The following is a 115,343-nucleotide window of genomic DNA, read 5'->3' as shown; positions in this document are numbered from 1 at the left end:
CCCTTCGCTCAAGGCCCACTTCCAGTCTTGGTTCAGGCGTTGCTCGCGAGTTGGCATGACTCGCCTCGCACACACCCCAACATCGCCTGAACCAATCGGCCAATCGATCAGGAAACCGGGAGCAAAGGATCAAGAATGTCCGGCTCGCTCGGTGAGCTCACCGAACTTGAAGTCGCCGGATGGAGTTGCCGCTGCTGATCCCAGGCCAACCGAAGAAGTTCACCCAGCAACTCGAGATCCGCGTACGAATCCAGATTCACGCAAGACCAACCCAGTTGCGAGACCATACTCTGCAAGGAAGGGACGAGTTGCTGCGTTTGTTCCAGGGAAATGGGCACCCAGACGCAGGGGCGTTTCCGATCAAAGTAGAGTCGGCACATCACCCACGTGCGTCGTTCAGGCAAATGGATTTTGAAATAGGAGAGTGTGTCTTCATACGCAATCGGACGATCGTCGCCAAGCAAGCGCTGAATGGTGGCAAAGCCTTCGAGTTCTTCCTTGGTCGTTTCGATCTTCGGCGGCGCGTTGTTGCCTGTGGAGGTGGCATCGCTTAACGAAGGACTACTCAAAACCATCGAAAGCATGCGTTGCTTGACCCATTCCTCGAGAGCGTTAGCCACAACGGGCTTCCAAAACTCGAGGACTGTCTTCGTGAGCATCCGGGTTTCGATGTTGGTAATCGCAATTTTGACAAACTCGAATGACGGCTCGAGCAGTCGACTGAGTTCCCCAACCAGCAGGTTTTGCGCGTGCTTGCGCTCCGCGAACGTTCGAATCAACTGGGGATTGTATTGGGATTTTTGAAGGAGGGTCAGAAAATCGAACGGAGGCTCGTCATCGGACAGAACGTCCCATTTGATGAACGGCTCCTTGTCCATCACATTCGCGTGCGCGACATCGGTGAAAAAGCGCCACTGAACTCCATTGGTCAGGATGCCCAGCTTGACGTCGGTCGACTTCGCGAAGTAATCGCCTAACTGCTCGTCGTAACCGGGAAGCTTCTTACCGACTTCCTTGGCCTCGACGAAGAAGATCGGCCGGCCACCTTGGAAGAAGGCCCAATCAATGGGCTTGACCGACCGACCCGGGCCGAAATCGGTGCGGTATTCGGGAACGCATTCGCGGGGGTCGGTCAGATCGTATCCGAGGATCGTGAGCAGAGGACCGATCAGACTTTGCTTGGTTGCCTGCTCATTGCCTCTCACGTGGTCGGCGAGTTCTCTCACGCGCTTCACGTAGGCACCGATCGCCTCGCTCATCTGACCCCCCATTCTGAATCATTATTGTGATTTAGCTCAAATCCAATCGTTTGAACGGCAGGCGTTCGTCCATGACGTTGATTATCTTCACACCACCAAATTGAGAAGTCGAGACTTTCTTGCGGGCTTGCTGTCGTTTCGCCTCGCCACGGATCATCCCTGACCCGCGCGGTCTGGAGCGATATCCAGATGCCGGAGGCTCAACCGTCCCCACGAAGCAAGAATGCGGGCGGGGCGCCCGCGGTCCCAGAGAACACAATCGATTCGGGAACCGCGGGCATCCTCTAAAGCGGTTTTCGCCTCAAATCACCGGTTCGTCATCGACGTCCGGCTCGTCGATGTGGTCCCTGGCCTCAGCGTCACCGACGCCGTCGTCCATGATGTGGCCCACGGCTTCGCCGTCGACGGGTACGGCCGCGGCCGCGGCGTTGAGCTCGGCGGCGTCCACTTCGAGTTCGACGTCGGCCGTCAGCTCCTCTTCGGGGAGTTTGGCGAGGCTGCTGACGCTGTCCCCTTCCTCAACGCGGATCAGGCGGACCCCTTGGGTGTTCCGGCCGATCTCGCGCATGTCGGCGACCGGGGTGCGGATCAGGATACCGCTGGTCGTCGTGAGCATCACCTCGTCGGCTTCGGTGACCTTGGCGATCGCCACCACCGGGCCGTTGCGGTCGGTGGTCTTGATGTCGATCAGACCCTTGCCGCCTCGACGTTGCGAGCGGTACTCGGTCAGGATGGTTCGCTTGCCGAACCCCTTGGCGCAGACGGTCAGGATGCTCGCCGGGTCGTCCTCGCCGTTCGCGACGATCATGCCGATGACCTCGTCGTCATCGAGCAGGCCGATCCCACGAACGCCGTGTGCCGGGCGGCCCATGGCGCGGACGTCGGACTCGTCGAACCGGATCGCCATCCCTTGGCTGGTGCTCAGGACGACCTGATCGCCGGCCTTGGTCCGGGCCACGCCGATGAGCTGGTCGCCTTCATCAAGTCCAAGGGCGATGATCCCGCGGCCCAGGGGGCGGCTGAACGCCGTCAGTTCGGTCTTCTTGACCGTCCCGCGGCGGGTGACCATCATCAGGCACTCGTCTTCGTTGAACTTGCGGACCGGGATCAGGCCGGTGATCTTTTCCCCCTCGCCCAGTTGCAGGAGGTTGACGATCGCGCGGCCGCCGGAGGTCCGGGTCGCCATCGGCAGGTCATAGACCTTGAGCCAGTAGACCTTGCCCCGGTCGGTGAAGAAGAGGATGTAGTCGTGCGTCAAGGCGACGAACATCCGCTCGAGGAAGTCCCCTTCCTTGGTGTTCGCCGCGGTGATCCCGCGGCCGCCGCGGTTCTGGGCGCGGTAGGTGCTGGGAGGGAGTCGCTTGATGTAGCCGTCGTGGGTGACGGTGACCACCATGTACTCCTCGCGGATCAGGGCTTCCTTGTCGTAGTCGCCCAGTTCCTCGAGGTCGATCACACTCCGTCGCGGGTTGGCGTACTTCGCCTTCAGCTCGCGCATATCCGCGCGGATCAGGTCGAGGATCACCTGCTCGTCGCCCAGGATCCGCTCGTATTCGGCGATATCCCGCTTGAGCCCCTTGTATTCGCCCCCGAGCTTGTCGGCCTCGAGGCCGGTCAACTGCTGGAGCCGCATTGCCAGGATCGCGTCGGCCTGCATTCGGGTCAGGCTGGTGGCGGCCTTGGCGTCGGGGTCGTCCAGGGCGCGGCGGAGAATCTCGGCCGAGACTTCCAGGCCCATCAATCGCGCCCGCGCCTCGACGGGGTTGGCCGACGACCGGATCACCCGGATGATCTCGTCGATGTAGGAGAGCGCGACCAGCAAGCCTTCGAGGATGTGGGCCCGCGCTCGCGCCTGGCGGAGCTGGAACTGGGTCCGGCGGCGGATCACATTGACCCGGTGCTCGACGAAGAGTCGGAGGAACTCCTTGAGCGGCAGGGTTCGCGGCCGGCCGTCGACCAGGGCCAGCATGATCACGCTGAACGAGTCTTGGAGCGGCGAGTACTGGAAGAGCTGGTTGAGGACCACGTTGGGGTCCTCCCCCTTCTTGACCTTCACGACGATCCGGACCGGCTCCTTACGGCCGCTCTCGTCCTGGATGTCGGTCACGCCGGTGACCCGGTCGGTGTTGACCAGTTCGGCCAGCTTCTTGAGGAGCGGCTCTTTGGTGAGCTGGTACGGGATCTCGGTGAAGATGATCTGCGAGCGCCCGTCCTTCTGCTCTTCGATCGTGTACTTGGCGCGGAGGATCACCTTGCCGCGGCCGGTGCGATAGGCCTCGCGCACCGTGTGCCGGCCGCAGATGGTGGCGCCGGTGGGGAAGTCCGGAGCCGGAATGATCTCGAGGAGCTCGTCGAGCTCGATGAGCGGGTTATCGATCCAGGCGACGACCGCGTCGCAGACCTCGCCCAGGTTGTGGGGCGGGATGCTCGTGGCCATGCCGACGGCGATCCCCCCGGAGCCGTTGACGAGCAGGTTGGGAAACTTGCCCGGCAAGACCCGAGGCTCTTGGTGTTTCTCGTCGTAGCTCGGCTGAAAGTCGACGGTGTCGAGCTTGATATCTTCGAGCATCTCGGCGGCAACCGGGCTGAGCTTGGCCTCGGTGTACCGCATCGCCGCGGGAGGGAGCCCGTGAATCGACCCGAAGTTCCCCTGGCCGGAGATCAGGAGGTGGCGCATGTTCCACCACTGCGCCATGCGGGCCAGGGTCGGATAGATCGAGTTGTCGCCGTGCGGGTGATACCGCTTCATCGTCTCGCCGACGATCCCGGCGCACTTGCTGGTCGAGCCTCCCGGGCTCAGTCCCAGGTCGAGCATCGCCATCAGAATCCGCCGCTGCGACGGCTTCAAGCCATCGCGGACGTCAGGCAGGGCCCGGCTGATGATCACCGACATCGCGTAGTTGAGGTAGCTCTCCTTGAGCTCCTCTTCGATATTGAGAGGCAAGGGCCGCAAGTGATCGGCCGGCGGTAAAGCAGTACTCACAGATCCATCGCTCCCTCGTCGAACGCGCCGCCGCCGTGCCCCAGGCCCTCCACAAGTAATAGACCGCCCGGGCGCGCGACCTGGCAAGGGTTCAATTGTACCCATTTCAGCCCCCCGACGCAACGTCCAAGGCGATGATTTCACCGCACTTAAGTCTCAAATCGGCAAGCAGTTTGCGTTAGAGACGACGCCCCTTCGGAGTGGCCGCGTGGCGGCCGAGAATTTCGCCAGGTTGAACGGCGAGACTTTCCAAGCCGAAACCAAGGACGGGTCCGGCCGCGGTCGCGAGTGAAGTGGGAAAGGATTTCCAGAGGGACGCGAAAGTCAGGTAGAATCTTATTAAAGAGACTCTCGGGAGCCACCGCTCGGCCCAGTCCAAAGCAACGAGACGGCCTATGTCGAAGCACAAAGACCGCAAGCGGGTCGAGATGAAACCCGGATTTACAAAACGATCACCCGCCCAGGAGGTGGAGCACCTGATTCAGAAGGGGCGACTCAAGGACGCGGTGAAACAGGCCAAGCTTTGCTACCGCGACGAGAGCACTCCGGAGAACCACCGTTTGCTCGAACGCGCCTACTTCCTGAGGGCGCAGCAACTCCACCGGGAAGCGATGCCGACGTCGGCGGCGGAGGTGGCCCAGCACCTGCTCGAGTTCGGTGTCACCGACCCGGGCCTGCCGGCGGACCTGGTTCCACTCTTGCTGGCGGTCGGGCTGTCGAGCGCGGCGATGGCGATGGGAGAACGGCTGGAAGCGCCGGAGGACCGGGCGCGCCTGATCCTCACGGCGGCCGACCAGGCCGTGCTCGACCCCAAGCGGGCCCCCGCCGCCTTGACCGAGATCCGCGAGGGATCGGCCTTGATCCGAGGGGCCCTGGAGGCGCTCGACGCCGAGGATGAGGCAGGGGCCCTCGACCGGTTGCGGGGCATTGCCCGCAGCTCACCGTTTGCCGACTGGCGTTACTTCGTGCGCGGGCTGGCCGCCCTGCGCCGTCGCGACGACGAGCAAGTGGCCGCCAACTGGGACCGGCTCGACCCTGAACGTACCGCCGCTCGGATCGCGCAGAGCCTCAGGAGCTTGATCGAGAAACCGTCCCAGACCACAACCACAACCGGCACGGCCACCGCCTCAAACCTCAAAGTCATCGAGTCCGCGGTTTTCGGCGCGGAGCTCATCACCCAGCTCGAGCAATTCCAACAGTTCCTGAACGACAACCGATGGGATGACGCGATTTCGCTCCTGATCCATCTCCGTTTCAACCTGCGGCGGGTCGACCCGCGGCTCGCCGAGCGTCTGACCCGGATCCTGCTCTGGCCTTTGATGGAACACACCGCGCAGGCCTCGCCAAGGGAGGCGCGGCAGTTGGTCGGGAACTTCGTGAGGGCGGCCGAACCGTTGTCGATCGACCCGCGCTGGAATCGCCTCCGCGCCCTGATCGCAGATGGTCCGCATGGGGATTTCGAGGATTCTGAGAAGTTCTGGAAAGCCTATCTCGAGGATCTCAAGATCCTGCCGACCTTCAGCCCCGAAGAACGCAATCGGGCCCAGGCCCTGGTCTGGAACCACCTGGGACACGAGTTCGCCCAAGGGGCCGACCCCGACCTTGACCACTTGTTTGATACTCCGTCAACCAGCGAGGATCTCGAGTACGCGCGAAGGCGGACGATCGAGTGCCTGGAAGCAAGCCTCCAGGTCGATCCCACGTTCCTGGCCGGCTATGAATCCCTCCTCCACACTTACGAAAACTGGGACCAGGACGACCGGGCCGAGGTCGCCGCAAACCGACTCCTGGCGGCGTTCCCCAACCACTACGACACGCTGCTCTGGCTGATCCATCGTCACTTCAGGCAGGACCAGCACGGCAAGGCGCTGCCCTTGGTTCAGCGGGCACGCGTGCTCAAGCCGCTCGACGAAGCCTTACGCGAGCTGGAATGGTCGGCACACGTTACTCTCGCCCGTCATCACGCCCTCAAGGAGCGCTGGGACGAAGGGCGCGCCGAGTTCGCGCTGGCCGAGGCGGTCGGGTCGGAGCAGACCAAGTCGTTCCTCTATCTGGCGCGCCGAGCGGTTTTCGAGTTCAAAGCGGGCCAGGACGACCGCGCCGAGGAATTCCTCAAGGCCGCTCAGAAGCTGCTCGGCGAGCCCACTCCGCTCTGGCTCGCGATCCTGATCGAAGGGGCGCGCTACGACCTCCCGAAAGCGACGATGGATCGCTTCAACCACCTCTGGGAGGTCGGGCTGGCGAAGAAAGGCAATCGTGAGACGGCCGGGAAGTTGGCCGAGCTTCTCATCATCTATCTCGGCGGTCACGTCAACTACACAGGTCTGAGCCATCACGTCCACCAATTGACCGAGTACCTCAAGCGGTCGTCGCGGGTCCACTTTCGCCGCGACGAGTTGATCAACATTTGCACGTTCCTGAACCATGAGTCCGTCGATGCGAAAGAGCTCCTCGAGAAGCTGGCCAGGCGCGGTCTGAAAAACTTCCCGGACTATGCCGGGTTCCCCTTCCTGGTCGCCGTCAACGAGTTCGCGAAGGGGCCGCACCACGCCAACCTGCATCAGATCCGGATCGATCTGGACAAGGCCCTCAAGCTCGCCCAGGCCTCGAGCGACCCCAAGGAAACCGAACTGATCCCCCCCTCAAAGCAATCTTGTCGAAAATCGAGGAGATCATTTCCCACGCATTCGGCGGCCCGTTCGGAATGCCCTTCCCCAGCTTCGGAGGCCCGAGAGGTAGGTTCCCTCAATCGTTTGCCGACATGTTCGCAAACATTGACATGGAACCTTCCTATGAGTTTTTCGACGATGATGATGAGGACGACGAAGACGAGGACGACATTCCCTTCTTTGGTCGCCGAATCGACCCGGGCCCGCCACCGACCGGGTCGAGCCGAAGCACCCCCAAGAAGAAAACAACGAAGCCGACAAAGACAAAGAAGAAACGGTGAGCCAAGATGAACGATCCTTACGAGATCCTCGGACTGGAGCGCGACGCCGACGAGGCGGAAATTCGCAAGCGCTATCTCGAGCTGGTTCGCGAGTTTTCCCCGGACCGCGCCCCCGAGCGGTTCACCGCCATCCGGGCGGCGTATGACGAGGTTCGCGACCCGCTCCGGCGGCTCGAGACCCAGTTGTTCGGGTTCAAGTCTCACGACTCGATCGACGCGCTTTTGACCGACCTCCGCGCTCGGTTGCGGGACGCTCGGATCCCGATGGAAACCCTGCTCAAACTGGCGGAGACGTCATGATCGACCGGGTTGACGACGAAACCCTCCTCGACCACTTCCGTCAGTGGCTCCAGCAGGCTCGGGCCGAGGCCGAGGCGGTGGACGACCAGTCGGGAAGTGAGTCCCGCGAACCCGAGGCCGAGGTCCGGGAAGTCGGGATCTTCCAGTTGATCGAGGAATTCACGGCGCTTCGGCACGAGCTCAAGCTCCAGACCCGGAGTGCCCGGGGCCTGCAAGAACAGAGCGAGACGCTCCTGGGGGCGATGCAGCAGGCGATCGACCAGTTCCGCTCGGTCGAACCCAAGGAAAATCAAGCGGCCTGGGCAGCGGGCAAGCCGCTAGCCGAGGCCCTGGCCGACCTCGACGAGGCGCTGGACCGCGGGCGCATCGAGATCGAAAAGGTCACCCGTCGTCTGATCGACGAACCGGTGCAAGCCGTCCAAGCCGCCTTCGACGCGCTTTATACCCAGAGTTCCTGGTTCCGTCGTCGTCTGCTCAAGTCCTATCATGAACAGGTCAAGGCGATCGTCCGAGACAAAGGGCAGGTCCGCCGGGAACTCGTCGATGCGCTTCTCGAAGGCTACGGCCTGATCCAGGCCCGGCTCCGCCGCGCCTTGAAGTCAGAGCGGATCCACGCCATCGAGTGCCTCAACCGGCCGGTCGATCCCGAGTTGATGACCGTGGTCGAGGTGGTCGAGGACCCCGACCGGCCCCCTGGAATCGTCGTCGAGCAGATCCGCCGCGGCTACACCTGGCAAGGCCGGCTGCTTCGCTACGCCGAGGTTCGGGCCTCGCGAGCCCCTTCACCCGCGCTCGACTCTTAAATCGATCGAACACTTTTTCTATTTTTGATTTATCTGCAATCAAGCGAGAATCCCATGGACGTCATTATCGGCATCGACCTCGGGACCACCAACAGCGAGGTGGCGGTGATCCGCGACGGCCGGCCGGTCGTGCTCGAGGAGGACGGCGATCCGATCCTCCCGTCGGTCGTCGGCCTCGATCCGCAGGGGCGTCTGCTCGTCGGCAAGGCAGCGCGGAACCAGTCGATGCTCGCCCCGGAGCGCACGGTCCGTTCGATCAAGCGGAAGATGGGCCTGGAGGAGATGGTCCCGCTCGGCGACAAAAAATACTCTCCCCAGGAGATCTCGGCCATCATCTTGCGGACGCTCAAGCAGCGTGCCGAGAAGGTGCTGGGCCATCCGGTCAAGAAGGCGGTCATCACCGTCCCCGCCTTCTTCACCGAAGGCCAGCGCGCGGCGACTCGTGAGGCGGGCGAGCTGGCGGAGCTGGAAGTCGTCCGGATCATCAACGAGCCGACCGCCGCCGTCTTGACCTACGACCCCCACCCCGCCGAGATGGAACGGCTGCTTGTCTACGACCTCGGCGGCGGCACGTTCGACGTCTCGATCGCTCAGGTCGAGCAAGGCGTCGTCGAGATCCTCGCCAGCCACGGCGATACCCACCTCGGCGGCGACGACTTCGATCAACGCCTGCTCGACTTTGTCTGCGACCGATTCCAGACCAAGCACGGCATCGACCTGAGAGAGTTGCCCGTCGCCAAGTCGCGACTGCTCCGCGCCGTGGAGGACGCCAAGAAGACGCTCTCCACCGAGGCGACCACCACGATCACCGAAGAGTTCATCGCCGAGAAAAACGGCGTCCCCCTCAACTTGAACCTCGAAATCGACCGATACGAATATGAGAATTTAATCGAGCCGCTCCTGGCCAAGACCCTGGTCTGCCTGGACCAGGCGATGTCGGACGCGAAGGTCCAGGCCAATGAGATCCATAAGGTGTTGCTGGTCGGCGGAGCGACCCGCACGCCGATGGTCCACCGAATCCTGAGCGAACGGCTCGGCCGGCCGGTCCATACCGAGATCGAGCCCGACCTCGCCGTGGCCATGGGCGCGGCCGTGCAGGGGGGTCTGATCGCGGGCATCGACGTCGGCCCCGTCCTGGTCGACATCACCCCCCACTCCTTGGGCATCGAGGCGCTCGGTGAGCTCCACGATTCGATCTCGACTCATTGCTTCTCGGCGATCATCGAACGCAACACACCGCTCCCCGCCTCGCGGACCGAGATCTACGCGACAGCGTCCCATCATCAAAAAGCCGCGAAAATCCGCGTGTTTCAGGGCGAGGACGAAGATACACGTTACAACACCTTGGTGGGTGAGTTCACCATCGAGGGACTGGCCGACCTCCCCGCCGGCAACCAGATCCTCGTCCGGCTCGACCTCGACCTCAACGGCATTCTCAAAGTGACCGCCACCGAGCGCGCCACGGGGCTCGCCCGCCACGTGACCATCGACAACGCGATGGAGCGGTTCCGCCAGCGGCAACGGACCGACGCCATCGACCGCCTCGATGAGGTGTTCGGAACGGCCGAACAGCCCATTGAGCTCGAGGAAAGCGAGTTCTCGGTCACCCCTGGCTCCCTCGCCAATCCGGCGGCCGATTCACTTTCCCCCGCACTCCGCCAGGCGATCGACTCGGCCAACACCCTGATCCTCAAAGCCGAGAAAATCGTGGCCAAGGCCAACCCCGAGGACGCCGCCGAGCTCTTGGCCATGCTCGTCGACCTGCGAACCGCCATCGACAATCGCTCGGAAACCGCCATCCAGAAGATTGCCGAAGAGGTTGCGGACCTTGTCTTTTACCTGGAAGACCAGTGACCCTCTCACCCACCATGGAACCAACGGAACCGACGACCACCGTCCGCTGCCCGACCTGCCGCCTCACCCAGGAACGGTCCGACACTTGCCGACGCTGCAAGTCTGACCTTCGCCTGCTGAACGAGGCGGCCGAGTCCGCGCGCCGGACCCGCCGGCGCTGCCTGAAGGCCCTCCGTGCCGGCCATCGCCGCGAAGCGCTCCGCCTCGCCGGCCACTACCACTGGCTCCACCCCACCGCCGACTCGCGCCGCCTGATGGCGCTCACGGCCTTGCTCTCCGGCGATTGGGCCAACGCCCTCGCCCTCGCCCACGACCTCCCCGAGCTCGACTGACGGGAACCTCGGGACAGACGCAGGCCCATCGAACCCGGATCTCAGAGCCCCCAAGGATTCAGCGGATTTGTTGGGGGCTCTGCAAGCGAAAACCGCGGGAACTCGTCGGCACAAAGACAGGGAGCTTACACTCTCCGCTCGCCTTCCGGGCGAGCGAAAACCACGGGATCCAGGGGCACAATCCCTCCCTCTCCCTGAACAGTGGGTGGACCGTGCCCGCCCCACGGGACACAGCCGTGACTTACCACAAATCGATCGTAACTTGCTGATAACCTCATCACGGGCTCGGCAATGCCTCGCATTTCGCCGCACTCGGCGCTTTGATTTTATCGCCAGCAACCTCCCATTTTCTCGAACTCTCCCAATTTCACGAGCTATGCTCGATTGCAAAAAGTGATGTAACGATCATTCCGATCGAGCGGATGAGGTAAGCTCAAGCGCTCCTCTGGCCCTTCCTGACTCCGAATCCCCCTGGCAGACGGACATTCAGCCAGGGTCGAGCACGAATTCGGGAGACCTGAGCGCGGTCGCGGAAAGTTCGATCAACGCCCAACCGGGATCTGAAATCCCGCAGGGTGCGGTTATTAACAAGAGAGATACACCTATGATGGCGCTCCGTGATACGATTCGTTTTCAATCCGCGTTCTCGAACAGGATGGATCGTTCAAAGCGTCGAGCTTCCATACATTCGAAGGTGTGCGGCATTGAAGTGCTCGAAGAGCGCCAGCTCTTGTCTACATTCACGGTGACGAACCTCAACCAGGCGGGAGCAGGCTCCCTCCGCCGGGCGATCCTCGAGTCCAATGGGCAACCGGGCTCGGACAGCATTGACTTTCAGGTCAGCGGCACGATCCGCGTCGGCCGGATCTCGCTCCCTGCAATCACCGATACCGTGACCATCGACGGTTCCACCGCGCCTTCGTTTGCCGGCACACCGGTCACCACCGTGGATTTCCAGGGTTCGAAAGGTCTTCGATTCGAGCGAGGGGCCGATGGATCGATCCTCCGGTCGCTTTCACTGGTCAAGGCTGGCGATGCGGGCGTGACGCTCCGCGCCTCGCGAGTGACCGTGGAAGGCAACTACATCGGCCTGCTTGCCGACGGCAAGACCAGCGCCGGCAACCGGGGAGACGGGATCCGGATCGATGCGTCGTCGCACGACAACCTGATCGGGCACCGCGATCCGGTGACGAGCGTCAGCTATTACAACGCCGACGCCGTGGGCATCCAGCCGGTCACGGGCTGGCAGGGCATCCGCCCTTCCAACACGAGCGGCCAGTACCTGATGGTCGGAACGTCGAGCCAGAACGGGCTCTTGTACGATGGACCCATCTCGGGCGTTGGCGGTGCGAGTTACCAGGTCAACTACCCGGGGGCCATGACCACGAGCGTCTACGGGCCCGACACGGTTTCCGGGGACACCCTCCGGTTGGTCGGGAGTTACAAGACCGGCAATGACACCGTCCAGGGGTTCCTCTTCGAGGGAACGACCGCCGACCTCGGGCAGAGCGGCAACTACCGGACGATCGACTATCCCGGCGCGAAGTTCACCTACGTCCACAGCACGATGGGCGACCTCGCGGTCGGCAACGCCGACGGTCCGGAGGGGAACCTGCCGATCGGCACCGGGCACGCGTTCCTCTACGACGTCGCCCGGAACACGCTCTTGCCCGACATCGTCTATCCGGGCTCCACGAGCACCTCGGCCTACGGCATCTGGCACAACGGCCTCACGAGCTACACGATCGTCGGCGGCTATTCCACGCTCGCGGACTCGAGTGGGAGCCTCTCAAACGGCTATATGGTCGATTACGACTCCGCGACCGGGAAATTCACGCAATGGACCTCGTTCGCCTATCCGAACGGGCCGATCGGACGCGACTTCATCACCCATTTCGAGGGCATCAGCAGTACCGAATCGGGCGTCTACACGCTGAATGCCGACTCGATCCAGGCCGGCTCCACCAATCCGGCGCAGGGCTCGTGGGTGACCGTGAGGCGCAATCCCGACCGTTCGTTCGGAGCGGGGGTATGGGTGGATCTCAACTATCCCGGCGTTGATCCGCGCACCAGCATCACCAGCAGCAATTCGGTGGCCGGCAACCAGGTGGTCGGGCTCGTGATCGGCGCCTCGGGCACCTTCTCGTACCAGGCGACGGTCAACACCGGATTCCAACTGTCCAACGTCATCAGCGGCAACCGCGGCAACGGAATCGGGATCTACGGGTCGAACGACAACCAGATCGCCATGAATCAGATCGGGACGGATGCCAGCGGCACCCTCCAACGGGGCAACGCGAAGAACGGGATCCTCGTCACGCAAGGCGCGGCGCGAAACCTGATCGGCGGTCAGGCGACCGGCGGAAACGACCCGACGGCGAGCGTGTTCGTTCGCCCGCCCCAGGGCAACCTGATCTCGGGCAACAACGGCAACGGTGTCCTGATCAACAAAGGCGCCACGCGGACCCTGTTGAGCGGGAATTTCGTCGGCACCGATGGTTCGGGCAATTCGGCCTTGGGCAACCGGCTCGACGGCGTGGCGATTGAGCACGCCGACGGCAATCAGTTGATCGGCTGCACCTTCCAGCAGAGCCCGTTCGTGTTCTACAACGTGCTGAGCGGCAATGGTGGCAACGGTCTGCGGATCACCAATTCCAACGACACGACCGTCCAGGCCAACTTCATGGGCGTGGGGGCGAACAACGCCACGATCGTCGCCAATGGTGGCAATGGCCTCCTGGTATCGGGAACGTCCAAGAACACGCAAGTCGGCGGCGTGATCCCGCTTGGCAACGTGATCTCGGGCAACAATCGCAACGGCATTGAGGTCCGCGACAAGGCCAGCGGCTTCATCTCGTTCAACACCTTCGCCGGGATCTACGCCTTTGGAGACGCTGCGCCCAATCGTCTCAACGGGATCTTGGTCACATCCAGTGGTGGCGACAACCTGATCCGCACCTGCATCGTCTCGGGCAATCTCGGGAACGGGATCGAGCTTGGCGGCCACGCGACCGGCGTGCAGGTGGTCGACACCGCGGTCGGAACCAACACTTCGATCCAGACGCCCATCCCCAATCAAGGCAGCGGCATCAAGATTTCGGGACACGCCCACGGCAACGCCATCGGTGGATTTCAGCCCTCGATCGAACCCCAAGTGACAATCTCGTCGAATCGCGGTTACGGGATCGAGATCGTCGGGCACGCCAATCAGAACGTGGTGTATCACACTTACATCGGAACCAATTTCAACGACACCGTCGCCCTGGGCAACACGCTCGGAGGGATCTTGCTCGGAACCTGCAAAACGTCGTCAAACATCATCGGAGGCACGGCGACCGCCTTGCAGAATAAGATCGTCAATAACCTCGGCAATGGCGTGAGCCTACGATCCTCCCAGCGGAACGCGATCTTGGGGAATGAGATCGCCGACAACCTGGGCTACGGCCTCTTTGCCACCGGCCTGTGCACCGGCACCGTGGTGAAAGCCAACACGATCACGTCGAATGCCCGGGGGAATGTCAACCTGACGAAATCCCAGGGCATCGTGTTCATCCCCTGATCGTTCAAACCGATCGCACCAATCGGCGGAAGACTCATACGGATCGGACTCTCTCCAACCCATCAAGAGGGGGCGTTGCAAAGCCCCCTGGCTTGACGTCGAGCCTGCTCCCGGCAGGCTCGACCCTCGCCACAGTTCGGCTCGCTCCACCTGATCGGCCCGCAAGGGGCTGAGCTTGATGGAGCGAAGCACGATCTGGCGATGGTCCGCGGCCCACACATCATCCATTCAAATTCCTATTATTTTTATATCATTTTCACAAAAAACCCGCCAATCCCAATCATTATCAACCTATAACTTTCTTCCCTAGGGCTCGTGGAGGACTTACGACCCGGACATCAATCGGCCAGAACAGAGCAGCCCGATGCGATCGCTCTGAGACTTTCTCGAGCCTTTGCATTGCCCCGCCCGCTAGAATACGGGCAGTTTGTCGGAAATCGATCTTCATCAGGAGTCAACCATGGCCAGAGTCGTGCGATTTTACGAGATCGGCGGGCCCGAAGTCCTGAAGATCGAGCAGGTCGAGGTCCCTCCTCCGGGTAAGGGCGAGATCCAGATCGCCGTCAAGGCGTTGGGTCTCAATCGCGCGGAGTCGATGTTTCGGAGTGGCCAGTACATCGAACACCCCAGGCTCCCAGCCCGCAATGGCTACGAGGCGGCAGGGACGGTGACCGCCGTCGGCGAGGGGGTCAAAGGGTTCAAAGTCGGTGACGTCGTCAGCACCATCCCGGCCTTCAGCCTGAACGAGTATGGGGTCTACGGCGACCTCGTGAACGTCCCGGCCTACGCCGTGGCGCACCACGCCGCCTCGCTCTCCTGGGAACAGGCCGCGTCGATCTGGATGCAATACATGACCGCCTACGGGGCGCTGATCGACATCGCCGGCCTGAAAGCGGGCGAGGCGGTCGTGATCCCGGCGGCTTCGAGCAGTGTCGGCCTGGCCGCCATCCAGATCGCCAACCGGGTGGGAGCGATTCCGATCGCCCTGACGCGCGGAAGTTCGAAGCGGCAGGCCCTGCTCAACGCGGGGGCGTCCGAGGTCATCGTCACCGACGAACAAGACCTGGTCAAAGAAATCCGCGGGATCACCGGAGGCAAAGGGGCCCGCGTCGTGTTCGACCCGGTGGGTGGACCCACCGTCGCGAAGCTTGTGAAGGTGATGACCCCGTCGGGCATCCTGTTCCTCTACGGCGCTCTGAGCCCGGAGCCGACGCCATTGCCGGTGTTGGAAGTGCTGGGCCATTCCCTCACGATCCGCGGCTATATACTCCCGGAGATCACGACCGACCCGGTTCGGCTGGAGCGTGGGAAGCAATTCGTCAACCAAGGGCTGGCGTCTGGAAGCCTCAAGCCAATCATCGCCAAGACCTTCCCGTTCGAGGAGATCGTCGAGGCCCACCGTTACATGGAGTCGAACCAGCAGGTCGGCAAGATCGTCGTTACGGTCTAACGGAGTTCACCTTGGATCGAGAGGGGGGGAAGGGAAGGGAAGGGGGGGGGATCATGAGGACCATTTCCCGGCCGGGCAGTCCTCGTGAGGCAGCCTCGCCTTGGCGGCGGAGATACAGCCACAAACCCGACAGCGCACGCCAGTGAACATCTCGCATTGCGAGCATGTTGCTAGTCGAGCACGATAGATCTCCAAAGGTACGGTCTTGAATCCCGAGCCGGCGAACGCCACGGCCGCCTTCGTGGCGGTCAGCGCCATGCGAAGCAGGCCGGGACCGGCCGCGGTCGAGCCTTGGGACGGGAGCTGTGAATAGGTCGTGATGACGCTTGCGTCGAAGACGCCTCCCCCCTTCAAAGCCGGCGCAACCGCGGCGATGCTCGACCGATAGTCGGCCAAGTGCTGGGCGTACTCTTCGGCTTGTGGTTTCCGCAGCCGGCGGAGCAGGGCGACGGTCTCTTCCCCCCGGGCGAGCGCCCGGTCCGGCCGGCCCAGCTCGGCGTCCGCGATTCCGGCATACCAGAGAAGTACGGCCTCGTGCTGGGTGTCGCCCATGCTCCGCGCAAGTGCCAGAGCCTGCTCGAACTGATCCAAGGCCTGCGAGTGGTCGGCCCGACCTTGGTACGCCAGTCCCAGGCGTTCCAGCGCCACCTTCTCGGTGAACCGGTCGCCGATCTCGCGGGCGTAGGCGAGCGCCGGGCCGAGCAGCTCGATCGCCAGGTCCGGGCGACCCTGCATGATCGCGGCCTGGGCCAGGTTGACCTGCGCATCGAGCTCCCGAGTCCGGTCGCCGAGCCGGCGGGCCCCGTTCAGTGCATCCTCCAGGAGCGATGCCGCGGGCTGAGCGTCGAGCTTATGCAGGTAGGAGACGGCAAGGTCGATCAAGGCCGTGACCTCGCGGGGATGATCCCCGGCCTGTCGCGCTTCGGCCAGCGCATGAGCGGCGAGCTCGCGGGTCGGAATCAACGGTGGCAGGTCGGTCACCGCCGCTACGGCTGACGACGACGGGGTCTGGACCGGCGCCGGTGCGATGCCGGAAACCAGCGAGAGGTTTCGGCCAATCCGCCGGATCGCCTGCGTGGCCGGCCATCGCGCCCTGATCCGAGCCTCGTCGAGCTCGAGCGTGCCCGTTTCGTCCTCGGGCCAGGCGAGCACAAGGTCGGTCCGCCTCGCCCCGGAGCGTTCGCAAATCCCCCCGCCGGGGAGCGTCCAGATCGGTTCGGCTTTCCCCCCGACCAGGCGTCGAAGAAAACGCGGAACACCGATCCTGGTCCGCTGCCGCGTCGGGGTCAAGACCGCCGCAATCGAGCCGATGCCGTCGCTCGAGCTCACCGTTGCGCCGGCCGCCGACCCGACGCGATCCCAGTGCCGGAATCCGCCTGCCCGAGCGCCGGGGAGCCAGAGAACGAGACGGCCATCCCCCGCCGCGGCCTCCGCCAAAACACCGTCATCGACCACCAGCAAACGTCCATCGGGAAGTTTCATGAAGATCACCCCTCATGTTCTTATCATGAAAAGCAACTTGTTCATCCCGCAGTGCTTGAGTCGAGTTCTCTTTCTCCTTCTATTGATTGAGGTCAGCGGTTGCTTGCTCCTTATCGCCCAAGAATTCCACGAGGCGATCCGAAAGGAGCAGGTTCGACCTCAGAGTCTACGAGTCCACGCCCAAACCCACCAGTCCAAGCCTTCTCGTCGCAATCCTTCGACGTTCCGGGCTTAATGCCACCCGTTGGCCAACGATCACGTTGGATCCGAAAGCAATGCGCCCCCAGAGGCCAATGACAACGACCGTGTGGCTCGGAGGTCAGGTCAGTTCCGATCGTCGAGGATGGCCCAGGCGATCCGCCACCGGGCCGAGCGCCTGGCCAGGTTGTCGTCGGCCGGCCGATTGAGGGGGGAGGGGTCGGAGGTGAGCAAGGCGAGGAGGATGGCGGCCGAGGCGTCGCCGTCGGGGCCGCGGGCGGCGCGGGCCAGTTCCTCGGCGGCCCGGCGCCGCGGGTCCGCATGCTGGAGTTCGCCCAGCCACCAGGCGCCCAGCTCGGCCCGGGCACGCGGATCGGAGGGGACGTCCCGGAGTGCCGCGTCGAGGAGCCGTCGGGCCTCGGCCCGCCCCTCCGGGATCTGGCGGAGGAGCCGGGCAAGCCGGAGCTCCTGACCTAGCCCCGACCGCCGAACCTCGTCCACATGACGGGCCACGAGGTCATGCTCGGGCCCGACAGCCAACATGGTCGCGAGGTGGGCCGTGGGTCGCGACCCCAGAGCCCTGGCGTCATCCAAGGCGTCGATCGCCCGGTCGAGTTGATCGGTCCGCATTGAGGCCAGGGCCAACCGCCTCAGCCCGAGCCCCCAGCGGTCCTCGACCGGAATGGCGGTGGGGGTCCAGGCCAAGACAGCCACCGGCGCCATCAAAACGACGCTCAGAGCGAATCCGCGCCAGTCTCGCGACCGGAAGCGGCGAGCCAGGTCGACCGCGCCGGCGGCACCAAGCAGGGCCAGGCCGGGGACCCACGGCAGCCGATAGCGACCGACGACGAAGAAGGCGACCGTCGAGCCCAGCCCCGCGACCGTGGTGAGCACCAGGAACCACCAGAAGGGGGAACGATCCGGACGCCTGAGCCCGGCGACCGCCCAAGGCGTCAGCCAGCCGAAGGAGACGATCCCCCAACCGAGCGCGGGGACTGCGACGACCCGGACGAAGGCATGGTTCTGATTATCCGCGACCTCATAGTCGTTCGCCAGGAGGGCGATCTTCCGAGCGACGAGCCGGAGCGACGCGGCGGGGGCGGACGTCCAGCGGTCGAGGCCCGCCCGAAACCAATATCGCGAGGTTTGACCGAGAGTGAGTGGCCGCCCCGCTCGCCGCCGGGCCTCGGCCGCGAAGTCGTCGGCCTCGAAGAACGGGTGCGACCGGACGTTCGGGATCTCAGCATAGGTCCCACTGGCCTCAGGCCCGTTCCCAATGTAGAAGTTCGCCCCCGCCTGCCAGGTCGTCAGCAGGAACTCGGGAGGGGAGGAGACCATCGCATTGATCAGGGTCACCGGCGCAATGACGAGGGCGAACCCACCGAGAAAAGCGGCCGCCCGGACCATCCCCCGCCCCCCGGGCCGTCCCCGGGAACAGACGAGCCACCAGATCGCCCCGAGCGGAGCCACGATCAAAGCATTCGCCCGGAGCAGGGTCACCAAGCCCCAGGCCCACCCCGCGACCAAGGCCGGCCAGGCACGACGTTGTCCCCAGGACCAGGCGGTCAGGCCGATCGCCAGGGCGGCGGCCGTGGCGCCGATCCCTTCTTTCTCGAGGGTGGCGTCGGTGAAGATCAAGGGGCCGTAGAGGGCCACAGCCAGGCCCGCCACTACCCCTTCGGCGCGCCCCAGGCCAATCCGGCCCGCCCAGAAAACCCAGACCGGGGTCAGCGCCCCGAGGCAAGCCAGGGAAAGTCGGACGGTCGCCAACTCGGTCCCGACGATCGCCATCAGGGCGGCGAGCAGGTAGGGATAAAGCGGGTCCTGGTAGAAGGGCCGTTGCGGCAGCCAACCGCCGCCGAGGATCGTGAGCGCCCGCTCCCAGTAGGCTTGCTCGTCGATCCAAGGGGCCTGACCGAGGGGATGGGCGACAAACTCACGGGCGCAGGCGATCCGCAGGCCCAGCCCCAGAAGCCCGATCGCGAGCGCCCAGACCAGGTCCGCAACAAGCCAAGGAGGAAGTCGAAGCCAGCGCCTCGCGACGCCGGGCTCACGGTGAGACGACGCCATGAGAAATCTCGCACCTGACATGCACGCGAGGCCGGCCAAGACGATCGACTCGCCCTGGTCGGCCCCGATTCGATCACGTTGAGGAGACATCGCTCGGGGGCCATACCATGGCATGGCATGTCAGCCCGGGTGGCGATTCACCCTACGTTCAGAAACTGTCCGCGCTGATGACCTCACCACCGTCCTTGCTGCCCAAGGACCACCAGGTCACCTGGTTGACGGTGTCTTTGATGAACCGGGAACTGCCGTCGGCCATGAGGACGTTGACTCCTCCGGAGTGGGCGCTGGAGGCGTTCGTGATGTGCTGAGAATCCGAGCCGGCCCCGGAATCCATCCGGCAGCCGCCGAAGGAGGCGTTCGGGGTGGCGACGGTGCTGAACAGCGTGTAGCCCTGGCGGCCGGTGGACCAGCGATAGCCGTTGTCTTCCCCGATACTCGTACCAGTCTTGAAGGCGGCCGCGCACCCGCTGAGCATCGTCGGAACGGTCGCCTGGATGGTGGCCACATTGTAAACCGCATAGGTTGCCGTGTTCACGGCTGTCGGGACGTTACCCCGATAGCCGTTTTTCATGGCCCCCTTACCTGCCAAGACCTCGGAGAAGGCGATCGTGTTCGACGACCCGTCGGTCGTCTCCTTCAGCCCATACGAGGTGTAGCGGGCGAACAGCCCCGGGACGGTCTCCGGGTTCTGCTGCGAGTTGGGCCCTCGACTCGCCTGGTAGTTGTTAATCCGCGAGGTCCCCGAATTCGGGTCCGACGGACAGAGGAACGTCGAGACGATCGTGTTCGTGGCGGTGCTGTTGGTGGTCGAGGCGATCGTCAGACCGCACGAATCCTGCATCGGGTTCCAGGAGAAGTTGCAGGCGTTATACACGGCCATCTGCTCCATCTGAGGAAGCATCTGCGCCTGGGCGCTCCAACCCGCCCACCCTCGGTAGTCCAGCCCACCCGTCCCGCAGGTGTTCGCGTACGGATTCTTTGACATCCCGATGGGAAACGTGGTGTGAGTCGAATGGTAGTTGTGGAGGGCCAGTCCCAGTTGCTTGAGGTTGTTGGTGCACTGGGACCGCCGGGCGGCCTCGCGTGCCGCCTGGACGGCCGGCAGAAGCAGGGCGATCAGAACGGCGATAATGGCGATGACCACCAGCAATTCGATCAGCGTAAAACCGCGGCGTGAGCGTAATCTCATTGGGAGGAATCCTCATTAGATAACGCGAAAAATGAGAGGAAACGACGTCCCTACAAACAAGATAAGGCGGACGATCACTTGGGCTTCTTCGATGCGCCATCGGCTTTCTTCGAGGCAAGATCGGCGTTGCCCTGGGAGGCAGCGGCGTTGGCCGCCTCGACGGCGGGATCCACGGCGGCACCCCCCACACGGACGCCCTCCGACCCCGTCGAATCGCAACCGGCCAACCACACAATGCAGCCGATGGGAATCGCAAGCATGAGGAAACATTTCGGCAATCGAGCGGATCCGCACATTGCGAAAGCACCTAACACGAGAAAACGTTGTTGGATGAAGATTAGACAGCAGGCTAGCAAGCATGACGTTTGAATTCAAGCAACTCGACACAAGGCTCAATCATTCCCGACGGGTCACTTGTCGCCAAACCCGCTGACTTCCTTTGCTATCAACACGTTACAACAATCCGAAATTCTTAGGGAGAGAGTTCCTTTACGGCAGAACATCCGTGACCAAACCAAGAGGATTGCTCAGATCAAGAGAACAGCCATCTTCATGAATCCGGATCAGGCACGCCTCAAAGCCCGTGACCAACTCATTGACTCGGCCCACCCATATACGTGCGCAAGCGATCGAACGCATGGAAACACATGGCTGCCTCTACCTCTCGGCCCAAAACTGCGAACGGAGTGGTGCACCCGGCGAATTCGTCGACGCCAAATGGTAGGCCTACAATAATTTACATCTGTAAGATGTGACACACGAAATCGATGGAGGCAGACGCCGGCTCCATCAAGTCCGAATCTCGCAGACACCAGGAAGTCCAAGGCTCGAGCAAATGACTGTCGAGCCGACCGGTCGATGCCCCTGGCCACCCCATTGATGGGTGCCGGAAGAATTCGAAACAACCGGTCGGATTTCGTCACACGCTCGAGACGGAGGGCGTCCCGCCCGACTCGCCCGGGCTCCAGCGGCGGGCGAGCGTTGCGGTGGCCGAGGCCAAGGCCGGGTCGGCGGCGAGGCGGGCGGCGGCGGCCTTGCAGGCGTGGCGGACGGTCGCGGAGTCGCGACCGCCGAAATAGGTGCCGATGGCCTGGAAGCTCAGGCTGGTCAAGCTCCGCGCCAGATGCATTGCCAGGTGCCTCGGCTCGGCAACCGTCTTGCGGCGGGTGCTCGAGCGGAGGTCGCGCAGCGTGACGCCGAACTTCGTCGCGACCGCCCGGGCGATCTGGTCGATCGTCAGGTCCGGGTCGGCGGCTTCGCCGTCGATCAAGGGGGTGACGAGTTGGCGGTCGAGCGGCTTGCGCTCAACGCGCGACTCCAGCGCGAGTTTGGCGAGCCAGCCGTCGAGGGTCCGGTAGCCGTCAGCCGCCTCGGCCAGCGAGTCGACCGCCTCGGCCAAAAGATTGATCTTGCGCGACCGGGCGCGGTCGAGCAAGTACCGCCGGCGCGAGGCCAGCCCTGGGGGATCGACCCGGACGGCCAGGCCCCCGACCAGGCGGTTAACCAGGCGCGGAGGCCACCCGGACCACTGACCCGGCCCCACTCGCGCGGAGACCGCGACGCTCGACCCCGCCTCATCCAGGGCGTCGAGCGTGTGGGTCAATTCCGTCAGGGCCAACGGAGCGCGCTCCAGGGCGTGCAGGTCTTCGAGCACGAACAGGTCGAGCCCTCGGAACCGGCTACGGAGCTCGGCCCAGCCCCCATTCTGCCCGGCCGCCTCCGCACAGGCCGCGGCAAACGCTTCGGCCTCCATGTGCGCCACCGCCGACTCCGGATGCCGAAGCAGTCGCTCCGACACCAGGCCCGCCAGCAGCCTCGACTTGCCGACCCCGGCCGGCCCGTGCAAGACCAGCGGCGAAAGGCCCGGGCCATCGCCTCGCGCCAGGGCCAGCACGCTCGCATGCGCCAGGTCGTTCTCCGGGCCGGTCAGAAACCCGTCCCAGGGGTGGGGGGGGACCGTCTCCGCCGGAACCAGGCCGTTCCGCAAGGACGAGAAGTCCATCCTTAGGCCTCCCGCCATCGTCTATCTTGATCTGAGCTCGAGAAGACCGCGACGACAGTCCTAACACGCCAGGACCGAAGCGCGAAGGTCAACCCGAGACGGAGGGGTTTCCTAATAAGCGGAGAGTTGCCCCCGAACGGCAAGAGCGGTCAAAATCAAAGGACGATCCTGACCCACCTGATTTCTTGCCAAGAATCTTTTGCCGTCTTGCCAGCGCCGGCTCTCTCATGGGTGGGGCCTCATTCGAACCGAAGACAAAAAGACCGAGGAGGCGCAATGCCGACGGCATCGGGGTCGGGGACACTCGGGCAGATCCAACGCCTGCTCGAGGAGGGGACGTTCACGGGCGTATCCGACGCCCGCTTGCTCGAACGGTTTGTCACCCGCCGCGACGAGGCCGCGTTCACCGCGCTGGTGGAACGGCACGGCGCGATGGTCCGGAACACCTGCCGGGCCGTGTTGAAGGATCCGAATGCGGCCGACGACGCGTTCCAGGCGACGTTCGTGCTCCTCTTTCGCAAGGGGGGATCGATCCAAGGCGGCGAGGCACTCGGGGGCTGGCTGCACCGGGTCGCCTACCGGGTCGCGCTCCAGGCCGGGGCCGCCGCCGCCCGCCGCCGCGACGTCGAGAGCGCCGCGGGTGGTTTGCGGGGCGCCGAGCGCCCGGCGGCCGACGACCTCGGCGGATTGCTTCACGAGGAAATCGAGCGACTTCCCGAGCGGCTCCGTCTGCCGTTGGTCCTCTGCGACCTCGAGGGGATGACCCGTGACCAGGCCGCCGAGCGGCTCGGCTGGACCGAAGGGGCGCTCCGCGGTCGATTGGCCAAGGGGCGTCAGTTGCTCCGGAACCGGCTGACCCGGCGGGGGATCACTCTCGCCGTTCCGCTTGCACCTCCAATGGCCGTCCCGCAAACGCTGGTCACAACCACCGTCCAGGCCGTGGCTGGCGGCGCGTCGGGTGCGGCCTCGGCCCTGGTGAGGGCGGTCTCACGCGGCTGGATCCTGACCCGGCTCAAGGTCGCAGGGGCGGCCGTACTGGTCCTCGGGACCACGCTGGCCACAGTGATCTATGAGTTGGATCAGACCGACCCGGCCCGGCCGATTGCAAAGCAGGAGGCTCCAGCCCGGCAGGTTCCCACGGCGCCAGTGGTCCCAACCCACGAGCCGACGGACCGCGTCGAGGGACGGATCCTCGACCTCGAAGGGCGTCCGGTCGCTGGCGCGACGGCCAAGGTCAAATGGGTATACACCCCCCCCGACGGCAAGCTCGATGCCTGGATCGACACGATCAAGCGGTTTAGCAAAAAGCCGTACGGGCTGAACACCACAAACAGTCGCGAGCGGTTCTCGGCCACCACCGGACGCGACGGCCGGTTCCGGATCGACGGAATGCCCCGCGACTGCATCGCCGTGGCCTCGATCGCCGGACCGGGGATCGAGACGACCGAGGCATACATCCTGACCCGCGACGTCCCCACGATCCGCACCAAGGACCCGCGCTCGGGCGACCGCCAGGCGATCATCTACTACGGTGCCCGGTTCGACCACGCCGCCGCCCCGGCGCGACCGATCGTCGGCACCATCCGCGACAAGGACACCGGCGCCCCGATCCCCGGGGTCCACATCACCGGGATGCCCATTCTCAGCGGGAGCCTGATCCCGACGCACGATGTCGAGGCGACCTCGGACGCCCAGGGACGATACCGGATCCAAGGCCTGTCACTCTCGCGCGGGATCAGGCTCTTCACCGAGGCCCCGATCGGCCAGCCTTATGTGAACGGCACGTTCGACTCGCCGGCCATCGAGCCCAAACCAAGCCCGTTCACCTTCGATATGACCCTGAAACGCGGGATCCTCGTGCGCGGGCGTCTGACCGACAAGGCCACGGGACGGCCCCTCGCAGGCAAAGTCATCTACAACGCCTTTCAGGATAACGCGTACCTGGGCGAGTTTCCGAACTTCCGGCAGAATACCCAGGAGAATCGGGTCCCGATCTCGGGGAGTGACGGCCGGTTCACGATCGCGGCCCTGCCGGGTCGCGGCCTCATCGCGGCCCGGGCGAAGGAAGAGCGATACCTCCACGGTCTCGGTACCGACTCGATCAAGGGCTTCAATCGATCTCACGGAGCCTTCATCACCTATCCCTCCTATTTGATGCCAAGCAACCAGCACGTCATCGCGGAGATCAACTCAGCACCCGGGAAGGATGTCGTCGACCTCAATCTCGAGGCCGATCCGGGCCGCACGGTCACGGGCACGATCGTCGATTCCGACGGCCAGCCCCTCCTCTTCGGAAACGGAGTCGAGGTCCGCACCCTCGACCTCTTACAGATGCCGCAACAAACCCCGGGGGACCCGACCTTCGTGGTCACCGGACTGCCCTCGGGCCGTTACCGGCTCGACTTCATCCATCGCGGCCGCAAACTCGCCGGTTCGCTCGCCCTGCGCGGTAACGAGACGGGTCCACTCACCGCGAAACTTCAACCCTGGGGCACCGTGATCGGCCGGGTCGTCGACGAGGAAGGGAAACCCCGGACCGACTTGGAGATCTTCAGCGAAACCCGCGAGCGCCCCGACCCCGAGGCTGGCGACCTTGTTGAAAAACCGACGGTCGACGGCCAGGGGCGATTCCGCCTCGAGGGCCTCGTCCCGGGCGTGAAATACGACGCCCTCGGAGACGCCCCCAACAAGGCGACCGGGCCGATTCTGAAAGGCGTGCAGGTTGGGCCAGGTGAAGTGAAAGACCTCGGAGACGTCGTACTCCCAACATGGAAGAAGGATCAGAGCTAGAGCGGCTTCCCCTGAGGATGACCGTTCATCCTCAGGGGCGAAACCTGGTGGGCCGTGCCCACCCTACAATTTAGAGGCCCGCCACGGGCTTGACCGTCAGGGTCAATTCCTTGCCGTCACGGAGCACGATTACGGGCGCTTCGCGGCCGGCGGGGACGCCCGCGGCGGCGGCGTAGACGTCGGTGATCGAGGTGGTCCAGCGGCCGTCGAGGGTGGTCAGGACGTCGCCCGGCTTCAGGCCGGCAATCGCGGCGGGCGAGTCGGCCACAATCGACCGGATCGGCACGCCGGGCGAGCTCAGGCCATCGACCGGGTCTCCCACGCTCAGGCCCCAGAGTGCGCTCGGGGCGAGGGTCCGGTGGCGGGCGACTCGAGGGCCGGCCAGGCGGTCGGGAAGGTCCTTCATGAGGTTCCGCACCGGGCCGTCAACCGGCTCGAACGTCATCCGATGCGCCTGGTAGTCGATCGTCGTCCGATACCGCGCGAAGAAGGTGTAGCCGATGATCCCGTCGAGCGGACGGTCGAGCATATCCCCCATCGCCTTCAAGAGCGGGTGGTCGAGGACGATCACGGGGACGTTTTCGGCCGTCATCTCGCCCATCTCGAGCTTCTTGACATCCGCCTCCCCCCGGATCGAAAACAGGAACGACCGAGGCGCATCGGCCTTGATCGTGCCCGACTCAAGCGACGCCTTGTTGGTGAGCAACGTGATCGGCGCTCCGACGTCGAAGATCAGGTCGAACGGCCCTTTGCCGTTGATCTTGGCCCGGACCACCATGTGGTTGGTCGCGAGCATCTCAAACGGGACCGTCCCTTTCTGGCCGGAAGCCTTCGGCTTCTGCGCCGGTTCCACCGGGGCCGGGCCGGCTCCGAACGCCACGAGTCCGGCCAGCGCGGTCGCGAGAATCAGGGTCCGATGAGACAAGACTGAAGTCATTGACACATTCATGGTTCAGAATCCCTCCCCGGCGGTGAGTGTCAGCTCTTGGGTCGCCGGGCCGCGGCGGACGGACAGGGGGACGCGATCGCCGGGCTTGACCTCGGCAACCGCCTCGAGGGCAGCCTTCAGGCTCTTGACATTGCGGTTGAGCAGTCGGACGACTTGATCGCCCGCCTGAACGCCCGCTTTCGCCGCGGGGGTGTCGGCCAGGACACGGTCCACGCGCAGGCCGTTATCGGCGGCCTCGGCCAGTTCCAGGCCGAGGAATCCGCGCGGGTGCAATTCCTCTTCGGGCTGCTTGCCCACCAGGGCGGCGGCGAACTTGGCAACCGGGCCCAGCAAGTTCATCGCCTGCATCTCGGCCGGCGGGCCGTCCCCCGGTCGGCGGTCGGGGGCAGGGGGGTCCCTCGGCTCGAAGGCGAGCCGGGTCCAGGTCATCCGGTCCCGGGTGGGATCGAGCTCGAGCCGAAACCGGGCCAGGACCGTGAACCCGAGGATGCCGTCGATCGACGCGCCGGGGAGTCCCAGGGCATTCATGCCGACCAGTTGGAACGGGTCTTCCACCCGCGCCTTGAGGTTGGTCAAACTGGCTCCGCCCTCGAAGTCGAGGCGGTCGACCTGAGTCCAGAATGCCTCCTTCTCAGGCTCCAGGCCGATCTTTTTGGCCGTCTCGGTCGCCACGTAGAGCGCGGGGGCCCCGGTATCGACCAGAAAGTTGAACGGGCCTTTGCCGTTGATCCGGACTCGGACCAGGAAGTGATTGGTGTCGGTGAGGCGGTAGGGAACCTGGAACGACTCGCCGACTTGCCGGTCCCGATTTGCGTCGGGAGCCGGGGCCAGAGCCGCCAGGGCCAGCAACAGACCAAGCCGTGAGAGCCGTCGATTCATGGGAGCATGTCGCCTTCGATGCCCGAATTCTCTGCTGTAAACCGAACGCGATCGTACCATCTCAGTCTATACGCCGACCAGTCGCCCGGAAACCGCGGCCGGCCGAAAGAGGCGTGGGCCCACCGCGCGCGGCGGCTCGATTCTCGCTCGAATCCGAGGGCCAGGTCGGAAGGCCGAGAGATCCGTGAGGAGCGGTCGGCCGCGCTGCGGGGTGGAGTGGAGCGCCTCAGACCGAGCGTCGAAGCGGAGACGAGCTGGCGGCCTTGGGTTCGGCCTGGCCCACCGAGGAGTGAGCCGATTGGCAGGCCTCGAGCAGCTTCTCGAAACTGATCGGTTTCGGGAGCATCAGGTCGGGTTTCAGCGGTTCCAGGCTGGCGATCCGCTCGGGATCGAGCCCGGCCGAAATGACGGCCACGTGGGAGGGAATCCCCGCCTCCCGCACGTGGCGAAGCACATCCTCGCCGTCGCCGTCGGACAGCCAGAGGTCGAGAAGGATCCAATCGGGCGGCGGATCGAGGTTCTCCAGCGCCGAGGCCACGGTCCGGGACAACCTGACCTCCCACCCGAACGCCTGGAACTGAGCCCGCAACGCATAACCCATCGCCAGGCTATCCTCAACAATCAGAACATGGCCTTCACCAACGATCATGGAATGTACCCAGCGTGCATGCAAAATTATGCACCCTAAAGGCTAGGATCAGACTTTCAAGAGGAACCATGCATGCAAATCCCAGTCCATGAGACGGGTGATTCGAAGAACTATCGCGGGGAAGGCTCCTCGACCCGGACCCGACGGGCGCCGAACGCGATCATTCGGGCCGGAATGTTACGGAGGATTGGCAGCCGGAGCAAGACGCGAAGCAGGAGGGGCAGGCGAAACGGCTTCCCTGACTGGAGGGCCTGGGCGACGATGATCTTTTGCATCCGTTCCTGGAACCCTTGGATCACCCGGACGGGCCACTCGCGCCTTGCCTGGACGGCCGCCAGATCCTGCTCCTGGAGCCGATCTTCCTGGAGCGGCGCGGCGAGCAGGTTGGCCGCCTCCACGGCGTCCTGAATGGCCACGTTGATCCCGACCCCTCCCACGGGAGACATGACGTGGGCCGCGTCGCCAATCAACAAGAGCCCGGGCTCGTGCCAGCGCGTGAGTCGGCTCGACTCGACCGAGAGCACCGCAACCTGCTTCCAGTCGGTCAAGAGCTCGACCCGGTCCGCCAGCCAGGGCACCAGCTCGGCGAACGAACGGTGCAGCCGCTCCAGACCGCCTCCTCGGAGCTGCTGAAAGCTCCCCTTGAGAATCACGTAGCCCACCTGCCATTCCTCAGCACGCTCCAACACGACCGCGAAGTGGCCGTTGTGAATGGCAAGCGAGCCGAGGTCTCGGGGATCGTCCGGCCGCCGCGGCAAGCGGAACCAGGCGACGTCCATCGGGGGCGCCGTCTTGACCGGCTCGAGCCCGGCCAGGCCGCGAATCTTGGAGAAGCGGCCGTCGGCCGCCACCGTGAGCGCGGCCCTCACTTCGTGCCAGCCGTTGTCTTGACCGCGATAGCGGATCCCGCGGACAGCGCCCTCCTCCTGGACGAGTCGCTGCACGTTGGCCCCCATGACCAGCCCGAAGCTGGGGAACTGGCGCGCCTCCTCGACGAGGAACTCGAGAAACTGGGCCTGGGGAAGCGTCGCGATATACGGATACTTTGTCTGGAGCCGGCTGATGTCCGCCAGGGTCAAGTCCCCGGTCGGCGTCGTCACCTTCAAGCCGCGGATCTGGCCGTGAGGGATCGTCTCCAACATCCGATCGGCCAAGCCCAACTGGTCGAGAACTTCCAACGTCGAGGGCTGGATCGTGTCGCCCCGGAAGTCGCGATCAAAATCTTTGTGCGACTCGAGCACCAAGACCGGCACCCCTCGTCGCGCCAGCAAGTACCCCAGCATCACCCCCGCCGGTCCGCCGCCGACAATGCAGCAGGTCGTCTCCCGCACGGCGCAAACTTCGTCCCCAGTGAGCGCGGCTGATTCCAGGGCATTGGGATTCGTTGGCATATCACTTCCTCTTAATTATCCAATTTCACCGACCCTGTTCCTCGGGTCATGTTTCAGAGCGATTGCGTGTCATTCAACCCTAACTTATCCTGAGGATTGCGCCCGATGATCCTTCGAGCGGCGACCCTCGGGAGCGGGCCTCATCCATAGTCGACCTCTCGCGCTTCCGCCGCCGGAATCCCGATCGCTCGCTCTGCGGCCAACGGCCGGATCGGAGGCTTACTTCGTTCCTTCGCTCATGCTTGCAAAAGGTGCCGGGGCCGCACTGCCGGAGACGCCTCACGGACGGCGCGGCCCAGCTCGAAAACCATCATCGCTTTATTGCTTCTGACCACGAGGGAACGGACAGGTCGCACTTGGGATTTCTCCGTACAAACTCCTTCTCTGCGGCGTTCGAAACTGCGGTGCCCGCCACTCGAAGGTGGGCCAGCCCCGGGATTGCCGAAAGTTCCATCAACCCCGTATCCGAAACCACGGTCATCAGGAGATCCACGGTAGTGAGGTTCTTGAGGGCCGCAAGTTGCTTGAGTCCGTCATCCGTCAGATTCACGCAATCTGAAAGGTAGAGGATGCGGAGGTTCCGGAGGGCCGCAAGTTCCTTCAAGTCGGCGTCCGTCACCTTCGTACCAGAGAGGTTGAGGGCGATGAGGTTCTTGGAGGCCGCGAGCTCCTTCAAGATAGCGGCCGTCACGTTGTTCTCAGAGAGGTCAAGAGCGGTAAGGCTCTCGAGGGCCGCGAGCTCCTTCGCCCCGGCGTCCGTCAGCAACCGCTCCCAATATCCTACTTCACCGAGGCGCAACTCCCCATCGATGGGCCCTCGGAGGTCGAGGGTGGTGAGGTTCTTGAGGGCCGGCAGCTCCTTCAAACCGGCGTCCGTCACCCTCGTCCCGGAGAGGCCAAGGGTGGTGAGGTTCTCGAGGGCCGACACTTCCTTCATGCCGGCGTCCGTCACCTCCGTCCCGGAGAGGTCGAGGGTGGTGAGGTTCTTGAGGGCCGACAGCTCCTTCAAGCCGACGTCGGTCACCTCCGTCATGGTGAGATTCAGAGTGGTGAGGTTCTTGAGGGCCGCGAGCTCCTTCACGCCGGCGTCGGTCAGGGAGGGCTTCGGGGCTGCCTCCGGAGTGACGGCGATGGGCAGACCGACCCCACCGTGGTCAAGGAGGGTGCGCTTCTTGAGGGCCACCAGTTCCTTTATGCCGCGGTCCTTGAGGGCCGCCAGTTCCTTCATGCCGGCGTCCGCCACCGTCGGCTTAATGGGGCCGAGGATGGTGAGGTTCTTGAGGGCCGACAGCTCCTTCATGCCGGCGTCCGTCACCCTTGCACCGCTGAGGTCGAGGGAGGTGAGGTTCTTGAGGGCCGACAGTTCCTTCAAGCCGGCGTCCGTCACCCCCGTAGCAGTGAGGTCAAGGGAGGTGAGGTTCTTGAGGGCCGGCAGTTCCTTCAAGCCGGCGTCCGTCACGGACGCAAAAGAGAGGTCAAGGGTGGTGAGGTTCTTGAGGACCGCCAGCTCCTTCAAGCCGGCGTCCGTCACCTCCGTCATGGCGAGACCGAGAGTGGTGAGGTTCTTGAGGGCCGACAGCTCCTTCAAACCGGCGTCCGTCACCCTCGTCCCGGAGATGTCAAGGGAGGTGAGGTTCTTGAGGGCCGACAGTTCCTTCAAGCCGGCGTCCGTCACCTTCCCATTATTATAGAGTGCAAGGGAGGTGAGGCTCTTGTGGGCCGACAGTTCCTTCAAGCCGGCGTCCGTCACCTCCGTAGAAGAGAGACCAAGGGAGGTGAGGTTCTTGAGGACCGCCAGCTCCTTCAAGCCGGCGTCCGTCACCCTCGTCCAGGAGAGGCCAAGGGTGGTGAGGTTCTCGAGGGCCGACAGTTCCTTCAAGCCGGCGTCCGTCACCTCCGTAGAAGAGAGGCCAAGGGAGGTGAGGTTCTTGGAGGCCGCGAGTTCCTTCAAGCCGTTGTCAGTCACATCGGACCAGGAGAGGTTAAGGGCCGTATAGCTCTTGAGGTCCACGTTCCCCTTCAAGCCGGCGTCCACCACCGACGGCCTCGGGCCTTTTTCCGGAGCGACGGCGGTGTAGGGACCGATCCCATCGTAGTCAAGGGTGGTGAGGTTCTTGAGGGCCGACAGTTCCTTCAAGCCGGCACTCGTCACCCTCGTCCGAGGGAGGCCAAGTGTGGTGAGGTTCTTGAGGGCCGACAGCTCCTTCAAGCCGGCGTCCGTCACCTCCGTCCCGGAGAGGTCGAGGGAGGTGAGGTTCTTGAGGGCCGACAGCTCCTTCATGCCGGCGTCCGTCACCCTCGTCCGAAGGAGGCCAAGTGTGGTGAGGTTCTTGAGGGCCGACAGCTCCTTCATGCCGGCGTCCGTCACCTCCGTCCCAGAGAGGTTGAGGGAGGTGAGGTTCTTGAGGGCCGACAGCTCCTTCATGCCGGCGTCCGTCACCTCCGTCCCAGAGAGGTTGAGGGTGGTGAGGTTCTTGAGGGCCGACAGCCCCTGCATGCCGGCATCCGCCACCGTCGAATTAGTGAGGCCAAGGGTGGTGAGGTTCTTGAGGGCTGCCAGTTCTTTCATGCCGGCGTCCGCCACCTGCATCTCCCAGAGCTTGAGAGTGCTGAGGTTCTTGAGGGCCGACAGCTCCTTGAGTTGAGCGGCCGTCAACTTCATGCGCCAGAGACCAACGACTTTGCCGAACTGTTCGACCTCCCCGCCAAGCTGTTTTATCGCCTGGATCGCAGCATCCTCGGCGGGATCGGCCCGAACGATCGGCGGAGCGACGAAGCAACAGAGCGTGACCACGAGAAGTCTCATGAAGTTTTCCTATTTCGTTGTCCGACCGGAAACGGTGGCGTCCTATGCAACTTGAATGGTCGGGAAGCTGAGCCATTCGTCTCGCGACCAGACACGATCGGCCAGGCCTGCCCCCATCGCCGGCGTGCGCGATCGCCAACGGCCATCCTCAGCCCGGATCCGGAGCGTGCGCACTTCCCAGCAGAAGTTGTCACAGTACAACGTGAAATCGCTTATCGGCTCGCGAACATGCCAGTCTTTGTTAAACCGATAGATCCGACGCGCCTTGCGGGCATTGCGGCCCCGGTCCATCCCGTGCCGTCGCTCCACGAACGACGTGTTCACGCTCCGGTTGACCGGAGACCTGGCCAACACCGCGGCCAGCCCGTCCGGGGTCCCGAAGACCTGCTCCCGGTCCACGGCAATGACGCGGCCCTTCTCACGATGCTTCCGCACCGTCGCGTAGTTCAAACCCCGGGGCAAGCGGCGTTCCGGCACGATCCGCGGCCGGCCCTGGCGGCGCCGGGACGGGGGCGGAACCGGCTCACTGAACGTGGTTCCGATCACCGTTTTGTAGACCGGCGCCTCGTCGCTGGTGATCAGATCCGGGGCCCGGCCACCGAGTCGCTGCTTCACCTCGGTGACAATCGCTTCGGCGTTCTCGAGGGTGCGAGTCCCCGGGACCACGGCCAGGACCAACCGGTGTTCGGGGTCGTAAGCGACCTGGTCCCAGTAGTCGCCCTTGTGAGCATCGGCGGGGTCAGCCGGATCGCAGTTCCGCTGCTTCTTGGCGACGAAGGCCCATTTCTCATCGAACTGGACTTCTCGGGTCCGAGGGGGAAAAAGCCACGAGCTCGTCGTGAGCGTCGTGGGCGTGCTGCCCGGCCCGGCGAGCCAGGCGGGTGACGGTGTCGCGGTAGACGCCGACGCACCGGCTGGTCTGTCGGGTGCCGTTGCCCTCGGCAAGGTGATCGAGCACCGAACGGGCCTTGTCGGTCGGGAGTTGGGAGCCGAACAGCGGGATGCCCTTGCGTTCGGAGAACCGGTACTTGCAGGCTCGGCAGTAGAGGAGTCGGATGGGGTTGAGCTTGCCGAAATGGCCGCAGACGGTGAGGTTTCCGGCGTCGCGTTGTCCGTAGAGTGAGCAGTCGGGATTCTGGCAGCAAAAGCGAGTGAGGTCATGTATGATTCAGCAGGGACCGGGCCATGCCCGGGAGTCGGGATGCAGACGTAAAAATAACGCTTGCTCATCATTCTACGTCCGTGACCAGCACAAGGTTTAATCGCTCCGGGACACCACCGTTCCTCGTATTTTCAAATGCGATTGACAAAAATTCATGAAATCCAGTTGTTTGAATTCAGCCCCAACGGGGCGGCCCAAGGAAGCCCAGGGCAACGCCCTGGGGACTCGTCCACGAGGATCAGCAGCCCTAAAAGGGCGACTTAAAAGGTTATACCAGAACGATCTACGTCGCAAGGCCGCCGCTCGAATGAGGGATTGTCTCATTCCGTATTTCCAGTGGTTGACAGTTGTTGCGTCAACTTCTTTGGATCGGACTTGAGTACCTCCCAGAAGTCGTAACTGGGCAGTTTCAGGCCCAGCCGCTGGTACGGGCAGACGTCCTTTCTCGGGCCCGAACGGAACGAGTGGGTGTTCCAGTACAGACGCTTCAGGTCGAGCATCGGCTGGGTCATCCGGCGGTGTCTCGACTGCTGCATCCGCAGCACGCTGTTCATGCACTCGACCGCGCTGCTCGCTCGGAACGTCTCCTCCAAGACCACCGCGACACGGGCGTAAGCGGCTCGCTCAAGGTTCCGTGCCGACCCACCGCGCGGACCAATTCCGTCCCTGGGTCCGAGGGCTTCATTCGGCGGTGCCACAGCCACCAACGCCAGGCGAGTGCCTCGCGCCATTGCGGCTCCGGCTCCGCAATCTCCAGGCGGCAATGCATCCGGTCGAGGAACGCCAGGCTCCGCGGGTCGTTCAAGAAATTGCGAGACTTCTCGCCGATCTCCACCAAGCCGATGACCGGCTATAAGCCGTTTTGCTCTTGAAAGATAGGGCTTGTGCCCTGGTAATGAGGTTTACCACAACTCTCAGCACCAGGGACACAAGCATGGGCACCGAAGCACCCACACCGATTGTTATACCCGTTTACTCCGCGCCCAAGAAGGCCCCATGCCCAGGATGTGGCAAAGCTGGCCGACGCAAGCGAACCCAGACCCGGACCGTACGCACCGTCGCCTACAAGGCCATCGCCTACCTCGAGATCACCTACGGCGAGTACACCGCCCTCTGTGGCTGCTGTACCACGTTCCGTAATACCCCGGACGACGTGCTTCCCAAGGCCAAATATGACAATAAGGTCCGCGACTTGGTGCTGGGCCGGATCCTTCAAGACGGCATGAATATCGAACGGACCTTGGAGTCGATTCGCCGCGAGTTCCTCCTGGAACTCTCCTCAGGATTCGTCTACGACGTGCTCCACGATTATGTGGCACAACTCGACATGAGCACCCACAGACGCGAGGTCCTCGAGCACTTCAGTGGCACACTCTGCATCGACGAACTGCACCTGGGCCGTTACGCCTTGCTTTTGGCCACCGACCCGCTGAACAATCTGCCGGTGGCCTTCGCCCTGGTCGCCGCCAACGACCAGGATCACATGCGACGGTTCCCCAAGAACCTCAAGACCTGGGGCTTGCATCCCCAGGTCGTCGTCACCGACGGGTCGAACCTCTATCCTGCCGTGCTGAAGGAATTGTGGTCCGATGCGGATCACCAGTTGTGCGTCTTCCACGTCATCAAGGACATCAACAAGCTGATCCTCGATGCCGTGCGGCGGATGCGGACGGCGATGAATCGACGGGGCAAGGCCGGGCGCAAGAAGAAGCGAGGCCGCAAGGGAGCCAAATCGAAGGCCGCCGCCGCTCGCCGGGGTATGACGGTCAAGGAGAAGGCCCACTTTGTGTTCAAAAATCGATATTCGATCGTGAAGCGTCGAGAGAACCTCACCGAGTTGGAACAAACCAACCTGAAGCAAATGTTGGAGTACCTGCCCGAGTTGGCCACGCTCCGGCGGTTCGCGGATCGGATTTACTGGCTGTTCGATGCGTCAAAAGACTATCACCAGGCGAGTTGTCGCCGTTCTGTAGTCGTGCATGACTCGGCGTTCCAATCGGTGCCCGAGTTGGTCAAAGCGTTGGAGCATTTGAACCCGGAGAAGTTCCCCAAGTTGATGGCGTACTTGAACAATCCGGCCAGTCGGAGGGTGCGGACGAACAATCAAGTGGAACGCACCAACCGGCGGTTCCGGTTCCTGGAGAAAGTGCGGTACAAATGGCGACGCCGCCGAACGCTGGTGCGGTTTGTCGTTATGACACTCGATCAGGTGTGGACGAAGTGGACTGCGGCGAAGAGTACCGAGGTTCCGGACCCGGGGCGGAAAGTAAAGTCACCAGCGAATGAAGGCTAACGATCACGTCAAATCGCATGAAATCGCGGTGGAGATCAGCGAGAAGTGTCGAAATTGCGGACCTTCGACCAGTCGGGGCCGGTCAGGTCCTTCGTCCCCTCGGCGATCGCGGCGGCGGCTCCGACGCGGTCGTTGAGCCGGCCGTCGGGGGTGAACAGGTCGAGCGCCGCGTGCACCCGGTCCCAGGCCGACTCCAGCCGCTGGGCCTGTTCGAACCGCTCGATCGCGCGGGCCCACGGTGCCCGCGCGGCCGCCGCGGCGGCTCGCGCGTCGAGGCCTCGTTGTTTCGCGGCAGCGACCTTGGCGTCGGCGGCCTCGGCCAGTTCCCAGGCCGCCTCGGCGCCACGCCAGTGTCGGGCGAGAACCCGCTTCGCCTCCATCGTGGTGTGGAAGACGTCCAGGCCGTGCGTCAGGGCCGGGGCGGACGAGTCGATCGCACGCCCCTGGGCCAGCTGCGCCACCGCCGAGCCGATCCCCTTGGCGGCGTCGGAGACGGCGAATTCCAGACCCGAGAACGGCTCCAACTGTTCCTTCCAGGTCGCGGCCGATCGGTCCTTGGCGTTCTGGCAAAAGACGGCGGTCATGCTCGCCGGCTCGATCCCGACCAAGGTCGGTCGCCCCCAAAAAAGATCTCGTCCACCGCGAGGGTCTGGATCTGGGTCGCACACGCCGGGTCGAGGGCCTTGAGCACCTGGCCGGCTTGCCGGGCCGCGTCTTGAACCCAACGCCCTAGAGTCGAATGGTCGGGGACCTGCTCCGGGGCCAGGAGCACGCCGAGCAGGTCTTCGACCTGGCGGAGGCTGACCCCCATGGCGAAGGCGGCCGTGGTGAGTTGGCGTTGTTTGGCCTTGTCGAAGAGGATCCGGCCTTGGGTCTCGCGTTTCAGTTCGGCGATCCGCTTGCGGAGCCGTTGATTCTCCTCACGGAGTTCGACGACGTCCTCGGGCGTGGGTTCGCCCTTGAGTCGCTGCTCGACCTTGCGGGAGTGCTCGTAGACGGTCTCGCGACTGCAACCGGCCAGTTCGGCTTGTTGAGTGACGGCCCCGTGCTGCCCCGAAAGGACAGCAGCGGCGTTGAGAATCCAGACGCGCGGTGATAACTTGAACATGGGAGGTCCTTCCGTGTTGGTGACACGCCTTGGTCGGATGTCATCACATCACGGCGGGGCCTCCCAATCCACTCAAACTGTTAACTCGCTCGAGGTCCCTTTCTGTCGAAATGAGACAATCCCTCGAATCAGGCCGCCCTTACAGGGCTATGCCATGTGAACATATTGATTTCCCGGGGCGTTGCCCCGGGCTTCCTTGGGCCGCCCCGTTGGGGCTAGAGCGCCTAACAGTTGGATGGCACGCCATTTGAAAGGAGATCTGAGTTAGGAGGTGGCCGATGACACCCTATTCTCAAGATCTCCGACTGCGGGTCCTCGAGACGATCCAGCGCGGTGACGGGTCGGTACGCCAGATCGCGAAACGGTTCCTGGTCAGTATCTCCTTCGTCACACGCTTGCTCCAACTCCATCGCACGACCGGCTCGGTCGAACCCAGACCGCACGGCGGTGGCAACCCCGCCGTGCTCGGGTCCGAGGACTTGGAACGGCTTCGAGAATTGATCCGCCAGCAACCCGATGCCACACTCGAGGAATGCCGCCAACGACTCGGCCTCTCGTGCTGCCTGATGACCATCTCGCGCGCCTTGAGCCAATTGGGGCTGCCACGCAAGAAGAAGGTGCCCCGTGCCCAGGAGCAGGACCGCCCGGACGTCCAGGAGCAGCGGCGCGAATTCTGCGAGCGACTCGCTGGCGTGGACCCGAAACGCCTGGTTTTCGTGGACGAATGCGGGGCCAACACGGCGATGACCCGGACTTACGGCCGCGCCCCGGTGGGAGAACGCGTCTACTCCACGACGCCCGGGCACTGGGATTCGATCACGCTGACCAGCGGGATGCGCCTCTCCGGGGTGACGGCGACGTTGGCCTTCCCGGGCGCCACCAACACCGACGTGTTCGAGGCCTACGTGGAACAGGTGTTGGTCCCGGAGTTGAAGTCGGGGGACGTGGTGATCTGGGACAATCTCAAGCCGCACCAGTCGGAAGATGCGATCGAGGCCGTCGAGACGGCCGGAGCGGAGGTGGTGCCGTTGCCGCCGTGGAGTCCGGACCTGACACCGATTGAGGAGATGTTTTCGAAGGTCAAGGGTGCGATGAGGTCGGCGGCGGCGCGAACGAAGGAGACGGTCTATGCGGCGTTCGGTTCGGCCTTGCATGACGTCACCCCCGAAAACATCGCCGGATGGTTCCAGGACCGTGCGGCGTATGCTATGCAACTGTGAGGCGCTCTAGAACCGGCGAGAGCGTGCGCAACGCGTTGGTAAACCGTTGTCGCCGTCATGCCGGGGATCCAAACAGTTGGGCGCCGGCAGCGAGCCCGTTGGGCACAATGGGCCGCGTCAGCCAGTGGCTTCCCGAGTCGAGCACGCTTTTCAGGAAGCTGGACCGAACATACTTGAATCGATCGATCACCTGCCCGGCCTCCTCGACCCTGATGAAGAGGCCTTCCATCAAGTTCGAGGGGTCGGTCTCGCGACCGATCTGCTCCGGGTCAAGACCTCGGACCCGGCAGGCCGACGCCAAGGCCGCGCCACCGCCAGCGCTTTTGTAAAGCGACGGTCCGACCAGGTCGACCAACTCGTCCGGCGAGTTCGCCAGACCGCTCCAAAGCACGGGCACCGAGGCGACCGGCGATCCGGCGAGCAATGCGCGGCGGCTCGCGGTCGAGAGGAAGTGGCCCGTGGTGGTGTCGAGCAGGTCGAACTCCAGGAAGTAGTGGGGCAAGCGATCGTAGTAGATCGTGTGCTTGGCGTAGAGCCACTCGCCGTAGAGGACGTAGCGGGCGCCGAGGACCTGGCGGAGCGGTTCCGCAAACGCGTTGGTCCAGGTCTTCAGGAGGTCGAAATGCTGCTCGCTCGGACCGCCGGTCAGGTAGTGGCCCCGGCTCTGGAGCCAGAGCCGGCCGGCGGGGTCGAAGCTGATGGCCGCGTTGACACCGTCCAGCTTCTCCTCGACAACAAGCTGCCTCCCGACCAATTCGGCAAATGGCGCGGCGAGCAGGTCGTGGTCGCCGGGCTGAAGTCGTGAGCCCTTGAGGTGCCGGGTCCGCGGATATTTGTGCAGCTTCATCGTCGGCCCCCGTACGCAAACGCGAGCGTGACGAGGCCGTGATCAACACCCATGACTCCGTCAGTGGACGACCGGCCGCTCTCGATCACCCCGGCCATACAACCTCCTAAAGCGTCCTGGCCCGTGCCAGGCTCGCTTCACGAAGAAATCAAAAAAGAAGAAGGAGTCCCTCCCTTTGACCATCATCGGAGATCGGTCGGCCGTAAGCTAGCGAACTCTCCCTCGTCGGTTCGGGTCGAATCGGGTCGATCGGCACCGGCGGGCCATCATCCCTCGGACGCGGAGGGCAGGCCAGCGTTCGTCGACGGTCCGGCGGGCTCATCCTGGGGCGCCGCTCGGTTCCGGAGTTGGTTCAACAGGGGATGTTGCCAGAGCGCTTGGTCGAGCCGGCGGGCGAGCAGGGCATGGCCCTTGTCGTTGGGGTGGTAGTCGTCGGCGCGGGCCGTCAAGGTGGCCGGGTCGATCCCGTCAAAGGCGTCAGAGATGTCGATGACCGCCGAGAAGCCGGCGTCTCGGGCCGTGGCGAGCAGCCGCTCATGATCCGCCCGGTCCACCGTTCGGCCCACCCGGGGAATCACGACGATGACGGACGGCACCCCCCGCGACGAACACCCCTCGGCGATCGCGCGATAGGCCGAGGCGGTGAGTTCCCAGGTGTAGGGCCGGAGCGCTCGCTCGTAGGCCTGGCTCGTCTCGCCCGGCATCACTCCACAAGCATCAAGAATATCGGCATACAAGGGTGAATCCCAGCCGATCCCGCGCGGCAGGAGCTCGCGGAGTCGGCGCACGGCCCAGCCCACATCGGCCTGCGTCGCCTCGAAAAAGACCAGGTCAGGCTCCATCACCCAGCCCATCTGCATGAAATGATACCAGCGCTGGCCAGGGCTGCGCCCCGGTACGGCGAAGTTGAGGATCTCGATGCCGGGACCACCGGCCTGGCGCGACCGCTCATCGAACCAACGCTCGAGGGTGGGCTCGAACCCGAGGTCGTCGCCAACTCCCCAGCCCGCCGCGATCGAGTCGCCCATCAGTCCGATCCGGACCGTGTTCGGCGGCTTGGCCCGCGGATACGGGCGGTCACGCATCCCCAGGTCGTTGGTGCTCCAGCTCACCCCAACCGGTTGCCGGACCGACAGGTTCGGTTTCAGCACGAACTCGCGGAGGTCGTCGACGCTCAGACAGACCTGGCTCGGGCCGTCCCCCTGCCGCGGTCCCGCGGCCGATCCGCCCAACTTCCGCCCCGCGTCGAGGATCTGCTCGTAATAGCCCCGCTCCATCTGGTCGTAGTCGGCGCGGCTCATCAGGTCGCAGCGCAACGTCTCGCGAACCCGCCCCGGTCTCCCCAACGCCAGGTGACCCGGCACCAATCCCCAAACGAGGATCGCCGCCGTCGCCAGGAACTGCACTGTCTGCGACGAGCAACGGATCATGAGACACTCACCTCTCGAACAATCCAGCTTCGGGAGGGTAGGCACCGCCTACACTCTTCATCGATTCGTATCTTTCCCTATGAGATACGAAATGAAGAACGATCACCTAACCAAAGCATGAGTCGGGTCCGCGATTGCGGACCATCCGTCATGGGTGATCATCGCGGCCCCTACGAGATCCGAAAAGGAAGTAAACCAGAGACTGTAGCCAGGATACCGGGATCTCGTTCCCACGCTCCGCGTGGGAACGCGTTTCTCCCGCGAATTTCGGCCTCCGGGGCAGACAGACGGCCCGGTTTCCTTGCGACAGACTCGAAAACCAAGCCCGTCGCGCGAAGCCACCCAAGCTCAATATTTACGTCTTTATATTCGTATCCCGCGGCGCATCAGGTCCACCCACGACTCGATGGTCGGGCTCGACCAGAGCGACCAGAGCAGCGCGATCGTCGTGAACGTGGCCGCGACCTTCGCCCCACGCACCAGATGCCCCCGCGCCGTCAACGGCCCCTTGCCCGGCCGAGTGCGGGCCCGCGATCGTCGCGCGTCCAACTGCACGTTGACCAGCACCAAGGCTCCCAGGATTCCCCAGAACAGGGCATCCGGACCACTGATCCCCCATGAACCTCGTAGCCAGTACGATTGGTACGCATGCAACGCCCAGGTCGCCACGAACACCACCACCGTCGCGATCGCAAGCGCCGCTGGCTGCGGCCACCGCTTCAACCGAAACACCACCGGGTTGAACACCAGGCGGACCATGAAATCTTTCCAGTAAATGTTGATCCGACGCCAGTAGTCGGTGAACCCGGTCGCCAACAAGTAGTGATGATGCGTCGGGGGAAGCTGGAACCCGAACAGGTGGAGCATCCCGCAAGCCATGTGGAACTGGCCCGAGACGCGGAGATAGAGCAGGTAGTTGCAAACCAGATAACGCACCAGACTGGCGGCGCCCTGGACCTCTTCGGCCGGGATCAGGCACTCGTGATAGACCAGGCGGTAAAGGAGCAGGTGGATCGTACCGTCAAAGATCATCTGGAGACCGGCACGCTGGGTGGCATGGATCTCCCGGGAGAAATAGCCGCGGTGCAACGTCCGGTAGTCGACCACCGGAAAGTGGAGGAAGCAGGCATTGGGCAAGAGAAAAAAGTAGCTGAGCGTGTCGACGACCGTCTCGGGAGCCTTGGCATACTTCAGCTCATAGAGGTAGATCAAGATCCGGAACATGAACATGGTCGCGAGCACGGGCCAGACGCTCTCAGGGACCGCCAAAGCCAGACTCTCGGGCCGGACCCGGGCGATGGCGAGGGCAACGGCCACGACCGCGAGCGTCGTGACCCGAGTCCACCAGGGGATCGGCAAGCGGCAAACGCCGATCAGGAGCAGCGCGAGTGCGATCACGTACGCGGCGGCCAACGGTCCGAACACGAGGGCCAGGCCGATCATCGAGACCGCGACGAAGAGCGGCTTCTTCCAGCGATAAGGGAGCAGGTAGTGGACGGGCAGGGCGGCCAAGGCGACGGTGACCAGGATCTGAAACGCCCGCCCCTCAAGGCGAAAAACCTTGAAGACCGCGAGAAAGAGGCCGAGATGGGCGAGGATCGGCAAGAACAGCCGGTAGTCGCGGCGACAGGCCTCGGGCTCGCCGGGATAGAGCCCAGGGCGAGCCGGCTCGAGAGCGGCCGGGTTGGCCCCCGACTCCGATGTGGTGTACTGACGATGAAGCGCGGGCCGCATCGCGACCACGTGTTGAGTCTCAGGCCGCATGGTGGGCCAGCCCCCCTTCATTGAGATCCAAAAGCGGACGAAGCCGAGCGCTGGCGCCCTGGACAGCGACGGCGTTCGGTCCTTCGTTTCACCAAGTCAGAGCCGGGATCTCAAGGGGTGCTGTTTCCGAGTTGGGAGACAGGCCGAGCCGAGCATTGTCGACCCGCACCCAAAAGTTCGATGTCTCCCCAAGCTGAGAATCAAGGGCCTCATGCCCTCGCTTCAAACCTAGGCGTCACGAGGAATCATCCTGGCTCACAGTGCCGCGGAATTCTCCGAATTTCCTAAAACTTGTCAACCCAATTGGCCACACGCCACGCGATCATCGCGGGAAGTTCCGATCCCGCATCGAAGTGCGTCACAACAAATGAATACAGCCTGGCGCGTGAATACGCGCCAGGCCGAGGAGGGGTAGATGACTGCGAATTTCCAGACGTCCACTCAATCCTTCAGATCGAAGTCGAACGTATTCGACCCACTCTTGACCGTCGCCTTCAGACCCGAAGTCTCGGGTTTCTCGTACTTCGTGGGACTCAGGATCTTGGGCGGGATGGGTTTTCTGGGAATATAGTCGAGAATCACCTCGTCATGGGCGTAGATCATCACATTGTATTCGCCGAGCAACGCACCGTCGCGAGGATTCTCGGTCTGAAGCGTGTAGCTCCCGTCCGAATCGAGCTGACCGGTCGCATTCCGACCTTCAGGCGCCAGCGATGCAAACGTGATCGTTCCCTTGGGGACCGGCTTCCCCTGATACGTCACTTTCCCTGAGACTGGCGCCATGCCCGGTCCCGTCGTCCCGCAGGCAAGCGGCGTCAGAGACACGCACGCGATGACAACGAGACGGGCCAGGTGTCCGGCACTGGGCTTCACTGCGGTTCGTTTCAAAATCACACCTCCGCGGCAATCAAGAATTGAGCCGCAACGGAAAAGGAATCGCTTCCGCCACGGCCCACGCTCGAAACGAGGCAATCGCCTGCATACTCAGTACGCGTCGGACGAAATCACTTCGCCCCCGGCCCGCGTGCTCAAGGCCTGATAGGTTGGCATGTTGATCGTGGATTTGATGAACTTGACCGAGCCGTCGCACATCGCGAAATTGCCACCGCCGGGGTGCATGCTCCGGAAGCTGTACCAGGCCGGCCAGTTCCCCGTATCGCTCTGCCCGGTGGCGATCACGGTGCTGCCGGCACCGGCGATGGAACGGCCAGGGGCCAAGTAATTCAAGGGAACAGCCGTCGAACCCACACTCTGGTTCGCCTCGACCCAGGCGTTCCACAAGGTCACCTTCATGATCTGCTCGCCGGCCATGAACGTATTCGAGGTCCCGTCGATGATCTGATTGAACGAGACGCCAGAGCACTCCCGCCAGAAGATGCCGCTACCGGTGGCGGGGGGCGGGGGGACCGTCGGCACCCCCGAGGATGGATCGCCGAGTTGCGCGCCCCGGCATTTGTAGCCCTGCGAGGCACAGAAGATCACACTCGTATCGCCGTTGGGAGTGTTGCAGGCCAGGCAGTTGTCACCGACGTTGCCCACATACGACGTCCCCGCCGCCAAGCTCGACCCAATCTCATCGGCATTCGTCGTATCGGTTGCCGGACTTGGATCGGACGGACAAATCAGCGTGTTGAGCACGCTCTGCCGAACGGTCGAATTCTGCTGCCCCAGGGCCGCCGTCGACGCCCAGCCCGCATTGTTCGCCCCCCACATGAAGCTGAAATTAATCGCGTTGTAGAGGGGCTGCTGCTCCATCTGAGGCAAGAGAAAGACGATCCAACTCGCGTTGTTCCAGACGTAGCTTGCCGTCGAGTACTGCGGATGCAAGTAGAGATTGGCCGGCAGAGTGTTCTGGGCGCTGTGGTAGTTGTGCGCGGCCATGCCCAATTGCTTCAGGTTATTGACACATTGGGCGCGGCGGGCGGCCTCGCGAGCGGCCTGCACAGCCGGCAACAGCAATGCGATCAAAACCGCAATAATCGCGATGACGACCAAGAGTTCGATCAACGTGAACCCGCGACGAGAAGGCGATCTCATGAGAACCTCCCAAAATAAAAAGGGAACAGGGACATGAAGCCTCCACCGCGACCCTCCCTTGCTCTCGGATAAGCGCAAGCATGCACTATCACTAAACCAATGATGCATGAATGCTTCACGAGATTAAGTTGGCCTGGAACCTCAACTTAGCATACGCTCCGATTATATAAAACCTTTTAATCTAAAATAAAAAGCTTACCGGCTAATGAACCAGGAAAAAACTCATACCATATGCATTGTCATGAATTATTTTTTACGACACGTCCCTGCTCTGATTCCGCCATTTTGCCCTTGAGAATCGCCGATTCCATGAAGAGCCAGAAGCGGAATCGACGCAGCTTGCAGCCCTGGAGGGCGACGTTGATCACCGCTCCAGGACGAAATCCATAGGAGCCAGAGCTTCCCATACCAGAACGACATTCGCCACGGCGTGCCCGTGTTGATGACGTCCGTGACGGCACGGCAGGAGGGGGAGCGGACGCCTCGCTCCGGGCCGGTGGAACGATTCGCCCCGGCGGTTTCGAACCGCCTCGAGATGGGGCGAGCCGGATCGGAAACGGGGCAGGCCGGCGAAAACCGGGCAAAATCCTGACGAGGAAGGTTTGCCTGGCCCGGCGCCGCGCGGTAAGTTCGATCCTCGAACCGAAGGTGCGACCGGGTCATCGGCTCTAAGTACTTATCCAGCCTCTTGAACGGCCGACTGACCCACCCGGGATCGGGACCCGTTCCCGCCATGACTTAGTGAAATCCTCAGCGAGTGCTGCTCTATGTCGACCTCTTCGCCGACTGCGCTGGACCGAGCCCGGGCCAAGGCGTACCGCCGTCTGCTTCCACTCCTCTTTCTTTGCTACGTCATCGCCTATGTCGACCGAACCAATGTTTCGATCGCGGCGCTGACCATGACGAAGGACCTCTCGGGGTTCAACAACGCGGTCTTCGGCTTTGGAGCGGGCGTGTTCTTCCTCGGCTACTTCCTGCTGGAGATCCCGGGGACGCTGATCGTCGAGAAGTGGAGCGCGCGGAAGTGGATTAGCCGGATCATGATCTCGTGGGGCATCATGGCCGCCCTGACCGCGCTGGTGAAAACACCGACCCAATTCTACACCATCCGGTTCCTGCTCGGCCTGGCCGAGGCGGGGTTCTTCCCCGGCGTGATCGTCTATTTAACCCACTGGTTCCCCAGCCGAGACCGGGCCCGGGCCCTGGCCTATTTCTTCGTGGCCACGCCAATCGCCCAGATTGTGAGCCCGAAGCTCTCGAATCTGCTGCTCAAGATCGGCGTCGATGGGAACCCGTTGATCATGGGCCTGAAGGGGTGGCAGTGGGTCTACATCGCCTGGGGGATCCCGGCGGTCGTGCTGGGGCTCCTGGTCCTCTTCTTCTTGACGGACCGTCCCGGTCAGGCCAACTGGCTCGAAGCCGACGAGCGCGAGGCCCTCGAGGCGGAGTTGAAGCGGGAGAAGGCCCAGCATCACACCAGCCGGCACATGAAGCTCACCGAGGCGCTCCGGCACCCCAAGGTGCTCTTGCTGGCGGCCGCCTACTTCTTCATCGTGACGGGCAACTATGGGGTCGAGTTCTTCCTGCCCAAGATCCTCGAGCGGTGGTACTCGCTGAAACTCGACGCCCTGACCTGGCTGGTGATCCTCCCGCCGATCGGGTCGTTGATCGGCCAGATCCTCGTCGGCTGGAACTCCGACCGGACCAAGGAGCGCAGGCTCCACGCGGTGATCCCGATCTATCTGGGGGCGCTCGCCCTCGCGCTGACCCCCTGGAGCAAGGGACAGCTCTGGCTGACGATCGCCCTGTTCGTCGGCGCCATGACCGGCCTGAAAGCGTATCTGCCGGCCTTCTGGTCGCTGCCCAGCCTCTTTCTAACCGAGGCGGCCGCCGCCGGCTGCATCGGCCTGATCAACTCGGTCGGCAACCTCGGCGGATTCGTCGGCCCTTATGTCCTCGGGTACGTCGAGAAGCTCACCGGCTCGTTTCAGGGAGGGATCTACTTCCTCTGCATCTCGATGACCGTCTCGGCAACCATCATCCTCTGGCTCGGCCTCGGCCGCCGCGACATCGACAAGCCCGGCCACCCCGCATTCGACCCCCTGGAAGAAGCCTTGCCCGAGCCGGTGTAATGGTCAAAGCGTGTCTTCGCTCGCCTCAGAAGAAATTTCGATCGGCTGGGGTTTCATTGCCAATCGTCGGTGTCGAGCGTCGCGACCACCTCGGGGGTAACCCGGTAGAGGGCGAAGGTCCGGTCATCGACGCGCGAGGCGCGGGAACGGAGCCGAGGTCCCTCGAGCACGGTCTCGACCCGTCCCAGGCGTCGCAAGGCGGGCAGGTCGCGATCGCGGCCCAGGACCGCGAACGCCTCAGGACCAGGCGCGGGGGGGCGAGCGGCGAGGGCCTCGACTCCCGTCCGCCAGCAGGCGGGGCGGTCGAAGTAGTAGAGACGGACCGCCAGGTCGTGCGGGACGGGGCCGAACGGCGTGGGGTAGGGATCGCGATCCCAATCGTCATAGAGCAGGACCAACGGCTCATCGACGCGCAAGGTCTGGCCGGCCGCCTCGTAGAAGGCCCACTCCACCCCCCGGTGGTCGAGCCAGGGGCCGAGCCAGGCGAACCCCAAACCGCAGGCCAGGCCAAGGCCCGCGAAACCGGCCCGCGCGGCGAGCCGGACTTGCTCCGGTGCCCAGCCACGGGCCCGGAGCCGGCTCCCCAGCCGCGCCAGGCTCAGGGCCGTCCAGACCGACCAAGGAGGGAGCGCGTAGATCGCATAGTGCCCGTTCTTGACCGTCGCCAGGGAGAGCAAGACCACCGGCGCCACCGCCCAGGCCCAGAGCAGCCGGTCGGTCCCGCCGGGCGGGTCGACGGCCCGGCGCAACGACCGCCAGGCCCCAACCAAGGCGAGCGGCGTCCAGGGCAAGGCCTGCCCGAGCAGGGCGGGACCATACTGCCACCATGGGCTCCCCCCCGCGAAATGCTCGGGCCGCGCGGCGAGGCGGTCGGCGATGTGCAAGGTCCAGAGCCCCAGGGCCGTCGGATAGCGCACGATCACCAGGATCGGCCAGGTCAACGCCAACGCTCCCGCCACTCCCCAGCCCTTGAGAAACACGAGCTTGCGGAGCGTCGCCCGATCCCGTTCCCAGACCAGGACGACAACCACCACCGCGGCGATCAGCACCGCGCCAAACCCGATCCCCTTGGCCAAGGCGGTTAGCCCCAGCCCCGCGAAGAAGGCCCAGCGCCAGGGGCGCGAGCCGTCGGCCTCGTCGCGCATCCGGTCGAACGCCAAGACCGTCCAGGTCACCAAGCAGGCCAACAGCATATCCGCCTCGGCCAGCCTGCCCCGAAGCACCGTCCACAGGGTGGTCGCCTGGACCAATCCGGCGAGCAAACCCACCGAGGCGCCGAAGCGACCCGCTGCCAGGGTCGCCACCCCCACGGCCAGCAGCGTGCCGGCGACGGCCGAGGGCGCCCGAGCCACCACCTCGTCGACCTCCCCGGTGACCCGGCCCAACAGCGCCACCAGCCAGACCGCCAGCGGCGGCTTCTCGAGCCAAGGACGATCGCCGATCGTGGGGATGAGCCCCCTCCCGCTCGCAACCATCTCGCGCGACGCCTGGGCGACGAACGCCTCGTGATAGGTCAGGTACCGGCCCCCACCCAACCCCAGCCCCAACGTCAGGGCCGCCATCCCCACGATCCACGCCAACCGCGCGGCTCCCAGACGCGTCTCGGGCATCCCTTCGACCCTCCTTTGTCCCCGACCAAACGTCCGCACCCGCCTCGTTCCCGGAGCGTCCCCGCCGCTCGGCCCGGATCCTAAACCAATGCCCCGAAAAAGACGACGCGAACCCGCAATCACGCCACCCGAGCACCAAAACGTAAGCAGCGTATAGCCTATCCCGCTACGCTTATTACGCTCATTCCGCCCGCTCGGCACGGCAATCCCGGTCCGCGCCGGGGGAAAACCGAGTACGCCCGGAGGGACGCCGGAGCGGCCGCATCCGGCTTCAACCCTGGCCGCATCAATCCCCCAATCGCCCCGTTCCGACCGTTTTTTCGGGAATTGAGGCTCAGGACAAGGGTGCCAACCTGCCGAAACAGTGACAGGCGGCAAATTCCCACTATGCCGCATAATCCCGTTCATTCCACTCTTTTGAGCCCGCAACGACCCATGGCCGACGTTCCCGCGTTCTCAACACCGAGTGGGGGAAAACCTGTTGATAACGTGTTGCCCGAAGGTTGACGGGTGGGGAGTTATCCACGACCCTACTCCTGAGCCGTCGACGGCCAACTCCGCTGTGGCGGGGCATGCCGGCTGGGTCGACAACCTTGCCAACAGGTTTCCCCCTGGTGAACAAGGGCGATTGTCTTCGGTTAAGTTGTTTGGTATCATGGCTTTGTTCGTGAGACCTCGAAGTTATGCACGGCCCAGGCTTCGCTCTTCTATTGAGACGAAGGTGTAGTTCTCTCTTCTCCTTTAAGAAGGTGTAGTTCTCTCTTCTCCTTTAAGAAGAGGAGAGGCCGGAGCAAAGAATCCAGGCCGCTGGCCCAGCCAGGGGCAGGGCGGATAGGTGAGGGCCGGAGCGGCCGGGGACTGGACGTTCAATCGATTTCTGGCGGGGAATGCGCATGAAGGCTTTGTGCAATCGCGACGGATTGCTCTCCGCGTTCGGAATGGTGAGCGGCGTGGCTCCCGCGCGTAGTCCCAAGCCGATCCTTCAGAACATCAAGCTGATCGCCGACCCCGACGAGGGGTCCGTCTTGATGGCGACCGACCTGGAGGTGGGGATCCGCCACCGGGTGCTTGGGATGAAGGTCGAGCAGCCGGGCTCGGCGATCCTGCCCACGCAGCGGATGACGTCGATCTTGCGGACCAGCGACGACCAAGAGATCTGGATCGAGGGGGAAGAAGACCACCTGATCGTCCGGGGGCGACGGTCGGAGTTCAAGCTGCCGAGCGAGGACCCGAGTGGCTATCCCGAAGTGCCCGACTTCGCCGCCACGAGCTACCACGTGGTGGCCGCGGCCGACTTGCGGAAGCTGATCCGCCGGACGATCTTTGCGACCGACGTCGAAAGCACCCGGTACGCGCTCGGCGGGGTCTTGGTCGAGTTGACCGCCGAATCGATCACGATGGTGGGGACCGACGGGCGCCGACTGGCGAAGATGATGGCGACGGCCGAGGCTGAGAACGGGGCCGCCACACCGACCGGCAGCCCCGTGATCCCGGTCAAGGCCCTCAAGCTGATCGAACGGAACCTGGACGACGACGATCCCCCGGTCCACATCGCCATCCAGGCGGGAAGCGCGGTGCTGGTGCGGACCGAACGGGCCGTCATCTACAGCCGGCTGGTCGAGGGCCGCTTCCCTCGCTATCAGGACGTCTTTCCGAGCAACGCCGAGGTCAAGATCCGCTTCCCCGAGATCGCCGAGCTCCGCCAGGCGGTCGAGCAGGCCTCGATCGTCACCAGCGAAGAGAGCCGGGGGGTCGACTTCCAGTTCGCCGCCGGCGTGCTCAAGCTCACCAGCCAGGCGGCCGACGTGGGGAGCTCGCACGTCGACCTGCCGATCGATTATGATGGCAAGCCGGTCGAGATCACGTTCGACCCCCGCTACCTGACCGACGCCTTGAAGACGCTCGACGACTCCACCGCGATCACGGTGGAATTAATCGACTCGAAGAATGCCGCCGTCTTCAAGACCGACGATCGCTATGCCTACGTGGTGATGCCGTTGACCCGCGACCGTTAATCGCCCGGCCGTCTTGGGACGGGACCACCTGACTCGGTCCGGCCGAACGTCCTGATAACCGCCGTTGCGGTGGTGCTTGGTTTTCGCTTATAATGGAAAGACGTTCACATTGATCGCGTGAATGACCCCGACCTCCTTTTGCGGGTCGGATTGATTGCCCCATTGGCCTTTCGAGGTCGGGGCGAGTTTTGAAATCAGGAACGCATGTCGAGTCCGAAGTTTCGCGGACCGAAATCGGTGTCGGATATCCTGGGCGAGTTGTTCGCGACGCGGGGTTATGGTCGACTCCGTGCGCAGACGGAACTCGAGGAAGCATGGAACGCGGCGGTCGGCGAACCCGGCTGTCGTCAAACCCGTGTCGGTGAGGTGCGCCGCGGGGTTTTGAACGTGACGGTGGCACACTCGACGCTGCTGGAAGAGTTGTCGGCGTATCAGAAACCCCAGTTGCTGGCTGCGTTGCGCCAGAATGCCCCGGGGACCACGGTCCACGACATCCGTTTTCGAGTCGGCCCGATCGACGCTCCCGCACCCCCCCCGAAGGGAAAACGGCCGTCCCGTCCCGCGGCCAGTGATGAACCGAGCTGAGCGGATCCGAGCGGGCGGGTGGGCGGATGGGCCGTCCGGTCGTTGGCGCTTGGGCCTTGGTCTCGATGGGGATGGCCGGGCGAGTGGGCCGAGCCGGGGCGGCGGCCTGTTCCTAACGGCAAGTGTCTGCGTTGCCCCTCGCGTTTAGGCGATCGATCGAGGGCGATGGTGAGTGTTGGCGGAGGTTCCGTCCCCCAAATCATGGACTACCGAGGTGAACCCGCGATGGACCTGAGCAAGCCTGACGCAACCGCAACCGAGACGACGGAATCGCTGGAGCATCCCTCGGCCAACGGCCATGGCAACGGTGTAGCGGCAGACTACACCGAGGCGAACATCCGGGTCCTCGAAGGGATCGAGGCGATCCGCAAACGCCCCGGTATGTACATTGGCGACACGACTCCTCGCGGTTTGCACCACCTGGTTTACGAGGTCGTGGACAACGCGATCGACGAGGCGATGGCGGGCTACTGCCGGAACATTCACGTGACGGTCCATGTGGACGGCTCGGCCTCGGTGGTCGACGACGGCCGAGGGATCCCGGTGGGCCCGCACCACCAGTTCACCGAGTTGAGCACGCTCGAGGTCGTCTTGACCAAGCCGCACGCCGGCGGCAAGTTCGACCATGACACTTATAAGGTGTCGGGCGGGCTCCACGGTGTCGGCGTGACGGTCGTCAACGCCCTGTCGGAGTGGCTGGAGGTCGAAGTCTCGCGCGACGGCCAGGTCTGGCGGCAAGAATACAAGCAAGGCGAATCGCAAGGTTCGGTTCGCGTCATCGGGTCGACCAAGGTGAGCGGCACCCGGGTTCGGTTCTTGCCGGACGTCGAGATCTTCGAGAAGATCGAGTTCGACTACGACATTCTGGAAAAGCGGCTCCGTGAGCTCTCCTTCCTCAACCGAGGGATCGCGATCCGCCTGACCGACGAACGCAGCGACGAACCGAAGGACGAGAAGTTCTTCTCGGCGGGGGGCCTGAGCGAGTTCGTCGCCTACCTCAATCGGTCTCAGACCGCGCTGCACCCACCCGCTTTGCTTTTGGGCAAAGACGAGGACCGGATGGTTGAAGTGGAAGTCGCTTTGCAGTACAACGACTCGTTCAGCGAGTTGGTTGTGTCGTACTGCAACAACATCAACACGGTCGAAGGAGGAACCCACCTGACCGGGTTCCGCGCCGCGTTGACCCGGACCTTGAACAACTACACCAAGAGCATCACGACCGCCAAGAACAAGGATCTGGCGATCACCGGTGAAGACTTCAAGGAAGGGCTGACGGCGATTATCAGCGTCCGTGTGCCCGACCCGCAGTTCGAGGGGCAGACCAAGACGAAGCTCGGCAACGGCGAGGTCGAGGGGATCGTCGCGAAGATCGTCAACGAGAAGCTCGCCGATTATCTCGAGCAGAATCCCGCCGCGGCCAAGAAGGTCGTCCAGAAAGCGCAACTGGCCGCCGAGGCGCGCGAGGCGACCCGCAAAGCCAGAGAGCTGGTCCGTAACCGCAAGGGGGTCCTCTCCGGCGGCGGTCTGCCCGGCAAGCTGATGGATTGCACCACCCGCGACCAGGATTCCAGCGAACTGTTCCTCGTCGAAGGTGACTCGGCCGGTGGCACGGCCGAAGGGGGCCGCGACCGACTTTACCAGGCGATCCTCCCGCTGCGTGGTAAGATCCTCAATGTAGAACGCGCCCGGCTCGACCGCGTCCTGGGCAACGAAGAGGTCCGGAATATCATCACCGCCGTCGGCAATGGCATTGGCGAGGAAGAAGACCCCTCCAAGAGGCGGTACGGCAAGGTCGTCATGATGAGTGACGCCGACGTCGACGGTTCGCACATTCGCACCCTCTTGATGACCTTCTTCTACCGCCAGATGCCCCGACTCGTCGCGGAAGGGCACCTGTACGTCGCTCAACCGCCGCTCTACATGATCTCGAACAAGAAAGAGCGGCGCTACGTTCAGACCGAGCCGGAAATGCAGAACATGCTGGTGGAGTCAGGGCTGGCGGACGCCCGGCTTCAGCCGTATGGTGTGGAGGACGAGAGTCACTGGATCGTCGGCGATCGGCTTCGGGGCCTTCTGGACCTGGTCAACGCGATTGGCGTGGGGCTGAAAGTGTTTGGCCGCCGCAACCGTCCGTTGCGTGACTTCCTGGCCCTGGCCCATGCGGAGACCGGCCTGCTGCCGCAATATCTGGCCGTGTCGCGCGGCGTCGAGATCCCGCTCTATACCAGCAGTGACCTGGACGCATACCATCACGAGCACCCGGTTCCGACTCCGGCCGCTGAGCCTGGGGCTGAAGTTGAGGCTGGGGCTGAGGATGCAACCACCGAGGTCTCCGCGGTTGACGACACGAGCGTGATCGAGCTTCACGAGGTGATTTCGCTGAACAAGCACCTCAGTCGACTTCGCGACGAGTTTGGATTACGGGTGGGCACCCTGCTGCCGGTCGAGGTGACGGGCGACGATCCGCCGCCTCGGTTCATCGTGCATCGCGACGGTGATTCGCACCCGTTGGCCGACCTTCGCGCCTTGGTGCCGACGATCCGTCACCTGGGCGAGCGTGGGATCAAGATCACCCGGTTCAAAGGGCTCGGGGAGATGGACGCCGACCAGCTCTGGGAGACCACGATGGACCCGACCAGGCGCACCCTCTTGCAGGTCCAGCTCGAGGATGCGGTGGCTGCCAATGACCTGTTCACAACCTTGATGGGGGACGACGTCGAGCCGCGTCGCCAGTTCATCGAAAAACATGCGCTGGAGGTTAAGAACCTCGACGTCTGATTGCTCAGGCTGTGATCGATCCTTCGAGCCGCGGAATTCCGCGGCGGCATCCCGCTTGCTTGTCGTCATCCTTGAGACCGAGTGGCGCGGATTGGTAAAGCGATGCGGACAAGGCCTTCGACGTCGCTTTTTGGAATGAGGATCTGGGACGGTCTTCCACGCCGAATCTCGTAGTTCTGATCAACAGGCGAAGCGGGCGAAGCTCGCCCGACGAATGGGGAGAGAGCGGACGATTCCATCCCTCCATACTGGGGGGATTGGTGGTCGGCGTAACGCGTCATCAGAGACACGGCGAGTGACGAGCGACGGCCTTTGGCCACCGGGCTTTGGGGTGGGGCCGACCCTGAAAAGGGGACGGTTGATCGGTCGCGATTGCGGAGCGCTGTGGAGGGTTCGGCCGAATCTCCGATGCCTGTCAAAAGGGCTGAGGTGAAGCGGTGCGGGACCGAGGTTCGTCGTAGGTTTTGGGCCTTCAGGGCAAGGTATGAGAATCATTCTCGGGAACCGGATCGTCGGGGCGAGCTTTGGTGGCGACCGTTGACGGTTGCGTCTAAACCATTAAGGGAACGAGCCGGGTCGCCCCGGACGTCGGATCGGCCCGTCCGAGTTGGGAAGGGATGATGGGGATCGCCCAGAAAGTTTCGCGGGTGTTCAGCGACGCGGTCCGCTCGCGCGGCCAGTCGTACTTCGCCAAGGGGCGGGTGGCGCTGACATCGTCGACACCCGGCGAGGTTATCGCTCGGGTGCGTGGCACCGCCAAGTACCGGGTCCGGCTACGGATCCGGGGGATCAAGCTCCACATCGCCTGTTCGTGCCCTTATTTTGGGCCGTTCGGCGAACCGTGCAAGCATATCTGGGCGACGATCCTGATGACCGATGCGCGGGGCTTGCTCCCGGCCGCGCCGGTCCGCCCGCTGAAGCTGGTCAGCGACATGCCGCGCCGCTCGGCGACGACCGAGGGGGGGGGACCACCGCCGCCGGGTCACCGTCCGGGGCCGATGCCGGGGCCAGGGCCGATGCCGGGGCCAGGATCAGGCTATGGACCGGGGCCAGGATCAGGCTATGGGGTTGGTCCCGGGCCCGGGTCAGGCTATGGAGTTGGTCCCGGGCCAGGCTATGGACCCGGGCCAGGACCGGGGCCCAACCGCGGACCAGGACCCAATCGCGGGCCCGGACCGGGATCGGGGCCAGGGCGCGGGCCCGGGTCAAGCCGCGGTTCCGGGCCAGGGCGCGGCCCAGGATCAGGGCCGCCGGGGCGCGGACCGGGGCCAGGACCAGGGCCGGGATACGGCCCTGGGGCAGGTCGCGGACCGGGGCCAGGGCGTGGTCCCGGGCTCAATCACGGTCCGGGACCAGGGACCGGGCCAGGGCCTGATGGCCAGCAACGCTCGGGGGGCCGCTATCGCAAGGAACGGCCCGTCCGGGGCGGGGTGCCGCAGCCATGGAGCGCGGGCAAGGAACCGTCGGGCGTGGCTCGGGTCAAGCCGGTGAACCGCAACTCCAAGCGGCTCTTGGTCTATGTGCTCGACGTCTCCTCCACGCTCAACCAGAACCAGGTGGTGATCGACCTGGCCCGCCGCCAACGCCGGCCCGCCGGCGACTGGGGGCCTTTGAAGCCCTGGTGGCACGCGCCTGGAAGCCCGCACGCCAAATACGATCCCGAAGATCGGGACCTCCTGGCACTCTTGGAGGAGACGCAGGCCGCGGCCATCGCGAACGGGGCGACGGTGGGGGGGGACCCCATGATGGGCACCCGGCGCTACGTGCTCCGGAGCAACCAGGCCCTGATCGTCGAGAAGCTGGCCAAGAGCGGGCGGCTCCGACTCCGCCGGACCGAGGGCGAAGATGATCCGCCCACGATGCGCTGGGACGACGGCCCCGCCTGGCGGTTCTCGCTCGACATCCGCCCCGAGCTCGGCGGCAAGCGCTGGTCGTGGCGCGGTTCGCTCCGCCGAGGGGACAACCGGAACGACCGGATGGATCTGGCCGAACCGTTGGTGCTGGTCCCCGGCCTGGTGATCCAAGGGGTCGGCCGCGCCTCGCGGTTCGACGACGTGGGCGTGATGCCCTGGATCGTCCGGCTCCGCCACGAGAAGGAGATCGTCTTCGCTGAGCCGCAGCAAGACATCATGATCGGGCGAATCCTGGCCGAGGCCCGCGTCAGTCCCGCCGAACTGGTCGAGACGATCCAGTTCGAGGAGATCGACTCCCCGCCCCGCCCTTGCCTGACCTTGCGGACCCCCCGACAGAACTGGGGCCCAGGGTCCGACCGGCTCCTGGCCGAACTCGAATTCGACTACAACGGCGCCCTGATCCCGGCCGGCCGAACCACCCCCCTGGCGGTCTCGACCGAACTCGGTCTGATCATCCGCCGCAACCCGCAGGTCGAGGCGCAGGCCGATATCCTCCTGTTCGAGCTCGGGTTCCGCGAGTCGAAGGACCCGCGGGTCGAGCCCGGAACGATGGAACTGCCGCCGAAACGGATGGGGCAGGTCACTCGCGACCTGGTGCAAGTCGGCTGGCGGGTCGAGGCCGAAGGCAAGCTGATTCGCCCGGCGGGCGAATTCAAGCTGGCCGTGACCACCGGCATCGACTGGTTCGAGCTCGGCGGTCAGGTTGACTACGGCGACCAGAGCCTGAGCCTTCCCGAACTCCTGGCGGCCGTGCGCCGGGGCGACAGCATGGTCACCCTGGGCGACGGCTCGATGGGCATGCTCCCCGAGGAGTGGATCAAAAAGTACGGGATGCTCGTGGACCTGGGGACCTCCGAGGACGGCCACCTCCGGTTCGGCAACGCGCAGGCCGGCCTGCTCGACGCCCTGCTCGCCGCGCAGCCCGAGATTCGGGTCGACTCCGCGTTCGAGAAGGTCCGCAAGTCGCTCCACAAATTCGAAGGGGTCCAGCCGGTCGACGCCCCGGCCGGGTTCCACGGCGAGCTCCGCCCCTATCAGCGCGAGGGCCTGGGCTGGCTCGACTACCTCCAGAAGTTTGACTTCGGCGGCATTCTGGCCGACGACATGGGCCTGGGCAAGACGATTCAGGTTCTCGCCCTGCTCCAGAAGCGCCGGGCCCGCCGGCTCGCGAAAGGGCCGTCGCTGGCCGTCGTCCCGCGCTCCCTCGTGTTCAACTGGATGCAGGAGGCCGCGAAGTTCACGCCGCGGCTGAAAGTCCTCGACTATACCGGCTCCGCCCGCCACGCCTTGCGGGAGTCGTTTTCGAGCTACGACCTGGTGATCACCACCTACGGGACGTTGCGGACCGATATTGCCGAACTGTCCCAGCTTGACTTCGACTACGTGATTCTCGACGAAGCGCAGGCGATCAAGAACGCGGACAGCCAGGCGGCCAAGGCCGCGCGGCTGTTGCGCGGCCGGCATCGGCTGGCGATGAGCGGTACCCCGATCGAGAACCACCTGGGCGAGCTCTGGTCGATCGTCGAGTTCCTCAACCCAGGCATGCTTGGCTCCAGCGCGGTGTTCAAAAAGCACACCGGGACCGGGGGCAACCTCGACGACAGCGACCGGTCGTTGCTGGCCAAGTCGCTCCGCCCGTTCATCCTCCGGCGGACCAAGGCCGAGGTCGTCAAGGACCTGCCCGAGAAGACCGAGCAGACCTTGCACTGCGACATGGAGCCGGCCCAGCGCAAGCTCTACGAAGAGCTGAAAGCCCACTACCGGCTGGCACTCTTGCGCAAGGAAACGTCGGAGCTGAACCGGTCGAAGATCGAGGTTCTCGAGGCGCTCCTGCGACTCCGCCAGGCGTCGTGCCACCCCGGCCTGATCGACCCGACCCGGACCGCCGAGCCGAGCGCCAAGCTGGACATGCTCCTGCCCCAGCTCAGCGAGGTGGTGGAGGAGGGGCACAAGACCCTGGTCTTCTCGCAGTTCACGAGCTTCCTGGCGATCGTCAAGGATCGTCTCGACAAGGAAGGACTGCGCTACGAGTACCTCGACGGCCGGACGCGGAACCGTGCGGACCGTGTCGAACGGTTCCAGACCGACCCGGACTGCCCGATCTTCCTGATCAGCCTGAAGGCGGGCGGCCTCGGCTTGAACCTGACCGCGGCCGAGTACGTGTACCTGCTCGACCCGTGGTGGAACCCGGCGGTCGAAGCACAGGCGATCGACCGATCGCACCGGATCGGCCAGACCCAGCGTGTATTCGCCTACCGCCTGGTCTGCCGCGACACGGTCGAAGAGAAGATCCTCGAACTCCAGCAAAAGAAGCGTGACCTTGCCGACGCGATCCTGAACGCGGACAAGAGCATCATCCAGACGCTGAGCCGCGAGGACCTGGAGTTCCTCCTGACCTGAGCCGTGGGGCACCATTGCGTGCCCTTGCTTGCTTGTTCGAGCGATGGGTACGATCGATTCTGTCTGTCCGACGCCTCGGAGGGGCAGGTCATTGTTCCATCACGGCCCCGTCATCGACCCGTCTCGTCCCTTGGTCGAAGGGGAACGCCTCGACCAGCCGACCTTCCACGCCCGTTGCGAAGCAATGCCACCCGGCACCTGGGCCGAACTGATCGGCGGGGTCGTTTTCCTGCCGAGTCCCGCCGGTCGCGCCCACGGCTACGCACACATTGCCGCGGCTGTCTGGCTCAGTTATTACGCGGAAAACACACCCGGCGTCGAGGGCCTCGATCACGCGACAACAATCCTCGGTTCGAAGAGCGAACCGAAGCCCGATGCCCTCCTCCGGATCCTGCCGGAGTGTGGCGGCCAAACCCGGACCGAGCGTGGATACGTCCGCGGCGCCCCGGAACTTGTCGTCGAAATCGCCCAGGCGACCCGTGACATCGACCTCGGGTCGAAACTGGCCGACTACGAACAGGCCGGCGTCCTCGAATATGTGGTGCATGCCATGAACCCGGACGAAGTTCTCTGGTTCCGGCAAGAGAATGGTTCGTTGGTCATGATATCCGCCGATGCGGACGGCCTGTACCGCTCCACCATTTTCCCCGGCCTTTGGCTCGACCCCCAAGCCCTCCTGAACGGCGAGACCAAACGGCTTCGGGCGTTGCTCGATCAGGGCCTGGCCACCGCTGAGCATGCCGCCCTGGTCACTCGCCTTGCCGCCTTCGAAGCGAAGTGAATTTGACGTTCGGAGCCGGTAGCCCAGGCACTTCAGTGGGGAGTCCTGGGAGATTCAGTGAAGATGGCTTTCCGACTGTAAAGGTCGTGCTGTGAAGAAGGGGGCCTGGCCACTGATCCCACTACGTCACAAAAAATCATCATTTTAGTGTTTGATTGATGTGTGATTTGAACCGCCTTGCCCTCTTTCGGTGCCTGGCCCCCAGCGGCACGTATCGGACTGTGTCCGTAAGGCCGTGGCTGTCATGGATGCCCCTTCTTGGGGCGTTCAAAAATGCGATTCGACGCCTGGGGATTTTGCAGACCGCCCGGACCTCAGAGATTTCAGCGAGAACTTGCAACATAGTAGTCAAAGCGTTACGTTGCAATCACTTGGTTTTACTTATAAACCTGGGCATCGGTTTTCGCAGAATGAGATAAATTTTGTGCATGTCAGCACGATTAACCACAAGGCAATTCTACGTGGAGGCTAAATCGATGGGTGGGCAGAATGAGACTCGGATCGAGGGCGGTGTCGGGACGGTCGCTTTGTACCATAACGTCTACCGGAACGAAGGCTTCGAGGAAGCGGCACTCACACTCTTCAAGTTGGTGCAAGACGCCCAGGTCAAATCCCCGAACCAGCGACGCACTCTGTTTCTCGACATCGAAGGCCATCGCAACGAGCAAGGTGGGTTCGATTCCGACATGTTTGAACTTCAGCAGGAATTTCTCATCGGCTTCCTCAGTCAATTTCTCTCCGAGATCCACTGTCCTCTGGTCGCCATTACCAACCCGAAGGGCCAGAAGAACGAAATTCCAGACCGCCTTGATATCCGTGCTCGGGTCGAGCAAGAGCCGATGGGCGAGGCATAATCTCGCGGTGATTTTTTCTTCGGCGAAGTGAATTCGCGTTAAACTTGCGGCCAGGCCCCAAAGAGGGCAAAAAACAATCTGGGTAATCTGCCAAGGGTGGCCCACAGATACCCGCCTTCGCTGGATCTCCCAGATCTTCCAGTTGGAGTGCCTGACTACTCACCACACTCCAAGCGGCGTTTCTGGAGCCCAGTTGCGGCTTAGCGTGATTCGCTGAATGGCAGAAGCGACGAAGCTCGGGCTATGAATCGTCTCAGGACAGTTTATCCGTGCTAAAAGCTCGCCACGCTTTGGAAAGAAGCCAGAATATCAACCAAAATCTCGCCGTAATTCTATGTTGTCATGGGACTTGACGCAATTTTTTACTTGGGGCTTGACATGTCAATGGTAGCCGAATAAGATGTCCTTAGGACATCTTATTCGGCTACACTGGCAGTTACTATGTGGACCAAGACATTTGCGTCCAAAGTTCTTCGGGAGTTTGCGGAGACTCGACGAAGAGTCATTTCTGACTGGCGAATTCATCTCGCCGCCCGTCGGTTGGCCCATGCCGAGAACGAACCTCTTCCTGACGAAAAGAAAGCCGCTGACATCCGTCATGATCTTGTAGGCCGCGGCGACATTGCCTCGGTCGAAGGCGTTGCCGGCGTCTACATTGTGAACGTGGCTTATGCGAATCTGCTCGAGGTTTCCGAAGAGCAAATCGTCCAGGAAGCCAACCCTTGGGCGGTTTTCGGCTACCTGACCGCGATGACCTATCACGGGCTCACCGACCTGATTGCGAAGGAGATTTATCCGATCGCAAGCAAGAACGGAGGGAACACCCACCGCTTGCCGCTCGGCACGATGCCCGATGATTGGTCTGAAGGCACACGATTGATTGCCGCGAGACGTCCGGAGCGGGTGGGTGACGTTTCCGTTCATTGGACGCAACTCACTGAGGAACCCGGCTTCGGCGTCGTGATCGGGTACAGCGCGGGTATTCCGATTTATGTGACCGACGTGGAACGAACGCTTCTCGATGCCCTTCGTGCGCCGGACAAGTCGGGCGGAATTGCGAAGGTGCTCAGAGCATGGCGGTCAGCGGAAGACGTTGATGTCAGCAAACTCGTCTCCTATGCCGACGCCTATGGGAACAAGGTTCTCCGGCAACGCGTCGGCTTTCTGCTTGAGAAGCTTGGTAAGACTCACCCCCGGCTCGAGGAGTGGCGGAATGGACTGCAACGGGGAGGGTCGGTAAAGTTGGTGGCGAGCAGTCCTTACTCGGAAACGTTCTCGGCGGAGTGGAACCTCTCGCTGAACGTCCCTCCATCGATCCTCGCCATCATCGAAGGGAGCTAGAGGCACTTTGGAAGCGGGAAGCTATCCAACCTCAATCGCCGAGCTCCCTGCCTGGCGAAAGCAGAATGGCACGACCACGGAGGAGGCAAGACGACGCCTCGTTCAGTTCGTGATTCTCGCGTCGATATCCTCGTCGACTGCGTTGGTGTCCTGCGTTGCCTTCAAGGGCGGGAATGCCCTTCGCTTTGTGTACGGCAACAAACGGAGCACGCTCGACCTTGACTTCAGTGCGGACGGTGATTTTCCCGATAGCCCGGCAGACATCAAAGCGTTGATGAACGCGGCACTGATGACGGGCGAACGCCAGTATCAGGTGAAAGCTCGCTGTCAGAGCATCCACCGGCTCCCTCCAGGCGTCGACAAGACGATGCCGACATACCGCATCAAAGTGTGCTTTCAGCTCCCCGGCGATAGGCATTTCCAGAATATCGACGAGCGGCTTGCCGCAGGCAAAAATCTGTCGGATGTGGTCGAAGTTGAAATCAGCTTGAACGACGTGCTTTGCGAAACGGGCGATGAGCAACTCAGCCCTGAGGCGAAGCCGCTTCGCGTTTGCACGCTTGATGACATCCTCTCTGAGAAGCTTCGGGCCCTCCTCCAGCAAGTTCCTCGGAATCGTTCCCGACCTCAAGACGTCTTCGATATCGCCTCAATGCTGCTCAAGCACCTCGAGTTGATTGACCCTGGGAAGGTTTCTTCCTTCCTCCTGCGGAAGTCAGAGGCGAGGGAGATTGTCGCGACGAAGGGTGCTTTCAACGACGACGTGAGGGGCCGAGCGTCGCTGAGCTACGATGCCGAAGTGCGCGAGTTCACGACAGAGTTCATCCCGTTCGACGATGCGTGGGCCGAGGTGCTCGCTTTGGTTTCACGCCTCACCATCCCGGACTGAAAATCGCTCAAACCGAAATCCAGTCGCGGCCGAATACGTGTACCTGCTCGACCCGTGGTGGAACCCGGCGGTGGAAGCGCAGGCGATCGACCGTTCGCACCGGATCGGCCAGACCCAGCGCGTGTTCGCGTACCGCTTGGTCTGCCGGGACACGGTCGAAGAGAAGATCCTCGAGCTCCAGCAAAAGTAGCGCGACCTTGCCGACGCGATCCTGAACGCGGACAGATCCCAATTGAAGTTTTCGGCCGATACGTCGTGGGAGACTTCCCCAGTTCAAAAAATATAAAATTGATGACTTGTTGGTTTTGTGCTGCTGGCGAATTCCTGAACAAGCCAGCAGGCTCTTCATTGACGAACTTTCTCAACGAGATCATCGAAGACGAGATTCGTCAGACTTGATTTTCGAACAAGGGTTCAATGGCCAGGCACCACATTGGGGAGCTCTGGACGAATCCGTGAGAATCAGTGGCCAATTCCGACTCGGGTGCCCTCTTTTATGGGCCTGGCGATCGATATTCGCTCCTGGGGATTCGAGGATTTCGAGTGACAGAGGTTGTGCGGAGTGCTGGAATGAGCAATCCTAATCAACCGCATTGGGATGATTGGCCGTTTGAGTCAATGGATGACTGAGTCTCACTGAATGTCACCCTTCCTTCTCCCCTGGATCAACCTTCTCCTCTTGTCAACCCCGACCGTCGCGGCTCTGCCAGCGGCGACGAATGTGAGCGTTCCTCTGCGGGCTCACATCCTGGAAATGGAGAGTATTCAGTGGCGTGCCGATCTCTTTGATCAGCTCGAGTACATCGGGCAGGGCGATTGTTACACCGTCTGGACGGCCGATGCGGCGACCCTGAAGCGACTGGTCGCTGCATCGGTCTCCTGCCTGCCGGCGGGCACGGTGAAGGGTCTCGCTGCCGGAGGGAAGCGCGTCTTCTATGTCGCGTCGTTCAAACGCAAAGCCCAGGTGTCGAAGGGAAGGACCACGGCCCTGGCTCTCAACCCGGTCATCGGTAACGTCCTCGACGGGGTCGAACTCGATGTGAAAGAGTTCCCTGCGCCGGGGGGGACTCTCGCCGACATCACGATCACGAGCAGCCGGATCCGAACATTCCAGACGGCGATTCGCCGCGAGGAGGTCTGGGACGGATCAACAAGCAAGCCGTTTCGCAACACATTCCAGATTCCCGACGTGCTCCATGAGACGGTCAACGGCCGATGGTTGATCCCGACGGGGCGGGCGATCGTCGTGGGCCTTCACGTTCACGGTCAGTCGACGGTTCCCTGGAGCGGGGAGGCATTCCGCGATCGAGTCATTGTGATCGACGCGGGGGACGTCCCCGCGCCGACCTTCGTACGACCGCCCCAGACGCCTCGCGTTTCATGGAGCCATGGGCTCGCGTTGATCGGCTGGCCCACGCTCCTGACCGGAGCATTCGCCGCCTGCTTCTTCGCCGGCTGGTTCGTCCGCGGCGGTACACACCAGGTTGCCGACCGGGAGACGACGGCTGCGGGGTTGAGAACGATCACGGAACAGGCGCCGGTCGACGTCGACGGGCGTGTCGGATCGCGGCGATTGCCCAGGGTTTCCGATGCCATGGTGCTGGTCGCCGCAACGGCCGTCGCCTGTCTGTTAGTCCACAAGTCCGTCGGCACCCTGGATCCCGCCGAGGTGTTGGACGCGCTCAATCACGCTCCTGCCACGACGGACTGGCCCGCACTGAACGTTGCGTTGTTATTGGGAGCACTGGGGGTGATCCTCAGCGCACCGTTGCTCGTGGCGGGTTCAGCGACACTCGCGATGATCGTTTTGTCCATGCCTGCTGCCGAGCGCTCCCAAACCCTCCGAAATCCGGGCCCGCTGGCGTGCTTTCAGGTTGGGTTCGTCGTCGTCTTGATCGCGGGCCTGGGCCTGGTCCAGTACTTGATCGACTCGGACCCTGACCGGATCCACGAGATCGTGATGAACAGCTCGATTTACGTCTCGGGCCTCTCGGGTCTGGGCATCGCCGGTTGCTGGATCACGATGGCGATGATGGGCAGTTGGCGATCCGAAGCATTCTGGATCGATCGGCTCGGGCGTCTCCTGGGTATTTGCTGGATCGTGACCCTGCCGTTTGTTTTACTGATTCTTCTGAAATTCATTGGCTAGCGGGAGACTCAAGTGGCCAGGCACTTCTCATTTGGAGGTCTGGACGAATCGGTGAATCATCGATAGCCAATGATGAATTTGTTGTGTGCCGGCATATTGACAGCGTTGGCAAATTGATTTGGATTCTTTCTGAGATTCGATACGTCTGTCGGGCAGCTGGCAATGTCAACGCTCGCCGAACGATCAGGATTGGGCTAACATCGCGCGGGATCCTTGATGTCCACGACAATCGCAAGTTGAACGCGAGAGGTATCGCAACCGACTTTTCAAAGGATGAATCCTGTGAAACATGTTTCCCGGCTGCTCATCGTTTTCGCTCTCCTGTCCGAAGCGCAGGCCCAGGACGTCAAATCCAACATCGCCTACGCCGATCCGGCGCAAGAGCGTCAGGTGCTCGATGTTTATTCACCACGAAATGCGAAAGGTCTGCCCGTCGTCTTCTGGATTCACGGCGGCGGTTGGCAGACGGGCGACAAAACGAGCGTTCAGATCAAGCCGCAAGCGTTCATGGACCATGGGTTTGTCTTTGTCTCCACCAACTACCGACTCCTGCCGAACGTCGACATGGCGACGATCGTGCGCGACGTGGCGAAGTCCATCCGCTGGGTCCACGACCATATCGCCGAGTCCGGAGGCGATCCGGAGCGGATTTTCGTCATGGGCCATTCGGCCGGTGCGCAACTCGCCGCGTTGATCTGCACCGATGATCGCTACTTGAAGGCCGAGGGGCTGTCGTTGGCCATCACCAAAGGCTGCGTGCCCGTCGATGGCGACACCTACGATGTGCCGGCGATTATTGAGACTGCGGAGACCCGTCGTCGCGTGCACGACCAGCCGCAAGCGAAGTACGGCCACCGTGAGAAGTTCGGCAACGATCCCGCGAAGCATCGCGACCTATCCGCCGTCACGCATGTGGCCAAAGACAAAGGCATTCCTCCGTTTCTGATCCTGCACGTTGCCGATCATCCCGATACCAGCGCGCAGGCGCAGCGGCTCGCGAGCGTGCTGAAGAACGCGGGCGTTCCCGCCAAGGTCTTCAGTGCCCAGGAGTCCAATCACAACAAGCTCAATGCGGATCTCGGCCTGCCCAACGATCCGGCCACAAAGGCGTTGTTCGAGTTCGTGGGCGAAGCCTTGAAGAAGTGATGGCTTGCCCCCGGGAGTCTGAGGAAGTCGGTGGCCATGAAGGCTGGCGACCGGGTTCCCATTCTCCCTGAATCTTCTCGATGTCCCCATTGAGGTGTCTGGCGGCTCGCACCAATTTTTCACCCCGGGGATGAGGCCGAGTCATGACAACGGCGTCACAACCCCCAGCGTCGCAGGGATCCAGGCGGTTTCGACGGCCCAAGGGTGGCTTGGGACGACGGCTGGCCATCGGGGGCATCGTCGGATGGGTCGCCTTCGTCGCTGTCACGATCTGGCGGGTGGGGAGCCTCGACGGGCTCCCCGACGTCGGCGATCCGTTTGATGTGGCTGAGGCGCGGCGGCCCGTCACGCTCCCCGATGCCGACAACGCCTTCGTCGCGTACGCGGCGGCGCACAAGCTGGTGGACCCGCCGAATGCGATCGACGAGGCTCGGAGGGGCCTGTTCTGTAAAGCCCTGTGGGGCGACGAGATCAGGCCGTTGACCTGGTCGTCGGCCCCCCTGGGGCTTCGCGAATACCTGGAGGCCAAACGCGCGGCGCTGGAGCTCTGGCGCGAGGGGAGTCGGCGGCGCGATGCCCTTTATCATCAACCCGGCCGGTTGTCCGTCGGCCCGGGGATGTACCTCATCCAGGACGCCAACATCCTTGCCGGGATGGCGGCCCTGGAGGGCTCGCGCCTCGAGGACGCCGGCGCGCTGGACGAAGCCTGGGACTGGTATCTTGCGATGCTTCGCTGCAGCCGGCTCATCGGCCGGCATGGCACGCTCATGCAACGCCACTACGGCGCGAGGATCCACTCCCTGGCCGCTCGTTGCATCCTCCGATGGGCGGCCGACCCGCGCCTCGGACCCGGACAGCTCCGGCGAGCACTGCACGACACTCGGGATGCCGATGCCCTGACCCCGCCGGTCTCCGAGGCGGTCAAGCTCGACTACCTGTCGTGTCTCAAGGCCGTGGAGGACTTGACGAACTTCGAGTCGACGATGCGCGACTGCGGCCGGATACTCCCCTTGCTGGGAGGCCGGCAAACGGGCGTGCTGGATCGGCTCGTGCGATGGCCGGTGGTGAGGGATCCCATTCAACGGGGCCGGCTCCACGTCAGCAACGATCGGGAGCGAAGTCGCCGCGCGATCCGATTGTTGTTCGCCAACTGGCTGGCACAGGTGGACCGGCCGACCGGGCGTCGGGCTCGGCTGGCGATCCGAAAACCGACTTGGATCTATACCGACGACCCGTCCGCCCCCGCCCCTTCTCCCGCTGTGAGGCCGGAATTCCTGGCGCGGACCCTCGAGCGGACCGAGATCGCCGGGTTCTTGTCTGGCCTGTATCCTGGCTCGGGCGACCCGCCCTGGGAGGGCCAGGGTGATCTGGCCCGGGAGCGTCGGCGTCGCTCGGTGCTGATCGTCCGGCTGGCGGCCGAGGTCTACCGCCGCGAGCACGGCGCGGCTCCGGCGACGGCCGGCGCGCTACGGGGAACGGTTCTCGAGGAGCTGCCCGAGGGGATCGCGGCGGCTGATCCGATCCCGGCCGGTCTGAAGTGAGAGTAGGTTCGCATGTGTATTTGTTTGCTTATTTGGAGATGCGTCGCCACGGACTGCATGACAGAACCGGATTGATGGTCATGAACGAGTCTCAATGACGTTTGCCGAACATCGGGCGATTGGACGGCCTCCGCAGGTCGGTTTCAAGCGACTGCGGAAGCCTCATTGGCCGGTTCGCCTTGGGGCTATTTTCGCTTCGTGTATTCGATTTGCATGACCTTGGCTTCCTTGCCGCCCGTTTGCGTGCCGGTCATGTAAAGCGTGAACTGGCGGCTGCCGTCATCCTTGGTGGTGCTCACCATCTTTTGGGCCAGCTTGGAGCCATCGAGCGGGCAGACGCCATCGCCCGTGTAGGTCAACGTCTTCGTCTTGGCGTCATAGGACCCCGAAAGCACGGTGAGGGAGGGGCTCATCGAATCGACCCAGGTGCCGACATATTTCTTCTGGATCGAATCGTAGCCGTACTGGCCACGTCCCTCAAACTTCATGTCGCCGAAGTCCGCGTTAAAGACCGATGCCAACCAGAGTCCGCCCGGGAGCACGGTGTTGACCTCGACTCCCTTCGTGACCATCGCCTCGGAATCGGGGCCTTTCGGGTAGGACTTGATGGTCGCGTCCCAGGTGCCTTCCTCTGCGGCGAGGATCTTGTGCTCGGCCGTCGGTTTGGGGACGGGGTACTCGTCTTGAGCGAGGGCAATCGAGCCAATTCCCAAGGCCGACGCAGCAAGGCAGAGGTATCGAAGAAACGTGTTCATCATCTGACTCCTGACCACGGAAGGATCGGTTTCAACGCGAGGGACAGTATGTACGTTTGTTCTCTTACTGTCCAGAGGATTATCGGCAATTCCAGGGACGGAATCGTGCCGTTTTCTCACGAGACAGTGAAGAATCGCGTGATTTTGAAAGAAATGCAAGAATGGTTGGATGTTGCAAACACCTCACGATTCCAGTTCAGCAAGGAGCCGAAAGCGAGCTTTTTTTGGAATTATTCTCTTGATCCCCAGATAACTTGTTTTCAATAATGCGATTGCTCGGCGTTTCCTGCCATATTTAGCCGCAGTGCGAGTGTGGGGATCTGGGTCATCTCGAACGTCCGGCAACGAGGTCCCTGACGTTGTCGGTCCTGATGACTTGGGACGCAACCGGTCGGTCGGTGGGTCGCTTGCCGATTGTGTGCGTGGGAGGAACCAAGATGGCGGTGATTGGGAAACGGCCCGCGTCGACTTCATTTGTCCCGTCACGAGCGACGAATCTCTTGTTGAACGGAACCCTATGATGAATGATTGCAAAAATCAGTCTGTAGGCGTGTCGCGTCGCGAATTCTTGGTGGCCAGCGGGACGGCGGTCCTGGCATCCGGCGTCAAGGCCGGCTCCGCGCGGGCGCAGGCGGGGACGCCGCCGTACGTCCGGAGGAACGTCACCGACCCGATGACCGCGGCGACGCTTCAGAGCTACAAGAACGCGATTACGGCGATGTTGAACTTGCCGCCGACGGATCCGCGCAACTGGTATCGCAACGCGTTGATCCACCTGCTCGACTGCCCGCACGGCAACTGGTGGCTCCTGCCTTGGCATCGCGGGTACATCGGCTGGTTCGAGCAGACCTGCCGCGCTCTGAGCGGCGACTCGAACTTCGCCCTTCCCTATTGGGATTGGACGGCGGGGCCGTACATCCCGTCGGCCTTCACCGACAACAGCGTACTCAACCCGGCCAACCCGGCTTTCATTGATGGCTACGCGGCGTTCCAGCAGCAGTTCACCGACCCGGTGAACACCTTTTATGCGGGGCTGACATCGGGCCAGCAGAACGAGCTGAGCCTCCGCGGGATGGCCACGCCCGCCGATTTCTGGAGTAACGCGTCGGGTGCCTTGTTCCCGAGCAGCCAGGCGCGGCAGCCGAATTTCGACCCCACGGTGCTCAACTCGGTCGCCCTCTCCACGATCCTCGACGCCCTCGCCCCGGCCACGTTCCTGGACTTCGGGAGCGACAAGGCGCAGGCGCACAGCGAGATGGTGGGCTTCGGGATTCTCGAGGGCCAGCCTCACAACAACATTCACAACGCCGTTGGCGGCGACATGAGCGAGTTTCTGTCGCCGGTCGACCCGATCTTCTTCATGCACCACTCGAACATCGACCGGCTCTGGGACGTCTGGACCCGGAAGCAGCAGGCCCAGAACCTCCCGACTTTGCCGGAGGGGGCCGACCTGGCGGCCTGGCAGAATGAGCCGTTCCTCTTCTACATCAACAGCGCGGGGCAGTCGGTGCCGAACGGCAAGGCCGGTGACTACGCGACCATCGGCCCGTTCAACTACACGTATCAGCCCGGCTCCGGCGAGAACGTTGTGCAACAGGCCGCCCCGCGGCTCCTGGCGCAGAAGGAGAAGATATTCCAGACGACCTTGTCGAAGACCACGCTCGACTTCCAGCAGCCGATGACCGCGACCGGCAGCGTCCCGGCGGCATTGACCCATCCGGCGGCCGCGGTCGCGACGCCGCCGCTCTTTGCCCGGATCACCCTCCAGCCGCCCGAGAATCGCCGCGGAGTCCGGCTCCACGTCCTGGTCAACTCGCCCGAGGGCGCCAGGAATGTCGGCTTCAGCGACCCCAGCTTTGCCGGCACCATCACCTTTTTCGGCAGCCACGGGCACGGGCACATGGCCGGGCCGGTCAGCTTTGATGTCCCGCTGACCGAGGCGTTGAAGCGGCTCCGCGCGGCGGGTAGGCTCAAGGTAGGCGAGCCGTTACGGATCCAGGTTGTGCCCGACACCCAGGGCGTGACGCTGTCCACGTTCCAGGTGCCTGTGAAGTCGATCTCGATCGGCACCTTATAGAAGGCCAAGAGAGCCATGGGGACCACTAGCCGGATCGGTCGTTCGCCCTCGGTGCTTGGACTGCTCGGGATCGGGCTCCTCGCGAGCCTGCTCCCCTCGGGCGGGGAAGCGCCGGGCGGCAAGTTGACGCTCACCCTGTCGCGACAACCGACGAAGGATGAAGCGATCGTCCTCCGCTTGGCGGTAGGTGTCTTGCCCCGCAATGCGCGGGTGATCGTGCGGACCGTCGACGGCAAGATCGCCGGTACCGTCGCTCCGTTCGGTGTCCGACCGCTTCAAAAGGCCGGTGTGTATCAGATCGCGGTTCCCGCAAAGGCCGTTGTGGGCGATAAGGTCACGCTCCGCCTCGAAGTCCTGGAGAAGGGGGCAGGGGAGGCCCGCCTGCCCACCCGGGAGGAAATCGAGGACGCGAAGCTCACCTTCGTTCCGGTGACGCCTAAACCGAAGAAGTCCAAGCAATGAGGCGTCCGAAGCGATTCGGTGCCGAGTCTTGGAGGGTGGGCACGGCCCACCCTCCAAGACTAAATTGGACTTAAAGTTGCAAAGATTTCAATGGCAAGACTCAGTTCAGAGTTCCGCGCCGATGACGTGGGCGATCGCCCGGCAGGCCGCTTCGAACTTCGAGCGGTCGACGCGATCTTCGTATTCGCGAAGCTGATGAATCGGCACGACCTCGATCTGATCGGCCTGAGCCACGTACTCGCCCAGGTCGACGCAGGACGGGAGAGTGGCCTTTTTGCCCAGCGGTTGACTGATCAACGGCATCAGGATCACGTGAGCATTGGCGTCGGACGAGTCTGACATCACGAGGCCGGGCCGGGTGGCCGCTTTCGAGTTCTGCCAGAACGACTGCCAGATGCTGCCTCGCTCGGGCCGTTTGCTGCCGGGCGGTTTCCAGTCGGCCTCAAACTCTCCCGGGAAGAAATGGGCTCCGATCGCCTTGCCGACGGCCAGGTTCAGATCGAAGAAGACTTCCTCTTCGATGGTCCCCAACGGCCCATTCTCGGGCTCTTTGATGTGGGAGACGGCGAGCCGCGTCAGCTTGTCCGCGTGCGCCACGGCGCGTCGGCCGATGACTTCGTCGGGCAGAGCGAGTCGAAACGCGGAATCCGCGAGGTTCTCGGTGAATAACGGCACGACGATGACCTGCTGGTCGTTGGCTCCCTCCTCGGAGAGGACGATCGCGTAGGGGGCTTTCTCAACAGCCACGTCGTAGGGCCATTGAATTCGGTAAACTTCACCCGGTTGGATTCGCATTCGCTTGTGGTCCTCGGTAATACTCTCAGCTTGAAGCGGCGGCCCGAGGGCATTGTTCGGCACCTCATCCAACGCGATGATGGACCCCAACACCTCACCCCACCCAACGCACGCGCTCGCGCGGACCGCTTCATCTTACAGATTCAGGGGAGCGATCAGGTAGGTCGGTCTCAAACCCGCCCACCCGATCGTTTCCTCGGGTCGGTCGCAGTGGCGAAATCAGCAAATCGACGATTGAGTGCTCGCGACAGGTGTTGTAGCTTGAGTGGCAGGCTTTGGGGTGGCAAAGAGCTTGCGGTCGGGAGAGTCATCGTCGATGCCGATCTCTGTCGAATGCCCATCGTGCCAGTCAACGTTTCGGGTCCGCGACGAGCTTGCCGGGAAGCGGGGGCGGTGTCCCTCCTGCAAAGCCGTGATCACCGTGACCGCGGTTGCGTCGCCGCCGCCGGCGAGTCCGCGGGCCGACGACGATCTGGTCCCTTTGCCTGAGGAGGAAGTCCGCCGGACCGAGGCGAGGGCGACACCGCGGCCCGAGAGCAAGGTTGAGGATGAGGACGATGCGGCGGGGGGCTATGTGCTCGCGGGAGGCGCGGCGAGGAAGGCGAAGATCGTGCGGGTCCGCGACGGGGCGTTGCCAGGGGTCGGCGTGAGCGCGAAGGGGGTTCGCCAAGCGGCCGCGCCGACCGAGATTACGCGCACCCCCGCCGAGATCCTGGCGGCCTTCCGCGGCGAGATCGAACCGTTCCGGCCGTCACCCTGGTATTCGCTCTGGCTCTTGGTCGTCGCCGGCTTCATGGTCCTGCTCCCCTTGATCTATCTGACGCTGATCGGGCTCGTGATCGTTGCGCTGGCGTACCATGCGGTGAACGACGTCTCGGTTTTCACGCACGCGCAGGGCAGAGGGGCGATGAAGGTCGCCCTGGCGGTCTATTTCGTTCCGCTGGTCAGTGGCGCCGGGATTGTCGCGTTCATGCTCAAGCCGCTGTTCGCGAAGCCGGCCAAGCCGACGAAGGAGCGGGTGCTCGACCCCCAGGTCGAGCCGCTCCTCTATGCGTTTGTCGATGGCGTCTGCGAGTCCGTCGGTGCGCCTCGGCCGGAGCGGATCGAGGTGGATTGCCAGGTCAACGCGGCCGCGGGCTACTCGGGAGGGGCGTTCTCGTTCTTCGCGCGCGAGCCCGTGCTGGTGATCGGCCTCGGGATGGTCGCCGGGCTCGACCTCAAGCAATTCGCCGGGGTCATGGCCCACGAGCTGGGCCATATCTCGCAAGGGTCGGGTGCGCGATTGATGGATGTGATCTCGTCCATCAACCGCTGGTTCGCACGCGCCGTGTACGAACGCGACGGCTGGGATCAGGCCCTTGAAAACTGGTCGACCGGCGAGAACGGCTCCCTCATCCTGTTCGGGGCGGTCATCCGCCTCGCCGTCTGGCTGACCCGGCGCGTGCTCTGGGTCCTCTTGCACGCCGGGCACCTCGTCAACATGGTGTTCCTCCGCCAGCGCGAGTACGACGCCGATCGCTACGAGGCGCGCATGGTTGGCGCGAAGGTATTTACCCAGACCTGCTGGCGGATGCGCGAACTTCAACTGGCCTCGCAGTTCGCCATGGCTGACCTCCAGTCCAGTTGGCAACAGCGCCGGCTGCCGGACAACTACCCGAAACTGATCCTGACCAACGTCCCCCAGATCCCCAAAGAAATGCTGGCCGCCTACCGGCAAGCCTCGGGCCAGGCCACGACCGGCCTGTTTGACACCCACCCGTCCGACCGCGATCGGATCGCACGCGCCAAGCTCGAGGAGCCGGGCGGGGGGATCTTCAACCTCGACGGACCCGCGACCGACGTCTTTCGTAACTTCGACGCACTCGCTCGCGCCGTGACGTTTGAATATTATAAGTCATTACTGGGACATGATATCAGCAAAAATCAGCTCTATCCGGTGGCCGAGCTGGTGGAGACCCAGGCGGTCGCCCAGGAGGGTTACGTCGCGGCCGAGCGATTCTTCTTGAAGGCGATGCCGATGACTCAGCGGCTCGCATTGCCTTATGAGTATCCGCAAGCCCCGACCCACGCGAAAACCGCAAAGCAAGCGCTCGTCAAGGCCCGGGAGGACCAGCAGGCCGCGCGTGAGGAGTGCCTGAGCGCGAGCGAGCGAGACTCCGACCTGCATGCGCGGCTCATCAAGGCCGAGGCCGCCCGCATTCTCTTGAAGTCCGACATCAAGCTGGATGCCGAAGATTGGGAATTGCGGGCGCCGACGGTCAGAGCAGCGGAAGCGGCGCGCGACCGAGCGCTGGCTCAGATCCGCGATCTCGAGGGGCAATTCGAGCCCTACGCGGCCTCGGCCGCGCAACGGCTGACCCAGGCGCTGGCGATTCTCCAGGTCGATACCGTCGCCGACCGGGTGACCGACGGTCGCGACCGCCGCGAGGAAGCGCAGACGCTCTATCCCTGTGCCGCGCACCTGGGTGGAAACGTCGTGTCCCAGTTGTTTCCGGCCGTCCGCGCCAAGCAGGTTCTCGAACTGCTGCTCTCGCGGTACAACGATGGCAAGAACGAGAAGAACCAGCCGCTGATCGCGGCCGTGCTCCGCGGCGCGAGCGACCTTCGCGACACGCTCGAAGCGCTGCGGTGGAAGGTGGGCGACACGATCTATTACCCGTTCGAGCACGCGAAGGAAGATATCACGCTCGCCCGCTTCGCGCTCCCGGCCGTGTTGCCCGAGAAGAACGACGTCGGTGGATTACTCGAAACGACCGACGCGGCCATCGATCGTCTCCTCGGCCTCTACCGTCGCGCTCTGGGCCGGCTGACCGTGACCGCCGAAGAGGTCGAGCGCGTGTTGGGACTTGAACCGATCGCCGTTCCCGAGGCGGACGAAGCTTGACGGACGCGGGGATCCACGACACTCCAGCCCGAGCATCGTGGACCATTCACTCGCGGGGGAGAGGCCGTTTCCTTCCAAAAATCGCGTCACGACCGCGAACCCAATCGGACTTATCATATTGGTAAATTCTTGGATGTCTATTTCGATTTCACCGTTGCGGAGGCCGCCTTCACCTCGAAGTTCAGGGGTGAGTCGGACCCGGTCACTTCGGCGTCGAACTCGCCCTTGATCTCCACTTTCTTGGCGGCTGGCCGGGATGCGGCGGCGACCCTTGCCCCTTCGGCGGCCATGAAGGGATCGCCTTTAAACTCCTCGGGAATGCCTCCGGCGGAGCCTTCAGCAACGCCGGGGACGATGGTCACTTTGTATTTCCCAGGGGCGAGGCCGTTGCGGTTCCGATACTGGGCCAGGTAGTTTCCATCGGGTCCGGTCGTGTCGCCCCCGGCCGTGCTGGCATCATTGCCCGCTTCGGGAATGAACGAGATCATGGCATTGGCCATCGGCTTTCCGTCGAGCGTGACGGTCCCCTTGACGGGAACGAGCTTGATCGCGCTGTCAGGGTCCGAACCACAACCGATCATCCCGAGTAACACCAGCAAAGCAGTCCACCGAATCATGGTCATCGAACTGGTTCTCGCAGAAGGTTGGATCACTCGGATATCAATAATGCAAAACAGTCTCGGTGCGTTATGAAAAGCATGCATGCCCGAGCGATTAGGGTGCCGGGACGCTGTTCGTGGCAGGGGCCGGCGGGTCGCCGGGGGACACCGGTTTGGCAGGCTGATCGCCTTCGGCCGCGGCATCGGCCTCCTTGGCCGGGCTCGCGGTCGGAGTGGGGAGTACGAGTCCCGGAGCCTTGACATCGAAGGCAAAGTGCCCCCCCTTGGGATTGACCTTGGCGATGAGCTTGGAGGTGCCAAGATCGGCGTATTCGCGTGGGAGCATTTCCTTCGCTGTCAGCATGCCCGGCGGCTGAGCCAGGCTGGAGCGGGGGCCCAACCCTTGCGGTTCGCCTTCGGCCGAGAGGAGCAGGCTGATGGCCACCTTGTACTCGCCCGGCGCCAGGCCCGGGCGCCCCGAGCTCGAGAGGCTGTATTCGCCCTTCGCGTCGGTTTCGCCAATCCCGGGTGACCATTGCGGAGGGAGGAACGTCACGACGGCCCCGGCCAGCGGTTCGCCATTGAGAGTGACGACCCCGCTCACGGGGACCAGGTTCGAGAAATCAGGGCCGTCGGCAGTCCCTTCGACATCCGACTTCGAGCAGCCCGAAACAACGGCCAAGACGACCGTCCAAAGCGTTTGACGTCGCGTCATGTGGTTCAAAATCATGGAGATCAGGACTCACGGATGATCGGGCGAATGGGTTGGAGGGTGGCCCAGTGGCTTGCCATCAAGGGCGTGCCGTGACTCGTTTGCCCTTGCCCAATACAAAGAAGGGGGGGAGACGTCCGCCGGCAGGTGAGTGTGGACGGATCGCGACGCGTGCGACCAGCTCGGAGGCGATCGCACGCGTCGGTATTGAACCATCACGCTTTCATTCATTTCCAAAGGCTGAGGCTCAGTACGAGTCAGCGCTGATGATCTCACCGCCCGCGATGGTGGCCAGACCCCACCACGTATAAGTGTTGACAGAATTCTTGATAAAACGAACGCTCCCGTCGGCCAGCCCCATGTTCACGCCGCCCGCGTGCGAGCTGCTGAAGACCCAGGCGTAGGGCCGTTTCTTTTGCTCGGGGGGCGCGGTCGGGTTATTGACGCCCGACGTGCCGTTTGGGAGGAAGACGAGGGCCGTGGCCGACGTCGGTGGGTCGATGCGGCCATGGGTGGAGGTGTGACAACCCGAGCCCCAGTAGGGACCATAGCCGTAGCCGCTGGTGTCGGTCGCCGACGCGGTCCCCTTGAAATGGCCCAGGCCGTTGAGTGACTCGCCGACCAGGAACGTGTTGCTCGTCCCGTCGGTCATGCTGGCGATGGTCGTCGTCAGGTCGTTGTAGAACGCGCCTTGAGTCGCGGCGTTCGGCATCCCAGAGCCGGTGCCGGGGCAGTTATAGTCGGTGTTCTGAGCGGAGCTGACGAGGTAGTTGCTCCGCGCCGCGTTTTGGCGTGAGTAGTACGTGGCGACCGCGTCGTTGACGGGCATGGTGGCGCCGTCGGAGGGGCACACGAACGATGCGACCATCGACCCGATCACCGTCGTGTTGGCGAACGCCGAGCCGGCGGTCTTGGTGAGGGGACTGACGATTCCATTGGTCGACGCCTGGCTGAAGTTATAGGCGTTGTAGAGCGCCGTCTGTTCCATGTAGTTCAGGACCAGGGAGAAGGCGGTCGTGCTGATCGCGATTCCCGACCCGCCATTGGCGTTCGCGGTGTTGCAGGTGCTGGCGTAGATCTTGGCGGGGGGAAACCCACCATTGGAACTCTCGTAGTTCGCCATCCCCAGGCCAATCTGCTTCAGGTTGTTGATGCACTGTGAGCGTCGAGCCGCCTCTCGAGCCGCCTGGACGGCCGGCAGCAGCAAGGCGATCAAGACCGCGATGATCGCGATCACGACCAGCAATTCGATCAGGGTAAAACCTCGTCGTGAGCGCATGAAAAACAACCTCTGAAAATGGCGTGATGGAAAAATGGATGGCAGCAAACTCAGGAATGCCTTGAGACCTGGGACAGGGGCCCTCATCAGGACACCCTGACGTTCGATCGAGTGGACGAGTTCACGAGTATTTAGTGGATGCTAGTGAGTTTAAGCGAAAGCACGGGGGTTGCAATACGAAAAAAACGAACTGATCGAGATTGTCGATTCGATTGACTCGTTTCCTCAACACCATCCCAGACATCCCCAAATGGACAATTTCATGACTGAATTTAGTCCCATAATCGATCAATAAAACATCTAGATTGCAACACGTGAGCAAAACATATGAAGTCTGGATCGCAGTTGATCCGGTTTTCAAGCCAAAACAAGAGCGGGACTCGGGTCGAGACGAGGGGGCACCCGATTGGTCCCAACAGTGGCTCTCGTGGCCGGGCGGTCGAATCGTGACGTTGAGTCAGGATGATCGCCGAGAATTGCGAGTGTTTCGCAATTCCATCATCAAGCAGAGAAGGCACGTCCCGCCGTTGATGAATGCGAAATTCGTGCCAGCTGCCGGTCCTCACGGGCGAGGGACGCGAGGCCATCCCGCGAAACGACCATTAAACGTAAGAATCGGAACGGGTTAGAGAGTTCGGTGGTGAGATAGGGATTCCAGCGGATGTGTCCCGTCATGGCGGATCGGTTCTGAAGCCTCGGAGCTGTTCCAGGCAAGGGTGCCTAGGCGCTGGGCAACTCGTGCCGTCGAGGCAAAGCCTGCTGGGTGGCTTGGTGAATGCCCCGCCAAGCATCAACGGGGGCGGTCGGAACTCAAGCGGTTGGGGATCGCTATCCCTGGGGCCGCGGGCGACCGGCCGGCCATTCCATTCAAGGGTTTTATTGAATGAAATTGAACTGAACTCAATTTCAATTTCATTCAAGAGCGGGTGAGACGCCCGCGGTCCCAGGGGGAGGAGGGGAGGGGCTGATTCTTGGGATTGCCTCAAGGATCAGGTCGACACGCGTCGGTAGAACGACTTCGCCTCCTCGAGGCTGTCGAAGAGATCCCAGTAGGCGTCCATCCGCATCATTTCGATGAAGTCTTTCGTGCCGTGGTTCGCGTTCGCCAGGACAACCTCTCCGCCCTGTTGGCGGACCAGCCGCGTCAGGGTCGTCAACAACCCGATGCTGGTCGCTCCCATCTCGCGGACCCCGCGCAGGTCGAGGACGACGTGGCGATACCCTTGCTCGAGCAGTTCCTTGAGGTCGAGGCTCGCGTCGAAATGCTTGGGGTCGTTCAGTAACTGCCCGAAGTGGCTCAATATCGCCAGATCACCCTCCGTTCGGATGTTCAATGGCATATTCGACTCCTCGATGATTCCTTTACGAGTTTGAGTTTGAGTTTGAGGTCGATCCGTCTGATTCAGAACGCGTCCTGTTTGAGGTTGAACGGCAGTTTCGGAAGCGACTCGTTGGCGGATCGGCTGGGATCGGGCATCCCCTTGGGAGCGCGGGTCAGGGTGATCCGATCCACCCGCCAGACTTTGGGGCTGAGCTCGCGGAAGCCGAGTGAGAAGTCGAGGTTGGTGGTGCCGAAGTTGAGCGCCACCGACCCGACCTGGTAGCTCCCGCCCGCCACGATCCGGAACAGGGCGCTTCCGCGTCCCGACTGGCGGCCCGCATTGGCCTCGAGCTTGGTGATCCGGACGAAGTCGAACTTGGCGCGATCGAGTTGGTCCTCGATGTAGCGGCGCGTCTCCTCCCCCGAGATGTTATGCCCTTTCTGGACGAACTCGACGTCGGGAGCCAAGAGCGCGAAGACCGCCGGGGCGTCGGAGGCGGCGACGGCCCCCCGCAAGTCGTAGACCACCTGCTCGATCCGCTCGGTGTCGGTGACCCAGAGGAATTCAACCAGGACCAGAATCGCGGCCAGGGACAGGGCGACCCCCGTCCAGATCAGGAACTTGCCTTGCTGGGTCACTCTGAGTGCGACCAGGAAGAGCATCGCCAGGATTCCGAGCCCCCCAGCCAGGTAGGTGGCGTCTTCCGAGAGCAGCTCCATGGCGAATCCTCTCCCACGCGTGGGGTGGGCATGGCCCACCCTCGGTTTCACTCTTGTCAGGTTTGGGACCCAGACCTCCGAGCACCGCTCGGCTACGACGCCGCTTTCTTGGCGGGCGCGGGCTCTTCCTTCGCTTTGGGCTCGGCTTTTTTCTCGATCGCTTTTTCCTTCGCTTTTTCTGGCTCCTTGGCTTTCTCCGCCGCGGCGTCCTTGTCTTTGGCGGAGCGCACGAGCTGGATGTCTTCGTACTGGACGGGGGTCAGGTTGTAGCGCGGTTCCCAGGGCGTGGTGGCCTTGAGCTTGATCGTCCCCTCGAAGAACTTGGGGATCACCGAGGTGACCTTGGGCTCGAGCCAGAGCAGCTTATAGCCGTGGAGCGAGGAGTCGAAGAACTCGACCCGGTTCTGCTTCATGCCCCCGGCCGGCCGCTCGACGAACGGGCGAACCGCGCGGACCGGGTCGGCCGAGATCGGGTCGCGTTCGCCGGCCATGAGCAGGAGCGGGATCCTGGGGGCCAGGGAGCTCATGACCTGCCGCAGGACGAAGCCGGAACCGTCGGCCAAGGGGGAGACCAGGACCATGGCGCCCAGGTCGCTGGTCCGGCCTTCGCCGGAGACGCCTCCGCCGGGCGTGTTCGCCCAGGCCGCGACCAGGTTCGCTCCCTCGCCCACGCCCATCACCCCCAATTTGGCCAGGTTCAGCTTCCCGCGGTTGTGGCGATCGACCAGGAACTGGTAGGCGGCCTGAAGGTCGCCCACCATCAGTCGCCAGTCTTGCGGCGTCAGCGCCTTGCGCACGTTGGCCCCGTGGCCGCGGAGGTCGACGGCCAGCACCGCATACCCAAGGCTCTGCATGTGCTCGGCGAACCCCTGCTTCTTGAGCTCGGCGATCGGCTCCTCGAAGTCGCGGCTCGACCGGTCCTTCTCATGGACCATCATGATCACGGGGGCGTTGGTGCCAAGCCGTGCGGGATAGGCGGGATAATACACCAGGTTCAGCGAAGTCTCGTCATTCGCTTTGATCTTCAAGCGATAGTGGACCATCCCCGCGGCAGCCTTGTCCAGGGCGTCGGCCGCGCCGTTCTCGATCGGATCCGCGGCGTTAGGCGCGTTTCGCTTGGCCGGCTCGCGCCGCTTGTTCTTGGCCTTGTTGGTTCCCGCCTTGGCCTTGGGAACTCCGACCTGAGCCTGAGCCGTTGCGACTCCCAAGGTCGCCAGGGCCATCGCGATTGCTGTCAACCATGACACGGCCCAACTCGCCCGACGGCTTCGCATCGTTTCCTCTCCCCCTGAGCATTCGTTCCCGCCGGACCGCGGCCCGAGGGCTCCTTGCGCAACTGACGCGTCCCTGTGATTTCCATCGTACAGGTCGATTGCCAGCCATGACAAGCGTACCATGCCGATCGTGAGCCGGTTGCGGTGTGCATAGGTGCTTGCGGGGCGCGTTGCGGCACATCACCACCGAGGCCGTGCTTGCCGAATTGCAACGCAAAATGAAGGACTCCGGCGGGTCCTGGGAATCGAATCGGAACCGCGTGTCCCCAAGAAGTGGAACATGTCGCGGCCCGAGGAGGTGCTCGGCCAGGAGCCCCATCGCACGCTTCTGAAAGAGGTCTTTGATCTTTTGATCCAACGCCTGGACGTCACCATTGCCGACCTGGGCATCGACACGGCCGGCGACGCCACCGGTCTGTCGACGCGGCGGAAGCCGGAGAAAGGCGCGGTTCGGGGCATGAGGAGGGACTCCCGCGGGCCAGCGGCGGCTGCGAGAAGTCCAATGGATGACGACGGCAAGGTCAGCAAAGTGGTGGAGTGGCCGCGCTCTTGTCGAAGATCATCTGTCCGAGTCCCGTCCCGCGATCCAAGATCCGGCCCGCGTCATCGTCATCGGCCGGTAGCGTGCAATGACCTTGTGGCATGCAAGTCGCAGCCTCTTTGTTACCTCGGTTCTGAGCAAACCCAAGGGAATTCGGAGGCTGCGGCTTGCGTCTATTGCGACGGTATTGGGGTTTGAGCCAACGAGGGGCCGATGGAGCAGCGACCATGGGGTCCAACTCACCGGTCAGAACGCGTCCGCGCTAATGATCTCGCCGCCGGCTCGGGTCGCCAGGGCGCGCCAGACGTCTTTGTTGACCGTGGACTTAACGAACTTGACCGACCCATCGAGCATGGCGCAATTCACCCCGCCGGAATGGTACGAGGAAGCCCCGACGATGGTGTGGTCAGTGTTGGAGCCGGTTCCATACCAGCACGCGGGCTGGTTAGGCGGCATGATGTGCGAATAGCACCCCCCCCAGCCGCACGCACCGAGGAGCCAGTCTTTGCCCTTCTGGGTGAAGACTGAGCCGTTCGGATTTGCCGCGTACGCCTGGAGGCATGCCTGCCGGTACTGGTCGGGGGTCGTTCCGCCTGCCTCGGCGATTCCGGCGTTGTAGACCTGCCAGAGGCCGGGGCTGTTGATGCCGATCTTCCCCATGATCCACTCACTGAAGATCATGGTGTTCGAGGTGCCGTCGGTGATCGTGGCGAGTGTGATCGTCGGCCCGTCGCTGCTCTGGCCCATCTTGTCCGCGGGGCCGTCGATGGCCGCGCCGTTCTGGCGAATGACCCCGATGTTGTTGGGGTACGTCGTCATCCCGTCGGTGTTCGTCGGGTTGTTGGGGTCCGACGGGCAGACCATGACGTTCAACCGGGTGTTGCGGACCGTGGCGTTCTCGTTGCTCCCGGTGGAGTAGCTCATGTTCAAGGCGTTGTACAGCGGCGCTTGTTCAAGGAAGGGGAGCACGCGAGCCTTCATCGAGAAGTCGTTGGTCGGTCCAACGCCGGCGGGCGGGCCATTGTTGCTGTTCGGGGGAATGCAGCCGTTGCCGTCGTTGTAGTTCTGGATCGCCAGGCCGAACTGCTTCAGGTTGTTGATACACTGGGACCGGCGGGCCGCCTCGCGCGCCGCCTGGACGGCCGGAAGCAGCAGGGCGATCAGCACCGCGATGATCGCGATCACCACCAGAAGCTCGATGAGGGTGAAACCACGACGCCTCATGACACGGGTCTCCTTTGAAATGAGACATAAAGATGAGGGTCGCGCTGGACGCGGGGGCACTTTGCGGCACCAGGGGGGCCTGCGCTGCGACCAACAATCAAAATCGGTCCTTGGAACGGATGATTTGGTGGGCTGCCGAGCGGGGCGATAACCCTCGCGGGTCACCTCGCGGGCGGGGCGAAGAGGGCTTTCCCGTCCGCCTGGATGGTGACATCGTGGTCGACGACATTGATCGTCACAGACGTTGTGCCTGCAGGGAGCTTCTTCTGCTGGTTGTCGAGCGTCACCTGAGTCTTGGCAATCTCGAGTTGGTGGCCGTCGAACCCCGCGACGACCCGATCCGTCACGGCCCAGGTCAGCTCAGGGTCCTTCTCCGACTGGATCTTTAGCTCGCATTTCAAGCCATTCAGGTCGGCCTCACGCGATTGTGATCCGGTCGGCCCAGGGGCGCCGGAGGGCGTACACCCGGCGAGGAGAAGAACGCTCAGACGCGCCCAGCTTACGAAACCGCCTCGAGGGAGGTTCGAGAGCAAGCGACTCTCATCCTTTCTCAAATTGTCTGGTCGAGGGTTTTGGAGGAGATGTCATGATAACGGTTCGTTGCATCGCTTAACAAATTCGTTCATTTAACAAAAGATCAGAAAGTCCTAATTGTTTGAGGTGGCTCCCAGTCGGAGGGGGTTGAAAATGAGGGGCATAACGCCAAAAAGCGAAGGGCGAGCGGGGAGCTGATGCTCTCCGCTCGCCCTTCTCTGGTTTTCGGGGGAAAAGGGGACTCCGGTCCCCCTTGGTAGGGGCAACCGCACTCAGGGCATGAACTCGATATCAATGGGGTTCTCGCCCGACTTGACTTCGATGGTCTTCTCTTCGTATTCCAAGCCGTAAGTCGCCTTGGTTCGCGATTTCGGCGTGATGGTCACGACGTTCTGGCCGACCAGTGTTTTGATGGTGAAGGTGCCGTCCTTCTCGATCGTGGCGTCGCGGGCACCGACGACTCGCTTGGCGTTCGACGCGTTGAAGTGGAGGGTCCCGCCGTCCAGCGTCTTCCCATGGAACTTCGCAGTCCCTTTCACCTGAGCCTCGTCGAGAGTGGTCTCGCCCGGTGTTTCCCGCGAGCCACAGCCCGCGAGTGTTGTCATCAACACGGCGGCTACCGCCACACCGTCGAGAAATCTCCGTCGCCTCATCTTCAACAACTCCTCGCACGTCCCTGCCATTGTACCGAGCACTCAACGTTCGTTTTGTTCGATTCGGTGGTCAGAACGCGTCGGACGAGATCACCTCGCCGCCGGCCTTGGTGCCCAGAGCCCACCAGACTTGGAGGTTGACCGTCTGCTTGATGAACTGAACGTGGCCGTCGCCGAAGCAGACGTTCACGCCGCCGGAGTGTCGGCTGCCCGCCGTCCAGGCGCCGCTGAGCAGGTGGCCGCCGGTCCCGTTGGTGCATGACCAGGTATTGGGCGCCATGACGTGGTTATACGTAGTCCCGTAAGGCATGATCGCGAGCCACCAGTAGCCTCCGACCGGGCCCGCCGGTCCCCAAGGGGGCGTCGACCCACCCGCGGCCTGTCCGGCGAGCATCTTGATCGGGTTGCCCGTCGTATAGCAGAGGTTTTGATACAAGGCGGGGCCGTTCGCCAACGAGGGGTCGAGCAGGGCCTTGTTATTGGAGTCGACCGCGTTGTTGCCGGGGTAGGTTGAGGTCTGGACCGCCGTGGAGGTGGCGCTCGGGATCAGGGTGTCGAGCTGCGAGTTGTTCGAGGTGCCGATCCCCTTGACCCGTTCGCTGAACGCCGAGGTGTTGCTCAGGCCGTCGGTGACGTCGGCCACCCGCACGATGGGCTCATCCGGTCCGTAGCCGGGGCCGATGTTGGTCCAGCCGACGTGGCCGAAGAGGCCGTCGGGCGACGCGAGCCCAAAGCCGGCGGCCGTGGCGCCGAAGCTCGCGGCATAGTTGACCGTGCCGAAGCCCGTGGTCAGCCGGTTGAGGTCGCTCGGGCAGTTCAGGACGCTGAGCGTCATGTACTGGACCGTCGCGTTCTCGGTGCTCGGCTTCGAGGCCGCGTGGCCGGTGTCCGCGAAATTAATGCTGTTGTAAACCGGAGATTGTTCGAAATTCGCCAGGAGCAAAGGAAAGGCGCCCCAGTCGTTGTTGTTGTATCCGCCGTGGCCCCAGGGGAACGAGGTGGTGGTCGATTCGTAGTTGTGCATCGCAATCCCAAGCTGCTTGAGATTGTTAATGCACTGCATGCGGCGGGCCGCTTCACGCGCGGCCTGGACCGCGGGCAACAAGAGCGCGATCAGCACGGCGATGATCGCGATGACCACCAGCAATTCGATGAGCGTGAAGCCACCCCGGCTCCTCGTTTCAATCCGAGCACGCATGTGCAGACTCCCTTTGACCCGGAGACTTGATCAGACGATTGAATCTAATGAATTGAAAACTGACCGAAGCCACTTCGTCGTCGAAGCACCACGTCACGAACCCCATCGACCCATCTCGAATGAGACCGGGCCGGACTGTTGAAGTGGGCGTCAATCGACGACGAGCCGTAACGAGAAAATCCAAAAAATCTTTAACTGCGATGGGGGTGGATCAGCTTAGATGGACGGGGTGTCTGAAGTCAATCATAATCAGCGCCCTGAAGGCTGTTTTGTCGAAACGCAATCGAACCATGTTGTGGCGTCCGACGAGGCGTCAAGATCCCAAGGAATTCGTCGACTATGATGCGATCCGGAGCACTGGCACCGATTCGGAACGGGCTTCTCTTCGGGGTGGCCCTCTTCGCCGTCCTGTCATCGGCAGGGAGCGCGGACGGTGGGGACCCGCCCGGAACGGCAATGATCGAACTGGGGCACGCGACGGTCGTCATTCCCGCCCAGTTGCCCGATCGTGAGCGCAAGGCCGTCACGATGCTGGTCGAGGAAGTGGGCCGGCGCACCCGCTTGAACTGGGTCGTAACCACGGATTGGCCGGAGGCTCCGGGCCCGGTGGTCGTGGTGACGCCCGCCCGCGCGTTGGCGACCTTCTCGGGAAAGCCAGGGGGCGACCGCGGTCCCGAACCCCCCGCGCGGTCCGAGGGTTATCGCGTCTGGGTGGCCGAGTCGACCCCGGTCGTCTGGGTTGAGGGCCATGATGCCCGCGGGGTCCTCTTTGGCGTCGGCCGGTTGCTCCGCGAACTCCGGATGAGCCGTGGCCGGGTCGACTTGCCGGCTTCGTTCCGCGTTTCGTCGTCGCCCCGCGACTTGATTCGCGGGCACCAACTCGGCTACCGGCCCAAGACCAACTCGTACGACGGCTGGGACCTCGACCAGTGGGAGCGCTACATTCGCGACCTGGCCGTGTTCGGAACGAATGCGATCGAACTGCTGCCGCCCGAGACCGATGACGCGGCGGACAGCCCGCATTTCCCCCGACCGCCGCTGGAGATGATGGTCGGGATGTCCAAGCTTGTCGACGACTACGGCCTCGACGTCTGGGTCTGGTATCCGGTCCCCGACAACCTCGACGCCCAGCCCGAAGCGGCGCGGATCTCGCTCGAACGTTGGGCCGAGGTGCTCGGCAAGCTGCCCCGGGTCGACGCGGTCTTCGTACCCGGCGGCGACCCCGGGCATTCGCGCCCAAGTGCGCTCATGCCCCACCTCGAAAAGGCGGCCGCCGTGCTCCGAAAGGCGCACCCGAACGCCCAGATGTGGGTCTCGACGCAAGGGTTCGACCGGGCCTGGACCGAGGAGTTCTACGCCATCGTCGGCCGAGAGCCAGCCTGGCTCTCGGGCGTCGTCTACGGACCGCATACCCGGGATTCCCTGGCCGAAGTTCGCGCGGGGGTCCCTCGACGCTACCCGGTCCGCCTCTACCCCGACATCACCCACACGATGAAATGCCAGTTCCCCGTCCCCGACTGGGACCTTGCCTACTTCGTGACCGAGGGCCGCGAGCCGATCAACCCCCGGCCGCGGGCGAACGCAGAGATCTTCAAGGCCCTCAAAGATCACGTCGGCTTCGTGACCTATTCGGAAGGGTGTAATGATGACGTGAATAAATTTGTCTGGAGTGCTCTCGGTTTCGATCCCGAGACGCCGGTCGTGGAGATCTTGCGCCAATACAGCCGCTACTTCATCGGCCCGAAAACGACCGAGGGCTTCGCGCAGGGGCTTCTTGCCCTGGAGCAGAATTGGGTCGGCCCACTCAGCGGCAACGACTCGGTCGAGACGACCCTTCAGCAATTTCAGGATCTGGAGCGGCAGGCTTCTCCCGACGACCTTCGGAACTGGCGGTTTCAGCAGGCCCTCTACCGCGCCTATTACGATGCGCTCGTCCGAGACCGACTCGTGTTCGAGACCGGCCTGGAAAACCAGGCGATGGCCGACTTGAGGCGGGCCCGGGCCGTCGGCTCGATCGACGCCCTCAACGCGGCCCGCGCGACGCTCGACCGCGCGAAAACGACGAGGCTCTCAGCCGACCGCCGGGGGCGGGTCTTCGAGCTGGGGGAAGCCCTCTTTCAGAGCATCCGCATGCAATTGAGCGTCCCCCGGTACCAGGCGATCGGCGAGGAGCGCGGCGCAAACCTCGACTCCATCGATGCGCCTCTCAACAACCGGGTCTGGCTCGAAGCGGAGTTCGACCGCCTTCGAGCGTTGCCGGACGAGGCCGCGCGCCAACAAGGGATCGAGCAGCTCATCCAACGGACCAACCCCGGCCCGGGCGGGTTCTACGACGCCCCCGGCGACCCCACGCGTCGGCCGCACGTCGAGCCTGGCCCGTCGGTTGCGTTGGACCCGATGCTCCGGGTCGCCCGCCAGGGATTTCAGCCCCGGCCGGACTGGCCGCTCACCTGGTATCGCCACGCCGAAAGCCTGTACGATGTCCCGCTCCGGATGAATTATGACGACCTCGACCCCCGCGCCCACTATTCCGTCCGGGTCGTCTATGCCGGCGATCGCGGCCCCACTCCGCTCGAGCTCAAGGCCGACGGCCTCGTCGTCCACGCTCCGATCCCCAAGTCCGACCCGGTCCGCCCTCTCGAATTCGCGATCCCTCCACAGGCCACCGCCGACGGTCGGCTCACGCTCACCTGGACGCGCGATCCCGGCCGGGGTGGCAACGGTCGGGGGTGCCAGGTCACCGAGGTCTGGTTGATCCGCAAGGGAGACTGAGAATCAGCCGCCTTGAATCGGGAAGCGACAGAATTCCGGGTTCCACGGGTTCCGACGAGTTCGGGATCCGTGGAACCAAAAAATGATGAAGACATAAGAGAGATTGCAAGAAATCCGGGCCGTCTGTCTACCCCTGAGGCCGAAATTCGCGGGAGAAACTCGTTCCCACGCTCGGCGTGGGAATGCCGTTTTGGCCGCTCTGCGGCCCCACCCGCCGGGGAAGACGACGCGGAGCGTCGCGGACGGCATTCCCACGCAGAGCGCTATGCCTTACCCACAAGTCGTAAGTTGTTAGCAATCCGGAGGTTACGGAAGGGGGCTGTGGCCCGAGCTGGATGCCACAACTGGAGGACTCTCAGGCACTTGCGCCGATCACCCTCGCTGGACACCGGGCCAGACCCCCACTTGTGGGTAAGGCATAGCGCAGAGCGTGGGAACGAGATCCCGGTATCCTTGCGACACTCTCAAGATTGATCGAAATATAAATGTGTGTGGATAATGAGGTGGAGGCTCTCTTTCTGGTTCCGGCTCATTCTGGCTTCGTCTTCACCGATGCGACCTGGGTTGGCTTCTCAATGATAACTGGCGTGCCCTCGGAGATCGATCGCTTGTCGAGAATGACTTGGTCGCCGGGTTCGAGACCGGAGAGGATCTCGACTCGGATCCCGTTATCGACGCCCACTCTGATCGCGACCTCATGCGCTCGGCCCTCCTTGGCCACGAAAACCGACGATTGGTCGTGATCGGCCTTTCCCGACAGGCAGCCGGTGGGAATCGTCATGTTGGCGCTGTCATTATGGAGCGTGATGGTGGCGAGGCCATACATCCCTTCACGCAACAGGCCGTTGGGATTCTCAAGGTCGATCTCGGTCCGCATCGTCCGGGTCTCGGGATCCTCGGAGTTCGAGAACCGCGAGACTGTTCCCGCAAATCGATGGCCGGGTAGGGCGTCCAGCGTGACGACGGCCTGGTCTCCCAGATCGGTCAGCGGTACGTCTCGGTCCGGGACGTAGGTGACGACGCGCATCTTGTCCGTGCGGGCGACGGTGAGCAGAGGGCGCTCGTTCCCCTCGGCCGCCGAGCGGATGAAGTCACCTTCGAAGAAGTTTCGCAGGGTGATGACCCCGTCATACGGAGACCGAATCGTGGTGTAATCCACCATGACCCTGTCTTTGGCCAGAATCTCGTCGATCACTTCCACGTTGGCCTTGGTTTCGTCGAGGTCGGCCCTGGCTTGATTGACCTTCGCCACGGCGGAAGACAGCAAGGCTTTCGACGAGTCGAGTTCGGCCTCGGCGGCGCGCTCCTCAGCCACTGAGGTTTCAAAATGATCTTCATATTCATCGACGATCTGGTCGGGCACGGCCTGGCGGGCTCGCAGGTCGCGGTAGCGGGCTAGCTCCTTCTCGCGATAATTCCGTTTGGAGAGGGCGCTGCCGATACTGGCCTTTGCCTTGGCGACCGCGGCTTCCGTGGCTTTCACATCGGCCAGGGTGGTCTCGACGCGCGCCTCGGATTGCGCGACCTGGGTTCGGGCCTGCTTCAGGGCCGCGACGGCGCGGTCGGCTTCCTTGACCGCTTCCGGATTATCGATTCGGGCGAGGATCTCGCCCTGCTTGACGTGGCTGCCGATATCGACCCCCTGCCACTTCAGATAGCCTGAAACCTTGGCGTACAGCTGAGCTTGCTGGAATGGGTGCACCGAGCCAATCTGGGTGGAAGTTCGGGTCAGGCCGCCCCGTTCCGGCTGGACGACCTGGACACGCACCGAGTCGGCACCTACGGAATCGATCGCGGGGTGATTGCTCGACGGAGTGGAGGAGGCGCTTGCCTTGCGCTCCCGCGACACCAGCATCGTCCCCCCGATGGCGATGGGGACGATGGCGAGGGCCAAGAGGAGGAGTTTCTTGCCTGGACTCCAAGCACGTCGATGGGGTTCCCCGAGCGACTTCGACGTCTTCGATGGCTGCGTGGACATATTCAATCAACTCCGCATGGCACCCGAGCTACATGTTCGACTTGGAACGCTCGCCCCTCGCGACCGTGGCGCACGCCACGTGCGCCTGACCTCTCCTCTCCGGTCCGATCGGCACGATCAGTCCTCCCCAGGCGACGGATCGAACCCTTGATCGTCTTCCTCGACAAGGAATCTCTCGTCCGCATGCTTGGTGATATCCAGTGACGTTGCTTGGTCGGTTGTCCACTTTCGATCGCGGACCAGAAGCGAGTAGAGGCAGGGAAGCACGAAGAGCGTGGAAGGTTCGACGGCTAACAGACCTCCCAGAATCGCACGAGCCAGCGGTGCGTTCGCTTCGCTGCCACGTTCGAGCGCGAATGCGCCTGGCAACATGGCGAAGAAGGCGGCCAGGGCCGTCATCGTGACCGGCCGGACTCGGATCGACGCGGACTTGCGAATCGCTTGCCCCGGGGTCAGGCCCTCTTTGAGCCGCAGTTCCTGGGCGAAGTCGGTCATCAGCACTGCGTTGGAGACATTGATCCCGACGATGAAGATGAACCCGAGCAGCGACTGAACGTTGACGGCCGTGCCCGTGAACTGGAGCATCAGCAGTACGCCGATCAACGAGAGCGGCACGGCGAGCATGATGCTCAGAGGCGCGAGCCACGACTTGGCCAACCCGACCATCAGGAAGTAGATCAAGATCGAGGCCCCAATCAGGCCGAAGCCCATGCTGGAGAACGTGTCCTGCATGCGAGCGTACTCACCGCTCAGGCTGACCTTCGTCCCTTTCATGAGCGGGCTCCCCTGGGTGGCCGGGTCGTAGGGGATCCAGCGGCCGTCCAGTTGCCGTTCCCCGATCCCGTCGATCGCCTGAGCGACGTCGTCGGAAACGTGCCCGAGATCACGGCCTTGGACCCCCATCGCGAGGTCGATCGTCGGCTGGATGTTTGCGTGCGTCACTTCCGTCGGCACGGTGGTCCGGCGCAGGGTGATGAGGTTGCCCAGGGGGATCGCCTTCTTCTGGCCGACCCCTGTGATCGGGATGTTAAGCAGGGTCTCGATCGACTGGATATCCTTCTCGGGATACTGAACTCCGACGAAGTACTGGTTGCCACCGATCGGGTCGATCCAGAAGTTCTTCTTATTGAATTGGATGCTGGAGTTGAAGGCGGCCACCACATTCTTCATGACGTCGATCTGGGTCAGCCCGAGGTCGGCGGCCTTGGCCCGATCGACGTCGATGATGTACTCGGGGTAGTCGAGCCGCTGGATGATCCGGGCGTCGACCACGCCGTTGATTCGAGTCACTTTGTTCCGGATTCGCTGCGCGACGGCGAGGGCCTGCTTCGGGTTCTTCCCGGTGACCCGGACATTGATCGGGGTGGACTTGCCTTCGTTCATCGCCCCTCGAACCAGGCCGCCAGCGTCAAAGGCGAACTCGAGGTCGCGAAATCTCGAGTCTTGCGTGAGCCCTTGGCGAATCAGGTGAACATAGTCCTGTGCGGACCGACTTCGGTGCTCCGTGAGCTGAACCCGGATGATCGCATCCATCGGCCCTGAATTCGGGGTATACGCGGCCGACCAATCCGCATTCACGCCGATTTCAGAGATGAAGAGTTGCAGGTCATGCTTGGCGATGATCTGTTTGAGCGATTGTTCGACCTGGGCGATCTTTTGCTCGGTTCGCTCGATTCGAGTACCGCTCGGGGCCCGGACACTGATCTCGAACGCACCCGCGTCCACGTCGGGAAAGAACTCGCGACGAAGCACCGGCCAGAGCGTCAGCAGGGTCACGAGCAGCAGGCTGTAGGCGACGGTCACCGTGAGCACTCGGTGGTTCAGGACGACATCAAGCACGCGTGCGTACGACGCGAACATGCGTTCGATGGCCGCTTCCCAGCGGGCGAACGCGCGGGTCAGAATCCCGGCCCGTGCAACTTCGCCGTCGTGCTCGTGGTGATGATGGGGCTTGAGCCAGGCGGCGCTACAGGCGGGGACCAGGGTCCGCGACAGGAGATAGGCCGAGCCCATGGCGAAGGCGACGGCCAGGGTCATCGGTCGAAACAGGAACTCGCCCATCCCCGGCATCAGCGCCAGGGGCGAAAGCACGAGGAAGGTGCAAAGGGTCGCGATCAACTCGGGCACCGCCACCTCGCTGGCTCCGAGGAAGGCGGCGTCCTCGGGGCTGGCCCCCAGGCCAAGGTGCCGGTGCGTGTTCTCCAGGCAGATGATGGCGCTGTCGACCAACGGGCCGATCGCCAGAGTCAGGCCGGCCAGGGTCATCACGTTGACCGTGTTGCCCGTGAATTTCAGGAGGATCATCGCCGAGAGGACCGAGATCGGCAGGGTCAGGACGGCGATCGCCGTCATGCGCCACTGGCCCAGGAAGAGCAAGATCGTGAGCGAGCACAGGATCGATCCGAGCACCCCTTCCTGAACCAGGCTGGCGATCGACTGGCGGACGTAGACCGACTGATCCATGACCACTTTCAGGTCGATCCCGCAGCGTGTCAGCCGTTCCGTGAACTCGGCGAGCCGGGAACGGACCGAGTCGACCACGGCCAGGGTGCTGGCGCCAAGCTGCCGGAAGACCGGGATGTAGACCTCGCGCCGACCATTGATCCGGACGACGTTGGTCTGGATGTAGGAGGCGTCCTCCGCGGTCGCGACATCGCGCAGAAAGGCGGTGTTCCCATGGACCGAGCGGAGCGGAATCGAACCCATCTCCTTGGCGAAGTCGTACATCGAATTCGAGTCGAGCGCGTAGTCGGTGTCGCCGATCTTGGCATCACCGGTCGGCAGGAAGACATTGAAGTTGTCGAGGGCGTTCATGACGTCGAGCGAGGAGAGCCCGCGCGCCTGCATTTTCTGACGGTCGAGGTAGGCGAGCACCGCGCGGATCTTACCGCCATAGACGACCGGAGCCACGGCGCCGTTAATGCTCATCAGCATGTTGCGGACCTCGTAGCGTCCGACGTCGTAGAGGATCGACTCGGTCTGCGACTGGTCGGGGCTATCCACCGCCACGATGCAGACCGGGGTCGTGCTCGTCGGGTCGAACGGCAGAACGACCGGCGGGAGGGTTCCGGGCGGCAGGGACGGAACCGCCGCCAGGGCCAGCGAATTGACCTGGGTCAGCGCCCCATTGGGGTCGACGTCGTTTCGGAAGAAGTTGCGAACGATACTGGCCCCGACGATCGACCGCGATTCCTGCCGCGCAGTTCCGCTGGCCTGGCCGGTCCAGCGTTCCATCCGGTTGGTGATGTCCTTCTCAATACTGGCGGCCGGCATCCCACCGTAAAAGGTGAGCACCTGGACCGCCGGACTCTTGAACACCGGAAGGATATCGATCGGGATTTGATAAACGGAAACGGTTCCCAGCATCACGAGCGTCAGGCACATGACCGTGACGGCGTACGGGTTCCGAAGCGAAGCTCGGATCAGGCCGTTCATGCGAGTTCCCCAGCAGCGGACCTTTGGGTGAGCAGAGAGGTCGACGGAAGTCGTCGGGGATCGCGCGGGGGGGAGGCGCGGGAAGGACCGGGATCGGAAGGGGAGACCGATCCTGCCTGTTCGATTCGAAAACGAGGCTTCTCAGCAGCGCAGACAGCCGTTGAGCGGTATAACGCCTGGATCCCTGAGCGAAGTGCGTGCCGTGATGAGAAACCGGGCTTCGGTGATCTCCGACACGAACCGAGGCGTGGAGCTGAGGAGGAGATGACCCGCAATCCGGTACGAATCGTGATCCGGGGAGTCGCGGCGCCGGGATGGTGTGGGTGCCAATCGCTCCGATCGGGCCGCCGACCATTGACAGACCCGGACCACAAGATTGAAGGTGCGATGCGGTCGGGAAGAGGAGGGGGGAAGCGCCAACGGAGCGGCGATCATCCTCATGACGAGGAGAACGAACAGCGTTCTCGTCAAGCTTGAAGGAAGTCGCATACTCCAGCATCCCCGCCGTTAGACTCAGACTCGCGCAGGGGGGATGCGATGAGGTCTGGGTTCACAATCCAGCATTAGAAATAATACGGGTAGAATTCATGAGTCAAGAGACGGTTTGGTCCCGAGTTCCGTTTCGTGGGGTTTGAGCCGAACCTAAGTGTAGATTTCACAAGCCTTTTGGGGGATTTTCGGGTAAAGCGTCGCCGAACCCGTTTCCCCCCCGTAATCGACGCGATTGGTCGTGGCGTCATCGTGGGTCCAACGATTCCCGATCAAGGGGTGGGGTATGGAATCTCAAGAATCACAAAATTGAAGGAATGATGATATAATGAATCATGTGGAGAGCCATTGTTGTCTGTCGGTTGGCTTTCCCTTTGCCATTTCCGGAAAGTTGTATTGGCGGACCCTCGGACGTGCATGGTAAGGATGGGTGGGCAACGTCAACGGAGGGACGACGATATGGCGAAATCGGGCGTGGTGGCCCGGCACCTGCACACGCTCCTCAAGCTGGGGGCGGTCGGGGGGCTGTCGGACGGACAGTTGCTGGAACGGTTTGTGACCCGCCACGGTGAGGTGGCCGAGGCGGCGTTCGCCGCCCTGGTCGAGCGGCACGGGGCGATGGTCCTGGGGGTCTGCCGCCGCATCTTGGCCGATCCGCGCGACGCTGAGGACGCCTTCCAGGCCACGTTTCTGGTGCTGGTCAAGAAGGCTCGGAGGGTGCGGGTGGACGACTCGCTCGGGCGCTGGCTGTATGGAGTGGCTTGCCGAGTGGCCGCCCGGGCCCGGACTGAAGCCGGCCGGAGACAAGCTCGGGAAGGGGAGGGGGTGGTGGATTGCGCGGGCCCGAGCTTCGATTCGGACCGGTTCGACCTTCGCAGAGTGCTCGACGAGGAGTTGGACCGATTGCCCGAGAAGTACCGGGTGCCGGTGGTGCTCTGCTACCTGGAAGGTCTGACCCACGAGTTGGCCGCGGAGCGGCTCGGTTGGCCCGTGGGGACGGTCCGAGGGCGGTTGTCGCGGGCTCGCGAGCGATTGCGGACCCGGCTGTCGAGCCGTGGCCTGGCGCCGACCGCTGCCGGGCTCTGGGATTTCCCGACGCCACTGCCGATGCGGGCGGTTTCCCACACCTTGGTTGAGGAGACGGTCCGGGCCGCGATTCAGTACACGACGGCCCGCGTCGCCCTGGGAGGGATCTCGACGGCAGTCGCCGTTCTGACCGAAGGAGCGCTCAAGACCATGGTCCTGTCCAAAGTGAAGACTTCCGTCGCTCTGTTGTTTGCGATGGTCGCGACCACCATGGTCGCGCCGGCCTTCCTCGTGGCGTCGGACCCGCCGGCGTTGGATCGGGGATACCCCGTCGCGGCCGCGGAGAAGAAGAGCGAGCCGAAGCGCTCCAAGAGCCAGATCGAGGCGAGCGAACTCGCGGCGAAAGCGTTTGGTCCCACGCACTGGAGTGCCAACCCTGCGCTGCCGGTTCGCTACTCCAGCCACAAACGTGGCTATTGGATGTACGCCCAGGAGTACGAGCGACTCAACGACGGCAAGCAGTTGCGGTTGCGGCCGGTCGCGATTGTGAGGAAGTCACGCAACGGCGAGGCCCTCAAGACGGTGACCAGCGACGAGGCGATCGTGGACCTTGACCAACCCCTGGGCGTGGCGAGCAAGTCAGGAGTGGCGCTGAAGATCCGCCACGTGCGGTTCGAGGGGAACGTCCGGTTCAACATCGGCCGGGAGACGACCACTCCCGGCGCCGACCTGGCGATTGGCCCGCTCGCCAATGCCGAGTTCGACGAGACCTTCCTCACCATCCGCAGTGATTCGGACCTGACGATTGAGGATCGCAACAAGCGGATCACCGGCTCCGGACTCTCGATTGAGCATTACCCTGACGACGAGGGCGGTGGAATCAAATCAATAAAAATTAAGAAGAATGTGCATGTTAATGTCAAAGAATCGGTCCGCTCGAAAGTGATGCCCGGCCAACCCGAGGGGGTCGATGGTCAGGGGAGCCGAGCTTCGCTCGACCTCCGCTGCACCGGGATGTTGCTGATCGAATGGACCCGGCCGAAGCAAGGCGTCAAGGTTGGCCCCCCCGAGGCTTCGAAGTCGCCCTTCCTTCTCCTCTCGGGCGCCGTTGATGTGTCGCGCCCTCGCCGAGAACAGCAACCTGACCAGTTGAATTGCGACGAGCTGCGCCTGGATTTGCGATCGGACGTCTCGCGGGGGGCGGGCGCGGGAACGAGCCTCCATGAGTTGCGGGCCACCGGCTCCGCCGTCTGGCTCCGGTTACCAGGGCAGGGGATCACGGCACGTTGCAACGAGTTTATCTATAAGAAGCTCTCTCCCCATCGGGCTGACGAGACTCACCTTCGTGGCGACGGACGGAACGAGGTCTGGGTGGAGATGGAGAAGGCGGGCCCGACCAAAGGGAAGGTCCAGTCGGTTACCACCATCAGGACGAGCGATGCGACGATCTTCGAGGAGGGTGAGGGGAGCGAAACGGCAACGACCTTGGTCTGCGGCCCCGGCTTTCTCGAAACCCGGCCGAGTCGTGATAAGCCGGTTGAGGGTAAAACGAGCTGGCAAGACCATTTCATCATGCGGACTGGGTTCGACGGTCCCGATCGGCCGACCAAGCAGTTCACCCTCACCGGTCGGCCCGAGTTGTTCGGCCCTGGGTCGACAACGCTCAACGCGGACAAGTCGATCGTCATCTCGCTCGAGCCAACGGCTGATTGATCGGAGAGATTGAAATAAATAATGCAGATAATAAGAATTTAGCGATTGGTTGTCGGCCGGTTTTCCACGGTGTGGAACGTTTCCGTCAAAGACAGAGGGGCAGGCCCCAATGGTCTGCCCCTCGTTGTTGTTGATGGGTTGGCTCGGAGCTCGAGTCGATCAGGAGGTGACCTTCAGTTGCGCGGGGTCCCAACCGATGACCTTGCCCTGGCGATAGCTGTCGTTGCACAGGAGCGCGGGGGCCGCGGCGCGATATCCGAAGACGGCATCTTCGTAGACCGGCTGCTTGTTGCGGACGGACTTGAAGAAGTTGACGAAATGGTCGAAGCGTTCGTCGTAGCCTTTGGGGACCACGAACTTCTCCGGCTCGCTCGCGTGCGGCTTTGCCTTCTTGGGCTTGGCGGCCTGTTCGGCGAGCAGTTTCTCGGCGAACGCCTTCTGCTGGGCGTTGGAGAAGGTGCGCACCGAGTTGTAACCTTTGAGAAGCTGATCGGCCGTCGCCGTCTGGATTCCGGGTCCGCTCACGGTGAGCGAGGTGAAGCTGACGTTGATCACCCCTTCGCTGCCGACGAAGCGGAAGTAGGTGTCGCCGCCACCGCCGTCCTCGAAGTTGGTCTGGAGCGAGAGGGTGAAGCCCGGGTGCGCCTCGGTTTGCGGGTAGTCGAGCAGCCCCATGATCACGTCGTAGACGTCGCGGCCATCCTTCCAGTAGCGCAGGCCCCCCATCCCGGCGATCCGGTTCGGCCCGAGCGAGCCGGTCGCGTGATGAATCCCGGTGAGGAGATGGACGAACAGGTCGCCCGCGACCGCGGTCCCGTAATCCCAGTAGTTCCTCCAGCGGAAGAAACGCACCGGGTCGAACGGCAGCTTGGGACTGGTTCCCAAGAATCGGTCCCAATCCACCGTCTCCGGCGAGGCGTCGGTCGGGATCGAATACTGCCAGGCGCCGACGTCGGAGTTGCGGTTGTACCGGGCCTCGACCGCATTGATCTCGCCGATCGCGCCTTTCTTGATCAGCTCCTTGACCTTGTCGTAAAGGACCGAGCTGGCGTACTGGCTGCCCACCTGAAAGACCGCGCCGGTCTGCTTCTGGACGGCGATGACTTCCGGCCCTTCGCTCACGAGCCGGACCATCGGCTTCTCGCAATAGACCGCCTTGCCGGCCTTCATCGCGTCGATCGAAATCTGCGTGTGCCAGTGGTCGGGCACGCAGACGAGGACCGCGTCGACGTCCTTCCGCGCCAGGATCTCGCGGTAGTCCACGTAGGTCTCGACCTTGTCGCCGTAGACCTCCTTGGCATGGATTCGCCGGCCTTCATAGAGGTCCGACGCCGCGACGAGCTCGACCCCGGGCACCTTCAACGCGGTGTCGGTATCGATGAATCCAATAATGCCCATGCCGATCGTGGCGATCCGGATCCGGTCGTTCGGCCCCGCCGGTGGGGTTGGCTCCTGCTCCGTGTTCAACGCATAGACGTTCTGGCTGAGCCGAGTTGTGGCCACGGCCGGCGCGGCCGAAGCCACGGCAGCCGACTTCAAGAACGACCTACGCGATGGTTGGTCGGCGTTCGACATGGTCTGCTCCTAAGATTCCGGGGACCATCCTCTCGGCATTCCTGCTCCGATGGAGTTCCACCCCAAGGTTCGTGAACGATCCAGCATACGGGGCCGGCAAGTCTTTCGGAAGCCGAGCTTCCGCATGCCGGTGCCCAGCATTGGCTGTTCGATACAAGCTTGCGGTGGCCGCCCTGTGTTCCCCGATGAGTCCCCGACCGTTCTTCTCCTCGGATTTCTGACGTTCCCTCAGCCGGGTGCTCGCCCCCTCGTCTGGAATTTCCGCCGAAGCCACTGGAGAAGACTCTCTCAACTTCAAATTTGGCATCTGCAACAATCAAAATGATTGTGAATCACGCCATGCGGAAATAAGGGGTTGATGATTTTTGATGTCAAGCCAAAAGTGCCAGGGACCGTTTTGACATCGCGTTCTTCTCGATGTTAAGCTATGGTTCATGGGACGACCACTACGCAACGCCGAAGGCGGACTGATCTATCATGCCTTGAACCGTGGCAGCGGGCGTTTGCCTCTGTTGGGCGACGCCGACGAGTACGAGGTCTTCGAACGCGTCTTGGCCGAGGCGGTGACGCGTGAGAGCATGCGTCTGCTCGCCTTCTGTCTTCTCCCCGATCACTTTGAACTGGTGCTCTGGCCCCGCGGCGACGGCGACTTGTCGCGGTTTATGAACTGGCTGACCTTGACTCACACCCAGCGTTGGCACGCGCGGCGTCGCTCGGCGGGATCCGGCCACGTCTACCAGGGCCGATTCAAGTCGTTCCCGGTCCAGGATAACGGGCATCTTCGGACGGTCTGCCGCTACGTCGAGGGCCGCGCCCTCCGCGCCGGACTGGTGCCGCGTGCCGAGCAGTGGCAGTGGGGCAGTCTCTGGTCCTTTGCCTCAGGCCCCTCCCGGGAGACCGGGCCGGCGTTAAGTCCCTGGCCAGTCCCGCGGCTTCCCCGCTGGATCGAGCGGGTCAACGCGCCCCTCGGCCCCGACGAAGCCGCCGCGATGGAGCGGAGCCTGCAACGCGGCCAACCTTTCGGTTCGCCGGAGTGGCAAGCGGAAACCGCCAGTCGGCTCGGTCTGGAATCGTGCTTCCGCCCGCGAGGACGGCCCAAGAAGCCGAAGCAGGAGGTTGATGATCTCGATGAGCTCCTCCCGTGATACCGAGGCCGGTGTGCTGCTCAAGGGGTTGTCGCCAGGACCGAGGCGAGCACCTAGACGCGGACCGCCTTGTCGCCACGCGATCTCATGGCAGGCCATCACGACAAGACGGAATGTTGATATGTATTAAGTTTTGTGTGTGATTAGAATATTGGACGATGGCCGTCGTGGCTGATGAGAGTTGGATTCTTTACGACCCGGGTCGGGTCGCTTGCAACCGTCGGGTGGGTCTGTCATCTTGGAATCGGCCGCGCTTCGGGCCTTTCCGAAAAAGCCTGGTCGAACGGTTCATCTCGCGTGCGAGGGACGCCCGTGGATAAGACCGATCAGTCCTCATCAATCCTTGAGGCGATCCTCGAGTTCAACCACGATCGCAAGCCGAAGCGGGTTCGCCTGAAGCTTCAGCGCATGGACGAGAACCCATTCGCGTTCTTCCGGGGGACCGACCACCTCTTCGCTTGCTCCTGGCTGGAGTATCAGCCCCCCGACGTCGGGCCTCCGGTCCTGATCTGCGGTGATCTCCACCTCGAGAACTTCGGGGCGTACGAGGCTGAGGACGGGGAGATTCTCTTCGATATCAACGACTTCGACGAGGCCCTCGTCGCCCCCGTCAGCCTCGACCTCGTCCGTTGCACGGCGAGCATTCTCATCGCGGCGGAGATCTGGCATCTTACGCCTCTGCAGGCGGTGGGCATGGCCCTGGCGTTCCTTGATGACTATCGCAGGGCGCTCACGTCGATGCCCCGGGACCATTCGGTTGCCGAAGGTCTGTCGCTCCTGGGCCCCGGTGTCCTCTGGAACCGGACGGGAGTGACGGGGCCGGTTGACCCCGTTTCGCTCTTGGGCCGGAACACCGAATTCACCAAGAAGGGCCGGCGGAGGATCATCCGCAACGAGAAGCATCCCCCGATCCGTGCGTCGCGGTTCAAGGCGATCGAGCGTGCCGTTGAGAAGTTCGGGACGAACACCTCCACGCCCGAAGCGTACTCCGTGCTCGACGTCACGGCCAGAATCCTCGGGATCGGCAGCCTCGGCCTTCCGCGTTATGTTGTGCTCGTGGAAGGGCCGGGGCCCGCCGACGAGAACTGGCTGCTAGATATCAAGGCGGTCTGCTCGCCCTCGTTGCGGTCCTGCACCGATGCGCCCCAGCCTGATTACGGTGAGAGCGAGGCGCATCGCGTGGTCTACGCCCAGCACGTGCTTCAGGCGAAGCCGATGCTCGGGCTCGCCGTGATCGAGATCGAAGGCCAATGGTACCGCATGAGACAGTTGATCCCCGACGAGAACCGAGCGAGCCTCGACCGGCTCCGGAGAGATCCGGACAAACTGCGCGAAGCGATCCACGTGGCGGGACGCGTCACGGGTCACTCCCACCTCCGCGGCGCCTGCTCGCTCGAGAACGGTCGTGGACGCGACTCACTGATTGCCTGGGCCTCAAGGCCTGCGCTGGACACGGTCATGGCGGCCGCGGTGCGTTGCGCCGAGCGTAATCGGCTGGACTACGTGCAGTACCACGAGTCGCTCTCGCGGCCATCGGCCCTACCGAAGTCGCTCCGATCCACCGGGAGACCGCGAAAGTCAAAATAGCCGCCCTGATCTGTAGAGATTATGATCGAACGTTGATAGAATTTCTCGGCTTATGGAGACGGGTGACAGCAAAGCAAAACAAGGGGCGTGCAATGAGGGGCGTTGGTTTGCTTCTGATTTCGGTCGTCCTACAGCTTGGCGCCGATGCCCCGAAGCCGAATCGGGTCGAGACCGAGTTGGCAAGGTTTCAGGGAACCTGGCAGCAGCTTTCCGGGGTGGTCAACGGGGTCGCGCTTCCCAGTGAGGTGGTCCAAGAAACGCACGTCAGGTTCCGCGGGAATCAGAAATCGGTCCGAGCCGGTGTTTCGTCACCCTTCGCGGGTCTGACGGTCGTGCTCAACCCTGGCGAGTCACCCAAGCAGATCGACGTTAAAGCCGATGAAGACGGGGCCGCGAAGGGATCTGTCAGCCGCGGGATCTATCAGTTCGATGAAGATACGCTGACAATCTGCAACGGGGCGATCGACGACAAACGCCCCACCGAGTTCACCTCGAAACCGGGGAGTGGCCGCAACTTGCAGGTGTTTCGTCGCCTCCATTTTGGGGACGGCCCGGAGCCCGGTAAAGGAACGCCCCTGGAGGTCCCTGGTGTCGTCTCGATCGCCGCGCCGGGGGAGGAATTTGTGTGGACGAGCGTCCGCTCCGGCGTGACGGATGGAGTTGAGACCCGGACCTACGCCTGCTCGAAGGAGGGATCAACGGCCGCCATCGTGCTGACCATGGTGCGGCACTCCGCCGACACCGAGGCCGCCAAGGTCGCCACTCTCAAAGGCCATTTCAACGGACTGCTGCTGAGCCTGCGTAAGTTCGGGTTCACCGAGATTCGTGGTCCGCAGCCTTCGCTCGAGCCCCCGATCCCCGCGCGAACCCTCTACTCAGCCTCAATGACGGGCCCCGACGGCCAGACGACCTATCTCGGAGCCGCGACCGTATTCGGAAAGTGCACCTACAGCCTTCAAGTCTTCGCACCCACCGAGAAAGAAGCGAAGCGGCTGGTCCAGGTTGTGGAGACCCTGAAGGAGAACCGGTGACGGGTGGCCTTCAAACCCAGGGAGCACCGCTCAGGTCAGGCCCGGCGAGTGTTCGTGGTTCAACCTCATGACAGATGCTGCTGAGCCAAAGCATGGAAGGCCAGAAAGGCCGTGCAAACCCGTTGTAAGCTCTGTCATTACCAGACTTCATCATTTGAAGCCCCGATCCGAAGGGGCTGCAAAGAACCGGCGGACCGGGAGGGCTTCAACTGCAATACCTTTCTGGCCGTTGAGGCAGCCTGGGCCTTATGAGGTCACGATCGCCGTGTCGTCAAGTGTTGGCGCGGCCTCAATGACACGCATGCTTTTCCACTTGCCCGAGCGGAACCGGAGCGTGAAACAGAGCGCCATGGCCAGGATATAGACCGTCGCGAACATCCAGGCCCAGTTGAGGTTGCCCTCGGCTTGGACGAGCAGGAAAGTCGGGATCACCATCAGCGGCCAGGCCAGGAGGAAGGTCAAGAGCGAGACGAAGCGGGTGTCACCCGCGCCTCGGAGTGCGAAGGAGATGGTCAGGTTCACGGCGTCCGCCAACGAGTAAACCGCCGCGCATGCCAGCAGAGGGGGGACGATGGCCGCGATCACCGCAAAGCTCTCGGGGTCGCGGTCCCCCTCGAAGACCGAGACCAGGGTGCCCGGGATCAGCACGTACGCCGAAGCCACCAGACACATATAGCCGAAGGCCCATTTCATTCCGGTATAGGTGGATCGCTCCGCCAATTCCGGACGATCGGCGCCCAGCCGCTGGCCGACGAGGATCGAGACCGCCTGGGCGATCCCTTGCATCGGCAGGAAGGCGACCATGTTCAGCCGGACGGTCAGGGCGGTGGCCCCGGCCTGGGCCTCCCCGAGTCGGCCCACGAGTTGGACGAAGACGTGGAAGACCAGGACGTCTGAGAAGACCTGAGCCCCGGCCGGGAGGCCGTACTTCAACAACCGGCCGAAGAGCGCGCGCTCGGGCCGCCAGCCGCGTCGGGTGTCGAACTCCTCGGCATACTTGCGGCGGAGCAGGAGGCCGAGAGCCGTCAGGGCGGAAACCCACGACCCGGCTACGGTCGCCCACCCTGCACCTGCGATCCCGAGCTCGGGGGCCCCGGCCCGGCCAAAGATCAAGAGCAAGGCCAAGGCGATGTTGACCGCGGTTCCCGCCGCCTCAATCCCGAGCACGGTCCAGGTCTGGCCACGGCCCGAGAAGAAGCCGTTGATCGCGGCCATGATGAGCATCGGCAAGGCGGCGAAACAGAGGCAACGTAGGTAGATGGCCTCCAGAGTCTGCAACGCCGGGGTGTGCCCGCCGATCGCGATCAGGTGGGGCGCGGCCGGGACCATGATCAGAAACAGGAGCCCGGCCAGGATCGCGAAATGGACCCCTTGCCAGACCGCCGGCCCCACCCGCTTCGGTCGCCCGGCACCCGTGTACTGGGCGACGAAGGTCGAAACATAGCCGGCGGCCACCTGGAGCAGCCCGAACGGCAGCCAGAACCACATGACCGCCGGAAACGAGGCGGCCATCTCCCGAGGGTCGTGCCAGGCGAGCAAGATTGCGTCGACGAAGACCTGCACCGTCATGAAACTCTGGCTGACGACCAACGGCAACGCCAGCGAGAGCAATTCCCGGCTCCCCCCCGCGGCGGACCGTTCGGCTTCCCCGCCGGACTCACCGGAAGCGGTCGGCTGGTCGATTGCCTCGTCCGTGATCACTCGACTGCCCATCCTGCGACCCTCAACGGTGATTCGATCGGGATCGGCCCCTCCGACCTTTTCGAAAAAGGAGGAGACGATCCGCCCTCGGTGGGTTCGGTTTTCGGACCGTTTTTTTTTCGACGAGACGCATCATCTGATCAGGCCATCAAGCCCTGATTTTAACAGAAGAACCAAGAATGGGGAATTCGTCATTCTTGCCGTGACTTGGGCAAGATGGGCGAGTTGTGAACTCGCCACGCAAACCGTCCCGAGCGAGAGGAGGGAGCTTCCACAGGCCCAGTGTCTCGGTTGCCTCGCGCATCCCGATCTCTGCACATACCCAAGGGCTGGACGTGGCGGAGCGATGCGCATTTCGCTCCGGTGATCACCGTGTTCATGGCCGCGCTCTCGCCTTCACCCCCAGGGTGCTTGGCCAACGGAGGTCGCGGCGCACGGGAGTGGACAGAAGTTGGCGCATTCATTGACGCACGCATGGAGTGTCATGCGGAAGTGAGTGAGCATGCGGTGGTAAGCGATGCCCCGCCTTCTCGTTCGGGAAGGCGCTGTCGAGAGATCCGAGTATCCTTTTTTCAAGATCATGTCAAACAGTAGGGGCCGGTCTCTTGACAGAATCGCGTAATGGCGAATAGGATCGGTGATCTCCCCCTTCTTTCTTTTGAATTGCCCATGTCATTTGATTTAGGATAGCAGTCACGCATCTAGCTTTGAGTTGTGCCGGTTACCGAGGTGTTCACTACCCTTATCAGTCGGGTGGGATACCCTGCGCTGTACGTCTGACCGACCCGGATTTGGGCAACCACCTGGGGACGTCGGATGGCCGTCGCAAGCGGGCTCGGGCGCTGGACGAGGTGGCGATCTTCCCGTCCGGCATGAGCCATCCGTTTCGGGGGCGACGGCTTGGTTTGCGGCCGCACGATGTCGAGTTGAGTTTCGCGATCGAGAATTACCATTGGGAATTGAAGCAAAACTGCGGTGTGGATCGATGCCAAGCCCGCTCAGGGTGTACGGCGTGATCCATTCAGGATGGCGTTGCGGGCGTACTTGCGCCTGAGGTGGATTCACTTCGACGCCGAGGTTGGCGGCTACGTGGTCAAGTTGCGGCTGGTACGCGAGGGGATCCAGAGCGATCTGGTTCGGCCCTTCCTCGCCGTGCCGGATTGGGCAACTGCGTAATGTTTGATTCGATTGATTATGATTATTGAGACGAGGAATGGCATCATGATTAATTTTCGTCGCGCGTTTACCTTGATCGAACTGCTGGTGGTGATTGCGATCATCGCCGTGCTCATCGCCTTGCTTTTGCCGGCTGTACAGGCGGCCCGCGAGGCCGCTCGCCGCTCCCAGTGCGTCAACAATTTGAAGCAGCTCGGGTTGGCCACGGCCAATTATGAGAGCAGCAACCTGTGCCTCCCCCCCGCGCACGTCGGGTACAACTGGAATGATTGGTCGGCCCCGTCGATGATGTTGCCGGCCCTGGAACAGTCGCCCCTGTTCAACGCGATCAATTTCACAACGGGCTTCGCGAGCCCGGCCGCCTTGCAGAACACGACGGTGTTCAACACGAAGCTCAGCTTTCTGCTTTGCCCCTCCGACATGGATCGGTTGACCAACGCGGCGGGTCATACCAACTACCCGATGTGCGCGGGGTCGGAAGCTTATACGATGAAGTATGGGGATAATTTCCGCGGGGTTGGGATCGACCTCGGGCAGCAGGGCGGGAAGGGCGGCAAGATCGCCCTCCGGGACATCCTCGACGGCACGAGCAATACGGTCTGCTTCAGCGAACGCGTCAAGGGAGTCGATTCGGGGTTGGACATCCTCAAGCCGACGTCCAGCGTCTCCAACACGAACAATTGGTATCCGAACGCGAGCCCGATCGTCGATTACCTCTCCTGTCTCACGCTCTACCCCACGACCGCAAACCTCGCCAATATGGCCCTTTCGGGCACGCCCGCGGGTACGGACAGCACGATGGGGAGTTTCTGGCACCTCGGCCTCGGCCGGTGCGGCGGCATCTATACCAACATTATGCCGCCAAACTCATGGAGCTGCGTCACCAATAACCAGGACATGAACGGCGCATTGCTGACGGCCAGCAGCCGGCACTCGGGAGGGGTCAACGCCCTGTTCTGCGACGGCTCCGTCAAGTTCGTGAAAAGCACCATCAATTACATGGTCTGGATGGGTGTGGGGACCATCGCCAACAATGAAATCATCTCGGCCGACCAGTATTGATCGGCGGCGATGCCATCCCAATGGACTCGGTTCGATTGGCAACGCCATCGAATCCTCCGAGGGGTCGGGGGCTCCCATCGGCCGCCCCGGTCCCCTCACGTCTTGTGGCTCCGCCACTCGGACAACTTGTTGTCCCAACGAACCAGGTCTGATCCCCCTGCTTGTCTGCCATACGAACAAAAACCGATTTAAGAGTCGAGGAGTTGATGGAGATGGATGCCGCTCGACGAGCGATCATGGCCTTGGCGATGGTTGGCCTTACCCTGGCCGGCTGCGATTCGCGGCTGCATTATGAGCACGCCAAGGTCCACGGCAAGGTCACGTATCAGGGGAAACCGGTGCCGCTGGGATCGGTCTTGTTCGTCCCGGTCGTGCCGCCCGCGGACGGGCTCATGCAGCCCGCCTCCGGCTCGATCAATCCCGACGGGACCTACGAGCTGAAATCCGAGGCGGACGCCGGTGCGATTCTGGGAGAGCACAAGGTTGTCGTCGTTGCCATTGATGGCGGCGCGGCTGCGGAGCCCGCGAAGGCCGCCGATTCCGGGCCTGCCCCGGTGGCGAAATCCGTCCGGCTCAAGTCGCTGATCCCCAAGAAATACTCTGATCCGACCACCACCCCGCTGACCCGCAAAGTCGTGGCCGGCGACAATGTCATCGATATCGAGATCACCGACTGACCGCGCTGAACCGGCCTGAACTCAGGAACGAAGGGCGGTTGCGGGCTCAGAGCGGGGAAGGCTTCGTTCCCGGAATCCAAAGAGTCAATGACGCACCGCCGCTTTCTTGGTCAATCGCTCTTGCCGTCCGACACCCGTCGATTGTAACGTTAAGGATTTGTAAACCCCGAGGAGCCCATCGGGCGCAGGATGCAAGTGCCGGCAACAAGGATGGTGCACCATGAAATCCAACAGCAAGTATGCGCTGATTGACTCGTTTCGAGGTCTCGCCTGCCTCGGGGTTCTGGCGTTCCACGCCACACTTTATGGGACCCACGATTCGACTTCGTCCGGTGACGGTCCGCTTGCGCAGGTCGTTCGCACGGTCTTGAATCATTTATATGTTGGCGTGCCGGTTTTTTTCGTGATCAGTGGATACTGCATCACTGCCGCGTCCGAGTCTGCGATGCGCCGCGCCGACCCTCTGATGGATTTCTTCAAGCGGCGGTTTCGGCGGATTTATCCGTCGTACTGGCTGGTACTGGGCCTCACGGTCGTACTGCTCTTGATCGTGGGCTCAACGGACCTGCGTGTGTTATTGGGGGACGATCAGCCCCGATCGTCGGAGGCCCAGAGTTTTGGCGCAATTCATCATCTGCCTGACCTCCACCAGTTGACACTCGGCCAGGTGGGTGGCAACCTGACGTTGACCGAGACCTGGCTTTACCTGATCCGGACGGCCCCCACCCGCTTCATTTTGCCGACGGCTTGGACGCTCTGTTACGAAGAGCAGTTCTACGCGGTGTGCGCTCTGCTCTTGTTGTGGCCGGCCTTCTTCTATCGTGGGGTCGGGGCCGTGACCCTGATCACCTCGGGGGTGCTCCTCTCCAAATTCCTGGGGAAGGTTTTGGGGTTTTCGTCACCACGCCCCGTCGGACTGTTCGTCGATGGTGCCTGGCTGACCTTCGCGATGGGGATCTTCGTCTACCGGGCGATCCACCATTGGCCGGAGCAGCGCCGCCGTTCGATTCTGGTGGCGCTCTTCGTCAGTGGGTCGCTCGTGCTGGCTCAGTGCGTCAAAACCTCGCTCTATCACTATCTCTTTTCTTACTCGGTGGCTGCGGTCTTTTCGCTGGTCCTGCTCGTGGCCCATCCGCATGATCGGGCCCTCGCGCTTTGGCGTCCCCTCCGGCTGCTTGCCTGGGTGGGTGAGTTCAGTTACAGCCTCTATCTCGTGCATTACCCGATCACGGAACTCTTGGGGCGTTGGTTCTGGATGCATGAGTTCCGCGGTCTCTGGACGCATGTGCTCGTCGTGCTGCCGATCACGGGCCTCCTGTCGATCGCGCTCAGCCGCGTCTTCTTCCTGTTTGTCGAGCAGCGATTCCTTCAGCGGCCCGAGCCAATCGGCGACCCCGCACCATTCCGCTCCGCGCATTACGGTCGCCCGGCCGATCCGGTGGTCGAGCCGGGTTGAGTCCAGGAGGGAGATCAAGGGGAATTCGTCAAGATGCCGTAGGAGGACGTTGCCATCGCTTACCGCGGTTGACCGACGCGTTGCGCACGCTCGCACCCGTTATGGCCCCGACGGGGCGGCCCAAGCCAGCCCAGGGAAGCGCAACGGCAAATCAAGATGTCTGTATTGCAAGAGCTTTGCAAGGGCGTCCTAACCGTTAGGGTCGCCTGCAAGCTCAAGGCGGCCTGACTCGCTTTTCCGCCAAGCTGTTTTCCACCTCGCTCAGTATCTCCGCCGAGAACTTCGGATCGTTCACGATCCGCGACATCGTCACCGCGCCGATCATCGTCGAGGCCGCCATCAGGGCACGACGCCTCGCGTCCTTCGACTCGAAGTGCTGATCGCTTAGAGAAGCCGCCGTGCGTCAGGCCCGCGGCTTTCCCCTCGCCACGTTGATCATTTTGGATGATGATTGACATCTAAAATTGGTCCCGTACAGTTTAGATGTTGATCGAAATCTTGAAAGGCCTCAGCGGAGATTTCCAATGATTACCGGCAAATTGCTGGTGACCGGGGCGACGGGGGACACCGGGAGAGCGACGATCGATGAGTTGCTCGCCCGGGGCCGTCAGGTTCGGGCCCTAGCCCACGGTCAGGATGACCGCTCGAAGTCGCTGCAGGAACGCGGGGTCGAGGTTGTCTTTGGAGACTTGCTCGACTTCGGCCAAGTGCGATCGGCCCTGGACGGCGTCCAGCGGGCCTACTTCGTTTATCCCATCCGCCCGAGCATTCTGCAGGCGACCGCCTATTTCGCCCAAGCCGCAAAGGAAGCGGGCGTCGAAGGCATCGTCAACATGTCGCAGAAGTCCGCCCGGGGGGACGCCAAGAGCCACGCAGCGACCGACCACTGGCTCTCCGAGCGGGTCTTCGACTGGTCGGGGGTGCCCACCGCCCACATCCGGCCGACCTACTTTGCCGAATGGCTGCTTTACCTCGCCCCGATGATCAAGGCCGGGCTGCTCCACGTCCCGTTCGGTACCGGCAAACACGCCCCGATCGCGGCTGAGGATCAGGGGCGCGTCATCGCCGGCTTGCTTGAAGACACCGAGTCGCACAAGGGCCAGACCTACCCGCTCTTCGGGCCGGTCGAGTACACCTACGAAGAGACCGCCCGACTCCTGAGCCGTGTTCTGGGCAAGCCCGTCGCGTACAAGCAGGTCGACTTCGAGGAGTTTCAGAGGGCCTTTCAAACCGGTGCGAGAGCAACGGGTAGGTCCGGCAACGACTTCCTCTTCCAGCACCTCAGGGAAGTGGTGATCGACCATCAGAACGGCATTTTCGCGGGCACGAACGACCTGGTTGAGAAGCTCGGTGGCCGCCCGCCCATGACGCTTGAGGCGTTCATCGAGAAGCACCGCAACGCCTTCGTCTGAACCGACAGAACCAAGTAACCAAGTTCCTTCACGCGAAAATCGCGAGGGGTTGGCCATGATTAAGCCACCTGGAAGATACTGATACCAGCACCTCCCATCGGATTAAGAGGGTGCTTGGCTCTGTTTGAGAAATGGGTTCGGGTTCGTCATGAACGAGCCAAGGAGGAGCGATCCCGAGTGTCGGGCCGCGGCGTCTTACGAACCGACCTCACCGAGCCGCGCACGCAGTGCAGCGGAGTAAGCGATCGGGTTGCGCTCGGCATGTTGGGACGTCAGTCCTGTGACGGCTTACTCCGCTGCGCTGCGTGCGCGGCTCGGTTTAAGCGAAGATCATCGGCGGAGTTGGACCAGACCCTATTTCTCAAACAAAGCCTAACATTGGCGTTGTTCGATCTCGGGCGTCGGCAGATCGCCCGCATCCTGAAGGCATCCGCACCCGAAGCGTGGGAGCGGGGCGGGATCGTGGGCGACCGAGGCGACAAGACCGTGGCCAGATGGATAGGAAAGCGGGGAACTCCCGATTTTGGCGCCGGGAATTACTGTTATTCGTTTTAATCGCGCGAATCGCTACTAAAGTCACAAAACGCACTGGCCGATCAGTAGACTGTCTACCGCTGCCATTGCCTCTTCGACCATTCGCTGAGGGCGCTCATGAAGAACCCTGCAAGAGCCAGGAGTTGATCGCCTAGAACTTGTTCGGTGGGATTGCCGACAAGCGCAAACTCCTCAAGGACGAGGCAGATGAACCATCTCTCAATGAGAATTTCGAACGCAAAGCATATGAAGCACGTGATTGCGAGAGCGATCGCTTGCAGCTTCATGTTGCTGGTTCTGCCGTCCTGCGGAATCCCCCCCCTCCGTAAGGCGGAGCCCCCGCCAGGTCTGCCGGAAACCCTCAATGGAGGGACCAGCTCGGAAAACTCCGCTCAGCTCACGATCGAAGAGTTTTATCATGATCCTGCGCTGACGAGCTTGATCAACCAGGCAGTGGCCAGCAATCGAGAGCTGAAGCTCCTGAATGAGGACGTCCAGATCGCCAGCAACCAGGTTCTGTCGCGGTCAGGGGCCTACCTTCCCTTCGTCACTGCCGGGGCCAGCGCGGGGGTGAACAGGGCCAGCCGCTTCACGCTTGATGGAGCCGCCGCCATCAACGACCCGTTCCTCCCCGGGCAGTTCTTTTCCCTGGCGCATGGACAATTCGGGGGGGCATCAACCTCAACTGGCAGTTGGACATCTATCGGCAACTGCGGAATGCCAGGGACGCGGCAGGGCAGCGCTTCAACGTCGCCCTCGAGCGGCGGAACTACTTCATCACCCGTCTGGTCGCCGATGTTGCCGAGAATTATTTCAGGCTGATGGCGCTCGACAAACGGCTTGAGAATCTGAATCTCACCATCGAGCTTCAGGAGCGAAGCCTCGAGATCGCTCAGGCCTTGAAGGAAGCCGCCCGCATCACCGAGCTCGGTGTCCTGCGGTTCCAGGCCGAGGTTCGCAAGAACCAGAGCGAAAAGCTGATCGTGAATCAAGACATCGTCGTGACCGAGAACCGGATCAACTTCCTCCTCAATCGGTTCCCGCAGCCCGTCGAACGCGTGTCTGCGGGATTCTACGAGCTGAACATTAACAGGCTGAGCGTCGGAGTGCCCTCGCAGTTGCTCCAGAATCGACCCGATATCCGCCAAGCCGAGCGCGATCTGGCGGCGACCGGGCTCGACGTGAAGGTCGCCCGGGTTAACTTCTTTCCTCAACTCGTGATCAGCGGCGGCACCGGCCTCGCGTCCCTCGTCATCAATCATCTCTTCGAACCGCAAGCGGTGATTGGCACTTTCGCGAGTGGCCTGGTCGGGCCCTTGATCAACAAGAGATCGATCAGGGCCGAGTACCTCACCGCGAACGCCAGGCAATTGCAGGCCCTCTACACCTACCAGCGCGTCGTCCTCAACGCCTTCACCGAGGTTGTCAACCGCCTGTCCATGGTGGAGAAGTACACCGCCAGCATCGAACTCAAGAAGCAGCAGATGGCCGCGCTCGAGGCCTCAGTCGAGGTCGCCAGCAATCTGTTTCAGAATGCCCGCGTCGAATACATCGATGTGCTGCTCGCCCAACGTGACCTCCGGGACGCGAGAGGGACCTTGATCGATACCAAAGTGGAGCAACTCGTTGCCATCGTCAACACCTATCAAGCCCTCGGCGGCGGTTTGTTGTCGAATCCCAATGGGGCCGTCGTTCCCAATCAGAACCCGTACATCCACACGGTCAGCAGCGGCGAGACCTTCCGGACGATCTCGCAGCGCTACTACGAGTCGGAACGGTATTCCAAGGCCCTCTGGGCGGCCAACAAGACGGCCATCCCCGACCCCGACCGCCTGACCGTCGGCGACAAGATCGTCATTCCTCCGGCCGACCAGCTCGACCAGTCCCTGATCGATGTGGGCCCCGCGCCTGCCTCGGCTCGCCCCGAGACGGGGCCCGGCAACGAACCGGCGATCATCCCCCCACCCCTGCCACCACCCGCAAGCCTGCCTAGCCCGTTCGGCGAGCCGGAGACCAAAGACCCCGCCGTCAAGGCCACCGGGGGCACTAAACCCTCTGCGGCCTCGCCGAATCCGGCGACGAGGAAGTGACCGGCCGATTCGACACCGTGGCCCGGACAACGAGTTGATGCATCGGGGGCCCGGACAACTTGCTTGTCCGGGTCCCGACGCGACAGGAGGCTTTGGGTTTGGCCCGGCCCGAGGGGAAAGTCGCGGCCGCCCGGACAGCCAAGTTGTCCGGGCCAACCGGGGCCGGGCGGAATCCCCGGTCATGTGGCGACAGTCTCGGAAAACGTGGTCTCAAGCGGCTCCGACCCTGGCGACCCGGCGCGGGCGGGTGATCGGGGCAGGTTGAGATCCTCGAGAACGCCTGCTCGGCTCGCTCGACGAGCCTTGAGAGGTTCGTCGCGACCTGTCAGCGCTCCGGCGCCTCCGGATCGGGTTGGTCAGGCCGGAGGATAAGGCTGAGGAGCACGCCCACCTCGCGGTGCGACTCGACCGAATGCCGCAGCGGGCGGTCCAGGTGCACCGCGTAGCGATTCCGCCGCCCCTCGCGCGAGCGCGAAAGGTAACCTCCCTCCTCGAGGTCGGCCACGATCCGCTGGACGGCCCGCTCGGTGATCCCCACCCGATGGGCCACCTCGCGGAGGCGCACCTCCGGCTCTTTTGCGATGCAGAGCAGCACGTGGGCGTGGTTACTCAGGAATGTCCACTCGAGGCCGCTTCCCATGGTTCGACCGACCATACGCCGTCCCTTGACTTTCGTCGATAGCCTGGCTATAAATTATACGACCTGAATGTCGTGTATTGGTTGTCCGGAATTTTGGAGTCTCCTCGCACGTTCATCGAGTATAGAGTTTGAGGCCGTGGGTTTTACCCGGCCAGCCGGAGAAATCGCGAAGTGATCTGGTAGAAAGCCATCTCGTCGGACGCCGGCGAGCCTCGAATCATGACGTTCGAGAAGCGAGGGGCCATGCCCGACCGTAAACGCCTCGTCTCCATACACTTGATCACTTCCTCGCTGGCGTTACTGGCGTCGTTGCTGGTCGCGCCGATCTGGATGTCAGAGTTCGTCACCGTCTCGTCCCGACCCGATGGCCTCCACCGCACTTTCGCCCTGTCCCCGGGCCAACCTAAGGCCCGCCTCAGCGCAGCGAGGGTCACCACCGTCCTGCAGGTGAATGCCCTTCCTTCCGAGAATGAAGAGCAGGATCGGGCCGATGCTCTGGACAAGGCTCCTGAGAATGAAGAGCAGGATTGGGCCGATGCTCGGGATGAGCCTCGAATTTCCTTCCTACTCCCTTGCTCCTTCCGGAAGATCTCCGATCGCCAGTTGATCGCGCCCCGCTTGACCCTCTCCCTCTGCCCTCTCCGCTGTTGATCGTCCGCTGATGGACCTTTGATCACCGGCTGATGTGTCGCCGGTCCTCCACGCGTCGTCCAGGCCCCACCCTGGGGGATGGCGTGCAATCGACATCGCTCACTCGGTCAAACCGTGCCTCGCCAATGCCCAGGTCTTGGGTTCGACGTCCCGCGTGGTCGTTGGTTTGGCGTGCCCCGGACCCCGACGTCCGCGATCGATTGATGACGACCTAGCCGGGAGATCATCCCGCGCGCCTTTCCGACGCCATCTCACCCCCCTCTGGCGTTGAACCGAGTCGGATTGCCGTCCGTACTCGAATTCCTCCAATCCACACCATGGTTCCTTGCCCAAGGAATCGGGACAGAGTTGAGTCGAGAAGAGTCGAACAGGAGCCCTGCGATGAATCCGTTTAAGTTCGCTATGCGACGGCCGTTGACCACCTTGATGCTGGTCGTCGCCCTGATCAGCGGCGTGGTCCTCGGCCTTTACAAGTTGCGTGTGGACATCCCAAGATTGAATACCACCAAGATTTACACGCATCTTGATACTATGAGCGTGCATGCCAAGCGGATGAAAGGGCGCATCGTCGGCCAGTTTGAGGCGTATTTTCACAAGCACGAGGAGGAGCACCACGAGGAGCACCATAAGGTCCTCGTCACCCGTCCTCAGGCAAAAGCGGTCGTCCTCACCCAGGAATATGTCTGCCAGATCCACTCGCAGCGCCACATCAATGTCCGTGCGCTGGAGAACGGGTATCTCGAGGCGATCTCGGTCAAGGAAGGCCAGGCCGTAAAGAAGGGCGATTTGTTGTTCAAAATCGTCCCAGTTCTTTACCAGGCAAGACTGAATGCCGAGAACGCCGAGGCCCAGCTCGCGCAACTGGAGTTCAAGAACACCAAGAAGTTGTTCGAGAAGAATGTGGTCTCCCAGAATGAGGTGGCACTGCTCCAGGCGAAACTGTCAAAGGCCCAGGCCAAGGCGGAACTGGCGAAGGCCGAGTTGAACTTTACCGACGTCAGGGCACCGTTCGATGGCATCGTCGACCGCCTGCAGGAGCAGATCGGCAGCCTGATCAAGGAGGGGGACAGCCTCACGACCTTGTCCGATAACAGCCTGATGTGGGTTTACTTCAACGTGCCCGAGGCCCAATACCTCGAATACATGGCCGTCATGGGTAAGCATGATGGGGATCAGCAAATCGAACTCGTGCTGGCGGACGGCAACAAGTTCAAGCAGACCGGCAAGATCGGTGCGATCGAGGCCAAATTCAACAACGAGACCGGGAACATCCCCTTCCGCGCCGATTTTCCGAACCCGGACCGCCTGCTCCGTCACGGTCAGACCGGCACGGTGTTGATCAACCGAGTGTTGGATAACGCCCTCGTCATCCCGCAGCGGGCGACCTTCGAGACTCTCGACAAGCGGTACGTTTATGTCGTCGACAAGGATGACAAGGTCCATCAGCGCGAGATCGTCGTCCTGGAAGAAAAGGATGACATCTTTGTTATCAAAAAAGGACTTGATGTGGGCGACAGGATCGTTCTCGAAGGGATCCTCCAGGTTCGCGAGGGCGAGAAGGTGGACTTCGAGTTTCGTCAGCCGGAACTGGTGATTGCAAGCCTCAAAAACAGGGCGGAATAGCAAGCCGCTTCCCGGGACAGAACTCAACCCGTTTCTCTCAGAACTGTACTTTCCGAGACCGGATCTCGAAAGCATGCAGCCGATTCCCGGCCCAATCGGATTTCCGCTCAGTCGACTCAGACCCCAAGGGTGCAGGCAAATCGGCGATGGAGTGGGCCGGGTCGGTCGGCGCCGACGAGCTGCCGAGCGATCCGGAACGATCCGGTGGAACTGGTGACAATCGACGGGTTTGTGAGGGTCTGACGTTCGGCGCTGGGGTTGCAGCAGTCGGCACCGAGATTCGGTTCACACACATACACGCAATCTTTCGGAAAGTGCAGTCAGAACGATGTTCGCAAAAATCCTCTATAGACCCGCATTAGCGATCGTGATCTCCGTGATCATCCTGTTTCTTGGGGCGCTGGCAATTAAAACGTTGCCGATATCCCAGTTCCCCTCCGTCGCGCCGCCGAGCGTGGTGGTCACGGTGGCTTATCCCGGCGCCAGTGCCGATGTCTTGGTCGACTCGGTCCTGATTATCTTGGAACAGGCCATCAACGGCGTCCAAGACATGCGCTATATGGCCTCTGCCGCCACCAGTGCCGGTGAGGCCACGATCATGATCATCTTCGAGCCGGGCACGGACCCGAACGTGGCGGTCTTGAACGTGAATAACCGGATCAATATGGTGAAAAACCGACTCCCTCCCCTGGTGGAGCGGGAGGGAATCGTCGTCATGCAGATGATGACGAGCATGTTAATGTATGTGAACGTCTTCAGTACGCAGAAAGGCGTCGACCAGAATTTTCTCTACAACTACGCCTTTGTCAACATCCTGCCCGAGATCAAGCGGGTCCGGGGCGTCGGCACCGCCACGATTCTCGGCAGCCGCCAGTATTCCATGCGGGTCTGGCTGAATCTCGACCGCATGCGTGCCTACAGACTGTCCTCCGAGGACGTCATGAAGGCTCTGGGACAACAGAGCATGATCGGTTCGCCCGGACGACTCGGCCAGGCGACGGGCAAGACGTCGCAAACCGTCGAGTACGTCCTGACCTGGGTGGGACGGTACAATAAGCCGGAGCAGTATGAAAATATCATATTAAGGGCAAATCCCGATGGGGAAATCCTTCGGCTCAAGGACGTCGCCAAAATCGAGCTGAGCGCTTCGTACTACAACCTCTACTCGGACATCGATGGCTATCCCTCGGCGGCCATCGTGCTCAAGCAAACCCCCGGCTCCAACGCCGCCACCGTCATTGAGGAGGTCAAGGAGAAGCTCGCGGAGATGAAGGGGGAGGCGTTCCCCCCTGGCATGGACTTTCAGGTCAGCTACGATGTTTCCAGCTTCCTGGAGGCGTCCATCGAGAAGGTGCTCCACACCTTGTTCGAGGCGTTCGTGTTGGTGGCCCTGGTGGTCTTCCTGTTCCTTGGGGATTGGCGGTCCACGCTGATCCCGACCCTGGCCGTTCCGGTGTCCTTGATCGGGACATTCTTTTTCATGCTCTTGTTCGGCCTCTCGATCAACCTGATCACGCTCTTCGCGCTGGTGTTGGCGATCGGGGTTGTGGTGGATGACGCGATCGTGGTGGTCGAAGCGGTGCATGCCAAGATGAACGAGAAGCACCTCTCCCCGTTTCGGGCGACCATGGAGGTGGTTCACGAGATCAGTGGCGCGATCATCGCCATCACGCTGGTGATGACAGCCGTCTTCATTCCGGTGACCTTCATGACCGGGCCGGTCGGCGTCTTCTACCGCCAGTTCGGTCTCACGATGGCCACGGCCATCGTGCTCTCCGGTGTCGTGGCCCTGACGCTCACGCCCGTTCTCTGTGCGATGCTTCTCAAGCCCCACACGGGCCACGTGAAAAAGCGTGGGCCGCTGGCCATCCTGCTCCATCTTTTTGACCGTGGCGTCGAGAAGGTCACGGGCGGTTATGCCGCGGTCCTGCGCCGGATCGTCACGCGCCGCGTGCTGACCATGGGCATCATCACGGGCTTTGGCGTCGCCATTTTCCTGGTGAACACGCAGCTTTCGACGGGCTTTATTCCGCTCGAGGACCAGGGCATGATCTATGGGATCATCCAGACGCCTCCGGGCTCGACCCTCGAGTACACCAACGCCAAGGCCCACGAACTGCAGGCGATCGCCAAGAAGATCGATGGAGTCAACTCGGTCTCCTCGTTGGCCGGCTACGAGGTTCTGACCGAGGGCCGAGGCTCGAACGCAGGGACCTGTCTCATTAATTTGAAGCCTTGGTCCGAGCGCAAGCTGACCTCACGCCAGATCATTGAGGAACTCGACAGAAAAGGCCGTGCGATCTACAACGCGAAACTCGAGTTCTTTGAGCCGCCCGCGGTTCCTGGTTTTGGTGCGGCCGGTGGGTTCTCCACACGTGTTCTCGACAAGACGAACACGAACGACTACCAGCGGCTCGGTGAAGTGACCAAGAAGTTTATGGCCGCCCTGTCAAAACGCAAGGAGGTGAAGGGCCTGTTCACCTTCTTCGCCAGCAACTACCCGCAGTATGAACTGGTCATCAACAATGACGTGGCCATGCAGAAGGGGGTGTCGATCGGAACCGCGATGGACAACCTCTCCGTCGTCGTGGGTAGTACCTGGGAACAAGGCTTCATCCGCTTCGGCCAGTTCTTCAAGGTCTTTGTTCAGGC

General features: G+C 62.9%; 83 protein-coding genes (2 of these 83 cut by a window edge). 39 read left to right on the top strand and 44 right to left on the bottom strand.

Features of this window, described 5'->3' with window-relative positions:
* The 3 genes from BUS42_RS20235 to gyrA all read right to left on the bottom strand — a co-directional run.
* Window positions 1-57 carry the 5' portion of a hypothetical protein gene (locus tag BUS42_RS20235; RefSeq protein WP_074309170.1) on the bottom strand. 174 nt of this gene lie to the left of the window's left edge, so only the first 57 of its 231 coding nucleotides appear in the window; it begins with the start codon at window positions 55-57; its stop codon lies off the left edge, out of view.
* A 50-nt stretch (window positions 58-107) separates the two neighbouring features.
* Window positions 108-1,259 (bottom strand): hypothetical protein, encoded by a 1,152-nt coding sequence (locus tag BUS42_RS20230; RefSeq protein WP_254053630.1) that lies wholly within the window; start codon window positions 1,257-1,259, stop codon window positions 108-110.
* Window positions 1,260-1,560: 301 nt separating this feature from the next.
* Entirely contained in the window at window positions 1,561-4,242 is a 2,682-nt protein-coding gene (gene gyrA / locus BUS42_RS20225) for a DNA gyrase subunit A (protein WP_074309163.1), read from the bottom strand.
* 395 nt (window positions 4,243-4,637) lie between these two features.
* Between gyrA and BUS42_RS20220 the strand changes: the two genes are divergently transcribed.
* The 7 genes from BUS42_RS20220 (at window position 4,638) to BUS42_RS20190 (ending at window position 15,490) form a co-directional block, all read left to right on the top strand.
* Window positions 4,638-7,202 carry a tetratricopeptide repeat protein gene (locus BUS42_RS20220; RefSeq protein ID WP_173878247.1) on the top strand — a complete coding sequence of 855 codons (2,565 nt, stop codon included), beginning with the start codon at window positions 4,638-4,640 and terminating at the stop codon, window positions 7,200-7,202.
* Window positions 7,199-7,492 carry a J domain-containing protein gene (locus tag BUS42_RS20215; protein ID WP_074309160.1) on the top strand — a complete coding sequence of 98 codons (294 nt, stop codon included), beginning with the start codon at window positions 7,199-7,201 and terminating at the stop codon, window positions 7,490-7,492. Before BUS42_RS20220 ends, BUS42_RS20215 begins: the two co-directional genes overlap by 4 nt.
* On the top strand, window positions 7,489-8,295 hold the full coding sequence (gene grpE, locus BUS42_RS20210) for a nucleotide exchange factor GrpE (RefSeq protein WP_074309158.1): 807 nt from the start codon (window positions 7,489-7,491) through the stop codon (window positions 8,293-8,295). The genes BUS42_RS20215 and grpE overlap by 4 nt, the downstream gene beginning before the upstream one ends.
* Before the next feature lie 54 nt (window positions 8,296-8,349).
* Window positions 8,350-10,149 (top strand): Hsp70 family protein, encoded by a 1,800-nt coding sequence (locus BUS42_RS20205; protein WP_074309154.1) that lies wholly within the window; start codon window positions 8,350-8,352, stop codon window positions 10,147-10,149.
* Window positions 10,150-10,163: 14 nt separating this feature from the next.
* A complete protein-coding gene (locus BUS42_RS20200; RefSeq protein WP_074309153.1) occupies window positions 10,164-10,481 on the top strand; it encodes a hypothetical protein in 318 nt (105 codons plus the stop codon).
* 730 nt (window positions 10,482-11,211) lie between these two features.
* Window positions 11,212-14,040: a beta strand repeat-containing protein gene (locus BUS42_RS20195; protein WP_254053629.1), complete on the top strand. Its 2,829-nt coding sequence runs from the start codon at window positions 11,212-11,214 to the stop codon at window positions 14,038-14,040.
* Window positions 14,041-14,500: 460 nt separating this feature from the next.
* Entirely contained in the window at window positions 14,501-15,490 is a 990-nt protein-coding gene (locus BUS42_RS20190) for a zinc-dependent alcohol dehydrogenase family protein (protein ID WP_074309151.1), read from the top strand.
* 51 nt (window positions 15,491-15,541) lie between these two features.
* Here the strand turns inward: BUS42_RS20190 and BUS42_RS20185 are convergent, their stop codons facing one another.
* The 5 genes from BUS42_RS20185 to BUS42_RS20160 form a co-directional block, all read right to left on the bottom strand.
* Window positions 15,542-16,972, bottom strand: a complete 1,431-nt coding sequence (locus tag BUS42_RS20185; protein WP_074309150.1) for a tetratricopeptide repeat protein — start codon at window positions 16,970-16,972, stop codon at window positions 15,542-15,544.
* Window positions 16,973-17,296: 324 nt separating this feature from the next.
* A complete protein-coding gene (locus BUS42_RS20175; protein ID WP_143206393.1) occupies window positions 17,297-19,240 on the bottom strand; it encodes a glycosyltransferase family 39 protein in 1,944 nt (647 codons plus the stop codon).
* Window positions 19,241-19,388: 148 nt separating this feature from the next.
* On the bottom strand, window positions 19,389-20,429 hold the full coding sequence (locus BUS42_RS20170; RefSeq protein WP_074309148.1) for a DUF1559 domain-containing protein: 1,041 nt from the start codon (window positions 20,427-20,429) through the stop codon (window positions 19,389-19,391).
* 74 nt (window positions 20,430-20,503) lie between these two features.
* Window positions 20,504-20,689, bottom strand: coding sequence for a hypothetical protein (locus tag BUS42_RS20165; RefSeq protein WP_074309147.1), 186 nt, complete (start codon window positions 20,687-20,689; stop codon window positions 20,504-20,506).
* 659 nt (window positions 20,690-21,348) lie between these two features.
* Complete coding sequence (locus tag BUS42_RS20160) at window positions 21,349-22,431, bottom strand: DnaA/Hda family protein (protein WP_074309146.1); 1,083 nt, start codon at window positions 22,429-22,431, stop codon at window positions 21,349-21,351.
* A gap of 276 nt (window positions 22,432-22,707) precedes the next feature.
* On the opposite strand from BUS42_RS20160, the gene BUS42_RS20155 reads away from it, so the two are divergent.
* A complete protein-coding gene (locus BUS42_RS20155; protein ID WP_074309145.1) occupies window positions 22,708-25,221 on the top strand; it encodes a sigma-70 family RNA polymerase sigma factor in 2,514 nt (837 codons plus the stop codon).
* 70 nt (window positions 25,222-25,291) lie between these two features.
* On the opposite strand, the gene BUS42_RS20150 is transcribed toward BUS42_RS20155, so the two are convergent.
* The 7 genes from BUS42_RS20150 to BUS42_RS45240 form a co-directional block, all read right to left on the bottom strand.
* Window positions 25,292-26,170, bottom strand: a complete 879-nt coding sequence (locus tag BUS42_RS20150) for a PDZ domain-containing protein (RefSeq protein ID WP_074309143.1) — start codon at window positions 26,168-26,170, stop codon at window positions 25,292-25,294.
* Window positions 26,171-26,173: 3 nt separating this feature from the next.
* Window positions 26,174-27,049, bottom strand: a complete 876-nt coding sequence (locus tag BUS42_RS20145; protein ID WP_074309140.1) for an aspartyl protease family protein — start codon at window positions 27,047-27,049, stop codon at window positions 26,174-26,176.
* A gap of 226 nt (window positions 27,050-27,275) precedes the next feature.
* Entirely contained in the window at window positions 27,276-27,698 is a 423-nt protein-coding gene (locus tag BUS42_RS20140) for a response regulator (RefSeq protein ID WP_074309139.1), read from the bottom strand.
* 110 nt (window positions 27,699-27,808) lie between these two features.
* Window positions 27,809-29,089 (bottom strand): FAD-dependent oxidoreductase, encoded by a 1,281-nt coding sequence (locus BUS42_RS20135; RefSeq protein WP_074309138.1) that lies wholly within the window; start codon window positions 29,087-29,089, stop codon window positions 27,809-27,811.
* Between the two features lie 310 nt (window positions 29,090-29,399).
* Window positions 29,400-31,895 carry a hypothetical protein gene (locus BUS42_RS42895; RefSeq protein WP_143206392.1) on the bottom strand — a complete coding sequence of 832 codons (2,496 nt, stop codon included), beginning with the start codon at window positions 31,893-31,895 and terminating at the stop codon, window positions 29,400-29,402.
* Between the two features lie 42 nt (window positions 31,896-31,937).
* Window positions 31,938-32,840 carry a hypothetical protein gene (locus tag BUS42_RS43745; RefSeq protein WP_159452263.1) on the bottom strand — a complete coding sequence of 301 codons (903 nt, stop codon included), beginning with the start codon at window positions 32,838-32,840 and terminating at the stop codon, window positions 31,938-31,940.
* Window positions 32,841-33,377: 537 nt separating this feature from the next.
* Window positions 33,378-33,788 (bottom strand): hypothetical protein, encoded by a 411-nt coding sequence (locus BUS42_RS45240; protein ID WP_254053628.1) that lies wholly within the window; start codon window positions 33,786-33,788, stop codon window positions 33,378-33,380.
* Between the two features lie 203 nt (window positions 33,789-33,991).
* Between BUS42_RS45240 and BUS42_RS20095 the strand changes: the two genes are divergently transcribed.
* Entirely contained in the window at window positions 33,992-35,350 is a 1,359-nt protein-coding gene (locus tag BUS42_RS20095; protein WP_074309136.1) for a transposase, read from the top strand.
* Window positions 35,351-35,385: 35 nt separating this feature from the next.
* Here the strand turns inward: BUS42_RS20095 and BUS42_RS20090 are convergent, their stop codons facing one another.
* Together BUS42_RS20090 and BUS42_RS20085 are read right to left on the bottom strand one after the other, a co-directional pair.
* On the bottom strand, window positions 35,386-35,934 hold the full coding sequence (locus BUS42_RS20090) for a hypothetical protein (RefSeq protein WP_074309135.1): 549 nt from the start codon (window positions 35,932-35,934) through the stop codon (window positions 35,386-35,388).
* Window positions 35,931-36,458, bottom strand: a complete 528-nt coding sequence (locus tag BUS42_RS20085; protein ID WP_074309134.1) for a hypothetical protein — start codon at window positions 36,456-36,458, stop codon at window positions 35,931-35,933. Before BUS42_RS20085 ends, BUS42_RS20090 begins: the two co-directional genes overlap by 4 nt.
* Window positions 36,459-36,736: 278 nt before the next feature.
* Here BUS42_RS20085 and BUS42_RS20080 point away from each other — a divergent pair, with 278 nt between their 5' ends.
* Entirely contained in the window at window positions 36,737-37,678 is a 942-nt protein-coding gene (locus BUS42_RS20080) for an IS630 family transposase (RefSeq protein ID WP_074307249.1), read from the top strand.
* A 55-nt stretch (window positions 37,679-37,733) separates the two neighbouring features.
* Here the strand turns inward: BUS42_RS20080 and BUS42_RS20075 are convergent, their stop codons facing one another.
* From BUS42_RS20075 to BUS42_RS20050, 5 genes are all read right to left on the bottom strand, one after another.
* The gene (locus tag BUS42_RS20075; protein WP_074309132.1) at window positions 37,734-38,525 is read right to left on the bottom strand and encodes an RNA ligase family protein; all 792 of its coding nucleotides are present in this window, start codon (window positions 38,523-38,525) and stop codon (window positions 37,734-37,736) included.
* A 266-nt stretch (window positions 38,526-38,791) separates the two neighbouring features.
* Complete coding sequence (locus BUS42_RS20070; RefSeq protein WP_074309130.1) at window positions 38,792-39,955, bottom strand: SGNH/GDSL hydrolase family protein; 1,164 nt, start codon at window positions 39,953-39,955, stop codon at window positions 38,792-38,794.
* 363 nt (window positions 39,956-40,318) lie between these two features.
* The gene (locus tag BUS42_RS20065; RefSeq protein WP_074309128.1) at window positions 40,319-41,719 is read right to left on the bottom strand and encodes a hypothetical protein; all 1,401 of its coding nucleotides are present in this window, start codon (window positions 41,717-41,719) and stop codon (window positions 40,319-40,321) included.
* A gap of 441 nt (window positions 41,720-42,160) precedes the next feature.
* Window positions 42,161-42,502: a hypothetical protein gene (locus BUS42_RS20055; protein ID WP_254053627.1), complete on the bottom strand. Its 342-nt coding sequence runs from the start codon at window positions 42,500-42,502 to the stop codon at window positions 42,161-42,163.
* 201 nt (window positions 42,503-42,703) lie between these two features.
* Complete coding sequence (locus BUS42_RS20050; protein WP_074309123.1) at window positions 42,704-43,756, bottom strand: DUF1559 domain-containing protein; 1,053 nt, start codon at window positions 43,754-43,756, stop codon at window positions 42,704-42,706.
* 767 nt (window positions 43,757-44,523) lie between these two features.
* Here BUS42_RS20050 and BUS42_RS20040 point away from each other — a divergent pair.
* The gene (locus tag BUS42_RS20040; protein WP_074309119.1) at window positions 44,524-45,888 is read left to right on the top strand and encodes an MFS transporter; all 1,365 of its coding nucleotides are present in this window, start codon (window positions 44,524-44,526) and stop codon (window positions 45,886-45,888) included.
* Between the two features lie 53 nt (window positions 45,889-45,941).
* On the opposite strand, the gene BUS42_RS20035 is transcribed toward BUS42_RS20040, so the two are convergent.
* Complete coding sequence (locus BUS42_RS20035) at window positions 45,942-47,498, bottom strand: ArnT family glycosyltransferase (protein ID WP_074309117.1); 1,557 nt, start codon at window positions 47,496-47,498, stop codon at window positions 45,942-45,944.
* An 893-nt stretch (window positions 47,499-48,391) separates the two neighbouring features.
* On the opposite strand from BUS42_RS20035, the gene dnaN reads away from it, so the two are divergent.
* The 3 genes from dnaN (at window position 48,392) to gyrB (ending at window position 52,876) form a co-directional block, all read left to right on the top strand.
* Window positions 48,392-49,513 carry a DNA polymerase III subunit beta gene (dnaN, locus tag BUS42_RS20030; protein ID WP_074311273.1) on the top strand — a complete coding sequence of 374 codons (1,122 nt, stop codon included), beginning with the start codon at window positions 48,392-48,394 and terminating at the stop codon, window positions 49,511-49,513.
* Window positions 49,514-49,717: 204 nt separating this feature from the next.
* Window positions 49,718-50,098: a DciA family protein gene (locus tag BUS42_RS20025; RefSeq protein ID WP_074309115.1), complete on the top strand. Its 381-nt coding sequence runs from the start codon at window positions 49,718-49,720 to the stop codon at window positions 50,096-50,098.
* Between the two features lie 225 nt (window positions 50,099-50,323).
* Complete coding sequence (gyrB, locus tag BUS42_RS20020) at window positions 50,324-52,876, top strand: DNA topoisomerase (ATP-hydrolyzing) subunit B (protein WP_074311271.1); 2,553 nt, start codon at window positions 50,324-50,326, stop codon at window positions 52,874-52,876.
* A gap of 550 nt (window positions 52,877-53,426) precedes the next feature.
* Here the strand turns inward: gyrB and BUS42_RS45235 are convergent.
* Entirely contained in the window at window positions 53,427-53,678 is a 252-nt protein-coding gene (locus tag BUS42_RS45235; protein ID WP_074309114.1) for a hypothetical protein, read from the bottom strand.
* A gap of 122 nt (window positions 53,679-53,800) precedes the next feature.
* Window positions 53,801-54,085 carry a hypothetical protein gene (locus BUS42_RS45230; RefSeq protein ID WP_254053626.1) on the bottom strand — a complete coding sequence of 95 codons (285 nt, stop codon included), beginning with the start codon at window positions 54,083-54,085 and terminating at the stop codon, window positions 53,801-53,803.
* Window positions 54,086-54,345: 260 nt separating this feature from the next.
* Between BUS42_RS45230 and BUS42_RS43740 the strand changes: the two genes are divergently transcribed.
* The 5 genes from BUS42_RS43740 to BUS42_RS45225 all read left to right on the top strand — a co-directional run bounded on the left by BUS42_RS43740 (window position 54,346) and on the right by BUS42_RS45225 (window position 61,054).
* Complete coding sequence (locus tag BUS42_RS43740; RefSeq protein WP_074309112.1) at window positions 54,346-57,189, top strand: DEAD/DEAH box helicase; 2,844 nt, start codon at window positions 54,346-54,348, stop codon at window positions 57,187-57,189.
* A 91-nt stretch (window positions 57,190-57,280) separates the two neighbouring features.
* Window positions 57,281-57,970: a Uma2 family endonuclease gene (locus BUS42_RS20000; protein WP_074309109.1), complete on the top strand. Its 690-nt coding sequence runs from the start codon at window positions 57,281-57,283 to the stop codon at window positions 57,968-57,970.
* A gap of 476 nt (window positions 57,971-58,446) precedes the next feature.
* Window positions 58,447-58,824: a hypothetical protein gene (locus tag BUS42_RS19995; RefSeq protein WP_074309107.1), complete on the top strand. Its 378-nt coding sequence runs from the start codon at window positions 58,447-58,449 to the stop codon at window positions 58,822-58,824.
* A gap of 657 nt (window positions 58,825-59,481) precedes the next feature.
* Entirely contained in the window at window positions 59,482-60,165 is a 684-nt protein-coding gene (locus BUS42_RS19990) for a type IV toxin-antitoxin system AbiEi family antitoxin domain-containing protein (RefSeq protein ID WP_254053625.1), read from the top strand.
* Window positions 60,166-60,274: 109 nt separating this feature from the next.
* Window positions 60,275-61,054 carry a nucleotidyl transferase AbiEii/AbiGii toxin family protein gene (locus BUS42_RS45225; protein WP_410001715.1) on the top strand — a complete coding sequence of 260 codons (780 nt, stop codon included), beginning with the start codon at window positions 60,275-60,277 and terminating at the stop codon, window positions 61,052-61,054.
* Window positions 61,055-61,061: 7 nt separating this feature from the next.
* Here BUS42_RS45225 and BUS42_RS44135 read toward each other — a convergent pair whose 3' ends face one another.
* Complete coding sequence (locus BUS42_RS44135; protein WP_173878246.1) at window positions 61,062-61,403, bottom strand: hypothetical protein; 342 nt, start codon at window positions 61,401-61,403, stop codon at window positions 61,062-61,064.
* A 291-nt stretch (window positions 61,404-61,694) separates the two neighbouring features.
* On the opposite strand from BUS42_RS44135, the gene BUS42_RS19980 reads away from it, so the two are divergent.
* From BUS42_RS19980 to BUS42_RS19970, 3 genes are all read left to right on the top strand, one after another.
* On the top strand, window positions 61,695-63,203 hold the full coding sequence (locus BUS42_RS19980) for a hypothetical protein (protein ID WP_074309100.1): 1,509 nt from the start codon (window positions 61,695-61,697) through the stop codon (window positions 63,201-63,203).
* A gap of 273 nt (window positions 63,204-63,476) precedes the next feature.
* Window positions 63,477-64,349 carry an alpha/beta hydrolase gene (locus tag BUS42_RS19975; protein WP_083670356.1) on the top strand — a complete coding sequence of 291 codons (873 nt, stop codon included), beginning with the start codon at window positions 63,477-63,479 and terminating at the stop codon, window positions 64,347-64,349.
* Window positions 64,350-64,492: 143 nt separating this feature from the next.
* Window positions 64,493-65,890, top strand: a complete 1,398-nt coding sequence (locus BUS42_RS19970; protein WP_143206389.1) for a hypothetical protein — start codon at window positions 64,493-64,495, stop codon at window positions 65,888-65,890.
* Between the two features lie 185 nt (window positions 65,891-66,075).
* Here BUS42_RS19970 and BUS42_RS19965 read toward each other — a convergent pair whose 3' ends face one another.
* Window positions 66,076-66,648: a DUF1579 domain-containing protein gene (locus BUS42_RS19965; RefSeq protein ID WP_143206388.1), complete on the bottom strand. Its 573-nt coding sequence runs from the start codon at window positions 66,646-66,648 to the stop codon at window positions 66,076-66,078.
* Window positions 66,649-67,195: 547 nt separating this feature from the next.
* Here BUS42_RS19965 and BUS42_RS19960 point away from each other — a divergent pair.
* Window positions 67,196-68,722 carry a tyrosinase family protein gene (locus tag BUS42_RS19960; RefSeq protein WP_216821053.1) on the top strand — a complete coding sequence of 509 codons (1,527 nt, stop codon included), beginning with the start codon at window positions 67,196-67,198 and terminating at the stop codon, window positions 68,720-68,722.
* 15 nt (window positions 68,723-68,737) lie between these two features.
* Window positions 68,738-69,184, top strand: coding sequence for a hypothetical protein (locus BUS42_RS19955; RefSeq protein WP_083670352.1), 447 nt, complete (start codon window positions 68,738-68,740; stop codon window positions 69,182-69,184).
* 105 nt (window positions 69,185-69,289) lie between these two features.
* Here BUS42_RS19955 and BUS42_RS19950 read toward each other — a convergent pair whose 3' ends face one another.
* A complete protein-coding gene (locus tag BUS42_RS19950) occupies window positions 69,290-69,979 on the bottom strand; it encodes a type II toxin-antitoxin system PemK/MazF family toxin (RefSeq protein WP_074311267.1) in 690 nt (229 codons plus the stop codon).
* Window positions 69,980-70,295: 316 nt separating this feature from the next.
* On the opposite strand from BUS42_RS19950, the gene BUS42_RS19945 reads away from it, so the two are divergent.
* Window positions 70,296-72,863, top strand: coding sequence for a M48 family metalloprotease (locus BUS42_RS19945; RefSeq protein WP_074309088.1), 2,568 nt, complete (start codon window positions 70,296-70,298; stop codon window positions 72,861-72,863).
* Window positions 72,864-73,000: 137 nt separating this feature from the next.
* Here the strand turns inward: BUS42_RS19945 and BUS42_RS19940 are convergent, their stop codons facing one another.
* The 10 genes from BUS42_RS19940 to BUS42_RS19895 form a co-directional block, all read right to left on the bottom strand.
* The gene (locus BUS42_RS19940; RefSeq protein WP_074309086.1) at window positions 73,001-73,486 is read right to left on the bottom strand and encodes a carboxypeptidase-like regulatory domain-containing protein; all 486 of its coding nucleotides are present in this window, start codon (window positions 73,484-73,486) and stop codon (window positions 73,001-73,003) included.
* 91 nt (window positions 73,487-73,577) lie between these two features.
* Window positions 73,578-74,177 carry a carboxypeptidase-like regulatory domain-containing protein gene (locus tag BUS42_RS19935; protein WP_254053624.1) on the bottom strand — a complete coding sequence of 200 codons (600 nt, stop codon included), beginning with the start codon at window positions 74,175-74,177 and terminating at the stop codon, window positions 73,578-73,580.
* Window positions 74,178-74,421: 244 nt separating this feature from the next.
* A complete protein-coding gene (locus BUS42_RS19930) occupies window positions 74,422-75,453 on the bottom strand; it encodes a DUF1559 domain-containing protein (RefSeq protein ID WP_074309082.1) in 1,032 nt (343 codons plus the stop codon).
* A 989-nt stretch (window positions 75,454-76,442) separates the two neighbouring features.
* On the bottom strand, window positions 76,443-76,793 hold the full coding sequence (locus BUS42_RS19925; protein ID WP_074309080.1) for an STAS domain-containing protein: 351 nt from the start codon (window positions 76,791-76,793) through the stop codon (window positions 76,443-76,445).
* 62 nt (window positions 76,794-76,855) lie between these two features.
* Window positions 76,856-77,494, bottom strand: coding sequence for a nuclear transport factor 2 family protein (locus tag BUS42_RS19920; RefSeq protein ID WP_074309078.1), 639 nt, complete (start codon window positions 77,492-77,494; stop codon window positions 76,856-76,858).
* A 92-nt stretch (window positions 77,495-77,586) separates the two neighbouring features.
* Window positions 77,587-78,768: an alpha/beta hydrolase gene (locus BUS42_RS19915; protein WP_074309076.1), complete on the bottom strand. Its 1,182-nt coding sequence runs from the start codon at window positions 78,766-78,768 to the stop codon at window positions 77,587-77,589.
* Window positions 78,769-79,555: 787 nt separating this feature from the next.
* Window positions 79,556-80,533, bottom strand: coding sequence for a DUF1559 domain-containing protein (locus BUS42_RS19910; RefSeq protein WP_074309074.1), 978 nt, complete (start codon window positions 80,531-80,533; stop codon window positions 79,556-79,558).
* Between the two features lie 161 nt (window positions 80,534-80,694).
* Window positions 80,695-81,066 (bottom strand): hypothetical protein, encoded by a 372-nt coding sequence (locus tag BUS42_RS19905; protein WP_074309072.1) that lies wholly within the window; start codon window positions 81,064-81,066, stop codon window positions 80,695-80,697.
* A 273-nt stretch (window positions 81,067-81,339) separates the two neighbouring features.
* Window positions 81,340-81,720 (bottom strand): hypothetical protein, encoded by a 381-nt coding sequence (locus BUS42_RS19900; protein ID WP_074311265.1) that lies wholly within the window; start codon window positions 81,718-81,720, stop codon window positions 81,340-81,342.
* Between the two features lie 70 nt (window positions 81,721-81,790).
* Window positions 81,791-82,918 (bottom strand): DUF1559 domain-containing protein, encoded by a 1,128-nt coding sequence (locus BUS42_RS19895; RefSeq protein ID WP_074309069.1) that lies wholly within the window; start codon window positions 82,916-82,918, stop codon window positions 81,791-81,793.
* Between the two features lie 339 nt (window positions 82,919-83,257).
* Here BUS42_RS19895 and BUS42_RS19890 point away from each other — a divergent pair, with 339 nt between their 5' ends.
* Window positions 83,258-85,690, top strand: coding sequence for a hypothetical protein (locus BUS42_RS19890; RefSeq protein ID WP_074309066.1), 2,433 nt, complete (start codon window positions 83,258-83,260; stop codon window positions 85,688-85,690).
* Between the two features lie 529 nt (window positions 85,691-86,219).
* Here the strand turns inward: BUS42_RS19890 and BUS42_RS19885 are convergent.
* Window positions 86,220-87,668, bottom strand: a complete 1,449-nt coding sequence (locus BUS42_RS19885; protein WP_074309065.1) for an efflux RND transporter periplasmic adaptor subunit — start codon at window positions 87,666-87,668, stop codon at window positions 86,220-86,222.
* A 117-nt stretch (window positions 87,669-87,785) separates the two neighbouring features.
* Window positions 87,786-91,103 (bottom strand): efflux RND transporter permease subunit, encoded by a 3,318-nt coding sequence (locus BUS42_RS19880; RefSeq protein WP_074309063.1) that lies wholly within the window; start codon window positions 91,101-91,103, stop codon window positions 87,786-87,788.
* Between the two features lie 948 nt (window positions 91,104-92,051).
* Between BUS42_RS19880 and BUS42_RS19875 the strand changes: the two genes are divergently transcribed.
* Window positions 92,052-94,331 carry an RNA polymerase sigma factor gene (locus BUS42_RS19875; protein WP_074309061.1) on the top strand — a complete coding sequence of 760 codons (2,280 nt, stop codon included), beginning with the start codon at window positions 92,052-92,054 and terminating at the stop codon, window positions 94,329-94,331.
* A gap of 159 nt (window positions 94,332-94,490) precedes the next feature.
* Here BUS42_RS19875 and BUS42_RS19870 read toward each other — a convergent pair whose 3' ends face one another.
* On the bottom strand, window positions 94,491-95,906 hold the full coding sequence (locus BUS42_RS19870; RefSeq protein WP_074309059.1) for a Gfo/Idh/MocA family protein: 1,416 nt from the start codon (window positions 95,904-95,906) through the stop codon (window positions 94,491-94,493).
* Window positions 95,907-96,340: 434 nt separating this feature from the next.
* Between BUS42_RS19870 and BUS42_RS19865 the strand changes: the two genes are divergently transcribed.
* The 3 genes from BUS42_RS19865 to BUS42_RS19855 all read left to right on the top strand — a co-directional run bounded on the left by BUS42_RS19865 (window position 96,341) and on the right by BUS42_RS19855 (window position 99,669).
* Window positions 96,341-97,051, top strand: coding sequence for a transposase (locus BUS42_RS19865; protein WP_074309056.1), 711 nt, complete (start codon window positions 96,341-96,343; stop codon window positions 97,049-97,051).
* Between the two features lie 312 nt (window positions 97,052-97,363).
* Window positions 97,364-98,638 carry a DUF2252 family protein gene (locus tag BUS42_RS19860; protein WP_074309053.1) on the top strand — a complete coding sequence of 425 codons (1,275 nt, stop codon included), beginning with the start codon at window positions 97,364-97,366 and terminating at the stop codon, window positions 98,636-98,638.
* 107 nt (window positions 98,639-98,745) lie between these two features.
* Entirely contained in the window at window positions 98,746-99,669 is a 924-nt protein-coding gene (locus BUS42_RS19855) for a TIGR03067 domain-containing protein (RefSeq protein WP_074309050.1), read from the top strand.
* A gap of 246 nt (window positions 99,670-99,915) precedes the next feature.
* Here the strand turns inward: BUS42_RS19855 and BUS42_RS19850 are convergent, their stop codons facing one another.
* Complete coding sequence (locus BUS42_RS19850) at window positions 99,916-101,382, bottom strand: MATE family efflux transporter (protein ID WP_074309048.1); 1,467 nt, start codon at window positions 101,380-101,382, stop codon at window positions 99,916-99,918.
* A gap of 1,014 nt (window positions 101,383-102,396) precedes the next feature.
* On the opposite strand from BUS42_RS19850, the gene BUS42_RS43735 reads away from it, so the two are divergent.
* From BUS42_RS43735 to BUS42_RS19830, 4 genes are all read left to right on the top strand, one after another.
* Window positions 102,397-102,546, top strand: a complete 150-nt coding sequence (locus BUS42_RS43735) for a hypothetical protein (protein ID WP_159452262.1) — start codon at window positions 102,397-102,399, stop codon at window positions 102,544-102,546.
* Between the two features lie 45 nt (window positions 102,547-102,591).
* Window positions 102,592-103,608 carry a DUF1559 domain-containing protein gene (locus tag BUS42_RS19840; protein WP_074309044.1) on the top strand — a complete coding sequence of 339 codons (1,017 nt, stop codon included), beginning with the start codon at window positions 102,592-102,594 and terminating at the stop codon, window positions 103,606-103,608.
* 212 nt (window positions 103,609-103,820) lie between these two features.
* On the top strand, window positions 103,821-104,285 hold the full coding sequence (locus BUS42_RS19835) for a hypothetical protein (RefSeq protein WP_074311263.1): 465 nt from the start codon (window positions 103,821-103,823) through the stop codon (window positions 104,283-104,285).
* Between the two features lie 220 nt (window positions 104,286-104,505).
* Entirely contained in the window at window positions 104,506-105,741 is a 1,236-nt protein-coding gene (locus BUS42_RS19830) for an acyltransferase family protein (RefSeq protein WP_074309042.1), read from the top strand.
* Between the two features lie 214 nt (window positions 105,742-105,955).
* On the opposite strand, the gene BUS42_RS46030 is transcribed toward BUS42_RS19830, so the two are convergent.
* The gene (locus BUS42_RS46030; protein WP_256386179.1) at window positions 105,956-106,081 is read right to left on the bottom strand and encodes a hypothetical protein; all 126 of its coding nucleotides are present in this window, start codon (window positions 106,079-106,081) and stop codon (window positions 105,956-105,958) included.
* A gap of 184 nt (window positions 106,082-106,265) precedes the next feature.
* On the opposite strand from BUS42_RS46030, the gene BUS42_RS19825 reads away from it, so the two are divergent.
* Both BUS42_RS19825 and BUS42_RS19815 read left to right on the top strand, forming a co-directional pair.
* A complete protein-coding gene (locus tag BUS42_RS19825; protein ID WP_074309039.1) occupies window positions 106,266-107,153 on the top strand; it encodes an NmrA family NAD(P)-binding protein in 888 nt (295 codons plus the stop codon).
* 1,196 nt (window positions 107,154-108,349) lie between these two features.
* Entirely contained in the window at window positions 108,350-109,777 is a 1,428-nt protein-coding gene (locus tag BUS42_RS19815) for a TolC family protein (protein ID WP_254053761.1), read from the top strand.
* Between the two features lie 325 nt (window positions 109,778-110,102).
* Here the strand turns inward: BUS42_RS19815 and BUS42_RS19810 are convergent, their stop codons facing one another.
* Complete coding sequence (locus tag BUS42_RS19810; RefSeq protein WP_074309035.1) at window positions 110,103-110,432, bottom strand: helix-turn-helix transcriptional regulator; 330 nt, start codon at window positions 110,430-110,432, stop codon at window positions 110,103-110,105.
* 204 nt (window positions 110,433-110,636) lie between these two features.
* On the opposite strand from BUS42_RS19810, the gene BUS42_RS19805 reads away from it, so the two are divergent.
* From BUS42_RS19805 to BUS42_RS19795, 3 genes are all read left to right on the top strand, one after another.
* The gene (locus BUS42_RS19805; protein WP_074309033.1) at window positions 110,637-111,068 is read left to right on the top strand and encodes a hypothetical protein; all 432 of its coding nucleotides are present in this window, start codon (window positions 110,637-110,639) and stop codon (window positions 111,066-111,068) included.
* A 381-nt stretch (window positions 111,069-111,449) separates the two neighbouring features.
* Window positions 111,450-112,691 (top strand): efflux RND transporter periplasmic adaptor subunit, encoded by a 1,242-nt coding sequence (locus BUS42_RS19800; RefSeq protein ID WP_074309031.1) that lies wholly within the window; start codon window positions 111,450-111,452, stop codon window positions 112,689-112,691.
* 328 nt (window positions 112,692-113,019) lie between these two features.
* Window positions 113,020-115,343 carry the 5' portion of an efflux RND transporter permease subunit gene (locus tag BUS42_RS19795; RefSeq protein WP_074309028.1) on the top strand. 841 nt of this gene lie beyond the right edge of the window, so the window shows 2,324 of its 3,165 coding nt (coding positions 1-2,324); the start codon lies at window positions 113,020-113,022; its stop codon lies beyond the right edge, outside the window.

This window comes from Singulisphaera sp. GP187 (assembly GCF_900129635.1).
Classification (GTDB): domain Bacteria; phylum Planctomycetota; class Planctomycetia; order Isosphaerales; family Isosphaeraceae; genus Singulisphaera.
This window is presented reverse-complemented; position numbering and strand designations above follow the sequence as displayed.

Coding starts and splice junctions, on each gene's coding strand:
- BUS42_RS19975 (WP_083670356.1), top strand. CDS start 63,477: ATGAATCCTGTGAAACATGTTTCCCGGCTGCTCATCGTTTTCGCTCTC.
- BUS42_RS20070 (WP_074309130.1), bottom strand. CDS start 39,955: ATGATCCGTTGCTCGTCGCAGACAGTGCAGTTCCTGGCGACGGCGGCG.
- BUS42_RS20140 (WP_074309139.1), bottom strand. CDS start 27,698: ATGATCGTTGGTGAAGGCCATGTTCTGATTGTTGAGGATAGCCTGGCG.
- BUS42_RS19865 (WP_074309056.1), top strand. CDS start 96,341: ATGGGACGACCACTACGCAACGCCGAAGGCGGACTGATCTATCATGCC.
- BUS42_RS19805 (WP_074309033.1), top strand. CDS start 110,637: ATGACGTTCGAGAAGCGAGGGGCCATGCCCGACCGTAAACGCCTCGTC.
- BUS42_RS19890 (WP_074309066.1), top strand. CDS start 83,258: ATGATGCGATCCGGAGCACTGGCACCGATTCGGAACGGGCTTCTCTTC.
- BUS42_RS20085 (WP_074309134.1), bottom strand. CDS start 36,458: ATGTTCAAGTTATCACCGCGCGTCTGGATTCTCAACGCCGCTGCTGTC.
- BUS42_RS20185 (WP_074309150.1), bottom strand. CDS start 16,972: ATGAAACTTCCCGATGGACGTTTGCTGGTGGTCGATGACGGTGTTTTG.
- BUS42_RS20080 (WP_074307249.1), top strand. CDS start 36,737: ATGACACCCTATTCTCAAGATCTCCGACTGCGGGTCCTCGAGACGATC.
- BUS42_RS19840 (WP_074309044.1), top strand. CDS start 102,592: ATGATTAATTTTCGTCGCGCGTTTACCTTGATCGAACTGCTGGTGGTG.
- BUS42_RS19940 (WP_074309086.1), bottom strand. CDS start 73,486: ATGACCATGATTCGGTGGACTGCTTTGCTGGTGTTACTCGGGATGATC.
- BUS42_RS19945 (WP_074309088.1), top strand. CDS start 70,296: ATGCCGATCTCTGTCGAATGCCCATCGTGCCAGTCAACGTTTCGGGTC.
- BUS42_RS19850 (WP_074309048.1), bottom strand. CDS start 101,382: ATGGGCAGTCGAGTGATCACGGACGAGGCAATCGACCAGCCGACCGCT.
- BUS42_RS42895 (WP_143206392.1), bottom strand. CDS start 31,895: ATGAGACTTCTCGTGGTCACGCTCTGTTGCTTCGTCGCTCCGCCGATC.
- BUS42_RS19910 (WP_074309074.1), bottom strand. CDS start 80,533: ATGAGGCGTCGTGGTTTCACCCTCATCGAGCTTCTGGTGGTGATCGCG.
- grpE (WP_074309158.1), top strand. CDS start 7,489: ATGATCGACCGGGTTGACGACGAAACCCTCCTCGACCACTTCCGTCAG.
- BUS42_RS19885 (WP_074309065.1), bottom strand. CDS start 87,668: ATGTCCACGCAGCCATCGAAGACGTCGAAGTCGCTCGGGGAACCCCAT.
- BUS42_RS45235 (WP_074309114.1), bottom strand. CDS start 53,678: ATGTGGAGCTTGATCCCCCGGATCCGTAGCCGGACCCGGTACTTGGCG.
- BUS42_RS20135 (WP_074309138.1), bottom strand. CDS start 29,089: ATGCCAACGAATCCCAATGCCCTGGAATCAGCCGCGCTCACTGGGGAC.
- BUS42_RS19825 (WP_074309039.1), top strand. CDS start 106,266: ATGATTACCGGCAAATTGCTGGTGACCGGGGCGACGGGGGACACCGGG.
- dnaN (WP_074311273.1), top strand. CDS start 48,392: ATGAAGGCTTTGTGCAATCGCGACGGATTGCTCTCCGCGTTCGGAATG.
- BUS42_RS19950 (WP_074311267.1), bottom strand. CDS start 69,979: ATGCGAATCCAACCGGGTGAAGTTTACCGAATTCAATGGCCCTACGAC.
- BUS42_RS20215 (WP_074309160.1), top strand. CDS start 7,199: ATGAACGATCCTTACGAGATCCTCGGACTGGAGCGCGACGCCGACGAG.
- BUS42_RS20050 (WP_074309123.1), bottom strand. CDS start 43,756: ATGAGATCGCCTTCTCGTCGCGGGTTCACGTTGATCGAACTCTTGGTC.
- BUS42_RS19830 (WP_074309042.1), top strand. CDS start 104,506: ATGAAATCCAACAGCAAGTATGCGCTGATTGACTCGTTTCGAGGTCTC.
- BUS42_RS19995 (WP_074309107.1), top strand. CDS start 58,447: ATGGGTGGGCAGAATGAGACTCGGATCGAGGGCGGTGTCGGGACGGTC.
- BUS42_RS20230 (WP_254053630.1), bottom strand. CDS start 1,259: ATGAGCGAGGCGATCGGTGCCTACGTGAAGCGCGTGAGAGAACTCGCC.
- BUS42_RS20165 (WP_074309147.1), bottom strand. CDS start 20,689: ATGCTTGCGATTCCCATCGGCTGCATTGTGTGGTTGGCCGGTTGCGAT.
- BUS42_RS20200 (WP_074309153.1), top strand. CDS start 10,164: ATGGAACCAACGGAACCGACGACCACCGTCCGCTGCCCGACCTGCCGC.
- BUS42_RS20090 (WP_074309135.1), bottom strand. CDS start 35,934: ATGACCGCCGTCTTTTGCCAGAACGCCAAGGACCGATCGGCCGCGACC.
- BUS42_RS20205 (WP_074309154.1), top strand. CDS start 8,350: ATGGACGTCATTATCGGCATCGACCTCGGGACCACCAACAGCGAGGTG.
- BUS42_RS19970 (WP_143206389.1), top strand. CDS start 64,493: ATGACAACGGCGTCACAACCCCCAGCGTCGCAGGGATCCAGGCGGTTT.
- BUS42_RS19875 (WP_074309061.1), top strand. CDS start 92,052: ATGGCGAAATCGGGCGTGGTGGCCCGGCACCTGCACACGCTCCTCAAG.
- BUS42_RS19870 (WP_074309059.1), bottom strand. CDS start 95,906: ATGTCGAACGCCGACCAACCATCGCGTAGGTCGTTCTTGAAGTCGGCT.
- BUS42_RS44135 (WP_173878246.1), bottom strand. CDS start 61,403: ATGAAGAGCCTGCTGGCTTGTTCAGGAATTCGCCAGCAGCACAAAACC.
- BUS42_RS19955 (WP_083670352.1), top strand. CDS start 68,738: ATGGGGACCACTAGCCGGATCGGTCGTTCGCCCTCGGTGCTTGGACTG.
- BUS42_RS19935 (WP_254053624.1), bottom strand. CDS start 74,177: ATGACGCGACGTCAAACGCTTTGGACGGTCGTCTTGGCCGTTGTTTCG.
- BUS42_RS19965 (WP_143206388.1), bottom strand. CDS start 66,648: ATGATGAACACGTTTCTTCGATACCTCTGCCTTGCTGCGTCGGCCTTG.
- BUS42_RS20150 (WP_074309143.1), bottom strand. CDS start 26,170: ATGAATGTGTCAATGACTTCAGTCTTGTCTCATCGGACCCTGATTCTC.
- BUS42_RS19800 (WP_074309031.1), top strand. CDS start 111,450: ATGAATCCGTTTAAGTTCGCTATGCGACGGCCGTTGACCACCTTGATG.
- BUS42_RS20040 (WP_074309119.1), top strand. CDS start 44,524: ATGTCGACCTCTTCGCCGACTGCGCTGGACCGAGCCCGGGCCAAGGCG.
- BUS42_RS46030 (WP_256386179.1), bottom strand. CDS start 106,081: ATGGCGGCCTCGACGATGATCGGCGCGGTGACGATGTCGCGGATCGTG.
- gyrB (WP_074311271.1), top strand. CDS start 50,324: ATGGACCTGAGCAAGCCTGACGCAACCGCAACCGAGACGACGGAATCG.
- BUS42_RS20160 (WP_074309146.1), bottom strand. CDS start 22,431: ATGGACTTCTCGTCCTTGCGGAACGGCCTGGTTCCGGCGGAGACGGTC.
- BUS42_RS20025 (WP_074309115.1), top strand. CDS start 49,718: ATGTCGAGTCCGAAGTTTCGCGGACCGAAATCGGTGTCGGATATCCTG.
- BUS42_RS19925 (WP_074309080.1), bottom strand. CDS start 76,793: ATGCCATTGAACATCCGAACGGAGGGTGATCTGGCGATATTGAGCCAC.
- BUS42_RS20065 (WP_074309128.1), bottom strand. CDS start 41,719: ATGCGGCCTGAGACTCAACACGTGGTCGCGATGCGGCCCGCGCTTCAT.
- BUS42_RS19900 (WP_074311265.1), bottom strand. CDS start 81,720: ATGAGGCGACGGAGATTTCTCGACGGTGTGGCGGTAGCCGCCGTGTTG.
- BUS42_RS20145 (WP_074309140.1), bottom strand. CDS start 27,049: ATGAATCGACGGCTCTCACGGCTTGGTCTGTTGCTGGCCCTGGCGGCT.
- BUS42_RS45240 (WP_254053628.1), bottom strand. CDS start 33,788: ATGGCGCGAGGCACTCGCCTGGCGTTGGTGGCTGTGGCACCGCCGAAT.
- BUS42_RS20075 (WP_074309132.1), bottom strand. CDS start 38,525: ATGAAGCTGCACAAATATCCGCGGACCCGGCACCTCAAGGGCTCACGA.
- BUS42_RS20155 (WP_074309145.1), top strand. CDS start 22,708: ATGCCGACGGCATCGGGGTCGGGGACACTCGGGCAGATCCAACGCCTG.
- BUS42_RS20055 (WP_254053627.1), bottom strand. CDS start 42,502: ATGGCGCCAGTCTCAGGGAAAGTGACGTATCAGGGGAAGCCGGTCCCC.
- BUS42_RS19835 (WP_074311263.1), top strand. CDS start 103,821: ATGGATGCCGCTCGACGAGCGATCATGGCCTTGGCGATGGTTGGCCTT.
- BUS42_RS20175 (WP_143206393.1), bottom strand. CDS start 19,240: ATGGCGTCGTCTCACCGTGAGCCCGGCGTCGCGAGGCGCTGGCTTCGA.
- BUS42_RS19980 (WP_074309100.1), top strand. CDS start 61,695: ATGTCACCCTTCCTTCTCCCCTGGATCAACCTTCTCCTCTTGTCAACC.
- BUS42_RS20170 (WP_074309148.1), bottom strand. CDS start 20,429: ATGAGATTACGCTCACGCCGCGGTTTTACGCTGATCGAATTGCTGGTG.
- BUS42_RS20220 (WP_173878247.1), top strand. CDS start 4,638: ATGTCGAAGCACAAAGACCGCAAGCGGGTCGAGATGAAACCCGGATTT.
- BUS42_RS43735 (WP_159452262.1), top strand. CDS start 102,397: ATGGCGTTGCGGGCGTACTTGCGCCTGAGGTGGATTCACTTCGACGCC.
- BUS42_RS19880 (WP_074309063.1), bottom strand. CDS start 91,103: ATGAACGGCCTGATCCGAGCTTCGCTTCGGAACCCGTACGCCGTCACG.
- BUS42_RS19810 (WP_074309035.1), bottom strand. CDS start 110,432: ATGGTCGGTCGAACCATGGGAAGCGGCCTCGAGTGGACATTCCTGAGT.
- BUS42_RS19915 (WP_074309076.1), bottom strand. CDS start 78,768: ATGCGAAGCCGTCGGGCGAGTTGGGCCGTGTCATGGTTGACAGCAATC.
- BUS42_RS19895 (WP_074309069.1), bottom strand. CDS start 82,918: ATGCGTGCTCGGATTGAAACGAGGAGCCGGGGTGGCTTCACGCTCATC.
- BUS42_RS19920 (WP_074309078.1), bottom strand. CDS start 77,494: ATGGAGCTGCTCTCGGAAGACGCCACCTACCTGGCTGGGGGGCTCGGA.
- BUS42_RS19930 (WP_074309082.1), bottom strand. CDS start 75,453: ATGCGCTCACGACGAGGTTTTACCCTGATCGAATTGCTGGTCGTGATC.
- BUS42_RS20190 (WP_074309151.1), top strand. CDS start 14,501: ATGGCCAGAGTCGTGCGATTTTACGAGATCGGCGGGCCCGAAGTCCTG.
- BUS42_RS20035 (WP_074309117.1), bottom strand. CDS start 47,498: ATGCCCGAGACGCGTCTGGGAGCCGCGCGGTTGGCGTGGATCGTGGGG.
- BUS42_RS20095 (WP_074309136.1), top strand. CDS start 33,992: ATGGGCACCGAAGCACCCACACCGATTGTTATACCCGTTTACTCCGCG.